Origin of the sequence: Sphingorhabdus sp. 109 (assembly GCF_902506555.1) — a bacterium.
GTDB lineage: Bacteria > Pseudomonadota > Alphaproteobacteria > Sphingomonadales > Sphingomonadaceae > Parasphingorhabdus.
The window spans coordinates 436,647-549,573 of sequence record NZ_LR732707.1 but is presented as its reverse complement, the minus strand read 5'-3'; the positions used below and the strand labels follow the sequence as shown (position 1 = coordinate 549,573).

The window sequence follows — 112,927 nt, the reverse complement described above, 5'->3', positions numbered from 1 at the left end:
CTGCGATCCAACCGGCCAGATCGATGTCAGCAACATGCCCCTGAACTGTTTCAGGAAAATATTGTCCGCATTCGAAGCTGAAAGCATCTGCGCTTTTAACGCCGGTGTGCTCTGAATCAGCGGTTGTATCCGCCGCACCACAAAATCCTGCATCAGCTGCTTGTCGGGCTGGCAAACCAGAAAGTCTGCCGGGTCATGGTCGATCGACCATCCGATCCACGCCTCGCCAATCATTGACTTGCCGCCCTGCGCGGGACCCATGTCGCCGACCTCGGACGTTTCCGGATCCGAAAGCGCGTCCATGATCTCGGCCAAGAACGGCAGCGCCTGCGAGTCATAATGGGCCATGTTCCGGATGGCCCATTCGTTCACGGTCAGATGCTGCTTCGGTCTGGTCAGATAGGACAGCCGCGCCAACAGCGCCGCGCCGGTCTCAAACGGCGGTATTGCTGTTATTTTCTCCTGTATCATTTCCGTTCTGAACCGCGCGCTTCAATTCTTCGGCAAAAGCGTGCAGGTCCGCCTCCATCATTTCGTCGATCGCCGTCACCAGATGGCGGGGCACGTCATGTCTGCGGGCTAGCCGCGCTGAAAAACTTTTCGTCCGTTCGCTATTCTTGACCAGGGCGGAGGCAATCGCCTCCTCGACGCTATCCTTGCGGATCAGATCGCCGCGCTCTTTGGCGATCCGCATCGCCACCAACTCTTCCTCAAGAAGTTGCTTGCGCTCCTGGGCGCTCAGTTCCGCACGCTCATCACCGACCGCCCGGTCACCGCCGAACAGATCCAGCGCCTGTTCCTGAATTTGTTCCTGTCGGCGCCGGGCCGCTTCCTGCTCGGCTTCCTTCAGGTTGCCGAGATAGGCAGCGCCCTTCTCCATATCGATTTCATAGGAGACGCCGTTTTTGCCTTTGGACACCACCGGAAAATCCGGATGTTCGTTCAGGAACTTGCGAAGCCATGGCTCGCTCTTGCCGATCGCACTGGCAAATTCACCGAACGACACGATCATCTGACCGCCCCAATTGTAGCAAAAAACAAACAAAAACAACAGCTTCTGAAAAAATCAGAAACACTGCCACACGCCGTGCCTTCGGCCCCCGTACTCGCGAGGACGCCAGGAAGTACCTTCGATCCCATAGGGGCCACCGCTACTCGGTCGTTGATCGTTCCTGATATTTGGGTGATCGGCATAGGCAAGTCGCCAACATATCGTTTCGATAGCAGAATTTCGGCGATTAGTGGACAAACTATATTTGCGGTCATGACAATTCTAGGCCTTGACCGTGTCTACCTTCGCATTTCCGCCGATTGAGCGCATCGGCGATACCACCGATTGCGCGCGTATACCGCCGCCGAAGACCATGTGCGCCAATTTTCACACCCATCGGGCGTCGGAGCGCCATCCAGGACACGCGGGGCTTGCCGCTAGCCAACTGACCCAGCGCCATCACCACCAACTTGCGATCACGCTCCGGCACATAGGTTAGCCAATCGCTGGCCTGATCCCGCGCCGCGACATCAGCCCGTGTCATCGCTGCCGAGCGCAGCGGCACGTCACTCGATACGCCATCACCGCCCCGCGCGTCATAGTCACCAAGCCACGCCTCGCGCACCATCAGTTCCCATGGCCCATCACCGGCGTAAGGACCACGGCCCGGACCAACGCGGCCCGGCGTCCGCCACCAGATACGCACCGCCCCGACCATCCGCTCTTGAACCATGTCAAACGTCCAATTCCCCTGAGCGCTCGCCAAATCATCCGACCCCGCAACCATCAGTCCCTCCCCCCACGCAAAACTGGGAAAACTGGCCCCTCTCTCCGCACGATCACCCGAAATGGAGACCGCTCTCCATTTTCACGAACAGCCATATTTCCCCTGTATTTCATAGCGTTGCCCTTCTTTCCTAGAAAGATATTGATAATAATGGAGAGACTGGAGAGAGATTCACTGTCGTTCCAGATGTGCGCCCCTGCGCGCGCATATATGTGAAACCATGGCGATTTGCCCTCCACTCCCTCCAAAGGCGCACGGCTCCGCCCTTTTCTCCCTCCATTCCGGTGAAAAGCCGTCTCTCCGCGCCCTTCCATTCGGAGAGACGGTGGCCAGAGGAACTCACCTTCAAACCCGCCACCAGCGCCGGACACAGACCAATAAGGCCGATAAAGGAACTCACCGGCCATCAGTCATCAAATCCCGGCACAGGGTCGCCGCTATCATGGCCCGGAGGTCGGTCATCATCGGTCGAACTGTCGTTGACTGCTGTCCAGTTACCGCTCTCTATCTCGCTTCGATCGACCAGTATCTGCACCCCGATCCACTTGGTCCCGTCGCTATGTTTGGACTCAAATCCTTTGTCCCGCATCGCCGCGGCAAAGCCCTGGGTGGTCCATTCGGCCGCACCCGATTCCTTGCCCCAGGCAACGAACAGCTCGTATAGTTCTTTGGAGGCCGCTCGCTCGCGCGGCGGCACATCGGCACTGATCAGACAGCATTGCGCCAGAAAGCGGCCCAGCGGATCGCTGTCATCGCGATATTGCTGGGTAGCGGCGGTGATCTGGTCCGGCGTCTGCAGGCCGTTCTGGCGCAGGTCCAGCAATCCCATGATCAGCCGGCTGAATATGCCGGAGGCCTCGCCTTGCAGCTTGTCGCCGAGCTCCCGATCGACCTGATCCCAGGGGATCTGGACATTCCACGGCACCAGCTGCATCCGCCGCCAGATCCCGTCGCTATTATCCTTGATTTTCGGCTTGTGATTACCCGAGATTGTCATCTTGAACTCGGGAAGAAAGGTGAAGAACCCCTTGTTCAGGTGCCGCGCGTCGACCGGATCAGCGCCGGTGACCATCTTGACCAGCCCTTCATTCAGCGTTCCACCTTTGGAAGGCTCGGAAACGCGCAGGAACCGCACCCCGGGCAGACGGGCGATGTCGGGCGTCGCCTGATCGCCCCGTCGCTGCCCGCCACCGGACAGGAAACTCTCGATCGGAACGCTGCCGGCATAATCCCCGGCGATATAAGCCCATGTCTCGACCGTCACGCCCTTGCCATTGCGGCCCTGACCGTAGAAGAACGCCATTTTCTGTTCGCTGATATCGCCGGTCATCGACAGGCCGCCCCATTGGTCGAGGAATTTGCGCATCTCCGGATCGGGTTGGACCTGCTCCATAAACGCATCATATTGCGGACATTTCTTTGTCGGCTTCCACTCGACATTGGCAATTTTGGTGATCAGGTCACCGCGCGCATGCGGATAAAGCTTTGCGCCCCAGACCGTATGAAATTTCGACTTCCCCGCCTTGATATCGGCGTCGGGACGCTTTTTCGGCATCTGCTCGATCCGCAACGTGCCATTCAGACAATTGATCGCCATCCGGTCCTGGTCGAGTGATTCAGGCCGGATCACGATATCGTCGAAATTCTTGGCCAGACTGGCGATACAGTTGATCCGCGCATTGCCTTCGGACGCTCGCGCCCAGACTTTCAGCAGGTCAGCATGGATGATCGCCTCTTTGTTCGGCTTGATCTTGATCACCCGGTTCAAATGACCCAGCTTTTCAAACGCCGCCATCCGCTCCGGATCATCGGCCAGCGTGCGATCATAAAGCTCGGGATGCTTGCCCACCTCAGCCAACACTGCCTGTCGCCGATCAATGTCCAGCACCACCTGCTCCGGTGCCCCGAAGCCGGTTGCCTCAACCAGCTTGGCCTCGAACATAATCCCGCGTACGGTGGCATAGACCGCCTGCATCACGCGCGCCGGCAGTTTGTCCTTTTCCTCGCTCAGCAAAGCCCATCGGCGGCCGTCCCAGGCAAACCAGCCTATTTCTGGGCAAAAGCGGAAATCATCACCATAGCGTAGCCGGAACCGCTCGGCATTACCCAGGTCGGTCAGCGGCAGTAAGCTGGCGGCGTGATCCTTGGCGATATCGGGTGCGCAGCGCACCTTGTGAACCGCGCCGCCGTGATCAACAGCATCACGATCCGGAGCGGATCCGGCGGCGGAAGCATCCCGCTTCCCCGCGACCGGGTTGGACGTGGCTGCGCTCATGCCAGACCCAGCGCCGCCTTGTATGTGTCCAGTATCGCGTCACGTTCCGCCCGATCGTGCGCCTCCATTTTGCGGAGCCGGATCACCTCGCGCATGATTTTTGGTTCATAGCCCTGCGACTTTGCCTCGGAATAGACATCCCTGATGTCATCCGCCATGCCCTTTTTCTCTTCTTCCAGGCGCTCGATCCGCTCGATAAACAGACGCAGCTGCTCCGCTGCCACATTTCCCTCGCTCATAAGCCTGTCTCTCCATCATTAAACACGCTGGCCGAAAACCAACCAATCAACTCGACACACTCGACGTTATAACCGCCATAAACAGGCCAGCAGTTCCAATAAGCCAGCGTCCAGCTATTGTTGGCGTGCCACGAGCAATCATTGATCCTCCGATGCCCTATATTGAAAATCAGCCCTAATGAGCATCTTACCGAACGGAAAAAGGTCCACTCGGCGTCTCTGTTTCTCTGATACTCAATCACGCCATCAGACGACCTGACACGGTAAACAATCGCGCTAGCCCAAAGTGCCTTCAGAGCTTGCCAGCGCATCCGGCGATCGTGAATCCGCATTTCTTTGACAATTTCGCGCTCAACTTCTTCTGGGATATCATATAAGCTCATTCTGCCGCCTCCAATGTCATGATGTGTGCCGTCTGCACGCCCACTTCGGGCAAGACCGGCACCGCCTTGATTTGCTGCTCGATATGCTCGCGCAGTTCGTGGCTATCGGCCATCAACCGCACCTTCCCGCCCAGGAACATCAGATCGCGGATCGCCCGTTCATCCCATGTCAAAATGCAGATGCCTTCACCGCCGGCCATCATCCAGTCGAACGGTGTGGCAAATATCGGAATGTCCTCGACACCGGTTTCCCAGTCCGCCTGACCGGTGCCGGAACCCAACACCCGCCCGTCACCGCGCCGCAGATACCATTGGTCCGGCGACAGCGGGGAAAAGGCGACCATATCGACCAGCATCGGTCCATCAAGTACCGGCAAGATCAACGCAGGCGCGCCGCCAACATCGATCGGGTTCCAGAATCCGTCTCGGCCAAATTCGACCCGCATCCGGCCCAGTGCATACAGGCTCTGCCAGCGCAATATCTGACCAACATCCATCCCCATATCGCGCAGCGCGGTGATCGCGGTGAACTTCATGCCAAATGTGGCGCGGTCCATTTCGGCCGCCAGCTCCCGGTCCCAGTCAAAGGCCGCCGCCTTCAGCGACCAAGGGGCATCATCCTCATGCGCCTCGCACCAGGCATAGAATTTCAGGAAGTCGAACGTCCCCGCCCATATGGATTCAGCCATATGATCGCCTTTCAGCGAGTCCGGCAATGCTGGGCCGCTAGTGTCGAAGCGCAATCGAACGCCCATCACGCCGCCTCCCGGACAGTTGAACAGATTTCCGGCATATTCGCCCGCACCAACGCTTCCGGCATCGGCGGACAGACGCTGTTGCCGCACATTCTCACCTGGGAGGTCTTGGTCAGCGGCTTGATCCGGCCATGCCGATCCGCAGGGCCGTCAACCGCGATTTTATAGTCTGGCGGGAAACCTTGAGCCGCATAAAGTTCGTGTGCGGCCAGCATCCGCATCCCGATATCGGCGATCGCATACTCGATGCCCTCGATCGTAACAGTGACCAGGCCGAACCGGTCTTTCGTCGTCACCGTGCCGATCGGCGCATCCATGCCGTGCCCACCCTGTTCATTGCCGTAATATTTGACCATGAACGCACGGACCTCGGCGAAATGCCCACCACCGGCGGTCAATGTTCCAACCGGCTCATCGACTGACTGGCCGATCGCGTTATTGCGCAGCTTGATCAGATTGCTGGTGACCAGATTTTGCTGGGTGCCACGCTGGGTGATGGTGGAGAGTGGTTTTGTCGCGTCATGGCCGACCACACCAGTATTGTGCTGCGCCATAAAAGCGGTGACCAAAGCAGTTCTATTATGGGTTGTGATCGTGTTCAGCGGATCATCAGCTGATTTGGGCTTACCGGCGTAAATTGCGCCCCCGGCGCCGACCAGTATCGGCGCAATAACCGCGCTGTCACCAGAAGCCAGCACCGTTGGATAAGGCTCTTCCGGTCCGTGCCAGCCCCGCCCGCGCTTTTTACCGCTCTTATCCACATCTCCATGGGCCGTGCGAGCAAAATAGGGACTGACCAGCGCCATCTCGCCGCGATTGGCACCCGTCACCGTCGGTAAGGGTTTTTCCGGCCCATAGACACGCCCCTCGCCACCATGATGGGTCAGTGGGACAATGAAGGGTTGCGCCGCATCAATCACATAACGCTGGATCCCCACTGCAATCCGCCTGCAGGTTGCGTCTTTCAATGGACGCTTGCGGGCAAATATGCTGGGACAGGGTATCGACCAGTCAATGATTTCTGCCGCCGTGCGCCATGGATGCGGACGCCCTTCACCATGCGTGGGCTCTGGCCAGACAATCGGCTGCCCATCACAGCGAGCGATCAGGAATAGCCGCTTGCGCGTGGTCGGAGCGCCATAATCGCACGCACGCAGCTCGCGCCACTGGACGCGATAACCGTGCCGGCGCAACTGCCCTACCCATTTGTCAAACGTTTGTCCCTTGCGATCCGGACAAGGCCTGCCGTCATCACCGATCGGGCCCCAGGTGCGAAATTCTTCGACATTTTCCAGCATGATCACGCGCGGTTTGTTGGCCCCGAGCCGCTTTACCCAGTGGATTACAATCCACGCCAGGTCGCGGATATTCGCGCTGACCGGCTTACCGCCTTTGGCCTTGCTGAAATGTTTGCAGTCTGGACTGAACCACGCCAGATCAACGGGCTGACCGCCCGTAGCGTCCAGAGGATCAATCGCCATGATCGACTGACAAAAATGCCGGGTAGCAGGATGATTGGCCTTGTGCATCGCAATTGCTTCGGGATCGTGATTGATAGCCACATCAACCGAACGCCCGATTGCTGCCTCAATTCCCGTCGAGGCACCGCCACCACCGGCAAAATTGTCGATAATCAGCCCCATCACGCCGCCTCCGCATTGAATTTTCCAGTTTCATTGCCCCAGCAATCCCATCCGGGCTGCACCTGGCGCGCGAACATTTCGAGATAGGGGCCGTCGATCAATGCCTCGCAACGATCGTAAATTTCCTGTGGTTTGCGGCTATGCCCGCGGGTTGGCGCGATGATCAGCTGGCGCACGTCATGGGCCTTCACCTTTGGTTTTCCGCGGGTAAAAATATAGGCAGGCTCAAGCTGTTTGCGGGTATAATATCCCATGGAAATGCGCGGAGGAGCGATGTCGCCGGTGAACAGGTCTATCTGCATCGCGTCGACCAGTTTCTGTTTCAACCAGTAGAAGCCGTCTGTCTTGAACGTGAAGCCCCATGCCTTGCCGAGTTCAATCGCCTCTTCGATATGACTGCCCACCGCCCACATAACGAGCGCGCAATCCTTGGCAGCTATATCCGACACCGGCAGCGCCGCCATTTCATCAAAGGACATCGTCGGATAATGATCCTCCGCCTCATTGAATTTCTTTTGCGTCGGCGTGCGGTCACCGCCCGAATAGGTGCGGAAAGCCCAAGGTGGATCGCACAATATCAGGCCGAATTTATCGGCAAAACTGGGTGGGAAGACGCTCACTCTCTCAAAGTCCGATCGGCATTACAACGCCGGAAAATCCAGCATTATCGATCAGGCTTTCCCAAAGCGTCGGCGCGCGCGGATTGGCCAGCGACAATCGCGCGCTTGCCCCGGGCACCGCCCCGGCCATTTCGATCAGATATTGCCCGTTGATCCCAACCTCCATCGGATCACCGCTATATTCGATCGGCAACTCCGCTGCGGCTTGACCATAAGACGGATCATTCACCGATAACGTAAGTTTATCGGCTTCAAAATCACACCGGATCGTCGGCGTTTTTTTGCTGTTGAGAACCATCACCCGTTTGGCGGCGCTAATCAGATGATCGCAATCAACGGTAACAACCTGATCATTCTGTGTCGGAATAACCCGCACATAATCAGGAAAACGTCCATCAACTACCTTGCCGGTGACCTGCCAGTCAGCAAAGGAAAAGCGTAGCTTACTCGCTGTCACAAGCACTTCGACCACAATGTCATCGGCTACATCCGCCCATAGCCGTGACAGGACGGCTACCAGAGCCGATGGGATGATAGCATCCGGAATTTCGCCGTCACGCCGTGCCTGGACACCGCTCATCCTTATCAATTTATGGCCGTTGGTCGCGGCAAAACGGACAGCAGATGCGTCGTCGGCATCCATATGCATGAACAGGCCGCATAGATAATAGCGCGTATCCTCGGATGATTGAGCCACGGCCATCCGGGAAAAAACATCGCGGATATCACTCGCCCGAAACGTCAACAGACTGGCATCGTCTCCAAAAGGCATTTGAGGCATATCGGCTGCGGGAAGGCTTGGCAGATGATAACGATTGCGACCCGAAGTAATATTCAGCCGCCCATTATCACCCTGCACCAGCTTGACCTGCGCGCCATTGTCCAGATTCTGGAACAGGGATTGCAGTCGCTGCGCATCGACTGTGATATTCATTTCACCATCAAACTCGACCGGCGCGAGCGGCAACTTCACTTCGCGGTCCAGATCAGTGGCCATCAAATGAACCGTGCCGGATTTCTGACTGATCAGCACATTGGAGAGGATCGGGATCGTGTTGCGCCTTTGCACAACAGAAACCACCCCGGCGAGTGCCTTGGTAAATTGTGCGGCCTCAACCGTGATAGACGCGATCGGCGCGGATTCACCCGCCCGGCTCACGCTGCCACCTTCCCGGCTTGCTCGCGCCAATATGTCTTGGCTCGGTCAATATCTTCATCTTGGGAAAAACCGCCAAATTCACCAAAGGGCCGCGCTCCCGGCACCGGCAAGACTTCTGGAATTTCCAGATCAGGTAGAGGCGGCAACGGATTATTAATCCGCAGCGCGCGAGCTTTCAGCGCGCGCCATCGCTCCGATTGCAAGGCGAGCTCGTCAACCATTGGCCTGATTTGCCCACCGTTGGATTCATCCAACAGCAATACTGCCGCCAAAAACTCGCTTTCCATGTCCTTCATAATCCCTTCCCTTCATCAATTTCCATCCAGCGCCGCGCGCCACGCATCATTCCTCGCCCATGAACTCTGTAAGAAAATCATCCCACGCGGCGCCGAAAACGGACGCGCTGGCGGCGTCATATCGCTGATTGGGATGGTCAATGCGCCAGGCGGCGATATCGGTTTTCCACTGGACCTGGTCGACGTCACCGACGATTTCGACAAACAGCGGCAACATTGCCGGATCGAAATCCCTGACGTTCTCGCCGTCCTGCATTTCGCGCGCACATACGGCGGCGATTCCGGGAAACACCGTGCCGGCATAGCGCAGCACTTCACCATCGAATGCCTCGGCCAACACCTGCAGCGCGGTCGATGTGATTTCTGGCCCGTGCAATTTCCAGCTGCGCTCGATCCCGCCAATATTGGCGATCATGCCGGGTTTCCAGCTAACGTAATTCTGATGGCTGGCGATGCTGAGCCCCGCCGCCTCAATGGCCGCCGAAATAGCCAGGGCGGTCGTATCGCCGCTGGCCAGCGCCGCCTTGAATATATCGATCTTCGCGAGCGGGCGGCGTTTCTGGTTCAGCGCGACAAAACTGGCCGCTTCATCGGCCGCACTGGCATATTCTACCACCACCACCGGCAGCTGCTGGATATCACCACGCAGCCGTGCCGCAGCCAGACGGTGCTGGCCATCAATGATGTAGAGCTCGACCACACCGGCCCGTCGTGCCGCGACCAGGGGCTGACACAAATCCCAATTCCAGTTGACGGCGATATCGCGGATCAGTTTGCGAGACGCACCAGCCTCGATCGAGCGTTGATAATCAGGGTCTATCGCCAGCACATCGGGCGGCGCGAATTGCAGCGCCGGCATCCGGCCTTTTGTCGGATTGACTCTTAAACCGGCCATCACACCACCATCCTGTCCAGCGGCTTGCCAAAGGGCGCGCTGCCATATTTCCGGCGATGGTCCTGCAGGCATTTCTGTTCGTGAATCCGGTGCCTGCGCTCGGCCTCGCCACGCCGTGCGTCCAATTCATCTGCGCGCATCATCGGCTCGGGTGTCTCTCGCTTGTCTGTGGTGCGCAGCCACCCTTTTTTCAAGGCTGGCAGACCCTTGGGGAAGCGGCGCATCGCCGCGCGAAAGGCTTCCGCTGTGTCCCGGCACGGGTTGCGCGCAGCCAGAGCATTCTGGACGGCGGACGTGTGGCCCATCGCCTCCAGCGACAAGCGCACGCGTGCACTACCGGTCCGAACTATCCAGTCCTCCAGATCGCGCTTGAAGGCGATTGCTTCTTCATCGCCCAACCGGTGCGCCGGCACATTGCGCGCCGCCTCTTCACTGTGATGGGGATCCCCGCGTTTCCCAGCAGTAGTCTTACCTGTGGCCACGATCGTCACGATCCGTGACTGTTTGAACCGTTCCACCTTGATCAATCCACGAGCGACCAGCTTGTTCATGATCTGCGGTGGTGCGCCCACGCTGTTCATTCCCAACGTAGCGCACAGCGCGTCATTGGTCGGACAGACCTGCCCTGCATCCGCTGCGGCGGTCAACATGTCGAGCATCCGTTGCTCGCGCGGGGTAATAGTCTTCATTCGCCGCACCCCCGCCCAATCTGCCCGGGGTTTTCCGCCACGAAATCCTTCCAGTGGCGCCATCCCTGCGGACAAGCAAAACCCCATTCGCGAATCTTCGGCCCCGTAATGAACAGGGAAACCGCACGCCCCCCTTCGGCAATTTCAAGACGATGCAGCGCGGTTGCCGGGCGCTTGACAAAATCACCCGCCTTGCGATGCACGACACTGCCATCAGGAAGATGCTCCAGATATTCGCCTTCCAGCAACCAGCTGATATTTTCCCATGGATGATCATGCAGCGCACGATCATCGTCGCTGTGCAAAATCTCGTGCAGATACATATTATGCTGCTCGTTGCGCGGGACCACCCACCACCGGCGCAGATAATTATCGCCAATGATGAAATCCGGATCCCGCTGCATGATATCGGCCGCCCACATTTGCATTTCCGAAAGATCTGCAAAGGGCTGCAGGAGCGCATTACCGTTGAATAGGGCGGATGCCTCTTCACATTCACTACATTCCGGATGACCGTCCGATCGCTGAAATCCAATTCCGCAACCTTCACAAATCTGCGCAGTCATATTACCTCCTCGTCTACTTCCGAATCGGGCCTGTCACGCATCCGCTCTCGCGGGTTTACGTCTCTCTGCATGATGGGATTATCAAACCCGTCAATCATCCGGTTTTGCGGCGAACGCCGCGCGCAGGCCCGATCCCGCTCAACCGATGGGCACGCCGTGCGGCCGTCTTTTCCTTGACTCTCGCTCACGGCATCATCGGCAAAGCCGCCTCGGCCGTTTTCATGCCGGCATATTTCCCGGTTAATATGGTGATCACCCGCCGTCCGAACGGACTATGATCCTCGACCGCAATATAGCCCGCCTTAACCAGGCACCGCATCCGGTAGCTGGCTGATTTGTCATCAGAAAGATTGCACGCCCGGGCCAACTCTCGGTTGGTAGGGCACGGCCGATTGTGGCTGGCCGCATGACGCAATATGCGCAGCAGCACACCCTCGATCGACCGGCGCGGTTTACGACGGAAACGACCATCATTTCTGACCTGCGCCTGACGCCGCTTCACCCGCGCAATACGACCTTCGCCGCGCTTGGCCAGATAAACGCCCTCACCCCGATCGCGGGTAAACAGGGGGATGATGATTCCGGCATCAATCATCGGGCGTGTTTGTGCGGCAAGGGAAGGCGTGATATGATCACGGGCATAAGCGATTGTATCGCCCGGGCGTGCCCGTTCTGCCCATCCCATCAAATCCTCTCCGCGCATCAACAGCATCACTTAATCTCCTCTGGTCAATTGCGCGGTCCGGTGGATCGCAGCGGCAATATCCATCAACCGCGCCGCCCTCTCCTCCAACTTGTGCTGGTCCACCTCGCTTGCAGTGACCCCATCTCCATCCGCCACCGAAGCGGCGATGTCAGAAGTGATTTCACCTGCCTCGGATGAAAGCCGCGCGACATGGGTCAGCCAGTCATGCCCATCGGGCGTGTCGTCCGCAGCTGGCACAAGAACATATCCCTGCTCTCGTGCCAGTGCGCGGGTGACCGGGGGATGATCGGCCATACCCACCGTATTGGACTCCAGATCCATAACCTCGGCAATGGTCAGAAAATCTTCCGTATTGGGAAGACACACATCCGAATAACGCTGGTGGCGTTTACCAAGCTGCTCTCCAGCTGCGACCTGGCCACCAAAGGCACGGACCAATGCGCGGGAGGCAGATTTCAAAAGCTGCATTCGCGGGGAAAGTTGCGTGGTGCGGCTCATGCGGCAATCTCGCAGGATTTGCCGGATGACGCCGATGTTTCAGTCGAGATATTGTCGAGACGCGCCAACACATGAACAGCGGAGTCCGGAATGTTACCATTCAGCCAATTGTCTTCACCCCGGAAGAATGCCAGCAACTTTTCGAAGGTCGAAATGGTGCAGGACGATCCCGTCCGCAACCGGTCGAACAATTTGCTATCACCAGCCACTTTACTGCCAAGCGTGGCTTCACTTCGATTGTTTGATTCCGCCCATATTTCGGCGAGACGGCAAAGATGATCAGCGAGTTGCAAGACGAGGACTCCAAATTAGGCTCGCCCCTTACTGCGGAATTTTATCCGCCATTGTCAACGGAAATCTTTCCGCATGACGCATCGCGCAATTTGCCCGATAATCCACTCATGTCGGAAATCGCAGAATTCCTTAAAAGAATGGACGCCCTGCGCGTTGAAAAAAATTTAACCGACCGCGCTCTCTCAATAGAGATCACGGGCAAGCCAGATTTGATCCGCTCGATCCGTAAGCGCCAGGTATTGCCAAAAGGCGATAATCTGATGCGATTGGCGACTGTTCTCGGGACCACTACTGATTATTTGCTAGGCGGAACAGAAATCCGTTCCGATGCCGTAGTTCACGATGGACCGCTGGCGTTCAAGGACGTACCGCCACGCGCCGACCTCCCGGTACTGGGGACGGCTCACGGCGGAACCGTGATGATTACAGGCGGAGGCGATGATACCGAGGTGGAGCAAACGTTGTTCGAACCAACACAGATAATCCGCTATATCACCCGCCCGCGGGCGCTCAGCGACGCCAAGGACGCTTATGCCATTTATGTCGAGGGCGAGTCCATGTACCCGCGATTTGGCCCTGGTGAAATGGCGGTTGTCGACCCCCGGATACCGCCGCGCATTGGTGATGATGTGATTGTCCAGCTATCCGAAAATGGCGATGATGAAATCCACGCGATCCTGATCAAGCGCCTTGTTCGCCGTAGCGCCAGCTTCGTCGAGTTGGAACAATTCAACCCGCCCGCCACATTTCGCATCGACGCAAACAGGGTCAAGCGCCTTCACCGCATCTGCCCGTCCGGAGACTTGCTTGGCGGCTAGCCCTGCGACACAACGGTCGCGGAATATTTTCCGCATTTCGCCTTGACAAGGAATTATTTCCGCATTTATACCACTCCTCCTAACGCAGGAGTGACCCATGCTGAACACCGAATCACTTTTTCCTCACGCCGGCAGCTTCGCGATGCGACGCAATCGCGACAACGGCAAATATGACATTCCGGTCCGCATTTTGCGGCGTAATCCTGATGGTAGCTTATTGATCGGGGATCCCGTGCCCGGCGGCAAACGCCGCAATGCGGCCAGCATCAACTGCAATGTCCCGATCGCCGATCTACTGCCCACTTCGCGCCAGCGTTGTCTTCGCGCACGGCACAAGCATGCTTTTCAGGTGTCGGTATGATCCGCCGTCCAACAATAGATCAGAAAGCGGCCTTCACCCGCGACATGCGCAATTTCTGGGCCGACCACGGCCTCCGCGCGATTGACCACGCGATCATCATCCTGATCCCCACGCTGATCTTTGCGCCGGCCTATGTGGGGTACGCCTCATGAGAACGCAGCTTTTTGCCACATTCGACAAGCGCGGCTTCATCAAGGCGACAAAGGGGGCTTCCTCCGTCGGTCGCAAGGAAATCGGCGTCATGATCACCGTGGAAATCCCCGACAACGTCTTTGACGATGGCTTCCTCCACGCCACCATATCGGTGCCGGACAGCGCCTTCGTGTTGGCCAGCGACACAGATCTGGTGGTCGAATGCTTGGCCGCCCCGGACTGTCAATCATGACCGGCCTGCGCTTTCACTCCAACGGGCGCACCGGTGATGAACCGCCCCGTACATGGGCCATGCGCGCCAATGACGGCGCGTGGGATTTCGACATCAAACTGCAGCGTGCAGCCCGCCTGAAACGCGGCCTGCTTTGCGGAGCCCTCGCGGCGTTGGCTATCACCGCGCTGATCTGGAGGATTTCGCAGTGATAGCCATCAACTGGTTCCTATCGCCACCTGTGATTCTCCCTCCGCAGGTGGCGATCTACTCTCGAGGGGAAAAGGGAAATCATTATGGATGAAGTAAAATTGGGTGACAAGGTGAAGTGCAAATTGACCGGCATTGCCGGCGTCGTCGTGGCAAAGGCGGAATATCTGCATTCACCTCCTCGCATCGCTATTCCTGAACCAGGCAGCACCAAAAACGAGTGGGTCTGGCTGGAAGTGGCTCAGGTTGGACGTGCCTAGATGATCAAACCCGCGACAATAACCCGTCGTGAATATGAGAAGCGCCTCGCTCTTGCCGAAGCGCTTCTCAAAACCGCCGACTTCACCTACGTGATCGCCGAACGGCTGCACAATTGGCAGCGGATCGCGTGGCTGCTCGACCCGGCGGGCCGCAGCAGCGACGAACATCTATTGATTTTTCCCGAAGACTTACAGGCAATGGCCGATGAAGCGGCGCACTGCCGCGATATCTGGCTGGGCAAACATCGCGCCGATCCGGCGGACAGCGCGATTAACGCCCGCGCCCGCGCTCTGTGCCATATCACCCGTGCTCTCGAAATTCGGCTGAACAGCGCCCGCAGATACGCGCGGCCGATCGAACTGGAGAAAGCAGCATGACCGCCGCGATCGACCAGACACTCGCTTGGAGTAAGAAACAGGTCATCCAACGCACCGGCGCGCCCCGCCCTTATCGCGGCCCCTATCCCGACCTGACCGGCCCGAGCTGCGCTGAAATGGACAAAGTCGCCCGCATCGCGGACGCGATAGAAGGAAATCCGTCATGAAATTGTGCCATGCCGTAAAATCTGACAGTGCTACTTTTCCATCCATCCTTCGGCATGGAAAAACCCCAGAGCAATGGGCGGAAGTTTTGGCAGAACGTGAAATTCATGTATCACCTCGGACAATCCGGACCAAAGCACGGAAAATCGGTGCTTTCCGGCAAATCGGAAGGGCTGTGATTCTCCTTCCCGAACATATCGACAGAATATTTGCGGAGGGAACATGCTCAAATCATATAAAAGAGGGTCCGTCTGGTGGGTCAAAGGCAAGATCGAATATAATGGGCGACCCATCACCGGCTATTATAGGCGATCAACTGGAGCGACTTCGCAAAAAGGCGCGGAAGACTGGATCAAACAGGAAACAGACCGGCAGATCAAATGTCACATTGTTGGAGAAGAGGAAGTCCCGGTAACCTTTGCCGACGCATTGGAACTCTATGATCCAAACCCTGAAACCGCGAAGCACCTGATTCCCATCCTCCAGCATTTCGGAACCACGCCGGTCAAGGAAATTACGCCGAAAGCGGTCCGCGACCTGGGCGCAAAACTCTATCCCAATAATGCCACCGACACGTGGAGCCGCTGGGTTGTGGCTCCAACCCGGGCAGTGATCAACAATGCCCATGAGACATTGGGCGGTCGCTGCCCGCCGATCCGAATCAAGGCTTACAGCCGGGAAGATCGACTTAAGCAAGACAAGAAACGTGGGAAACGCAGCCGGGTAGAGAAAACCCCTGGTTCATGGGAATGGCTATTAAAATTTCGCGAGCACGCTGATCAACGCCGCCGGGCTCTCGCCCTATTCATGTTCATAACCGGCGCACGCATTGGCCAGGCGGTGATAATGCACCCCGGCAAACATCTGGATCTGCAAAACAGCCGAATATGCGTGCCCGGCGCCAAGGGCAGCGATGATCGCTGGCTGACTATTCCAATGGAACTGACTGTCGAACTCGCCAATCTGCCACCGCGCTGCCCCAGAGGATGGAAACGCAGCAAACAGAATCTGCGCGTGTTCGGATTTGCTTATCGACAGGGCGTGATGAAGGGTTGGCACCAGGCCTGCGATGCTGCAGGCATCGAACATATAATGCCCCACGCCGCCGGGCGGCACGGTTTTGGTCAGGAAATGTTGGTGCGTAGCGGTATCGATGAAAAAGCGGCAGGTAAGTTCGGTGGCTGGCATGATCTAGCCTTGATGCGCAAAACATATACCCATTCAGAGGATCACGAGGACAAAATATTGGCCGCTTTTCGTACAGGGCTCGTACAAGCTGAAATGGAAACTGGACTTAAGCTACTACATAATAATAAAAAATCAGCATAAAGAGATTTCCTTCGGGACGCAGGGGCCGGAGGTTCGAATCCTCTCTTCCCGACCAATGATTTCGCGAACATGCCTCCAATTTTTCCGATTTGACCGGTCATGGCAGCGGCTCGGTGAGGCACAAAACCGGAAAAATGATCTGATAAATCGACGTTAACCTTATCTTGATTATAGCCATGTAGTGCCTTCAATCATGAGCACACGTGTCTTGATAGTCGATGATCGGCCCACCAATCTGCGGATCTATGCCCAGTTCGTGACGCTGATGGGGGAAAAATATTCCGCCGTCACATTTGCCGACCCTGTGGAAGCGCTGGAATGGCTGCGTGACAACAAGGCGGACCTGATGGTGGTCGACTACCGGATGCCGCAGATGAACGGTGCGGAATTCATCCGCCAAGTCAGGCTGATGCCCGGAGCCAGCGAAGTTCCCGCCATCGTCATCACTGCGCATCAGGATCGCGAATGCCGGCTGGCGGCGCTCGATGCGGGGGCCACCGATTTCCTGCAGAGCCCGGTCTCGCACGTGGAATTCTGTAGCCGCGCCTTGTCCCTGCTGACCAAAAGCAAGAAAAGTGTGACGCTGCGCAAGCGCGCATCGGAAATCGGACGCAAGCACGCAGCCTTTGGCACAGCATCGTCGACCGAAGGTCCTTCGGGCAAAAGCATGCTTGAGCAAATCATCGACACGATCCCGATCATGATCAATGCCACCGATCGTTCCGGCAAATGCCTGTTCACCAACGCCTACCAATCTGCGCTGTTCGACAAGGATCCGGACGAGATGGTGGGCACAGACTTTGCCAATAATTATGAACCTGCATTGGCTGCGAACACGCGCCGACGCGATGCGATGGTGTTGAAATCGGGTCTGGCTATTCCGCATTTCGAGGAAAAGATCACCAGCGACGGCGTCGACCTGATTTTTCATTGCAACAAATCCCCGCTGCTCAATCACAAAGGTGAAACGATTGGTGTGCTGACGACGGCGGTCGACATCACCGCCCGGAAATTTGCCGAGGAACACAGAACCCACCTGGCTTTGCATGACATGCTGACGGGACTGCCCAACCGCGTTCTGCTTGCCGAAAATGTCAAATCGACCATTGCCAATTGCAAGACAACCGACAGCCAGGCCGCTCTTCTGTTGCTCGATCTGGATCGCTTCAAGATCATCAACGACACCCGCGGCCATCACAGCGGTGACGCTCTGTTGCGCGAGGTGGCACAGCGCATTTCGAAGGTCATCGCTCCCGAGGATTTTGCCGCGCGCATTGGCGGAGACGAATTTGCGGTCATCCTGAACCGGTTTGAGAATATCGATTCGATCAATTCCCGCTGTTCCAAAATATTGAAGGCAATCAGCGAGCCCTATGCGATCAGCGGCGTTGGCCAGGTCATCAGCGCATCCATCGGTGTCAGCCTGATCCCCGCTGACGGCGACGAATATGAGGAAGTGCTCCGCATGGCCGATCTTGCCATGTATGATGCCAAAGCCAATGGCCGCAATTGCTACCGTTTCTTCTCGGAAGACATGAACGAGATTGCCCAGGCCGATGCCGCGCTCGAGAACGAGTTGCGCGATGCGTTTAAAAAGAACCAGTTCGCGCTGGAATATCAACCGATTGTTGATGCCAAAACGCTTGAATATGTAGGCCTTGAAGCGCTTATCCGATGGGACCATCCGCGCCGCGGCCGCCTGCTTCCGATCCAGTTCATCCGGGTTGCCGACGAAAGCGGACTGATGGATATACTCGGCCGTTGGGTCATGGGCGAGGTCTGCCGCGAGATCAAAGCCTACGCAGACCGCGGCATTGATTTGCCACGGGTTGCCATCAACGTCTCTCCGCGACAGTTCCAGAACCAGAATCTTTGCCAGGAACTGTTGGAGAATATTGCAGCCAACGACATTGATCCGTCGAAAATCACGATCGAGATCACCGAAGAGCTGCTGATTGACAATAATGAGCAGGTCAGGGCCACGCTGCAGCAGATTCGCAACAGTGGCGTCGGGATCTCCATTGATGATTTCGGCACCGGCTATTCCTCTCTTCAATATCTCAGGGACCTGCCGGCCAACTGCCTGAAAATCGATCGCGCTTTCATTTCCCGGATCGAGCATAGTCCGGCCGATCGCGCCATCATCGGGACCATCGCGCATTTGGCGCATGCTCTGGATATGCGCGTTGTAGCCGAAGGCGTCGAAAATGACGCACAGCTTGATTTGCTGCGTGTTTCGGGCTGTGACGAAATCCAGGGTTTCAAGATCGCACGTCCGCAACGGGCCGAGGATCTCGGACGTTTGTTCGACGGGCGGAAGGATGATCCGGCCAGTCGTGCGGTTGAAGGTTAATCCACTTGCTTTTCGCCACCAAAAGGGCGCCGGCACGGTCGCATAGACACCACAGGCATCCGAAGGGCGCTCTGGATGGTCAGGCGCGTGACCGCGAACATGAGATGATCAAGAACCGGATCATCCTGGTCATATTGGGGTGGTCCGTCAGCGTCTGGCTTGGTGCAACCTCCGGACTGATCGTTGGCTTCAGCATTTATTTCACCCTGAGCCTCGCTCTTGCCGTGGCCTATCGGCTCCGCCCCGCCACATCCAATTTGCGGCGATTTCTGGGACTTTGCACCGATTTTGGCGTCGGCGCCTTCCTGTTTCAGGTCGGTGGAGAAAGCGTGGCGGCCGGCTATCCGCTGTTCCTCTGGGTCATTCTCGGCAACGGTTTCCGCTTCGGCATTCTCTGGCTTTTCCTGGCATCCGCGATGGCCACGATGGCATTCGGCTGGGCCATCTATTCTGTAGACTTCTGGCGCCAGAATTCCTCACTTTCGATCGGCCTGCTGATCGGCTTGCTGGTGATACCGGCCTATTGCTCGACATTGATCACCAAAATTTCCCATGCGAAAGAAGAAGCCGAAGCAGCCAACAAGGCCAAAAGCCTGTTTCTGGCAAGCATCAGCCACGAACTGCGCACACCACTGAACGCAATCATTGGCTACGGCACCCATTTGCTCGATATGAAACTGCCGGAAAAACAGCACCAGATGATCGCGACCAGTGTATCGGCAGGCCGTCACTTGCTCCACCTGATCAACCAGTTGCTGAATTTCGCACAATCGGATTCGCGGGAAGAATTGCCCGATCCGAAACCGTTTAGTCTCGTGGACATTCTCACCGAAGTGCGCGACATCATGCAAATTGCCGCCGATGAAAAGGATCTGGAACTCATTCTGCAGGCAGAGCCGGGCAGCAACCAGATGATTTCAGGCCAGCTGGACTTTGTGCGCAACATCTTGATCAATCTCACCAGCAATGCGGTAAAATTTACCAAGACTGGATCGGTTACGCTGCGATGTGGATTTTCTTCGGAGACCGGCCTGGACGAAATGTGGGTATCCGTCAGCGACACCGGGCCGGGCATCGCCAAAGAGGATCAGCAGAAAATATTCGACGTTTTCCAGCAGGCGAATGACAAGATAGCAAACGAATTCGGCGGAACCGGTCTGGGCCTGGCGATCTGTCAGAAGCTTGCCAACCAGATGGGCGGCGACGTTTCTCTCGATAGCGATATAGGTACCGGCAGTACGTTTACCTTGTCATGCCCGGTGGATGTGCTGGAAGCGGTCGAGGAGAGCGACGATGACAATATCGTCAGAATCCTGTCTCTCACGCAGGAAGACTATGCGCCAAATATCTGCAACGAGGAAAATCAGTCTGTCAGCATCGACCATATCCAGTGCAACGCGCCCGAGGATATCCAGGATGTTATCAGTCAACTCAATCTTGAGCATTATGACATCGCCCTGCTGGATGAGGCCCTTGCCAACGATCAGGACGACCAGTCCCCGCTGTGGTCCGCCTTTCAGAACGCTCAGTTGCCATCTGTGTTGTTGACGGAAGGCAAGGAGAAAACGCTCAGGGACATCCAGTTGCGTGCGGCCTTCGCAACTCTGCTGCCGTCCGGCTCGGATTTCAGCACGATCCGCAGCGCTGCCCAGATAGGCTGCTCCCTCGTCGGCGCGGGCCCGCGCCAGCAGAACGAAGCGATAGACAGCGAACCTGCATCCGAAGTCAAACCGGTTCGCGTGCTGGTTGCGGATGACAATCGTACCAACCAGATGGTGCTGGAGACGATCCTGTCCAATGTAGGCCACGAGGTAATTGTGGTGGACGACGGAGAAGAAGCACTCGAACAGCTCGAACACGGGGCCTTCCAGATTGTCTTCCTCGACGTGAATATGCCGGTCATGGGTGGCATTGAATGCTGCCGCCTATGGCGTCAGATCGAAGGTCCGCGCAATCATATCCCGATCATCGGCCTGACGGCGGATTCGACCGAAGAAACCGAAAAAAAATGTCTCGATGCCGGCATGGACCTGAGGATTACCAAGCCGATCGAAGCAACCGAGGTTCTCGAAGTGATCGCCACCCAAACGGGGCATCAGGTCAGCGAACAGCCAGCCGAGACATTCTCCGACCCGCTGGGCGTGGTCAGCAATTTCGACAGCAAGTTGCGACGGCCGGAGCCGCCTGCTGTCGACCCGACCCAGCTGGATTATCTGCTATCGATTGGCGACGAGGCATTTGTGAACTCGATCATCGAGGCCTATCTGGAAGATACGGGGGAGATACTGGCCGCCTTCCGGAAATCTGTCGAAGATGGGTCCGTTGAGGATTTCCGCTTTCACGCCCATGCATTCAAAAGCGGTGCTTCCAATGTCGGTGCAAGCTATCTGGTCGAAACATGTTCGAAGCTGGAGGTGATCGGCGAACCGGATTTCATAGAAAGACGCCAGGAATATCTGACGAAAATCGAACAGCAGGTTTCCGATATTCGCGCTTATCTTGATAGCAGGCTGGCAAGCAGCAACAGCCATGTGCCAACCGAACAGGCCGCGCACATCTAGAGAATCCTCAAACGGCCCGCAGCGACCGCATTATCCGTCGATCCTGCGCCGAGGCCAGCCGCTCCATCTTGCGAACATCGGCCTCTTCGAGATAGAGTGCGGTTTCGGCCCATGTGTCGGTGATTTCGAGCAACTCCTCGAGGCTTACCGGATTGGCGATTTTGCGGGCCCGATAGACGGCTCGCTCGGCATGGAAGCGTTTGCGGTTTTCCTTGGTATATTCGACAATGGCGGCCTCGCCCATTCCGTCGTCCGCCAGAATATCCACCACGCCCATGTCATATAGCTGGGCGCCGGTGTATAATTTGCCTTCGAGAATGAACCGTTCGGTTTCCTTGCGGCTAAGTCGCTGACGCAGAAAGCTGTAGGCACCCATTCCGGGGAAAAGGTTGAAGAGAATCTCCGGCAACCCCAGTCGCGCGCTTTTTTCGGCCACCAATATGTCGAACGCAAGCGCATGTTCGAAACCGCCACCCAGAGCGTCGCCCTGCACCAGCGCCATCGTGATGATCGGTGCCCCGAATGCGGTGCTGTTCTCATATTGCATGTGAACACAGGTCCGGGCATATTTTTTCAACGCACCGAGGTCGCGACGCCGGATACAATCGGCAAAATGCTTCAGATCTCCGCCAAGATTGTAAATCCCCGGCGTGTGGGACGCTGCAACAAAATAGCGCAACGGATCTGCGGCATTGGCGCTGTTGGTCGCATAATTGGAGTGGATCCAGTCCTGCACCTGCTGGATCTCTTCGCCAAGTTCATAGGTGTAGCTGGGACGGGATGTCTGGTTCATATAGCACCAGAAGATTTCGTCGGAACGGTCAAATCGCAAATCGATTTCGCGAAACTGTTTCGAGAAGATATCCTGTTCCGCAATCGGGGGTGTCTGGACCAGCATATCATTTGCCTCGATCGTCAAATTACGATCCAACTCGTTGGCAGCGCGACTGCGAAAGTCCATATCATACTCCATATCCGGCAAGATGTTCGACGATACTCAGCCTAACAAACCTCCTCACCTTATATGTAAAATTTTATGACATGCCCCATTTCAATGCAAGTTAAACCGAGAAGATTGGGTAACATGGTTAGCAAAATCAAAATTTTGCTTATCTTTGAGTCATTTGAGCCTGAATTTTTGCCACCCAATTCGTTAATATCCTGCGGAACAAGGCGGATATGCGGCCTCTCCCGCTGTGCCGTTGACCATGTTTTCACCTCTTGTGGTTCGGCAGGAACCGCGAATCTTCAACCCGCGTCGGACTCTGCACCAGCCGATTGATTGACCAGTCCGCGAAATGCGCGAACGGCCGACCGCTTGCCTTTGGTGACTTCGAATACATCCTCGGCGATCGGCATTTCGACGCCATATTTTCTCGCCAGCGCGATCACCGTCGGCGCGCTTTTAACCCCCTCGGCAACCATGTGCATATCGGCGATGATTTCATCAATATGCCGCCCCTTACCCAGTTCGACTCCGACATGGCGATTCCGGCTCAGCGGACTGGTACAGGTCGCGATCATGTCGCCCATGCCGGTGAGGCCGGCGAATGTTTCGGGCTTTCCGCCCATGGCCACGCCGAGCCGGGTGATTTCGGCGAGCCCTCTGGTGATCAAGGCCGAGCGGGTATTGTCGCCGGCCCCCAGGCCATCGCCCATGCCCACCGCGATCGCGATGATATTCTTGAGCACGCCCCCCAGTTCGCACCCCAGCAGGTCGGTATTGGTGTAAACACGAAACAGACCGGAGTGGAAAAGCTGCTGCAATTGCTTGACGATAATCTCGTCTTCCATCGAGATCACGCTCGCCGCCGCCTGGCCCGCCATGATTTCCCGGGCCAGATTCGGACCAGTCAGAACGCCGACCGGATGCCCGGGAAGCACTTCCTCTATTACCTCCGTCATCCGCATGCCGGTGGCCAGTTCGAGGCCCTTGGTAAGGCTGATGACCGGAACCCAGGGTCTCAGATATTGTTTCGCTTCTTCAAGAACGGCGCGAAAATTGCTGGAAGGGATGCCCATCACCAGCACATCCGCGCCGGAGACGGCCTCCCCTATCTCCGACGTCGCGGTCAAGGCGGGCGGTAATTTTATATCGGGCAGATATTTGCTGTTGCGATGATCATTGTTGATATCGCTGACCGTTTCGGAATCCCGCGCCCAGATCTTTATCGGCGCATTGCGCGACACCAGAGAAGCAACTGTCGTGCCCCATGATCCACCGCCGAGCAATCCTACCTTCAATTCCATATCGACCCTCCATCGGCGACTCCTCTAGCGGAAGCCCAATCTGTTCAAACTGCAGGGAATTTCAGTATTTTGCAAGAAACTCGAGATGATGCTTGGCGGTGCCCTTCGGATTTTCGATCATCGGGATATGACCAACTTCTTCGAACACCACCGATTCCGCATTGGGGATGCCATCTTTCAATACATCAACACAGCTGACATCAATCAGCTGGTCATGACGGCCCCAGATTATGAGGGTCGGGGCCTTTACCTGTCCGAGCTGATCGTTCAGCGGCTTGACCGTTCCGTCTTCCACCAGTGTCCAGAATATCTTGTCGAGCAATTCACGATGGACGGCAAAATCCTCGTAGAAAATCTTCCGGAACTGGCCCGGAACCTTTACCGGCTTGTGCGCGACAAAAGCCATCATCCGCTTCACATCGTCAGGGCTATGGATCTCCAACGGGTTTTTGCCCGACTGAGCTTCCTTCTGAAGCTTGCTTTCATTGGCCCCGACGACACCGGCATTGTTGAACAGCGTCATCGACAGCAAACGTTCGGAATAATCCAGCGCAAAGCGCAGAGAGACAAAACCGCCCATGCTGTTGCCGCCAATATGGCATTTTTTGATGCCCATCGCGTCCAGAAAATCACGTACCCGCGCTGCCTGCGTCGCCATGTCATAATCACGGGAAATATCGCGAATATTTTCGCCAAATCCGGGCAGGTCCGGTGCAATCAAACGATATTTGCCGACAATTTGCGGCGCATATATCGCCCAATTATCCTTGTCGCCGCCAAAACCGTGGAGCAGTACCAATGGCTCGCCATCCGCCGCCCCGCCTTCAAGATAGGGCCAGATCATATCCCCCACTTTGACCGACTTCGCCGTCAACTTGCCCTTGCGTCGCAAACTGTTGCGCAAGAAGCCGTACAGAGTGCGCGGAAACAACACGTAGAGCGCGATCAGCGACACCATCAGAATGCCAAGGATGGTCAGGAAAATTTCGACGGTTCCCACGTTACGCTCCTCTTGTCGCCAGCTGTTGGTCCAGCCAGTCGGTCATGTCGTTCAAGACCAGATCTTTTTCAGGCTCATTGAAAATCTCGTGAAACAGTTCAGGATAGATTTTCAGCTGTTTTTCGCTCGAGGAAATATGCTGATCCAGAAATTCAGAACCTTCGACACCGGCGAGGCTGTCCTTGCCGCCATGAAGCAGGAGCATCGGCAATGAAATCTGCCCGGCATTCTCCTGTACCGATGTCATATTGCCCAGCATTTCAGCAGCCAGCCTCGCCCCCATCTTGCCGTTATAGACCAGCGGGTCGGCAAGATAGTCAGCCACCACCTTCGGATCGCGACTGACCCCGTTTGAATCGAGAGCAAGCACGCCAAGTTTCGGGAAGAAGCGGGACAGAAAACCACTGATCGCCTTGAGGACCCCGGACGGCTCTTCGGCCGCCTTTATCGCCGGACCGGAAAGCACGCAGGCGGCAATTTTGTCCTGCCCGGCAAGCAGATAGGACGCGCTGATCAATCCGCCCATACTATGCCCGACAAGCATGACGGGCAAATCGGGAAAATCCTGCTTCGCCTGCGCAATCAGTTGATCCACACCGTCGCGGAATACCGAAAAGTCCGGAACGAAGCCGGGCGTACCGTCCGATTTCCCGTGCCCCCAGTGATCCAGTGCAAACACTGCATAGCCTCTGGCCACGCAATGCTTGGCAAAATATTGATAGCGTCCGCTATGTTCTGCGTAGCCGTGCACCAGCACAATGATTGCTTTGGGATCGTCGTCCGGCGACCATTGCTGCCAGTAGAGACTGGCTCCGGCGGCCTTGGAACCCGGCGCAAGCGTCAGAGTGCCGTCGCGATGGTTCAAGCGATTTTCCTTTTAACGACCAGTTCGTGATCATGCGCCAGTTCATTTTCATATTCGAACAATATCCTGTCCAGCGTCTGGCTGATTTTGGTCTGGGTCCGGACCATTTCAATTTTCGGCCAAGTCGTGCGCTCGCCGAGCTGGATCAGTTCGGCAATATCCTCGACCGGCAGGTTGCTCAGAAGCTTGGACGGGCTCCAGAACATGGTCGGCCGGATAATATTGATGTCACCGGTATAGTCCTGATTGATCACCGACAGCGCCATATTCGCCATGCTGTTCAGTCTTGGAAAATAGGACAAGGGTTTCTGCATGATCTCCACATTGGCGTTGAGCCAGGCCTTCATCGTAGCGGTTGAGGCATTGCGGATAGAGGAAAGCGGATTGCGGGACTGGCTGACATCCGTCGCAAACGGCGTGACCAGCGGATTGGCCTGGCTGACGATATGATGATTGACGCCGTAAAGCCGCGCCAGTCTTTTGACCGGCAGATCGTGCGTAACCGAACCATCGACCCATTTGCGGTTGGGCAGATAGGGGACCCGCTCGCCGCGGTGATCTTTCGCCGCCAGAGTCACCGGCGGGTAAACGCCCGGAACCGCACAGGAGGCCAGGACCGCCTCGCGAATGAACACATTGGGTGATGCAATGGCATTGAGCAGGCGCGAAGTCTGGTGTTTTTCCGCCGGCGCAATCGATACGTTCAGATGCCGGCCGGTCAGCTCATAGGCTTCCTGAAACGTAAGATCGGGAAGCATGTCCGACAGTCGCTGGCGTATCTCGTCGGCCCGCATCCGGCTGGGACCGCCCAGAAAACCATCGCTTTCTTCATGCTCCGGTCCGATAATCAGATTTTCCGGTTTGAAGAATGGCGGAATCTCCTTGTCCGTGTGGGTGCTGATCAATGCACCAACAACCGATCCGCCGCTGGAGCCGGACATGATATCAGGCAGCAGTCCCTCTTCCCAAAGCGCCTTGGCCACCCCGACGTGAAAATAGAGATAGGCGCCGGAGCCGCTCATCAGAAAGGCGGACCGTCCGTAGCAATGCTGGGCCCGGCGAAAGAAATCGAGTTTTTCCTCGAACGGGATATCGGTGACCTTGTCGCTCGCCAGATATTCGAGCGAATTGGCGATCGCGTCGACATAATCTTGGATCAGCTGTTTGGTGCCGAATTTGGCCTTCTGATGGAGCCGGGCGTGCCCCATGCCATCCATATTGCCGTGAATGCCCTCGTTCAAAGCATATAGTAGCCCAGCATTGTCCTGCTCTTTCCAGAGCCTGGAAAGACGCTTCAGTCGACGGCGGATGGAGGCATGATCGAAATGCTTGCTTTCATCAGATGCCTTCCAAATATCGACTCCGGTGGATTTGTCGTGCGCTTTCGCCGCTTTCGACCATTCGGAATAGCTGTTGGCCTGGGCCATCGCTTTTTCCATCTTCAAAGTCGTGTTCAGGATCATATTCTATTCACTCTTTCACCAAGATTACGCATGGTATCGCGCGTCGCCCGTCCATCGTGCGACGCAAAAACAATCCGCTCCCTAACTTGCTTTCGATCTGGCTCCGCCGGGCTGTTTCGAAACAACCGCCCGCGGCTTTTTCGCAACCCGCCGGTACATCACCGAACCATCCGCAGAAACAGGCTGCTTTTTCGGAGCCTCGCTCGCCTTTCTGGGTTGCTGGACGACCTTCCCCGGCTTCGCATCGCGTAGTTCATTGAACGCCTTTTGCAGGCATTCCCTGAAAAACTCAATATCAGGCATTATCTTTCGATCCGAGATGATACTGAACGAGATCGTCCCGTTATAGCTCGGCGTGGCAATAAACAGGCCCATTCCGTGAGCCAGAGGGGCCAGACCATATTGATGGGTCAGCTTGGCACCGTTCATATAGAGCTGTATTTGCGGCCCCGGAACGTTGGAAACCATGAGGTTGCTCATTTTCGGAGCGAAACGCTCGTCGGTCAATATCCGCGAAACACCGGCCATCGTCACGCCGGGAATATGTTTTGACAGATCGGTCATGATCCGCGCGCTGAGCCCGGACTTCGCCGCTTTGGTTTCGCGAGTCGTATCCCGGATCGCTTCGAGCCGTTCGATCGGGTCCTCGATATTCGACCAGATCTTGATCGTCATTGCCGATATATTGGTACCCGGATTGGATTCTTCACCGGACCGGCTGCGAGCATTAACCGGAGCGACGGCAACCAGCGGCTCGTCCGGAAGTTCCTTGTGCTTGGTCAGATAATGGCGCAGCGCCCCGCTGCAGATTGCCAGCACTACATCATTGATTGTTGCCTCTTGCACCTTTCGGCGCATTTGCTTCAGTTCTTCTAGATCAAAAGTAATCGCATCAAACATTTTGTGCGGCGTAACCGCTGCATTGAATCGCGTTTGGGGAACGCCGGATTCGGTCTTGTCGGCACCGCCCGTGAGACTTTTCTGTGCCGAGGAAAGCAGAGCCGGCGTGAATTTCATCAAAGCCTGAGTCAGCTTTACCGGCGAGGTGACGGTGCTGTTGATCGCCCGATTCAGGATTTCGGCGGTGGTTGGCAGGGCATTGGCACTGGCCTTGGTCTTGGGCAATGGAATGGCCGGCGTGCCATGCGGATCCTTGTCGGAGATCGCGGCAAAGAAATGCGCCCCGGAAACACCGTCAATGGTGGAATGGTGAATCCGGGTCAAAATGGCATAGCTGCCCTTGGCATAGCCCGGGATATTATCAAGCCCTTCCACGACATACATGTCCCAGAGCGGCCGGTTCATATCCAGTGGTTTGCTGTGATGACGTGCGACATGGATGCAGAATTGCCGCCAGTCGCCCGGTTCCGGCAAACGGCTGTGTGAAATATGCGCCTCGAGGTCGAAATGCTCGTCTTCGACCCAGTAAGGATGATCGATATCCAGCGGCAGGCGGTATAATTTCCGTTTGAACATCGGCGAGACATCCATCCGCTTGCGCATATGTTCGATGATGTCCTTGAATCGCACCTTCCCCCCGGGAGCGGTCGAGGGATCATAGATATAGACCGCCATCACGTGCGTGAGATTGGTGGCGGACTGGATATAGAGAAACTGGGCATCCTGGGCGCTCAGTTGGTTTATATTGCTCTGCTCAGTCATCGATCAGGTCCTTTCGACAGCACGATCATTCAAATATCTTGTCGGCGAGAACAAGCAGCTCGAGCCGGGACTTTTCCATGCGCCGCGACAGCGCTCTGAATTTTCGCAACAAAGCCTTGCGTTCGGCTATCGTCTCGGGAGTGGTCTCCCCGGTCAGCCCAAGCCCCGCCGCCATTCTGAAGCCGTTCTCAAACAGGATTTTTCCGATCGAAGATTCGCTGGTGATGCGGCGGAGAAGATAGGCCTGCCGACCTTCTTTCAACGCCGTTTCCACACAGCTTTTCTTGTCGATGGCATCGCCGGGCTCCAGCCGCGACAAAATATCCAGAACGATGGTGTAGGCCTCTACAAATGGCAGAAATACGGCGTGACCGATCAGCGGCTGAAAACGGTTGGTAAGACTGGTCAGCTTGACGCCTCCTTCCTCCAGTTTCGCTTCCCAGTCCGGGTCGGCACGCTGCAGTTCGGCTTTCAAATTCTCGCGATATTGCTGCTTCTCGGGGTAAAAGAATTCAAACTTGAACAGATCGCGAAGTCTGTCAGTTTCTTCCCAGAACACCTCGGCAGCGTTGCGATCGCTGACCTCGCGCGCTTTCAGGACCGACAATTCAATGATCGCCTTGTCGAGAAAATGATGAATGATCGTATTTCGATAATAGCTGGCAATCGGATGCTGGGCCGGCTCGATCGCGTAAACCAGCGTCGAGCCCTTGTCGTAGCGCACAAGCAGACCGTTGTTGACCAGCGTCTCGATAACGCGTTGCACCCCTTCCAGATTTTCATCGGTCAGATCTTCGCTCATGCGAATATTCCGTTCCCGGGCCCAGCCGACCAGAAAGTTGATCACCGCACGCAATTCTTCTTCCGTCATCGCGCGCGGCGCAGTGCCCAGCAGGCACAGGCACATCAACGAAGTCAGGGTGAGCGGCGTGGCCCGGTTGGCCTGCACCGCGACCTCAAACGCCATTTTCGACAGAGCCAGCCGGTCGTTGGGATCCGGCGCCTTGCTGACCACGACGGGTTCGCCAAAATCGACATAGACCTTGCCCATCGGTTCGCGCAGGCTACGGAGATAGCCGATGAACCAGCTTAGTGATTCCGGCTTCTTGATCCGGCCGGTCTGCTCGCTGGCATATTCCTCGACATCCCGGATCAGGTCGAAACTGGTGACCACCGGGATGATATGGACGTTTTCGATGTCGTTACTATGTGCGCTGTCCATGACATATTTCAGGAGACCATAACGCGGCGGCATCAGCTTGCCGAGCCGCGAGCGCGTGCCCTCGAAAGCCCAGGTCATCGGGAAGCGTTTTTCCAGCAGGTAGCTGACATAATAGCGAAGAACGAGCTTGTAGACCGGATTATTCTCGAAACTGCGGCGGATGAAAATGGTGCCGGCACGGCGCAGCATGAAGCCCAGGCCGAAAAAGTCCAGATTGATGCCGCCGAACAGATGAATGAGCGGCAAGTCATTCTGGTAGGCCAGGTCGGTGGCGGTCACACCGTCGATATAGGTCTTGTGGGTAAACAGCAGCAAAGTCGGATGTTCCCGCATGGTCTGGCGCAAGCGGGTCAGTTCCTTGCGGTTAAAGACCACCTCGTCGTCATAGCCCTGCGACAGCATGAACCGGTCGAGCTTCGCCTTCATGTCGATAAAGAGCGGGCTGGGCCGTGCGATCAGCTCCTTCATATATTTGGCGGCTTGCTCATGCAGTACCGCTTCGCTCTCGCCGCGCTCTCTCGCCAGTTGTGTCATCGCGGCGCGGAAGCGCGCATCACTGCGCAGGCCGTCTGCGACATGCCGCGGCACCTTGTAACGCCGGCCGCGCAATCCGCGCTCGGCAATATCCAGAACCAGGCCGGCCTGACGCACGACAAAGGCAGCGAATTCCCTATTGTCGGTCTGGTCATAGTCCTTGCTGAGTTCGGCAAAATTCTGGTTCAGCTCGCCGATGGTTGCGGGTTGTCCGATCAGGCATTGGGCCCGGCGCTTGTTACGCAAAAGGATGGATCGGGCGCGAAAAGCGCCGGGATTGCGCGGGTCTCCGAAAATGACATGGCGCATCTTGACGGCACGACTTTTCTCGAAATCGGGAATCCGCCATGCGATACGGACGGGAACGACGAGCGTATCCGGACTTTCCCTTAGCTTTTCCTCGAGACGGCCGAGGCGCATTTTGGCCCGTTCGTCGGATATCGGCAAACTGACCCAGTTGAGCGCCTCGTCTGGTCCGATGCCGGGCATCGTGGTCTTTATCCAGTTGAGCAGATAGCGCCGCTCGACGCCATTGCGCGCGTCAATGACAAATAGCTTGGATCCTTGCGCCAGCAGCGGACCGGAATTTGCTATTTGCGCTGCTTCGTCCATCCCCACTCCTCGAATTGAGCCTATTCAGCCGCTTTCATTTTTTTTGACGACTTTCGGGCTGCAGGCTTGTCCGACGGGGTAGATCGACTGGCGGGCCTCTTGGCAACAGGCTTTTTTGTTACCGTCTTTTTGGTCCCGGCCTTGCGGCTGGCGGGTTTCTTTCGCGCCACCGTCTTTTTTTGAGGCGCCCGCTCCTCATTCACCAGTGCCTCCAGCGCATCCTCTTCTTCCGTCTGCCCGAGAGCTTCAAGGAACATGCCCCGCACCTCCGCAACATGCTCGTTCAACGTCCGGCTCGTCCATTTGCTGGTATCGACGGCCGGCAACACGTCGACGCGGACCTTGGCGGGACGCATTAGAAATTCATTCTTGGGGGCAACATCTCCCGCATTGTGGATGACAATCGGCACCATCGGTACACCCGCCTGGATCGCCATATGAAAAGCGCCTTTCTTGAATGGCCCCAGCTTCGGCGAAAGCGTGCGCGTGCCTTCCGGCGCGATTACGATGGACTTGCCATCAATTTTCACCGCGTCGATCAATGGTGCCATCGCCTTGATCGCGCTACCGGCATTGGCCCGGTCAATGAAAACCGTACCCGCCAGTTCCATCAGCTTGCCGATCACTGGTGTGTCACGCACCTCTTTCTTGGCCACACCGCCCATGTCCCGGCGAATAAGCTTGGCGAGGATCATGACATCCGCCTTGCTCTGATGGTTGAAGACAAAGATGCAGGGTCGCGAGGTCCAGAGATTCTCCTCGCCGGTCACTTCCAGCTCGCAGCCGGTCAAAGCGGTGGCAATATCGCCAAAGAGACCGGTTGAAAAATTCACCGCTTCCCGCTTCGATCCGGTCAGCGCCCAGATGGGCAGCGAAGCCATGACTGAACCGACCAGCGAACCTGTCGCATAGACCGTGCGAAGATAATCCACCGGCTTGCCCTGCCCCCGGCTTTCATATTTTTCCAGCGGCCAGCCATGTTCCCTAGCCGCTTCGCGCAATTTCGTGTTGGGGTTCAGCGGTCGCGGCTTGCCGACCCGCTCGAGCAGTTCGATATCGTCATAGCTGTCGGAATAGAAATAGCTCTGATCCAGATCCAGACCATATTCGGCGGCAAGCCCTTCCGCTGCGAGGACTTTGCCTTCGCCAAAGCACAAGGGGCGGATGATATTGCCGGTAAATTCGCCATTCTCGACTTCATATTGCGAACAAAGCACATGTTCGATGTCGAGGTCTCGCGCGGTGGGTTCGATCTGGTAGATGGTGGCAGAGGACACAATCGCGATCGTATGCCCCTTGGCGCGATGGGCTTCGATCAGCGCCCGGGCTTCGGGATAGACCTTGCGCGCGATATGTTTTTCATAAAGCTCTTCGCCAAATTCGAAATAGCTGTCCTCGGTCACACCCTTCATAAATTTCGCCGCGCCTGACATCAGGCCGGAGAAACCCATGTTGCCGGTGCTATACTGCGCCATAACATTGATCGTTTCGACGACTTCCTCGGCGGTCATTTCCCGCCGTCTGATTTTTTCCCACAACATCGCGGTAGCTGAATAGCCAGCGATTATGGTGCCATCGAAATCGAAAAGCGCAGCGATATGAGGACCTTCCGGAGCGTCCAGCACATCTTGTAAATGGGATTGATATTCAGCCGTTTTAGTTTTGGTCATGCAGATGTCCTTCGCCGAAAGTCTATCGTGCCAAAAAACAACAGCATTTCCCAGCTAATATTGGTGAAAAATCCGATTCACCATACAATCGGTGGTCGAAGTCCCTTTATGGTTCAACTATGACCGAAGGATGAAGATCATCTGAGCCTGTAGCAGAAGCCAACCGCCCCTCTCCAGACGCCCGCTGGCCGATCAGGGAAAGTCCATTTTCGCGGCAATCGTCCGCTGAACCACGGTGATCACGCACATAAACGAATAGACCGCTGCAATCGCGCCAAAATAGTGCGGTAGCAAACACATCAGCACGAAGGCTGCAATGGTTTCGGTCCCCTCTGCGAGGCCGCTATTGTAGAAGAAGCTCTTCTTGCCATGCGCCTCGGTTTCGCGACCCGCTTTCGCGGCCATTACTGCATAAGCAAGAAAACTGATCCCGGTGAGGGTGAAGCTTGCGATCAGGACCATCGCTAAGGGGAGATTTGTCGGGTCAGCAAAGCCGAAGCCGAGCGGGACCGCGACGTAAAAGGCAAAATCAGCGACGATATCAATATAGCCGCCAAAATCGGACTGGCTTGTGGCGCGCGCAACGGCGCCGTCGAGACCGTCGAGGATACGGCTCAAAAGCACCAGCGCGAGCGCCAAAAGATAGTGCTGATAACCGATCGCGATACCGGCGGTGACACCCAGCAGCGCGCCGGCAAGAGTAACCTGGTTGGCAGTAACGCCCCCTCGTGCCAGATTCTTGCCTATTGCATTGAGCGGTGGATCTATCAGCGGTCTTATCTTGGAATCCAGCATCTCCGTTCCTTAGGAAAAGGTAATCAGGCCGATCACCGCGCCAGTCATTGCGGTGGCGCAATTGCCGGCGATCCAGCTTTTCATGCCCAGCCCCGCGACCTCAACCCGGCGTGATGGCGCGAGCGTTCCGATCGTCGAAACGAGCAGGCCGACGCTGGCAAGATTGGCGAAACCGCACAAGGCATAGACGACAATCAACTGGCTGCGCGGATCGAAGGTTCCTTCCGGCAGCGCGGAGAGATCGAGATAGGCGACATATTCGTTGAGGATGGTCTTGGTGCCCATCAACGCACCGGCAGCCGGCGCCTGATCCCAAGGCACGCCCAACGTCCACATCAGCGGTGCGAACAGCCAGCCGAAAGCGCGTCTGATCGTCACCGCCTGACCGTCGACATAGGGCAATATCGTCAATATCTGGTCGACCAGCGCGACTAGCGCAAACACCACAAGGATGATGCCGATTACTGCCAGAAACACCTGCACACCTTCCATCGTGCCGCGCACAATGGCATCGATACTGCCGTCATATTTGAGTCCCGGCTGCTCGTTACCAGTCTCAGTCTTCCCATTGCCCGGTACCATCAGGCGAGCCAGCAATATCGCGGCCGGCAGCGAGATCAGCGATGCGGAGATCATATGGCCAACCGCATTGGGCACGGTGGCGGACAGGGTCGAGGCGTAGAGAACCAGTATTGCGCCAGAAATGGTCGACATGGCCAGCACCATCACCATGAACAGCTCCGCCCGGCTCATCTTCTCGAAATAGGCGCGCAACACCAGCGGCGATTCTACCACGCCGAGGAAGATATTCGCGCCGCCGCTGAGGCCGACCACGCCGCTGACCCCCATCGTCTTGCGCAGCGCCCAGGACAGGCCGCGGACGATCCAGGCGAGCACGCCCCAATGCCACAGCAAGGCGGACAGCGCCGAGAAAACGATGACGAGGGGCAATATCTGGAAGGCGATGATCAGCGGCGGCTGTGCGCCTTCCTTCAGGACAAAAGGCAATTCGGCCCCGCCGGCATAGCCGAACATATAAGATGATCCGACCAGCGTGGCCTTTTCAATTGCCATCACGCCCTGATTGGCGAGACCGATGATATCCCAGACAAAGGGCACCCGGACGATCACCAGCGCAATGGCAAATTGCAGCAACAGCGCCCCGCCGATCCATTTACAGCTCGGCCGGGCCTGCCGGTTTTCCGACAGCAGCCAGACGAACAGGAGGATCAGCGTCAGGCCGATCAGGCCCTGGCCTTGCTGCAAGATTGCCATCATCCGCGCATCCAGTCGTGATAACGCTCGACCCAGCGCAGCAGGCCTTGCGGCGCATGCGCCCGTTTCCATTCGCCGGCGGCATATTTATTTGCCTCTGCCATGGTCGGATAGGTATGGATCGTGCCCAAAATCTTGTTGAGGCCGAGCTTATATTTCATCGCCAGCACATATTCGGCGAGCAATTCCCCGGCATGATCGCCGACAATAGTGACGCCCAGAATCTTGTCCTTGCCCGGTGGGGTCAATACTTTGACAAATCCCGTGGTGGCGCTGTCCGCAATCGCGCGGTCCAGCTCGTGCATCTGGTAGGTCGTGACTTCATAGGCGATGTTCTGCGCCTTGGCGTCCTGCTCGTTCAGGCCGACCCTCGCAATTTCGGGATCAATGAAGGTGGTCCACGGGATCACCCGATAGTCGGCCTTGAACTTGCGGAACTGGCCGAACAGGGCGTTGACCGAAGCAAACCATGCCTGATGCGAAGCGACATGGGTGAACTGATAGGGGCCGGCCACATCACCGGCGGCAAAAATATTGGGATAGAGGGTCGCCAGATAATCATCGGTGACCACCGTTTTGTCGGTTTCAATGCCCAGCTCTTCCAGTCCAAAGCCGTTCAGACGCGCGCTGCGTCCGACCGCAACCACCAGCGCGTCGAAGGCGACGCTCTTCTCTTTGCCATCTGCAGAGAGGATCAGCCGTTTCTCGCCGTCCACCAGCTCACAACGGATCGCGTCATGGCCGGTCAAGACTTCGACGCCGGAGCCTTGCTGAGCACCGAGAGCCAGTTCCGCGACTTCATCATCTTCGCGCGCCAGCAGGCGGTCCGAACGCTCCACCTGCACCACCTCGGCACCGAGCCGGGCAAAGGCCTGGCTCAATTCACAGCCAATCGGGCCGCCGCCGAGTATGATCATGCGCTCGGGAATATCGTCCATCTGCGCGAATTCTTCCCACAAGGTATCGCTGGTCACATAGCCGACCTCATCGAGGCCGGGCAGATCGGGCACAAACGGCCGGCCGCCGGTCGCAATGACGATGGAGCGGGTGGTGAGCCTCTGCATCTCGCCGTCCTCGCGCTTGATCTCGACCGTCCACGGATCGACAATCGTCGCATAGCCCTTCACCACATCGACACCGAGATCGGTATAGCGCTCGACGCTGTCATGCGGTTCGATATCCGCGATAATGCCGTGAATGCGCTGCATCACCGCCTTGAAACTATAGGTCGGTTCGACCTTGTCCAGACCATAAACATCGCCGTGGCGCATCTGCTCGGCAACCTTGGCGCTCTTGATCAGCGCCTTGCTGGGCACACAGCCGTAGTTGAGGCAGTCGCCACCCATTTTCGATGCTTCGACCAGCGTCACCTTGGCTTTGACCGTGGCCGCAATATAAGAGGAGACCAGACCGGCCGCACCTGCACCAATCACCACCATATTGCGATCATATTTTTTCGGTCGGGTCCAGCGCGCATAGACTTTCCGGCGCTTGATCAGTCCGACGATCCACTTGCCGATCCACGGCGTTATGCCGAGCGCGGCGAAGGACAATAGCAGTCCCGGCGAGCCGATATCGCTGACCTCGTCGATATTGGCGAGCTGCGTCCCCGCGTTCACATAGACCACTGTGCCGAGCAACATGCCGATCTGGCTGACGATATAGAAGGTGCGCGCCTTGATCGCGGTGAGCCCCATCAGCAGGTTGATCAGGAAGAAGGGGAAAATCGGGACCAGACGGAGCGTCAGCAGATAGAATGGCCCGTCTTTTTCGACGCCGTCGTCGATTGCCTTCAGCCGGTCACCGAAACGCGCCTTGATCGTGTCACGAAACAGATAACGCGACGACAGGAAGGCGATGGTCGCGCCGATTGTCGAGGCGAAGGATACGATAATCGTGCCGGCTAGAACGCCGAACAAGGCGCCCGCCGCGAGCGTCAGAACGAGCGCGCCCGGCAGCGATGCCGCGGTCGCCGCCACATAGATCAGGAAGAAGATGCCGATAACGAGCAAGGGCGCCGCCCGATATTGCGCGTCAAAGGCGGCTTGCTGTTCCTTCAGATTGGCGAGCGTCAGCTGCGAGCCCAGATCGAAATAGAAGAAGCTGGCGATGGCGATGCCGAACAGAACAAGGATCAGTATTTTTTTCATGGAAAACTTTCTGCCCGGCGGGGCGTCGTTGCATTGACTGGCTTTGAATGTTCCTTGCTATATGAAGCTTCTGACCGCTTTGGAACCTAGCCTATTTTCCGGCTCAGGTAGAATTTCTTTTGTAACTTTTGACCTTGTTCGACCGATAGCCTTTCCGGAACGGAAGCGCCAAGCTCCACCATAGATCAGCCGGACTGTCAGTCTGATATTCTTCGAGACCGATGATCATATCATCATGTCCGGCTTCCGGCTGCGCGATATAGGTGCCGAATAGGCGGTCCCACAGGGCGATGCTGAAACCGTAATTGCTATCGGTTTCGCCGGGCACGGTCGAATGGTGAACCCGATGCATGTCCGGGGTGACGAGGAACAGGCGCAGCCGTCGGTCCAGCCAGCCGGGCAGCCGCAAATTGCTGTGGTTGAACATCGCGCAAAGGTTGAGGATGAGCGCGAAAACAAACACCGCCAGCAAGCTCGGCCCGATCAGCAATACCAACAGGCATTTGTACAGCATCGACAGGATGATCTCGACCGGATGAAAGCGTATTCCGGTCGTTACATCGATGTCGCGGTCGGCATGGTGAACCTGGTGAATGGCCCATAGCAACGGGATCTTGTGGGTCGCGATATGCTGCGCGTAGATCGCCAGATCGAGCAGGATCAAGGCGAATGCAATTTCCACCCATGCAGGCCAGTCTGTCCAGTTGAACAGCCCGATATGATTTTGCGCCGCATAGCCAGCCACGGCGAGCGCGGCGACCGGCCCCGTCAGCCGGAGCGCAACGCTGTCCAGCAGGATGATCACTATATTGGTCCGCCAGCGTCTGGCCCGTGACAGCAAACGCTTGCGGCGCGGAAACAGCGCCTCGCTGACGGCGAGAATCACGAACAGCAGCACGGACAGGAGCAAGCCATATTGAGCGAAATTGTCTGTCATGGAAGAGGTCTGTGCTTTGCCATTCGGCTTCTCTGGCTCCGGAAAGTTGGTGTCACCGCCTATAGCAGAGATTGCAAGGACAACAGCCCTTTCCAGTTATCCGCAGTTTTGCAATAGTTTCAGCCGGCCCGCGAAATGCCCCCCTGCCCGATTGTCCGGCGATTTTTCCCGACATCCCAATATGGGTTGCAGCGCTGCGCGATGATCGCTAGATGCTGCCCCGTCTATGAGGTGCGTTGGCTGAGTGGTCGAAAGCGCCGCACTCGAAATGCGGTATGCCAGCAATGGTATCTAGGGTTCGAATCCCTAACGCACCTCCACAGACACTGCGGCTTTCATCGTAAGTGCCACTGCCACCATCCAGACATCCAACCGCTCCATTTTCAGCAGCCCGAAAGCTGCGCGCAGGCAGGGTCGCCTGGCTGGCATGTAGTCCGACCAGAAAACGGACATACGGCAATTGTGTTAGCGGCCTGTGGCGGCCGCTGGCCGGCCTCACCAGCGTCTATGGTACTGGTGCAGAGAAGCCGCGGGAATTGCTTTTGCCGGCGTTACCGACATGACGCATATTCAGCGAGGCCATATACAAGGGGCAGCGTCCGCAGCCTGTAATTCCGATCTTTTTCGCGGACGATGGATGGAAAACGGATTTTTCATCGTTCTCCTTGCGCAATCAATATGGAGATATGGAAATGAGAACCGCATTTTTGACAACCGGTTTCGCCGTCATCGCAATTGCCGGCAGCCCGCTGGCCGCCCATGTCGGCCAGGAAAGCCATGTGGAAATCCGCAAAGAGCCGATTGCCGGTCAATATGACAAGCATTGGTATAATTATCTGGCGGATGTGCTGGAAGCCGACAAGGAGCTAAAAAGCGATCTGCGCCGCGCGACCGATGCAGAAGACACGCGTGATGCGTGGGAAGAATATGAAAATGAACTTGTCGATGCCGACAAGGATTATGTCGAGGAAATGCGCGATCGCAATTTCCGGGCGGGGCGGGTCACGATCGGCAAGTAGAATGACACCATCGCCAGTAAAAGAGGCGGGGATCAGTCCCCGCCTCTTTTTTTTGTTTGTGGGCGGACAGGACCAGCACAGCAGAAGCTGACCGTATGGTGCGGCATTCTTTGCCGGCGCTATTTCCAGCCATTTTCCATCAATTGGCGCTCACCTTCCGCATCGACTGGCGCATCGGCCATCATCGCCGCGGCGCGGGCATTGATTTCACTGCTCGAGGCCTGTCTGTAACCGCTGGTCGCTTTGCCGGGAATCATCTCCTCCAGTTGCCAGCGGCCGTCGGCCTTGCAGGCGATACCGGCAACCGCTTCGCCGTCAAAGCTGCGGCAAATCTGATCCGACCTTGAACGGAAGGTCAGACCGATGCGATAGCGGCTGTCTTCGCTCTGGACCGAGGCAAGCTGCTTTTCCAGAGCGGTTTCGAGTTGGCCACTGGCGATCAGCGCGCCCTCCTGCTGGGCAACCGGACCGGCATTCTGGCCGAGGCCGAACTGGCCGACCACGATGCCCAGAACGAGTGTTGCCGCCATCGCGCCCCATTGCGCGATGCCGAAACCCGCTCGGCCGGCGCGTTTCCGGTCTTTCCCGGCTTTTCGCTCGGCAAAGCTGTTATCGACATTATTTTCCATCGAAGCGGTCAACAGCGCGGTCAGGCGATCCGGCACAGGCTCTTGCGCGACGGGATCATAATGGGCGGCGATCCGGCTTTTAAGGGCCCGTTCTCTGGCGATGCGATCGGCCAGCAGATTGTCCGTCTCCATCGCCTTTTCGATCCGCCTGGCGGTCACCGCATCGCATTCGCCATCGACATAGGCGACGATCGTTTCGTCATCAAAGGTCATGCCGCTTCTCCCAGTCCGCGTTGCAGCGCTTCTCGTCCGCGAACCAGTCGCGAGGTCAGGGTGCCGATTGGTATGTCAAGCAACTCTGCCGCTTCCTTATAAGCAAAGCCTTCGACCAGGACGAGCACGATGGCTTCGCGCTGTTCGAGCGGCAAAAGATCCATCGCCCGGTCAACATCGGAAAGTTCCATCCGCTCTTCCATGCGCTGGTGATCGTCACCCGCAACATTCTGCATGGCGTCATCATCATTGGCGACATGCTCCCGCCGCCCTGCCGCGCGGACCGTATCGATCCAGATATTCCTTGTAATCCTGTACATCCAGCTATCCAGTCTTGTTCCCGTTTGCCATTGGTCACGCTTGTTCAGCGCGCGTTCCAGGGCCATCTGACACAGATCATCTGCATCATCGATATTGCGCGTAAGGCCGCGGGCGAAACGCCGCAATTGCGGGAGCAGTTCCAGCAAATCCTGTTCAAATGCCATTCAGCGCGGATATCCTTTATTGATGGTCTATGGATGAAACGATGGAGCCGGTTCGTTTAATCCATGAACGCAAAAAAAAGCAAACGGGCAATGGCCTGTCGCTACCGGAAGGATTGAAGGCATGAAAGCAGCGCGATACTTGTTGATGATCCTGATCGTCTTGGTTCCGGCCGCGGCATGGGCCCAGCTATCGCTGCCTGGCGTCGGGCCGGGCCTTCCCCTCCCCGACCGGACTGTCGGAGAGGCAACCAGCAAGACGATAGATCCGCTCACCGGTGCGCTCGAAGGAGATCTGCTCGACCGGCTGAGCAGGTCGGAGCTGACAGCATTGCTCGACCGCCTGCGTATGGACCGGACCAGCCGGTTCCTGCGAGACAATCGGGCGCATGTGGAGCGAGACGAAAATGGCGATCCCGCGGTGCGCGGCATATTGGTGGCAACCGACATCTCCGAAGCATCGGTCAGCAAAGCCGTGGCCAGTGGTTTCGCCGTGGTTGAACGCGGCCGGATCGACGGGCTGGACCTGAGCTTCGTGAAATTTTCGACGCGACAAGGCAAGAGCCTCAAGTCGGAGCAGAAGAAGCTTCAGAAAATCGCGCGCGAGGCCGACATCAGCGGTGACAATATCTATTTCACCAGCGCCACACCGTCGCCCTGCGGCAGTTGCGATGCCCTGCCCGCCGCGTTGCTGGCCGGAGGTGCTGCCAAAGCCGCGACCATCGGTCTGATTGACGGAGGCGTCGCCAGACATGGTCTGATAAATATCCCTGTCGAACAGCGCGGCTTTGCCAAAGGAGCACCGGTAGCGAGCGCGCACGGCACAGCCATCGCGTCGCTGATTTCCATGAGCGGAAAAAACAGTGGAACCGGACTAGTGGCGGCGGACATTTATGGCAGCGATCCAGCGGGCGGTAATGCAACCGCGATAGCACGTGCGCTCGGCTGGATGGCGACGCGGAAAATTTCTGTCGTTACCATCAGCCTTGTCGGCCCGGACAATGGCTTGCTCCGCCGCGCAATCCGGTCCGCCCAGGGCAAGGGCATGCTGATCGTGGCTGCCGTGGGCAATGACGGGCCGGCGGCCCCGCCGCGCTTTCCGGCTGCCTACAAGGGCGTCCTCGGCGTGACGGGCGTGGATCGCCGGAACAAGGCGCTACCGGAAGCCGGAATTGCCACGCCGGTCGATTTCGCTGCCCCCGGCGCAGATATCAGGGGCGCCTCTCCGGATGGCAAGACCGTGCCGTTGCGCGGCACTTCCTATGCCGCTCCCCTGGTAGCAGCGCGTCTTGCCGCGCATTATCCTGCCCCCGATATAGCAGCGATCGAAAAGGCGGTGAGCGCGCTGATCGGCGAAGCCCGGGATCTCGGCAAAAAGGGCACGGACAAGGTCTACGGCCATGGCCTGGTCTGCGAAAACTGCGCCGCCCGATAAATATTCTGATTTTTTTTTGCACAGGACGGATTAATCCGGAACGGCGGCTCGTTCTCTTGGCAGATGGCGAAAAACTGCATCGCCACAGAAGGAGAAACATCATGAAAAAGTCGATCACAAATATCTTCACCGCTACATTCACCATTGCGCTTTTGGCGACAGCGCCGGCATCGGCCCAGCTGCTCGGCGGCAGCGGCGGTCTCGGAGGCTCTTTGGGCGGTTCTCTGGGTGGCAATCTGGGCGGTAATATCGGTTCCGGAACAGACACGATCGGTCAGACGGGCGGAACCGTTACCGGACGCGGCGGGGTGACCAGCTCCACCCAGATTGACCGCACAGTCGACACCAAGACAGGCCGTGTGGCAACCGACGCCAGCAGCAGCTCGAGCGCGAATGGCTCGCTGCTTGGCGGCGTCACTAGCTCGAACGAGACAGTCAACGGAGCCGTTAACAGTGCCGCCAGTGGCTCTGCCTCCGGTTCCGCCAATGTCGGTACTGACACCACTTTGATCGGCACCGACGCCCTGCGCTCGACCACCGGACAAGCTGTCGGAACAGTCCGCGATAGCGTTGCGGGGGTAAAATCAACCACCAACGGCGCTGTTTCAACAGCAACCGCAACTGCCGGGAATACCGTCAACAGCGCTCAAAACACCATATCCCTCGGCGGCAGCATCGCTGCCAGCGGTAGCGCCTTGGCGATGGGTAATCTTGGCCAGCTCGCCGCTTCGGGCAGCACAGCGGCCAATGCCGATGGCATGTTTGCCGTTTCACCCGGAATGCCGATCGAAAACCCGAAAGGACGCGTGGTCGGCTATGTCCAGGATGTCCGCCAAACCGGTTCCGGTGTGGTCAGCGCGGTGGTTGTTGAAGCCGGAAACCGCACCGCCACCCTGCCCGCAGCTAATTTTGCCGGGTCGGGCGACGTGCTGGTCACCGGCATGAGCAAAGGTGAAATCAAGCAGGCTGCCAAGCAACAGGAACAGACGCCGCAAAGCGAAAGCAGCCAGTAAAATAATTGCTGGCGGGCTGTCCATGAGCGGAAGCCTCCACCCCCACAGACATCCGGCCGGCAAAGGGCGCGTCAGATCTTGATCTGGCGCGCCCTTTTCCATTCTGGACCGGTTTCAATCAGCCGCTTTGCGTTTTATGATTTCCGCGCAAGCAAATATCGCAATCATCAGCCCGATCCAGAAGACGATTGGAAAGGGAAAGGCATTGCCGAAAAGGAAACGCGCCATCAGCGTTAACGTCAGGGCGAGCGGCGTGCCGATGATGACGCCGTGCCAGGCACCCCGGAGGCGGGGCTCCTCAATGCCTCTGCGTCGGCGCTTGCCCAGCCAGATATAAGTGCCGGTGGCGCAGATTGCCGTCAGCGCCGCGCCGAACAAAAGATAGGCAAGCTTCACCGGCAGACCGCCAAAGGTTCCGAAATGCAACTGATAGGTTGAGGCTGCGGCCTGCTGTCCCCAGTCCCCGTCCGCAAGACCGGCCGTATGTTCAAATGTGCCATCGGCGCTGAACGCATAATATTCACCGAAGATCAACCGCCGGTCATGCTCGCCGACAATCTGGATATGCTGGCCCTTGGTCATCGGGTCGTGGAGAATGGCATAGGTCAGGTTCAGTTCGGGATAGGCTTCGGCCATATGCTCGAGCGCAGCCGCTACATCGGGGACTGGCGCGGGCCGCAGATCGGCTTCGCCCTCCTCGCCAAAGATCGGTCCGTAAACCGCTTCGACATCCCCCTGATAATCGTCAGCGGCGATAGCATAAGCGGTGATGCTGGCCAGTCCGATGAGCGCGCCGGTCAGCGCGATCGCAACGGAAAAGGGCAAGGTCCAGACGCTCAGGCGATTATGCCAGTCGGCCAGCCCCACGCCGCTGTCGTTGCGGGCATGCAAGCGAAAAGCGTCGCGAAAGATACGCGGATGGGCAACAACGCCGCTGACCGCGAGCGCCAGCATCATAACGCCCAAGATTCCCACGATCGTGATCCCGACCAGCACTGGCAGGTTGAGCGTATAGTGGAGCTTCACGACAAAGTCCGACCAGGCGATCTCTTCGGGTCCGGAAATGCTGCCATCCTGCGCCAGATAGACCGCCTGCGTATCCGTGGTAACCGCCGTGCGCGGTAGTTCCTTGTCCGGGAGGTGCACGTAAAGATGGGTCGTGCTCGGCTGGCCTGCCTCACTGGCGAGAACAGCCTCGACGCCGCGCTGCACCGCTTCGGGCGTTATCGACGCCATTTCCGGTGCATTCGGTTGCTCGACCCGTTGCAGTTCCTGATAGAAAACCGCAACCGTGCCGGTCAGCGACACAATATAAAGCAGCGCACCGGCGATCAGACCAATGGCTGCATGGGCGGAGAGAGACTTTTTAACCGTCCCCGGTTCGATGGTGAGGCTCATAGCGGGCTCCCTGTGACGAAAGCCGGAATGGCAGTGGCGATCGGAATAGAAAGAATGGCCAGCTGGCGTCTGCGGCCGTTGGTCATCGGGATGAGAAAGGCCAATATCGTCCAGCCGAGCGGCGCCGCGAACAACGCAAGCACGTTGGCATTGCCTTCACTGGCCCCCATCAGCAGCGCGAGCCATCTCGTGGTGATGGCCAGAGCGATGGACGAAATCATCGCGCCGAGCACGATCAGCAGAAAGGTAGTCACCCGGCCCCCGAGCCGTAACGGCTCACCGGCCTCGGGCAGCATCCCTGCCCTGCGGCTGGACGCTTTGCGTCTGGCTGGTGGCGACTTCCAGGCAGCGACGGCGAGCAGGACAAACGCCGCTCCCATCGCCCAGAGCGCCACGACCGATATCCCCCACGCGCCGGCCACAGCCGATCCCGCGGCAACAGAAGTCGCGAGGAGCAACCAGCCGGCGGCGTTCAGAAGCCACGAGCGGCCCGGTCTCGCCCAGGAAAAGCGCAAGACCAATAGGGCGGCAACCGCGCTTGCCGATCCGGCAGCGAAAAGCATCTCATCCGCCATCAGAAACGGTAGCTTACCGTGCCCATGATATTGCGTTCGCTGCCCACAAAACAATCGCCGCGCGCCAGACAGGCCGAATAATGGCGCTTGTCGAACAGGTTGGTGGCGTTGAGCGCAAAGCTCCAGTTGGCGTAGGTTATTTCCGCCAGCATATCGACCAGCGTGTAGGAGGGTGTCAGAACGCCGTCGGGAAAGGCCGGTCCGAACGACCGCTGCTTGCCGACATGGCGCACACCGCCGCCGAGCAGCAGCCTGGTGTCATTGCCCAGCGCGAAGCCCTTGGTCGTCCAGAGCGAGGCGTTGAATTTCGGCACATTGTCGAGCTGGTGCCCCGTGCCGTCCACTTCCGCCTCGTTATAGCTGGCGTTGGCGATCACGGTAAATTCGCCTGGCAAGGAGACATTGCCCTCGAACTCGACACCCTTTGAGGTCATTGACCCGATCTGGATCTGGTCAAACGGGTCGGTCGTGCTGTCATCCGAGACCGGCCGATTGCTTTCCTTGATATGATAGCCGGTGACGGTCATCAGGATATTGTCGGCCGGGTGGAATTTGATCCCCGCCTCGAACTGGCGGCCCGCCTTGGGAATGAAGGCGCTGCCGTCGCTGGCGGTTCCGGCGATCGGTTCGAAACTCTCGGTGTAGCTGAAGAAGGGCGAGACGCCTTCGACAATCTCGGCAATGATCCCGGCGCGGAAAGTCGTGGCCGCATCTTCCCGGCTCGCGCCGCCCATGCTCTGCGCGGTCGTCCAGTCACGCCGCGCACCGAGCACGATCGACACGCGGTCAAAGAAGCGCATCTGGTTCTGCACGTAGATGCCGAGCTGGTCCTGATCGACATCTTCCGAGACATAGGTCGGTGTCGGCAAGCCGCCACCATAATCGGAGAGCGCGTCATAATCGATATCGTAAATATCGATCGCCTCAAATCCGAAACCGCCCGTCTTGTGGACCGAATTAAAGCTGAAATCGACGCCGGCGAGCACAGTATGCTCGATATTCGAACCGGTGTTGAAGTTGAACTGGACATTATTGTCGGTCGAAAAAACTTCCATCCGCGCGATACTGCCGTCGACATAGAGGCCGATTATTCTCTGGTCTGCGTCCAGATAGGGGTTGGTCGGGTTGGAATAATTGTTCGGATAATGGGTGAAATAGGTCAGATCGCTGTCGATATAGCGCGCCTTGAGGTTGAGCTTTGCGGTATCCCCGAAACGATGTTCGAACAGCGCGGTCCCCTGCAACAGGCGGCCGTCATAGCGATCCCAGCCAGGCTTGCCGACAAACAGGCTGTTCGAAAGCTGGCCATTGGGATTGGGCAGGATTGTCCCCACCAGCGGCAGGAATTGCGATGTCGAACCGCTGTCATCTTCCTGGTACAGGCCGATGAACGTTATATCGGTATCGGGGGACGGCTTGAAGGTGATCGAGGGCGAGACCATCACGCGGTCATCCGGCACATAATCGGTTTGGGTGTCAGCGTCGCGAACGCGCGCCACGATCCGGGCAGCAACCGTATCACCGAGCGGACCGGTAACGTCGATCAGCGCTTCCTTGCGATCGAACGAGCCGTAGCGCAGCGACACTTCCCCGCTCGCCTCGAATTCGGGCCGCTTCGAAACAAGATTGATTATACCGCCCAGTGCACCTTGGCCGAACAGAACCGAGGCCGGACCACGGACCAGTTCCACCTGATCGAAATTATAGGGATCAGCGCGGATGCTGGCATAAAAACTGTAAATATCGCGCATGCCGTCGCGGAACTGGAGCGCATTGATCCCACGGACAAAGGCCCCGTCAACCCGGCTGTCGGGTCCGTAGGGATTGGCCGTCACACCGGACACATAATTCAGTGTGTCTCCGATGCTTATCGCGCCCTGAGCGAGAAAAAGCTCGTCGTCGATCACCGTAATCGGTTGCGGCGTCTCGATTACCGGCGTGTCAGTCTTGGTCGCGCTAAAGCCCTCTTCCTGCGCTCCGGTAACGATGATTGTCCGTTGTTCGGCATCTGCGTCTTCACTGGCAGCCAGCGCTGGCAATGGAGAAAGCGCGCTCGCGCACAGGATGGCAGTCTTCAAAAGTCGCATTGGTATCCCTCACATTACAATGTTCGAGATACTTACTATTGAGAATCATTTGCATTTGCAATAATAATTGAGTGGTTATTTCAACCGGTTGATATCTCTGTTCATTTCATGAGTTGTGAAGACATATTAGCAAATAGAAAATTGGACGACGAAGGACGAAAGCCATCCCGCAACTGACGATTGCCCGAACCGATCTCTCCATGCAGCAGAAAGGCACGCGTCCGAACCGGTGCAGCCCACCCCCGTCCGATCCCACCGAAGCAGTGCTTGCATATGATCGCAAAGCGCCTAAATTGTCAGCATGAACGCAGCAGACCCCTTCAAGTCCGGCAATCCCCTGCCGCCCAACACGCCCGATATTCTCGATGCGCGATTTGCCATTGGTGATGTTGTAAGACACCGGATTTTCGATTTTCGGGGCGTTATTTATGATATCGATCCGGTCTTCGCCAATAGCGAGGAATGGTATGAGGCGATTCCGAAGGATCTGCAGCCGCCGAGAGACCAGCCTTTCTATCACTTGTTCGCGGAAAACGCCGACAGCAGCTATGTTGCCTATGTCAGCCAGCAAAATCTATTGTGGGATGACAGCGGCGAGCCGGTTGGCCACCCCGATGTGGCGCGGCTGTTCCAGGCAACCGAGAATGGCAAATACAAGCTGCATCAAATCCACCGGCACTAGGCTTTCCGGCAACCGTCAGCCTCTGGTCAGGACTTGATCTTCCAGCCCGATTTCAGCAGAAAATAGCAGATCAATGTCAGGCCGATGTTGATCGCCAGCAGAATCAGCGCGCCGAGAATGACCGGCGAATCGGCCTCGGCGAGAAAGCCGTAGCGGAAACCGGATATCGCGTAGAAGAACGGGTTCGCATGGCTGACAGCCTGAAACGCCGGCGACAGGCGCTCGATCGAATAGAATGTGCCGGAGAGCAGCGCCAGCGGCGCGACCACGAAATTGGTGACCGCAGCAGCATGGTCGAATTTTTCCGCCCAGATCGAGGTCAGCACGCCGAGCAGCGAAAGCATCGCAGCCCCCATCAGGCCGAACCAGATCACTGCCCACCAGTGGGACACACCGACATTGACGCCGGGCCAGAAGAACATTGCCAGCCAGACCGCGAAACCGACCAGTATCGCCCTCGTCATCGAGGCTGTGACCAGCGCCGCCAGCAATTCTCCGACCGACAATGGTGGCGTCAGATAATCGACGATCGTCCCCTGGATCTTGCCGACCAGCATCGAAAAGCTGCTGTTGGCAAAGGCATTTTGCAACATGCCCATGCAGATCAGGCCGGGCGCGATAAAATCGGCGAAGGGTACACCCAATACGCTATGATCACCGCGCCCCATGGCGACGGTGAAGATGACCAGAAACAACAGGGTCGTGATCGACGGCGCCCACACGGTCTGCAACTGGACCTTGAAAAATCGCCGGACCTCTTTCCAGTAGAGCGCAAGAAAACCGGCCCAGTTGACACCACGGATGATGGGCGTGCCGGGTTCGGCAAATTGTACCGTGCGGACAGGGCCGCCGGTCGTCAGATCTTTTTCGGGTTGGTCGAGCATAGGCACATCGCCTATCGGCTCGCAGCGTCAATCACAACCCCATATCGTGCCAAAACCGTGCCGGCATCAGGCCATTTTCATGCCAATATCATGGTTGTATAATCACCCTCTCGACCCTATATCGCCTGTAACTCAAGATAATTAGGACTTTGCATGGCTTGGACTGACGAGCGGATCGATTCGCTGAAGAAAATGTGGGAAAAAGGCCTGACTGCCAGCCAGATCGCGGAAGAACTGGGCGGCGTCAGCCGCAATGCCGTGATTGGCAAGGCGCACCGCCTTGGCCTGAAATCCCGACCGTCTCCGGTGAAAGCAAAGCCACAAGCCAAAAAAGCCGCCAAACCGGCACCCAAACCGAAAAAGCCGCCGACGAAAAGCCCGACCACGGCCAAGCCGAAGGAAGAACATGTGGCGCGTCGCGCCATGCCGCCACCAACGCCGGCAGCCCGGACCCATGCTGCACAACAGGCGCGGCAGCCCAAGCATGACGGACCGAAAATCGTTTCCGTCGGTCCTGGCGGCTTTCTGCGCCAGGGGCCCGGCGACCAGCAGGCGCCGATCCCGCCCGCACCGCCACGTCGGCTGGTTCCGGCCAAGCCGAGCGAGGAAATTGCCGACAAGACGAGCCTGCTCGACCTGAATGACAAAATCTGTCGCTGGCCGATCAACCATCCCGGCGAACCCGATTTCCATTTCTGCGGCGAGGAAGTGAATCCCGGCTTCCCCTATTGCGTCGAACATTGCGGACGGGCGTTCCAAGCACAATTGCCACGTGGTGCTCGCCGTGCCCCCCCACCGCTGCCGTTCGGTGGCCCGCGGGTCCGCTGAACCGGCATCCAAATTACGAGAATTTTCAACGCACTGGCCAGAGACATCATAAGTCTCTTGCCAGTGCGAGTCCTGCGCTCTTATAGGATCGAACATGTCTGATGATCTGTTCGGTTCCAACCCGCCAAGCCAATCCAAATCCGGTGACTATGATGCCTCGGCCATCGAGGTTCTCGAGGGGCTGGAACCTGTCCGCAAACGCCCCGGCATGTATATTGGCGGCGTCGACGAACGGGCGCTTCACCATCTCGCGGCAGAAGTCATCGATAACAGCATGGACGAGGCCGTTGCCGGTCATGCCAGCCGGATAGAGATCACTCTGGACGCCGACAACCGCCTGACGGTCAGCGACAATGGGCGCGGCATTCCGGTCGATCCGCATCCGAAATTTCCCGGAAAATCGGCACTTGAGGTGATCATGACGACGCTCCACTCGGGCGGCAAATTTTCCGACAAGGCTTACGCGACATCGGGCGGCCTGCACGGCGTTGGCGTGTCCGTGGTCAACGCCCTGTCGTCCGAAACAATCGTCGAAGTGGCGCGCAACAAGACGCTGTATCGCCAGTCCTTTTCCAAGGGTATCGCCACATCCACACTGGACGAAGTCGGCACCACCCCGAACCGTCGCGGCACCAGCATAGCTTTCATTCCAGACACCGAGATTTTCGGCGAAGGAAACCGGTTCAAGCCCTCGCGGCTATTCAAGCTGGCCCGTTCCAAGGCCTATCTCTACGCCGGCGTCGAGATCCGCTGGAAATGCGACGAGAGTCAAGTCAGCGATGATGTTCCCGCAGAAGCGGTGTTCCAGTTCCCCGGCGGTCTGTCCGATCATCTGCGTGAACAGCTTGCCGGACGCGAATGCGTCACCACCGACTTTTTTGCCGGCAATCAGGATTTTCCCGACAGCCAGGGCCGGGTCGAATGGGCGATCACCTGGCCGATCTGGACCGACGGCAGCTACAGCTGGTATTGCAACACCATTCCGACTCCCAATGGTGGCACCCACGAAACCGGCCTGCGCAACGCTCTCGTCAAGGGATTGCGCAATTTTGGCGAACTGGTGCAGATCAAGAAGGCGTCCCAGCTGACCGCCGACGACATTATCTCCGGTGGTGAAATGATGCTCTCCGTCTTCATCCGCGATCCGCAGTTCCAGAGCCAGACCAAAGATCGCCTGACCTCACCGGAAGCGTCAAAGCTCGTCGAGAATGCCGTCCGTGACCATTTCGACCATTTCCTCACCGACAATATGGACCGCGGCAAGGCCTTGCTTGGCTTTGTCATGGAGCGGATGGACGAGCGGCTGAAACGCAAAGCGGAGCGCGAAGTCAAACGCAAGACCGCAACCTCGGGCCGCAAGGTCCGTCTGCCCGGCAAGCTGACCGATTGTTCGATCGGCGACCCCGAAGGCACCGAATTGTTCATCGTCGAAGGCGACAGCGCCGGCGGCTCCGCCAAACAGGCGCGCGAACGCAAGACGCAGGCGATCCTGCCCATCCGCGGTAAAATCCTCAACGTTGCCTCCGCCAATAATGCCAAGATCATGGCCAACAGTGAAATTGCCGACCTGATCCTCGCGCTGGGCTGCGGCACGCGCAAGGATTGCCAACCCGACAATCTGCGCTACGAGCGGGTCATCATCATGACCGACGCCGATGTCGACGGCGCTCATATCGCCACCCTGCTGATGACCTTTTTCTTTCAGGAAATGCCGGAGTTGGTTCGCCGCGGCCATCTTTACCTGGCCCGGCCACCGCTTTATCGCATCAGCGCCGGCGGCAAGAGCCTCTATGCGCAGGATGATGCGGCGCGTGTGAAAATCGAGAGCGGACCGTTCAAGGGCAAGAAAGTCGACGTCAGCCGTTTCAAGGGTCTCGGCGAGATGAACCCTTCGCAGCTACGCGAAACCACCATGGACCCGGATACAAGGTCGCTGTTCAAGGTCACCTTACCGCCGGAATATGAACAACGCGCGGGGGTCAAGGATCTGGTCGACCGGCTGATGGGCAAGAATCCCGAACATAGGTTCAATTTCATCCAGCAGAACGCGGCCAGCCTTGATGAGGATGTGATCGACGCCTAGGGAACAGGGTCTGAGCCAGAACAGCAGCGGGAGATGATCGTGCGGTTCCTATATGTTTTCGCACTCTGCCTGCTTCCCGTTTCGCTTGCACAGCCGTTAGGCGCAGCAATAGCCCAAACAAAATCTTCGCTCTCTCCCCAGCTATCCAATCGGGCCAATGATGTGTTGCGCCTGTTGCGGAGCGAGCCCATCGAGACCGTGGTGTTCGACGAAAATTTCCGCAACGCCGTGCCCCCTGCCCGGTTTCGCGCCATCGTGCAGCAGGTGACGGAGCAGCACGGGCAGCCGCTTGCAATATCTTCGATCGATGCGCGAAACGCCAATTCAGCGGTCCTCACGGTCCGTTATACGCGGTCTATCGGAACGGTGAATATCGATCTGGAGACTGGTTCACCGCATCGCATATCGGGGCTGCAACTGACCGGATTCGAGGCGATCGGCGATAATATCGACGAGGTCGTGGCCGCGATCGATGCCCTGCCCGGGCGTCAGGGTCTGCTGGTACAGGCGCTGGATGAACCCGCCCGCCCGCCAATCGCCGCGCTTGATCCCGACGGCCGCTTTGCCATCGCTTCAGCCGTCAAACTCTATATATTGGCAGAACTCGACCGGTCGATACAGGCGGGCGAACGGCAATGGTCAGACGTCGTGGAGCTGGGGCCCAAATCCCATCCCTCGGGCATCAGCCAGAATTGGCCCGACCGGTCTCCTGTCACGCTGCACACGCTGGCCACCCTGATGATCTCGATCAGCGACAATAGCGCCACCGACACCTTGATCCGTGTCATCGGACAGGACAATCTGGCCGCGATCGTACGCGCCGCCGGACACCACAACCCAGACGACCTGCGCCCGCTGCTGATGACACGCCAGGCGTCGGCCCTGAAAATGCCGGTCCATGCACATAGGCGGGAACAATATCTGAACGCCAGCCCCGCCGAGCGCGAACGGCTGCTCGCAGAGTTCGACAGCGCCCTGACCCTGGACAGCCTCGATTCCCGCATATTGACCCACAAGCCCGCTTTCATCGATCAGCTGGAATGGTTTGCCAGCCCGGCGGATATCGTCAGACTACTCGACTATCTGCGCGTGAACGCGAGCGAGGAGAGCAAAACAATCTTGGCGATCAATCCCGGAATTGGTCCGGATGCAGCGGAAAAATGGGATTATTTCGGCTATAAAGGCGGATCGGAACCCGGCGTACTATCCTTCAATTTCCTTCTGCGGTCCAAGACGGGGGAAAATTACGCCCTTTCCGTTAACTGGAACAATGTGGAACTGTCGGTGCGGGAAAGCGACTTGCTCACCCTGACCACGCGTCTGGTCAATCTGCTCGCAGAACAATAGCCAAAAGGCCGGAAGGCTATGCGTTGGCCAGAGCCTCGACCAGCGCTTTCACCTTTTTCTGCCGCCATTGCGGAAGCGGCGCCATCAGCCAGTAACCGCGCGACGACACGCTGTCTTCGCCGATAATCTCGATGCGGCCCGCCGCCAGATCGCGCTGAACCAGCATTTTCGGTACCCAGGCATAGCCGAAGCCATTGGCCGCCGCCTCGATCGCAAGACCGCCATCGGCAACCCGCATCAGGGTTTCTTCCCCTTCGGAAATCGGGCATCCCGGCCAGTCAATCTTGTTGCCGCCCTTGAGACCCGGCGCAGCAACCTTCACGAATATGGTATCGCCGAGCATCTTGCCCTCATGCTGTCCCGGCCCGTCGCCCAGCCAGATCGCCACATCGAGATTGGCTTCGGTAAAATCGATTTCATTGTCCGCGGCGACCAGGGCGAAACTGGTATCCGGATTGTCGGCAGAAAAGGCGGATAATCGCTCGTTGAGCCATTTCTGGGTAAAGTCGCGCGGTGCTGCGATGGTCAGCTTGTGCGACGACTGGCCCGATTGCATGGCGCGGACGGCTTCCTCGAACTGCAGGAAACCGGAGCGCAGGGCATCCAGCCCTGCCGCCGCTTCGTCGGTCAGTTCGAGCCCCTTGGGCGTCCGGCGGAACATGACCACGCCGAGCATGTCCTCGAGCGCCCGGATCTGCTGGCCCACAGCCGCCGGCGTGACGGCCAGTTCATCGGCCGCCTTGGTGAAGCTGAGGTGCCGCGCAGCCGCATCGAGCACGCGCAGCCCGTTTAATGGCAAATGGGTGCGCTTCATTGTTCGACCGTCGGTTCGGTTAGCGGGAATTGGGGAATGCGAACTTCAAAGGCCGGGGGCGTGCTGCCGACCATGACAAAATGTCCTTCCATCGAACCATTTGGCGTGTTGAGTGGGCATCCGGACACGTAGTCATGCGATTTCCCCGGCTGGATAACCGGCTGTTCACCGACCACACCATCCCCGTCGACCATCTGCATGCCACCCCGTGCGTCGCTAATCTGCCAGTGCCGCGTCAGCAGTTGGACCGCAGTGTCCCGATGGTTTTCGATCCGCACATGATAGGCCCAGAACCAGCGGCTGCCCTCGATATCCGACTGTTCGGGCAGATAGGTCACCGAGACGCGCACGGTAACCCCGTCGGTGGTTTCGGCAAAAGGGAAGAATGATTCCATGCGCATGATATAGAGTTAAAGCCCGACCGACGAAAGGGCCTGATCCAGGTCAGCGATCAGATCGATCGGATCTTCCAGTCCGACATTGATTCGCAACATGTCCTCTGTGATACCGATTTCCACTCTGGCCTCTTCACCCAGCCCGTGGTGGGTGGTCGAAGACGGGTGACACATCAGCGACCGGCTGTCGCCGATATTGTTTGAAATATCGATCAGCTTCAATGCGTTGAGAAGAGCATGCGCCCGCGCGCGACCGCCGCTGACATAGAGCGAGAAGATCGGACCGGCGGCCTCCATCTGGCGCATCGCGAGATTATGCTGCGGGTGGCTGGGCAGACCGGGGTGGAGAATTTTCTCCACCCGCTGCTCCAGAAACCTGCCCACTTCCTCCGCATTGTTGCTCTGCCGCCGGATCCGGAGGTCTAGCGTTTCCAGACCTTTGAGCACAACCCACGCGTTGAACGCGCTCAGGGTCGGCCCGGTATTGCGGGTAAAGGCGAGCAGCGGGCCTTCGATAAATTCTTCGGTACCGCAGACCGCGCCAGCGAGAACACGGCCCTGCCCGTCCATCATCTTTGTGGCGCTATAGGCGACCACGTCGGCGCCATATTCCATCGGCCGCTGCAGCACATTGGTGGCGAATGCGTTGTCGACGACGCTGGTGATGCCCTTGGATCGTGCCAGATCGCAGACGCTGCGGATATCGATAACATCCATCGTCGGATTGGCCGGCGTCTCAAAGAAGAACACCTTGGTCTTCGGGGTGATCGCCTTTTCCCAATTTTTGATATCGCGGCCGTCAACCACGGTCGTGTCGATCCCGAATTTGGGCAACAAGCTGTCGGTCAGCCAGCGGCAGGAACCGAAAAGGGCGCGGCTGGCAACGACATGGTCTCCCGCTTCCAGCTGACAGAGCAAGGCGGCGGTCATCGCCGCCATGCCCGATGCGGTCGCGCGGCAGGCCTCGGCCCCTTCCATGATCGCAATCCGCTCTTCGAGCATCTGCACCGTCGGATTTTGCAGGCGGCTGTAGGTCATGCCCTCCTGCTCGCCGTTAAAGCGGGCGGCGGCATCCTCGGCGCAATCGTAGCTATAGCCCGATGTCAGGAACAGGGCTTCGGATGTCTCGCCAAATTCGCTGCGCATCGTGCCGCTGCGGATCGCTTGCGTCGCCGGACGCCAGTTCTTGGTGGTTTCGCGGTTGCGGCCGGTATTTCTTTTCATGACCCTGTCCTAGCCGCCCGTCAGTTGCGCGACAATAGCGTCGCCGATTTCGGCGCTGGACGCCGATCCGCCCAGATCGTGGCCCAGAACGCCCTGCGCGAGCACCGCCGCAACCGCTGCTTCGATCCGGCTGGCTTCCGTTTCCATTCCGAAACTGTGGCGCAACATCATCGCAGCCGACAGGATCATTGCCGAGGGATTGGCGATCCCCTGCCCCGCGATATCCGGCGCGCTGCCGTGAATCGGTTCGTAGAGCCCCTGCGTTCCTTCGCCAAGCGAGGCGGATGCCAGCAGGCCGATAGACCCGACGCACATACTGGCCTGATCGGACAGAATGTCGCCGAAGAGATTACCGGTCACCACAACATCAAACTGGCCCGGGTTGCGCACCAGTTGCATCGCAGCATTGTCGACATACATATGGCTAAGTTCGACTTCCGGATAGTCCGCAGACAGCTCGATCATCACGTCGCGCCACAATTGCGACGTTTCCAGCACATTTGCCTTGTCGACCGAGCAGAGCCTTTTGCCGCGCCCCATGGCGGTCTTGAAGGCGACATGGCCGATCCGCCGGACTTCATTCTCGTCATATGACATGATGTCATAGCCTTCGCGCAGGCCCTCGGCGGTCTGGCGGATGCCTTTCTCTCCGAAATAAACGTCGCCATTCAGTTCCCTTACGATCACGACATCGATGGTCCGCGCGATCTCTGCTTTCAGACCGGAAGCATCTTCCATGCCGGGGAACATTTTTGCCGGACGCAGATTGGCAAAGGTCTGCATTTCCTTGCGCAGGCCGAGCACCGCCTGTTCAGGGCGCAAATGACGCTCCAGATTGTCACACGACGGGTCGCCAACCGCACCGAACAACACCGCGTCCGCGGACTTCACCAGCTCCAGCGTTTCCGGTGGCAGCGGGTGACCATACTTGTGATAGGCCATACCACCTACATCTGCGTGATCGAGACAGAGACCCGGGAGGTTCATAGCCCCCAGCACGCGCAGCGCCTCGACCATGATTTCCTGACCAATGCCGTCGCCGGCGAGCACTGCAATATGCATAAGAGTTCCTTCCTGTAAGCGCGCCGCTTCCTGCCGAGAATCGCGCGATTAGGCAACCACCCTTTTCAACCGATCGACCAGCACGGTGCGCGCCGCCATCACATCCTTGCGCCGGTCTTCGAAAAAATGACGTTTCAGGAAAAATCCGGTGACCCGCAGACCAGCAAAAATATCGTCCCATTCCGGCGATGCGGGCTGTTTCAGAAAGGGGGGGAGCGGGAGCAGGCGCTGCTTATATTCCTGCCCTGCAAAGGCGCTGACCGCAGTCGCACTCTTCGGGCTGATATAGACCAGATCCTCCTCCGCCCCCGTCACCGCGCATTTGTCCAGCGTCAGACCGAAGCCCAGTTCCGAGAGCAGCAGCAGTTCGTAGCGCACCAGCGCCACCGCCCAGCCTTTCGCGGACGGAGCGCCGCAAATCGCATCAAGCAGGGCGGACAAGGCAGCATAAAGTTGGGGATAGCTATGCTCTTCCGGCAGGATCGCTGCCGTCAAAGCCGTCACCCAGTCCAGCGCGGCGCTCGCCAATGGCTCGCCCAGAAAGGGCCCGCGGCTCAGTTGCAATTCCGCTGTCATCGAGGCCAGCTGCTCCTCGGTACGGGACCGATAGTCAGCCTGCACAATATTGGAGGGGATCAGTACCGGCCGCATCGTCCCCGAATGCGCGCCGCGCACATAGCCGGAGACCAGGCCATTTTCGGGTGTCAGCGAGCGCACGACTGCGCCATGCTCGCCATGGGAGCGCACCGAACAGATAATCGCGGATGTCCGGAGACTACCCATGAAAATAGTCGTAAATCTTTTGCGCCACGGTCGCCGATACGCCCGGCGCGCCCTGGAGGTCGTCGAGCGATGCGTTTTTGACGGCCCGCGCGGTCCCGAAATGTAGCAGCAGCGCCTTTTTCCGGGCCGGACCGATGCCGGGTACATCGTCCAATGAGCTATGGCCGACGGCTTTGGCGCGCCGCGTCCTATGTGCGCCGATGGCGAAGCGATGGGCTTCGTCGCGAAGCCGCTGGAGATAGAAAAGCACCGGACTGTTCATCGGCAGGTTGATTTCGCGACCGTCGGGCAGATGAAAGGTCTCCCGCCCGGCGTTGCGGTCCGGCCCCTTGGAGACGCCGATCATCATCACATCCTCGACACCGATTTCGGCCAGAGCCCCGCGCGCGGCGCTCATCTGGCCCTTGCCGCCATCGATCAGCACCAGATCGGGCCACTCGCCTTTTTCCCGATCCGGATCTTCCTTCTGCGCGCGGGAGAAACGCCGCTCGAGCACTTCGCGCATCATCGCGAAATCGTCACCCGGCGCAATATCCGGATTTTTGATGTTGAATTTGCGATAGGCGTTTTTGCGAAAGCCCTCGGGCCCGGCGACAACCATCCCGCCGACCATATTCGTCCCCTGAATATGGCTGTTATCGTAGATTTCGATCCGGTCGGGCACCGCTTCCAGTTCCAGCAATTCGACCATCTCACGCATGATTTTCGCTTGCGTAGACGTTTCCGCCAGACGCCGGGATAGCGCTTCTTCGGCATTGCGGCTGGCCTGGGCCAGCAATTTCCGTCGATCCCCGCGCTGCGGTTTGGAAACGCTCACCTTATAATCCGCCTTGGTGCTCAGCGCCTCGGCCAGCAATTCCGCATCAGGCAACTCGCGGTCGAGCAGCACCAGCTTGGGTGGCGGCATCTGTTCGTAAAATTGCATCAGGAAGCTGGAAAAGACCTCGTCTATCGCGACATTGCTGGTGTGGGCGGGAAAGAAGCTGCGATGCCCCCAGTTCTGGCCGCCGCGAATGAAAAAGGCCTGGATACAAACGCTGGATCCTTCCGATGCCAATGCGAAGATATCGGAATCCGGCAGCCCCTGCGCGTTGATCGCCTGACTGCCCTGGATGAAGGTCAACGCTTTCAGACGGTCCCGGTAGACCGCCGCCATTTCGAAATCGAGAGCATCGGAGGCTTTTTCCATAGCCTCGCCCAGCTTGTTCTGCACGGCTGTGGATTTGCCGGACAGGAAATCCCGGGCATCCTCGACCAGTTCGGCATAATCTTCCTTGCCAATCCGGTCGACACAGGGTGCCGAGCAACGCTTGATTTGATAGAGCAGGCAGGGCCGCGACCGGTTGTTGAAGAAACTGTCGGTGCAACTGCGCAACAGGAACAGTTTCTGCAAGGCGTTGATCGTCCGGTTGACCGATCCCGCGCTGGCAAAGGGTCCGAAATATTGCCCCTTGGTCCGCTGCGCGCCGCGATGTTTGGTGATGCGCGGAAAATCATGATCTTCGCGCAGCAGGATGAATGGAAAGCTCTTATCATCGCGCAACAACACATTGTAAGCTGGCCGGAACTTCTTGATCAGCTGCGCTTCGAGCAACAAGGCCTCTGCCTCACTGCCGGTCGTGACGATAGTCATCGAACGGGTCTGCGCAACCATTCGCATCAGTCGCTGCGGCAGCCGGTTCAATTGCACATAGGCACCAACCCGCGCCTTGAGCGAGCGCGCCTTGCCGACATAGAGGACGTCGCCACGCTTGTCCTGCATCCGGTAGACGCCTGGCCTTGTCGGCAGGGTGTTCAGAACCTCGCGGATTGCCGCCATGCCGGCTTCAAGATCGGGCGTATCCCCCTCGCCGCGCACGGCATAGGTCGCCTTGTCCTCGTTGAACCGGGACGCGGCATTGGGTTGGTCGGGACGGTCGGCTTTGGACATGAGGCATATCTAGGATGACCGGCAGGGCTTTGCCAGTCACAAGATATAATCCTTTCCCGCTCACGGGAAAGGAAAGGATTAGTTCAGGGTTTTGCCAATGTCGCCGATGGCTTTGTCGATCAGGCCCTTGTCGGCTGCGGCATCGTGCCGCGCAGCGATCAGCGATTCCGCCGCCTGTGTCGCAGCGGTTGCCGCCTTGGCGCGGACGGCAGCGATTGCGGAGCGTTCGGCAGCACCGATCTTCTCTTCGGCCATTTTCTTGCGACGCGCCACCAGTGCCTTGGTTTCCGCTTCAGCTTCCTTGACCAGGATCGCGGCTTCTTTTTCAGCGCTGTCCATCAGCGCTTCGATTTCCGCCTGCGCACCGGCAGTCTTGGCTTCATATTCGGCTTTCAGCGCTTCCGCTTCCTTGCGCAGATCAGCGGCTTCGTCGAGCGTCGTCTTGATCTCGGCAATCTTGTTGTCGAGCATACCGCCGACAAGCTTTGGCACTTTCGTCCACAACATGATCGCAAAGACGACCAGAACACCGACCGCAACCCAGAAGGTTGGATCCTGAAGTGGACCGCCAGCGCCTGCGCCCTCTGCCAAAATCGTCAATAGCATATTCTATCTCCTTCAGCAGGCGCTCAGAAAGCCGCCTTGACCGCCTTCTTTGCGTCCGTTGCCGTGACCTTGGCACCGGATACCGTCTTGACGATAGCCTGGGCGGCTTCTGCCGCAACGGCTTCGATTTCTTTCATTGCTTCGCTTTGCGCCGCCTTCAGCGCAGCATCAGCCTCGTCCGCTTTCTTTGCAATCGCGGTGTCGGCCCGTTTGATGGCTGCCTCGTTTTTCTTGGCAACCTTGGCTTTGGCTTCGTTGACCTTGCTCACCGCATCGGCCCGTGCATCATTGATGCTCGCGCGATAATCGGCTTCGATCTGCTCGGCCTTGTCCTGCCCGGCCTGTGCCGCAGCAAGGTCGTCGGAAATCCGCTTTTGCCGGTCATCAACGGTTTTGCTGATCTTCGGCACCATATTCTTGGCGATGCCAAAATAAATGATACCGATGACGATCAGCAACCAGAAAAACTGGCTGCCATAGACTTCCATAAGCTGACTAATTTGAGGCATTATTCACCCGATGTTTCGAGACGCAAATAGGCAATTTTGGGGCGGGCCGAACCTGTCGGCCCGCCGTCAAATCATTCAGCGAGTTCGGCTGCAGGAGCTTCTTCAGCTACTGGTGCTTCAACGGCAGCTGCTTCAACAACAACTGCTTCAGCTGGCGTAGCGGCTGGTGGAGCGTACAGAATCATCATTGCAACAGCGAAAGCGATCAGGCCGAGCAATTCAGCAGCAGCAAAGCCGATGAACAGACGTCCCTGCTGGCCGTCAGCAGCAGATGGGTTGCGCAGAGCGCCTTCGAGGAAGGATGCGAAAACATTACCAACACCGGATGCAGCAACACCGATACCGATTGCAGCGATACCAGCGCCGATTACTTGTGCAGAAGCGAGATCCATTTTTTAAACTCCGTATTGAAAAATTAGGATTGAAAGTGACTTAGTGAAGATTTTCCGCATCGCTGATGTACAGAGATGTCAGAAGAGCGAAAACATAGGCCTGGATGGCGCATACCAGAAGTTCCAGTGCGCTGACAAATGCGATGAAGAGAATGCTCAGCAACGCGATACCCCAGCTGGCACCGCCGGCGTCAATGGCCTGAACCACGAAGCTTGCGAACACCTTGATCAGAATGTGACCCGCAATCATCGCCACGAACAGCCGCAGCGCGAGGCTGAACGGACGAACGAGGAACGACAGCAGCTCCACCGAGAAGATCAACGGCATCATCCACACCGGCGTACCGTGCGGGATGAACAGGCTGAAAAATTTGAAGCCGTGCTTCCAGAAACCGACAATCAACACGATCGAAAAGCTGATGGCAGCGAGCAGGCCGGTAACGGTAAACTGGCTGGTCACCGTGAACGGGTGGATGCCCGGAATAATCCCGAACGGCATCATGCCGAGAAGGTTGGAAAACAGGATGAACATGAACAGGGTGAACACCCAAGGCGTATATTTCTTGCCGTTGGGACCGATGCTGTTGGCGATGATATTGTCGATAAAGCCGACCACACCTTCAACCATGACCTGCCAGCGTCCGGGAACCAGTTCCCGCTTCATTCCGCCCATCATGAAAACATAGAGCAACACGAGGACGACAAACATCCACAGTGCGCTGTTCGTGAAATCAATCTGCTGACCGAACAGAGTGAAGCCATCAAAGATGGGCTGCACTTCAAATTGGTGCATTGGATCAATTTTGCCTTCGGTCGCCACTAATATAACCCCTGATCGTCAATCGTCATCATCTGGTAACGCCGTACCGATGTCATCCACCGGCTGGCTCGAAATCATATAAATCTTCCTGAATGCCACGCCCGCTCCAAGAAGGAAGAACAGCAACAGGAACAATGGCGTCGTTCCCAGCCAGGTGTCAAAAAGCCACCCGAGAAGAAAACCGGCGGCCACGCCCCCGATCAGATAGCTTAGCACCCTTGCGCCGAGCCGCTGACTTTCGTCTGGCCCTTTGTTCCGGTGCCCTGCTTTGATCCTCTCTCTATTCTGTGCCAATTCCAGTCGCTCTTCCAGCGACGAAACCCGCACATCCTCTTCGAGGGGATCCCGATCAGATTCGCTTGCTGCCATTACAACCCCCTTAAAGCCCCAAATAGCGCCGAAAAGAGCCTTGAACAACAGCAGGCCGACCCGCCAAGGCGCGGTCCGTTTAGGAAAGCAGCGTGCCCAAGTCAACAGCAATGCTGCGACGCAGAAACTTGGTTGTTTTGGCGGCCGGATATTCGGCTGGTCGACACTGAAATTCCATACCGCTCAACCGCTGCAGCCGGGCTTTTGAACAGCGTTTCGCCGCCTGCCGGAGCGCGCCCTTCTCCCGCCAGTACCGGAGATCATTGGCGGAACAATGTCGCTTTTACGGCCTGCTCCTGTTTTCTCGCCCTTCCCGCAGCGCTATATGCTAGCGCGGGCACCATGCAAGCAGCCGGGGACGACATGTGACATTTGATCTGAAGAATCTCGACCTGTTCGTGCGTGTGGCAGCGCTCGGGGCGATTGGCAAAGCCGGTGCCGAGTTCAATCTTTCGCCGACCAACGCCACCCAGCGCATCCAGGCGCTCGAGTCCGATCTTGGCGTCAAGCTGCTGAACCGGACCACGCGCTCGATATCGCTGACCCCCGACGGCGAGGTGTTCGTCGATCATGCCAAACGCATTCTCGACGCCGCCGAAGAGGCTCGGCAGGTGCTCTCCCAATCGACCAATTCGGCATCCGGCCTGCTCCGGGTCACCGCATCGGCAACATTCGGGCGCGCTCATATCGTGCCGTTTCTTTCGGATTTTCTCGAGCGGCACCCCGATGTTACGCTCGACCTCAATCTGACAGATGCGGTTATCGATATTGTCGAGCAAGGCTATGAACTGGCCTTCCGGATCGGCGAACTGGCGCCTTCCTCTCTGCTCGCGCAGAAAATTGATGCCAATCCCGAATGGCTGGTCGCCTCACCAGCCTATCTGGAGCGCGCGGGAAGACCTCAAAAACCGGCAGATCTTGAAGATCATGCCTGCCTGCCGCTCGGCAATATGCGCCATTGGCAGTTGACCGGTCCGGATGGCAAGATTCACGACGTGACGGCGACAGGGCCGGTGGCCGTGAACCATGGCGAAGCGATGAGCGTGCTCGTCCGCGCCGGCGTCGGAATCGGTCTGGCGGCACTTTGGCATGTCGGACCCGATATCAGGTCCGGCCGGCTCGTCCATGTGCTGCCAGACTATCGGGTTGCGCGGGAACCCAATATCTGGGCCGTGCGTCCACCGGGCCGGGTTATGCCTGCGCGGGTCAAAGCCTTCCTCGATTTCATGCAGCGGCGAATCATCGAGACCAACCGGCAGCGCTACGGCGGCCTGATCTGAACAATTATTTTGCATTACAAAATAATGAATTTCATAATTGGAAGATAGCACCAATAATCAAAACTGTTATGATCGTGCCCAACAACAAAGGAGCTATTATCATGACTTTGACATCCACACCCCCGGCATCCTCTTCCGATACGTTCGACAGCATATCGCAGGACGAGAATATCATCCCGGCCAATGGCGACCGCAACCCGGACGGACTGAATGGCGTTCACGACATCACCTTTTATGCCAAGCACCGGCACACCGTTAAGGTATTCGATCCGGACCGTAAAATCACCCCGGAGAATGTCGACAAAATTCGCGACCTCTTGCGTTTCAGCCCGTCGAGCACCAATGCCCAGCCGTGGAAGTTCATTCTTGCATCAACCGAGGAAGGCAAGAACCGGGTCGCCAAGGCGACTGACACACACTATCCGTTCAACAGCCCCTCCATCCGCAACGCATCGCATGTCGTCGTCTTCGCCAGCCGCCTCGCGATCGACGAAGATTTTCTGTTTAAAGTCCTCGACCAGGAAGAAAAAGACGGCCGGTTCGAAGCCGACCCCGAAACCTTCCGCGCCCAGATGCACGGTGGCCGCAGCATGTTCGTCAATCTTCACAAGCAGGATATGAAGGACGTCCAGCACTGGATGGATAAGCAGGTGTATCTCAACATCGGCCAGTTCCTGCTCGGTGTCGCGACGCTCGGCATTGACGCAACCCCGATGGAAGGCATCGAAACCAGGACCCTCGACGAGGAATTCGGACTGCGTGAGCAAGGCTATAACAGCCTCGTTGTGGTCGCCCTGGGCTATAGCGACGAAGAAGCGGACTATAATGCCAAGCTGCCAAAATCGCGTCTGCCGCTTTCCGAAATTCTGACCGAAGTCTGATCCCGGCCGATCGAAAACCGAAAGTCAAAGGACACCCGCATAATGACGAAAAAGACTCTTGCTTCGATCGCCACCGCACTCTCCGCGACCCTGGTGGCCTGTCCACCGGCGGTTGCGCGAGATACGGCCCCCGCCGCAGATGCAGCACCGGCTGCCGAGATCGTCCTGCCCGACGATGTCCGGTGGGGACCACTTAACGCCGCCCGTGGCGATGCCAGTCCGCGAGCCGGCAACCTCTGGGGTGATCGCACCACTCCGGGCGCATCCGGTTTTCTGGTAAAATTCGAAGAAGGCTTTGCCTCGCCGCCGCATATTCACAATGTCACCTATCGCGGTCTCGTCATCGAGGGCCTGATGCACAATGACGATCCGGACGCCGCCAATATGTGGCTGCCCCCCGGCTCCTTCTGGACCCAGCCGGCCGGTGAATCCCATATTACAGCGGCAAAAGGCTCCAGCAATCTCGCCTATATCGAGATCCAGGACGGCCCCTATCTGGTCAAACCGGCCGACGAAGCCTTTGACAATGGCGAACGGCCGATCAACGTCGCCCCCTCCAACCTAGTCTGGCTTGATGCCTCTGATATTGATTGGCTAGAGCTGCCGGAGAGCGCGAAAGTCGGCAACCCTCCCCAAATGGCGTTTCTCTGGGGCAACCCGCAGCCGGGGGCATTAAGCGGGACCTTGCTGAAACTGCCCGCCGGTTTTTCCGGCGAAATCCGGGGCAACGGCTCGCCCTTGCGCGCTGTTGTCATCCAGGGGGCGATCAGCCATAGCCTGAGCAACAGCGGCGTCGCCCAAACTCTGCCTCAGGGCAGCTATTTCGGGTCCGAAGGATCATCAGGCCATCAGATCACCTGCTCCCCGGACAGCGAATGCATCATCTATTTGCGCACCACCGGATCGATCGTGCTCCACTAAATGAAGCGGAAACGATCAACCGGATCGGGAGAGGGAATATGACGTACGTCAATTTCGCCACCTTTGATGATGCCAACGAACAGGACATCCGCTGATGACCGCCCGCGCTATCGTGAACTATTATGTCGCGGGTCCGCAAGACCTGTCGGTCTATATTGACCCCGACGGTACCGCCGGCCGGGTGGATAGCCCCGAGCTTCAACCGGTACAGGTTGAGGTCGAAGATGCGCGCTCCGGGATACGGCCGATATTTGCGCAGGACAGCCTGGCCTTCCGGCACAGCCCCTCTGCGGTTTTCGACTTCGGAGAAAATGCCGGTTGGCACGATGATTATGAACGGGAACTGGAGGCGCTGCTGGCGCGCGAGATCGGTGCAAAAGAGGTCGTCATTTTCGATCATACGGTACGCATCGACGATCCGGATTCGACCCGCAGGCCGTCGCGCAACGTGCATAGCGATTATAGTGCGGCTGGTGCCCATCAGCGGCTCCGCGACATATTGGGCGATGCCAGAGCCGCAATATGGGAAACCGGGCGTTTCGGCTTCGTCAATGTCTGGCGCCCGATCGGCAAGCCGGTGGCCAGCGCACCGCTGGGCTTCGTCCGTCCGCGATCGGTCTCGTCCGGAGACTGGTTGCCGGTCCGGCTGGTCTATCCCGATCGCACCGGCGCAATACTGGGTCTGGCAGCCAACGATCAACACGAATGGATCTATTTTTCCGCCATGGCCCCAAATGACGTCGCCATATTCAATATTTACGACAATAGCGGACTAGCACCAATCGCGCACAGCGCGCTGGATATCGTCGACGACAGGACTTCGAAATCAACCCGCACCAGCATCGAGAGCCGGACCCTGGTACGCTATTGAGAAAGGACCGCATATGCTCATGACAATATTGATAACCGGAGCAACCGACGGAATCGGGCTGGAAACCGCCAAGGCGCTGAGCGCAGCAGGGCACAATATCCTGCTGCACGGGCGTAGCGAAGAAAAGCTGGTCGCTACCAGAACCGTGCTCGACGCTGTGCCCGATCATGGTGTCACCGAGACCTATGTTGCCGACCTTTCCGATATGGCTGCAGTCGAAGCCCTGGCGGCAGCGGTGGCGACGCGACACAAGCGGGTTGATGTTCTGATCAACAATGCAGGGGTCTTCGCGGTTCCCGACGGGCGCACGGCGGACGGCCTCGATATACGTTTCGTGGTCAACACCATCGCCCCCTATCTGCTGACGAGGCGGCTTTTGCCCCTGCTGGACAAGTCCTCCCGGGTGGTGAACCTGTCGTCGGCGGCGCAGTCACCGGTGGATCCGGATGCACTGTCCGGCAAAGCGAGCCTGTCCAACAGCGCCGCCTATAGCCAGAGCAAACTGGCGCTGACCATGTGGTCGCACAGCCTCGCCCAAGAACTGGCGCCAGACGGCCCGATGATCGTGGCAGTCAACCCCGGTTCGTTTCTCGGCACGAAAATGGTGCGAGCTGCCTATGGGGCAAAGGGCAATGATATAGGGATCGGTGTCGATATTCTGGCGCGCGCGGCTTTGTCCGAGGAATTTGCCGGCGCTTCCGGCCTCTATTTCGACAATGACAGTGGCCGGTTTGCTAGACCCCATCCGGACGCGCTGGACCCGAGCAAATGCGAGCAGTTGGTGAACAGCCTCGATACGATCCTGCAGAGACTTTTCAAGCGATAGAATTCGACGTTCATCAGGAGAAGCTGGCTGACTATCATCATTCACATCAGCATCCCCACAAAATGATAACGCGACGATCCACTCGCTGTCGCGAAATGCCGAAAGACCGGGGACCGGGCCAGTGTCTTCCCAAGACACGTCGCTACCGATGACGGCCAGCGCGTTGTTACTTGCTCCGGCTGATCGCAATCAACTGACAGGACTGTTGAGCTTTCAAGCAAAAATCTTCAGGAGGCGACTATGATTTTCGCAACCCTTGTTCTGCTGTCACTCGGTCTGGCGATGGATGCCTTTGCTGCAGCCGTCGCCCAGGGCGCAGCCAGTCGCCCCAGCCGATCCACCGCCTTGCGGATGAGCTTTGCTTTCGGTTCTGCCCAAGCGGTGATGCCCCTGTTGGGCTGGACGTTGGGAATGGCATTTGCCGCTGTCATGCAATCAGTGGCTCACTGGATTGCGTTTGTCCTACTGGCGATATTGGGTTTGCGGATGATCCGGGAAGGATTTGATCGTGATCCGGAGGCCCCCAGCAAGGATCTGACGCTCTGGCCATTGCTCGTCATGGCGATTGCTACCAGTATCGACGCGGCCGTAGCCGGGATCACCCTGCCAAGCTTTGGCGCGCCTATCCTGCTGGCCTGCCTTCTAATCGGACTGACTACTTCGCTGCTCGTCTATCCCGGGGTCTTTCTCGGCGCACAGCTAGGTACAAAGGTCGGCCAATGGGCCGAGGTGCTGGGTGGATTGATACTGATCGGCCTGGGGGCAAAAACCTTTATTGCCCAACAGTATTTTCCAGTGTGAAGAAAAAAAGCGCACCAATCTGATCGGCACGCTTCTTATTTTCGTGTGGGTGCAAGGGCGCTCAGGGGCAGCGCGGATCCCGGACCGGGTCGCTCGCATCGCGTGTGTTCCAGGTTCCGGCCGGCGTCTGGTATTTCTCGCCCGGTGCCGTCCGCATGATCAGGTTACAGCCCGACGTAAAAGCAAATTGTTCAACCGTCGAATTGGTTTCCTGCGCCTTGCGGGTATAGGCCGCCTTGCGCTTGATATTGATATCCTCGACCAACGCCTTGATCGCCGGAGACGGCGACGTCACATAGCCGAGATAACCGTCAGGCTTTTCGCCGATAGCACCCGATGCCCGTGCCGCGGCATAAGCGGGATCGCGCTGGGCGATAGCCGGTACGGCCACTGCTGCGGTTAAAACCAGTCCGCCGACTACGGCCAAGGCCTTGTTTTTCTTCATATAGTCAAACATTAGAAAATATCCGCTTCCTCGTTGATTAGATCTTTCGCATCGCCGTCGAGACGATAGACCACTTCCTGTTTTATATTGATATTCAGATTGATCACGATCGGTTTGTCCGGCGCAGTCACCTGCACGCAGCCGGAAAACCCGATCAATGCCCCGAAAATCAGGCCGGCAGTGGTTAAGCTCCTCATATTATGATGAATCGCACCATATGTGCGATCCGTCAATTGGCTTGTCTGATAAAGCATCTTCGCTTTCCCTCGGCTGAATGGACTATTCATCTTCTTCCAGAACTTTCACGGCCGCCTTTGCCCGTGCTTCTTGCGCGCGCAGCAAGGCAGGCAGGTTCTGGCCGACCAGTATCTCCGGCTCATAATAGGATTTTGCGCTGCTCATCAATTGCATGAACGGTGCCTGGATACGAACGTTGAACTCGAGCGGAATCCGCGCAAGCTGTTTGGTGATGAAATTGCGGCTGGCATCCTCGCCCTGCTGCAGTCCGGCAAATTTCACCTCGGTAATGATTTCCCCGGCAATATCACCGTCCATTCCGATGGTCAGGTTGCGATATCGGATCGACTTCAACGCGTTGAAGGCAAAATTGGCCATGGTGCCCATGTCTTCGTAGCTCAACTCTCCTACATAGGCGAGCGTACCGCCGCCTTCGCGCGCCACCAGATAGCCACCGACAACCCGGCCCCCATCCTGATCGAACACCATTGGCAGCTTGCCGTCAAAAACACCGGACGCGGTCATATTCTCAAAATCAAACTGGGTCAGGAACTGGGCGGCATCAACCCCCTCGACAGTGAATTGCAGCCGCCGCTCGGCCTCTTCGCTCAAATCCAGAATTGTCGGTTCGAGATAGAGCTTGCCGCCCGCGAACGGCCATTCGCCAGCTTCCACCTGCAATTTGAAATCGGGAAGCAACCGGTAGCGGATCTGGCCATTGAACACCGCTACGCCGGGGTTGACTTCGGACAGGGTCACAACCTGCCCCGGTCTGGTTTCCAGCCCCAGCAGATCGGAAAATTCTATCTCTCCGGCAAGGCCGGTCACCGGTCCGAAAGCGGCCGCCAGATTGAGGCCGTGCGAACGGAAGCTTCCCGTGCTCTTGATCCCGTTCTCAGAGGCATCCCAGTCGATCCGGCCAGTGCCCGATATTTCTCCCTGAACATTGGCGATAACGCCCAGAGTCAGCGGCGTCAGCTGTTCGGGCTGCAACCGGTCGTTGAAGATTAGCGACTGGACGTCGATCAACGCCCTGCCCTCGCTGTCATCCAGACCATGGGCAATATCAATGGTCGCCACGGACGCCAGGCTTTCCGGTTCGCGGAGCAGACCGGTTGCGGTAAGATCATTGCCGTCAAAACCGAGTTTCACATCGTTGCTGATCAGGGGCCGGAAACGTTCCACCGGCTGCTCGTCACGGACGAGCAGGCTGGCATCGGCCAGAAATGCGCCATTCTCATAGCGCCAGTCGCCCTCTATTTTTTCCATCAGCAAGGGCACATTGGCGACCTTGCCAGAGGCCCCTTCTATCCGTCCGTTGATCGCACTGCCGAAGGCGGCGTTCAGCACTGCCATGTCGAGCCGGGTCATGCTTTCCGCCGTGCCCAGGCGGACGCCGACATTTCGCGCTGTCAGACCATTTGCAAGGGAAAAGCCGAGCGCACCGCTCGTAATGGCAAGCGGCGTGCTGCCGACCGCACCGTCCAGTTTGAGCGACGGGGCACTGGCCGCAATATTCACGCCCGTTCCGTTGCCGGTGACGATGGCGCTGCCCTGCGGACACAGGCGTGCGCTGGTTGGACCGGCGGTCAGCGCTGCCGTGCGCAGGCTGGCAAACTGCAAGTCGACGCAGCGACGGAACAGAGCGAAATCGCCGTTACGACCGATATTGCCACTGACCGGTATCTGCAGTCCGGTCAGCTGGCCATCGCCGAGCGGCCCGGTCAGGATGATCCGCCCGTCTATACTGGTCCCACCCTGACGCGTCGGTGAAAAGGTCATGACCGGGATTTTCAGCTGGGCCGAACCGACTTGATAATTGGCCATTGCCAGCGCTCCGGAAAAGCCCCGTGACAGGCTGCCGTCGTCAAGTTGCAGTCTGGTGCTGGGAAAGCCGCCACCGGCCAGCCGGACCGGACCGTCGGCCAGCATCCGGATATTCTTGTCGGTAAAGACCAGCAGCAAGGGGTCGCTCAGGCTTATCGAAGCACCGGAGCGCGAGCGGGCTGCTGCGGCATCAAAAGATAAGGTTGTCCGCTCGGCGGTGCGGGAAAACTCTATATCACTCGACAGGTCAAAGCGGCTTCCGGCGCGCTGGACCGCATGCGATAACCGGCTGGCGATCGGACCGAGTGGCGTCCCGGCAAAAGAGGCGGAGAGGCTGGCGGTCTGGCGCAAATAGCGTTGTGATACTTGCACACCGCGGATCTCGGGCTGGCCGGAAAAACGCGCAGTCATCGGGGCACTGCCATAGCCCAGAGTGAACGGCCCTTTGATCTGCGAAATATTGGCTTTGCCATAAGGGGATTGCAGTCCGCTTGCGGTCAGATCGACCGCGCCGCTGCTCTGCTGCAAGTCGCCGGCCAGATCGAGAGTGGCCCTGATTTCCTGACTGCTGTAGCCGGCATAGCGAAGCGGCCCGCCGATCAGGCCTATATTACCCGTCCAGCTCGCCAGATCGGCACCAAGATCGATCGCAATCCGTGCGGCAAAATCCTCGGCGCCCAGATCAAGACTGTCGCAGGTGAAGGCGGGCAGTCGCAGCGGCCCTTCCAGACGGGGTTTTTTATCCCGGATCGCGATTTCGCCAAAAAACGTCGGTTTCTGCAAGGCGCAACCGCCGGCATTCAGCTGGCTGGCAATGGCAGCAATTTCGCCGCTGAAGCCGTTGTGCAATTCGCCCTGCCCGTTAAGCGCCAGGCCGATCGCCCCATATTCGCTGTCGATCCGCAATTTTGCATCGTCCAGGCCCATCCACATATCCGGCAGCGCCAGCGGACTGTCATCTTCCGGATCGGAGAATTTGTCGAGCTCGCCAAAGCTGAGCTTGCCTTCTTCCACGCGCCCGTAAAGCTTTACGCCGCTCGCACGGACCCAGTTGATCCCGACCCCGCCCAGCGACAGGCTGTTGCCGACCTCGACCAGCTCGGCCGTCAGATCCGGTCGTTCCGGATCCCCGATTACCAGATTGCGAATGACCTGCTTGCGGAGCCCTATGTCGTCAATCTCGTAGCTGGCCGCTACATCCATCTGGTCCAGCTGCGATTGGACGAAATTGTCGGCCAGCGTCGTACGGCTGATCCACAGGACAATCAGGCCGAGCAGAAGCAGAACAAGCAATATCCCGCCGAACAGTCGAAACCGGGACAGGCGACCGACGGGGTCATTGGCGATTTCTTCTTCCATCGCAGATGAAATGCAGAAGTCTGCCTTAAGTTGCAATGTACAAGTGTTGCCCAGCGCGGTTTTTCTGGCCCTGCAGAAAATTGGACATTTTCGGTCTTTTCTCCGCTTATCCGCGAAGTTCCCGATTTGTTCTGCTAACGAAGAACCCATGACTATTGGACATCCATCGCCGTCAGACGCACCTGGGAAGAGCAGCGGACATCGCTCGCGGCTGCGCCACCGCATCCTGACCGGTCAGGGCAGCGGGCTGCACGATCATGAACTGGTCGAATATCTGCTCGCGCTGGCCATCCCGCGCCGGGACACGAAACCACTGGCGAAGCAGTTGATCGGCGAGTTCGGCGGCTTTTCCCGTTTGCTGGTCACCGACGCCGATGCGCTACAGAAGTTGCCCGGCATGGGTGAAACCAGCGTGGCCGCGCTGAAAATCGTGCAGGTGGCGGCTTTGCGCCTGCTTTCCGAGCCGGTGCGGACCCGGCCGATCCTGTCGAGTTGGCAGGCCTTGCTCGACTATCTGCGCGCCGATATGGCGCATCTTGCCCATGAGCGGGTGCGGGTCCTGCACCTCGATAGCAAGAACCGGCTGATCCGGGACGAACTGGTCAGCGAGGGATCGATTGATCAGGCGGCCATCTATACAAGAGAAGTCATCAAGCGCGCGCTGGATCTGGGATCAGCCGCGATCATATTGGTGCATAATCATCCCAGCGGCGACAGTACCCCCAGCCGGCAGGATATTGCGATCACCCGCGACATTTGCGCCGCCGGGGCGACATTGGGCATTGCCGTTCATGACCATATCATCATCGGCCGGGACGGCCACACATCCTTCCGTTCGAAAGGACTGATTTGACGGCCGCTTAGATCACGCCCCCGTTGACGCGCACTATCTGGCCATTGATCCAGCCGCCGTCCGGCCCGACCAGCACGGAAACGGCGCGGGCAATGTCATCGACTTCACCCAGCCGACCAAGCGGAATCATCTGCTCGAGCCGCTCAATCATTGCCGGGGCCTTGCCTTCGAGAAACAGCTCGGTCGCGACTGGCCCCGGTGCCACGGAATTGACCGTAATCGACCGGGGTCCAAGCTCCTTCGCCAGAATATGCGTCAGAGCCTCCACTGCCGCCTTGGTCGCCGCATACACCCCATAAGCCGGCAGATATAATCCGACGACGCTGGTAGAAATATTTACAATACGACCACCATCTCGCAGCCGCTTCGCAGCCTCCCGGAGCCCGTTGAACGTGCCCTTGAGATTGACCGCCATCATTTCGTCGAAATCTGCGTCATCGACTTGCGCGACCGGCGCGAGCTTCATGATGCCGGCGTTGTTCACCAGCACATCGACACCGCCAAATTCCGCCTCGGCGGTATCGAAAAGATTTCTGACAGCCCGCGGATCGGCGACATCCGCCTGCGCAGAGATCGCGCGTCCCCCTGCGTTTACGATTTCGTCGACCAGTTCGGCCGCGGCTTTTTCGCTGCCGGCATAGTTTACGACAACTGCCATACCATCGCTTGCCAAACGGCGGGCTATGGAAGCGCCAATGCCGCGGGACGCGCCCGTGATGATTGCGACGCGTTCGGATGAAATGCTCATCATGCTGATCCTGTTAAAGTTAAGTTGGTCCGGGCCAGACTATCGATGACAGCGGGTCGCCGGTATCAGCCCTTGGACCGACACCGTCGCCGATAGATAGCGGGCCCCCTCGTCTATATAGGAAGGCCTTCAATAAAGGAACATTGGCATGCCCTCGACCTGGATCAGGTTGGGGCGATACAGATTTGCGTCATAGAGGCCCGACACATTGACGCCCTTGCTATCTTCCAGCAGCGTTCCGATCGGCACGACATCGTAATTGCCGTCGGTCAGGCAGACCATATTGGCCATCCGGTCCTGCTCGATCAGCTGCACCGCCAGCGCGCCAAAGGCAAAGCCGACCATCCGGTCCATCGCGTCCGGCTCCCCTGCCCGCATCAGATAGGCCAGTTCCTGCACGATCGTGCGCTCGTCGCTGCGCGCCTCGATTTCCCGCGCCAGCTGGGTGCCGATATTGAGGCCGGTGCGACTGGTGTTCGACTTGTTGATCTCGTCGGCAAATTCCGTCGCGCCGGACAGCCTGGCTCCTTCGGATACCAGACAGATCGCATAGGATTCCGGATTGGCCTCCTTGTCACCGAGCAACAGCGGCAGCAGCACATCCATGTCCGCCGGCACCTCGGCAATCACGGTCCGGTCGGCCTGCGAGAGGAAGCCGGACAACAGCGCCGTCTCGCCCGACCGGCGACCGAATAATTCTATGACCGCAATCCGCTCATGGCTCGCCGCCGTGGTGCGCAGCGAGTTGATTGCCTGCACCGAACGGGTGACAGCGGTCGAGAAACCGATGCAATAGTCGGTGCCATAGACATCATTGTCCATCGTCTTGGGCACCGAAATGACATTGCGACCGAGGCTCGACAGATAGGCCGAGAAACGCAGCGTCCCGTCTCCCCCCATGGTGATCAGGACATCGACCGCGAGAGCATCGAGAATATCGAGCACCTTTTGTGTCTGGTCGCCCTGGTCGGTCACCCGCGGATCACAGCGGGAACTGTGCAATATCGTGCCGCCCTGCCGGTCGATGCCGCGCACCCGCTCCTTGTCGAGCATCATCACGCTGTTTTCATTGGCCCAGGGATCGGCCGGGTCGATTTCCAGCACCCCTTCCCAGCCGCGCCGCAGACCGACCACGTCCCAGCCACGCTGCCAGGCCGAAGTCGCAATCGACTGGATACAGGGATTGAGCCCCGGGACATCACCGCCGCCGGTGAGTATAGCCAGACGCATTTTATTCTCCCTGTTTCCGCGGCTGCATTGCCGACTCAATTCGTAGGTGCTAGCGGGGCCGCAAATCAAGGCAATTCATTGCCGCAATCATCCTCTTTGCCCAAGGACCAAAAATGATTCCACGCTATTCCCGCCCCGAAATGGTTACCCTCTGGGAACCCGAATCGAAATTCCAGATCTGGTTCGAGATTGAAGCGCACGCAACCGACGCGCTCGCCGAACTGGGCGTGGTGCCCAAGGAAGCGGCCGAAGCGATCTGGGCCAAGGGGAAGTTCGACGTTGCGCGGATCGACGAGATCGAACGCGAAGTGAAGCATGATGTCATCGCCTTCCTGACCAATGTTGCGGAAAATGTTGGCGAAGAAGCGCGCTTCATGCATCAGGGCATGACTTCCAGCGATGTTCTCGACACCTGTCTCGCGGTGCAGCTGGCGCGCGCCTCGGATATACTGCTCGCCGATATCGACGCATTGCTCGCCGCGATCAAGAAGCGCGCCTACGAGCATAAGTTCACCCCGACCATCGGCCGTAGCCACGGTATTCACGGTGAGCCGGTGACCTTCGGTCTGAAACTGGCGCAGGCTTATGCCGAATTCGAGCGCAACCGCGAACGGCTGGTTGCTGCGCGCAAGGAAATCGCCACCTGCGCCATTTCCGGCGCGGTCGGCACCTTTGCCAATATCGACCCCAAGGTCGAAGAACATGTGGCGGAGAAGCTGGGCCTCGAAGTCGAGCCCGTTTCCACCCAGGTCATTCCACGCGACCGCCACGCCCAATATTTCGCGACACTGGGCGTGATCGCCTCTTCGGTTGAACGACTCGCTGTCGAAGTCCGCCATCTGCAGCGCACCGAAGTGCTCGAAGCCGAAGAATATTTCTCGCCGGGCCAGAAGGGTTCAAGCGCGATGCCGCACAAGCGCAACCCGATCCTGACCGAAAACCTGACCGGTCTCGCCCGTATGGTCCGCAGCTACGCCCTGCCAGCGATGGAAAATGTCGCGCTCTGGCACGAGCGCGATATTTCGCACAGCTCGGTCGAACGGATGATCGGCCCCGACGCGACGATCACGCTGGACTTTGCCCTCGGACGGCTGACCGGTGTTATTGAAAAGCTGCTGATCTATCCCGAGCGGATGCAGAAAAATCTCGATCGCATGGGCGGCCTGGTCCATTCGCAGCGCGTGTTGCTCGCCCTCACCCAGGCGGGCATCAGCCGCGAGGACAGCTATCGGATTGTCCAGCGCAACGCGATGAAAGTCTGGGAATCGGACGGCGAAATCGCGCTGCTCGATCTGCTCAAGGCCGATCCGGACGTTACCGCCAAACTGTCGGACGCTGAACTGGAGGAACGGTTCAACCTCGATTATCATTTCAAGCATGTTGATACGATTTTTGCCCGGGTTTTCGGAGAATAGGGTCTTTTCCGCGACGGTTGCATAGCATCTGGCCACTGGCCTTTTTTAGGACTAGGATAGGCTCGAACACGGCATAAAGGGTGCGGCATGCAATTCATCAAAATCCTCTTCTGGGTCCTCCTGCTGGTGGCGACGTTCATCTTCTGGTGGACCAACGAGGCGCGCGCTTCGCTGGATCTGGGTGCGGCGGTTGTCGAAGCTCGGGTTTCGACTTTTGTCGTCGGCGCTTTCCTGCTCGGTTTTCTGCCGACATGGCTGCTGCTGAGAGGTTCCAAATGGCGGCTCTCCCGCCGGATCAAGACGCTGGAAGAAGCCGCAAGACCCACCACCGCTCAAGCATCCGCTGTCAGCCGGACACCAGCCCCTGCTCCAACCCCAGCCACCACCGCGGCCCCGACGCCAACACCCGCTGCCGAACCCGCTCCGGCAATCTCATCCATTGATAACAAGAAAGCGCCCGGCGCATGACCAACCCGATTTTCGTCGCAATCGACACACCCGACCTCGACCGGGCCATCGCGATTGCCCAGTCGGTCAAGGGCCATGTCGGCGGCCTGAAACTCGGTCTCGAATTTTTCTGCGCCCACGGCCACCATGGTGTGCACGAAATCCAGAAGCTCGACCTGCCGATCTTTCTCGATCTCAAGCTGCACGACATTCCCAATACCGTCGCCAAGGCGATGCAGGCAATCAATGTACTCGAACCGGCAATCGTGACCATTCACGCCTCCGGCGGACGCGCCATGATGGAGGACGCCAAGGCGGCGGCGAACGAGCATACCAAGGTGGTCGGCGTCACGTTGCTGACCTCGCTGGACGGGAATGATATGACGCAGATCGGCTATACCGGCACCCCGCATGACCAGGTTGAGCGGCTGGCGGGACTGGCCCGCGAAGCGGGCCTCGATGGCATTGTCTGCTCCGGCAACGAAGTCGAGGCCGCACACAGGATCTGGAAAGACGGCTTTTTCGTCGTTCCCGGCCTGCGTCCCAAGGGCGGCGCGATGGGCGACCAGAAACGCGCGGTGACGCCGAGGCAGGCGCGCGACAATGGCGCGAGCGTGCTGGTCATTGGCCGGCCGATCACCGGAGCGGAAGACCCCAATGCGGCGGCGCGGGCGATCGAGGCGACGCTTTAATATTTCATCGTCATCAATATTCATCGTCATCCTGAACTGGTTTCAGGACCCCCACCGGCAATGCATAATCTCAAGAGATCCTGAAACAAGTTCAGGATGACGAACATATTTTTTTGCCTCGCTAATGACGAATATATTTTGCCTCGCTAATGACCCCTCCCATGAAAACCCAAATCAAGATCTGCGGCCTCTCCTCCGAAGCCGCCATTGACGCCGCCGTCGAAGCGGGTGCCGACTATATCGGCTTCGTCCATTTCGAGAAAAGCCCGCGCCATGTGTCGCTCGAACGGGCCGCCGCATTGCGCAACTATGCGGCACAGCGAGTCAAAACGGTGCTGCTGCTCGTCAACGCCGAACCCAAGGCCACCGGTATGGCAATCAGCGTGGTCAAACCGGATGTGATCCAGTTCCACGGCAGCGAAACGCCAGAATGGCTGAAGCTGGTGGCCGACAACAGCGGTCTCGAAATCTGGAAGGCGCTGGGCGTGAAGGACAAGCCGACGCTGGCGAAATCCAGCCGCTATGTCGGCGCTGCCGACCGGCTTTTGTTCGACGCACCGGCCAAGGCGCTGCCCGGCGGCACCGGCACCTCGTTCGACTGGTCCCTGCTCGCCGATCACAAGCACAAGATAGACTGGGGCCTCGCCGGCGGCCTTGATCCCCACAATGTGGCCGAGGCGCTGCAGGCCACCCGTGCCCCGCTGGTCGACGTATCCTCCGGCGTCGAATCCGCGCCCGGCGTCAAACAGGTGGACAGAATCGCCGCCTTTTGCCAAGCGGTGCGGGACTATGACGAAGCCGGATAGCATCCGTTCGTGTCGAGCGCAGTCGAGACACAGACCACCCGCAGATGCATCTCGACTTCGCTCGATGCGAACGGAAATATCGAACCCATGAACGACACACCCCCCAACAGCTTCCGCAACATGCCGGATGACCGCGGCCATTTCGGCGAATTTGGCGGACGCTATGTCGCCGAAACACTGATGCCGCTGATCCTCGATCTGGAAAAACAGTATCGCGCGGCGCAGGCCGACCCGGCGTTCGAGGAAGAGTTCAACGACCTGCTGCAAAATTATGTCGGTCGCCCCTCGCCGCTCTATTATGCCGAAAGCCTGACCGAGGAAGTCCGCAAGGATGCGCCCGAGGGCAAAGGCGCGCAAATCTGGTTCAAGCGCGACGAACTCAACCACACCGGCGCGCACAAGATCAACAATTGCGTCGGCCAGATTTTGCTCGCCATGCGTATGGGCAAGACGCGGATCATCGCCGAAACCGGCGCCGGCCAGCATGGCGTGGCGACGGCAACCGTCTGCGCCCGCTTCGGCCTGCCCTGCACCATTTTCATGGGCGCGACCGATGTTGCGCGGCAGAAACCCAATCTGTTCCGGATGAAATTGCTCGGCGCGGAAGTGGTCCCTGTGACCAGCGGCGCGGCGACGCTGAAAGACGCGATGAACGAGGCGCTACGCGACTGGGTCGCCAATGTCCACGACACATTCTACATCATCGGCACCGCCGCCGGCCCCCATCCCTATCCCGAACTGGTCCGCGATTTCCAGAGCGTGATCGGCAAAGAAGCCCGCGCCCAAATGCTCGACCGCACCGGACGCCTGCCCGATATGCTGGTCGCGGCAATCGGCGGCGGCTCCAACGCCATCGGCCTGTTCCACCCGTTTCTCGATGATCCGGACGTCAAGATGCTCGGCATCGAGGCGGCGGGCCATGGCCTCGACAAAGAACATGCCGCAAGCCTCGCGGGCGGCGGTCCGGGCATCCTCCACGGCAACAAGACCTATCTGTTGCAGGACGAGGACGGCCAGATCACCGAGGCCCATTCGATCAGTGCCGGCCTCGACTATCCCGGCATTGGTCCCGAGCATAGCTGGCTGAAGGAATCCGGCCGCGTCGACTATGACAGCGCCACCGACACCGAAGCCCTCGACGCCTTCCAGCTGCTCTGCCGCACCGAAGGCATCATTCCCGCGCTCGAACCGAGCCATGCGATTGCAGCGGTGGTGCGCGAAGCGGTGAAGATGGATCGGGACCAGATCATATTGGCGAACCTTTGCGGACGTGGCGACAAGGATATTTTTACCGTCGCCGAGGCGCTGGGGACCGAGATTTGAAAAGACTAGTGAAATGGATTCATTTCCATCGGATAACGGATCAGGGGGACATTAAAGTTCGCTGGACGGGTGTTGGAGTTTTTCTACTCGGCTTTACTTCAATCCATCTCTTGGTAAGAGCTGCTGCCCACTGGGCTCAAGATTATGACGATCTCCTAGATTTTGGAGATTATGTTTCAGCAACCGCACTTTCTATAGCGCTTGCTTTATACGGAATTTGGAACGTCGTTAGGGATAATCATGACTGATCGCCTCTCCTCATCCTTCCCCGCCGACCGCGCGGCCCTGGTCACCTTTGTCACCGCTGGCGATCCGACCCCTGCCGATACCGGTGCCATTCTCGATGCGCTGGTCGAAGGTGGCGCAGATATCATCGAACTCGGCATGCCGTTCACCGATCCGATGGCCGATGGTCCCTCGATCCAGGAAGCGGATATCCGTAGCCTTGCAGCGGGCACCACGACCGCAAACATCTTCAACATGGCGAGGGAATTTCGTCAGCGTCACCCGGACACGCCGCTGGTGCTGATGGGCTATGCCAATCCGATGACCATCCGGGGCTCCGAGTGGTTCGCCAATGCCTGCGTCGATGCCGGTGTCGATGCGGTGATCTGCGTTGATATTCCGGTCGAGGAAGACGAAAGCCTTGGGGACGCGCTGCGCGCCAAGGATGTTGCGGTGATCCGCCTTGCCACCCCGACCACCGATGCGGAGCGCCTGCCACAGATATTGAGCAATGCCAGCGGCTTTCTGTACTATGTATCCGTCGCCGGAATCACCGGCCAGCAACAGGCGGCCCAGGCCAGCATCGAGGAAGCGGTCGCCCGGCTGAAAGCGGGCACCGATCTGCCGGTCGCCGTCGGCTTTGGCGTGCGTACGCCCGAACAGGCCGCCGATATCGCCCGCGTCGCGGATGGCGTCGTCGTCGGCTCGGCGATTGTCGAGATTGTCGGCGAATATGGCAAGGATGCCGCGCCCCATGTCAGGGACTATGTAAAGTCGCTTTCCGATGCTATCAGAGTGGCTAGACACGGGTGAATTTGAAAAACCGTTCGCATCGAGCGAAGTCGAGATGCCTGCGTACAAAAAGTCTCTCGACTACGCTCGAGACGAACGGAACAGAAGATAAGGGTAAATCATGTCCTGGCTAAGCAATGTCCGCAAAAAGATCGCGTCGATCACCAAGAAGGAAACGCCCGACAATCTCTGGCACAAGTGCAAGAAATGCGAAGCGATGGTGTTTCTCAAGGAATATCAGGACAATATGTATATCTGCCCGAAATGCGACCATCACGGCCGTATCGGGCCGATGGTCCGCTTCGCCCAGATCATGGATGAGGATAGCTGGAAGCTGATTCCCTGGGCGAAGGTCCAGGAAGACCCGCTGAAATTCAAGGACCAGAAGAAATATACCGACCGGCTGAAAGAGGCCCGCGCCAAGACCGGCGAACAGGATGCACTGATCAATGTCAAGGGAACGATCGAGTCGATCCCCTGCGTCGTCGGTGTTCAGGATTTCTCGTTCATGGGAGGCTCGATGGGGCTGGCTGTGGGTCAGGCCTTTGTCGACGGCGCCAAGCGGGCGCTGAAGGACCAGTGCCCCTATATCATCTTCACCGCTGCTGGCGGCGCGCGGATGCAGGAAGGCATTTTGTCGCTGATGCAGATGCCCAAGACAACGGTGGCAATCTCGATGCTGCGCGAGGCGGGTATCCCGTTCATCGTCGTGCTGACCGATCCGACCACCGGCGGCGTCACCGCCAGCTATGCGATGCTTGGCGATGTCCATATCTCCGAACCCGGCGCGATGATCGGCTTTGCCGGTCAGCGGGTGATCGAAAATACTATCCGCGAGAAACTGCCCGAGGGGTTCCAGACCGCGGAATATCTGCTCGAGCACGGCATGGTCGACATGGTGGTACACCGCAAGGAACTGCGCGAGAAGCTGGCCCATGTTATGGGCTATCTGATGGCATGGAAAGACGCGGCCTAACTCCCCCTTCCTGCTCGCGGGAGGGGTTAGGGGTGGGAGCATCCTCCATGACCATGGCAGCTTATCCAAATATTCGGGCCCACCCCCGGCCCCTCCCGCGAGCGGGAGGGGAGTAGATGGCAGACGGCGCCCGTTCCGATTCCCCCGCGGTCCAGAAACAGCTCGACCGGCTGGAAATGCTGTCCCCCGGTCGCGATATATTGGGGCTGGAACGGATCAGCGAAGTCCTGAACCGTCTCGGCAATCCCCATGAAAAACTGCCGCCCGTCTTCCACGTCGCTGGCACCAATGGCAAGGGATCGACCTGCGCTTTCCTGCGCGCGGCCATCGAGGCGGAAGGGCTGAAGGCCCATGTCTATACCAGCCCGCATCTGGTCCGCTTCAACGAACGGATCCGGCTGGCGGGCAAGCTGATCGAGGATGACACCCTCGCCACCCTGCTCGACCGGGTGCTCGACAGCAGCGAGGATATCAACCCGAGCTTCTTCGAGGCGACCACCGCCGCCGCCTTTCTCGCCTTTGCCGAGACACCCGCCGATGCCTGCATCCTGGAAGTCGGTCTCGGCGGCCGGCTCGACGCCACCAATGTCATCACCGACCCAGTTGCCACCGGCATAGCGGCGCTCGGCATCGATCATGAAGGTTTTCTGCTCAGTCCCGAAGAGGACACGCCGGACGATCCGATGACCCGCATCGCATGGGAAAAGGCGGGCATTGCGAAGAAGAACGCGCCTTTGCTCACGCAGAAATATGCTGCGGAAATGCTGCACGCCATCGCCGATCATGCTGCAGATGTGGGGGCGCAGCATTTTCCCCGCGGCGAGGAATGGGATGCGGCGATTTACGAAGGCCAGCTCCATTACAAAGACGCCGCCGGAAAACTCAACCTGCCCCTGCCCGCGCTGGTCGGCGCCCATCAGGCGGACAATGCCGCGCTCGCCATCGCGATGCTGCGCCATCAGGACAAGCTCTCCATTTCCGACGCCGCGCTCAAGGCGGCCATGGGCTGGGCGCAATGGCCGGGACGGATGCATTTCCTGATCGCCGGACCCATTACCCATTTGCTGCCAAGCGACGCCGAGGTCTGGGTCGACGGCGGCCATAATGTCAGCGCCGGCCTGGCCCTCGCCAAATATTTTGCCGACTATGAAGCGGGATCAATCGATCTGGTCATCGGCATGCTGTCCAACAAGGACCCGGACGCGATCATCGCGCCGCTGCACGAAAAACTGGCCAGCGTGACGGTGATCCCCGTCCCCGGTCATGAATCGCACGCGCTGGACGACTATCCTGACGCGGCTGCGCCCATGACCGAAGCAGGCGATATCGCAGCCGCGCTGCAGTCCCTGTCCCTTGGCGCCGGAAAGACGGTGCTGATCGCCGGCTCGCTCTATCTGGCGGGCGAAGTGTTAAGAGCGAACCAGCAGGTCCCGGATTAATCGCCACCGAGTTTGTCGGTAAACGTGCCCCGGCGCAGGCCGGGGCCGAGAACGGTCACAATGCTGCTATCCCTGCAATATCCTGGCGGATACAGACCCGCCTCCGGCGTTGACCGCAGTGCCGCCCAATCAAGCTTGACGCCTAATCAGGACGGCGCGCTTGCTTCCGTATCCTCGGCATGTACCGATCCCGCCGTGCCCAGCGACCGGTCAACCAGACCATAGCGGATCATCAGCCAGAACATGATAACGCCGGGCAAGGCGGCCACGGTGGTCAGAAGATAGAAGTTCACATAGCCCATGCCCTCGATCAGCGAACCCGCCGTCGTTCCGGTCAGGAACCGACCCAAGATACTGGCCGCCGCCGAAAGCAGCGCAAATTGCGTCCCGGTAAACTGCAGATTGCACAGCGCCGAGAGATAGGCGACCACCGCGACGCCGCCGACACCGCTGGCGAAATTCTCGAAGCCAATCGCTCCGGCCATGCCCCAGTTGCTGTGACCAGCAGCGGCGAGCGCGGCAAAGGACAGATTGCTGATCGCCATCAGGATCAGGCTCAGCATCACCGCCTTTTTCATGCCCAGGCGCGAATAGACGATACCACCGATGAAAATACCGATCAGAAAGGCGAAAAAACCTAGGCTGACATCATAAAAGGCGATCTCGTCATTGGTGAAACCCAGATCTTCGAACAACAGCCGGAAGGTCAGATTGGCCAGAGTATCGCCGATCTTGTGAACCAGGACGAACAACAGGACGAGCAGCGCGCCGGACCGTTTGAAAAATTCAACCAGCGGACTGACGTAGGCTTTTGCTGCTTCCAGCGGGCCTTTCAGCGCCATCGGTTCCTGCCGGCGGCTCGGTTCGCGCATGATCAGGCCGACGATGACGGCGAACAGGGCGAAGAGCGAACAGACATAATAAGCAATCGACCAGTTGGTCCGCGCCGCGACCACCAGCGCCACCGCGCCGGCCGTGGCCGCGCCGATGCGCCATCCATATTGCGACATGCCGGAGCCGACACCCAGCTGTTCGGGCTCGAGCAATTCGATCCGATAGGCATCGATCACCACGTCAAATGTCGCGCCCGCTATGCCGACCATGATCGCGGCAACCGCGACAGCGGCGATGTCCCGAGACGGATCGAGCGATCCGAGATAGATGATCGACAGCATCGCCAAGACCGCAGTCACGATAAGCCAGGACAGTCTTTGTCCGACGCGACCGATAATCGGCAATTTGACGACATCGATGATCGGCGCCCACAGCCATTTGAAATTATAGGCGAGAAAGGTCAGCGCGAAGGCGGTGACGGTCGATTTCTCGATTCCCGCCTGGGCGAGACGCGTGGTCAAGGTCGCCGCGATCATGGTCAGCGGCAGGGCCGAGGACACTCCGAGGAACAAAGCCGCCAAAGGAGCCGCTTCACTATAGGGCCGGACTCCCGCCGGAAGATATCCGCGCCATCCCGATACTGCTGCCTGCTCACTCACGCCATAATCTCCCTCGAACTCGGGGAATCATTAGCGCCTATTCACCTGAATGCCAGCTTGATTTTGCTGCCGATCAGATATCGAGCAACTTGGCCGCGACAATCGGCCCCGCCCCCGGGCGCTGTACAACAATCGCATATTTGTCGGCGCCGTTGACGGCCAGATCAGCGGGCGTCAGGGCAAAGCGCGCCGGCTTGCCGCGCCAGCTGCCCAGCTTTCGCTCCGCCTTCACCACATTGACATAATGCATCGTCCGGCCACCATTTTCTCCATTACCGATCCGCACCGTTTCCGAGGAACTGAGCGCGATCAGCGATACGCCGGCCATATAGGCTGACTTGCCGCTGATCGTAACCGTCATCCGGCCCTCGCTGTCGGTGGCAGCGCTGATCCGCGGGCCGCTGCGGTCGGCGCGCCGGACCAGCGAGCGGATGTCATTTTCCCGCGAACCGATTGCGCCACCGCCGCCGTTAACAATCATCTGCGGCGTGTAGACGCCCGATCCTTCCTTGCCCTTTGAAGCATAGGCCCGCTGCAAGCGCGTATTGTCCTCGCGCGCCAGCGTGTCCTTCCAGCCGAGCCGGTCCCAATAGGTGACCGGTCGCGTGATCACCAGCAGGGAGCCGTCTTTGGCCAGCCGTCTGGCCAGCAAATCTGCGGGGGGACAGGACGAGCATCCCTGGCTGGTGAACAGCTCGATGACCACCGGATTGGATCCTGCGCGATCATCCGTCACCCGAACCGCGCTGGCTGCAGAGACGGGCAGCGATTGTGTGGCGGCCGCACCGGCGAAGGCCAGTGTCGCCAACAGCACAGCGATGACAATTTTCTGCATTTTTAGCTCCAGATGGGTGACAATATCTGTTCGCGCCCGTGACACCAGAGGTTACAGATTGCAGCGAGCGCATTTTTCCGCCATGGAACCGGCCCATGACCGAAGAGAAACCAGCCAAGATCTATCGCGCAAAACCGACCCGTGGCGCAAAGGCTCCGGCGGCGGCCAAAGCGCCTGCAAGCGATGTCCGCGAAGGGCAGCGCATTGCCAAGCTGCTTGCCCGCGCCGGTGTGGCGTCACGGCGCGAAATCGAGCGGATGATCGATGCGGGACGGATCGAGCTGAACGGTGAACCGGTTGAACATCCCTCGCTGTTGCTCAAGAATCTGACCGGCATCACCGTCGACGGCAAGCCGGTGGCGGAGCCTTCTCCGGCCAAGCTCTATCGCTTTCACAAGCCCAATGGCTATCTGACCGCGGAACGCGACTTTTCCGGCAAGAAGACGATTTATGACGTGCTTCCCGAAATGGAGCGGATCATGCCGATCGGCCGGCTCGACATGAACACCGAGGGCCTGTTGCTGATGACCACCGATGGCGAGTTCAAGCGGCAGATGGAATTGCCGAAAAACGGCATTGAACGGTCCTACCGTGCGCGGACCTTCGGCGACATTACCCAGAACCAGCTCGAAGAACTCTATCGCGGCATCACCATCGAGGGCATGCATTATGGCCCGATCACCGCCAATCTCGAACGGCGCACCGGCCGCAACCAGTGGATCGAAGTCACGCTGACCGAAGGCAAGAATCGCGAAGTCCGCCGGGTGCTGGAACATTTCGGTCTCGAGGTCTCCCGCCTGATCCGTACCCGCTATGGCCCCTTCGTCCTCGGCGATCTGCAAAAGGGCGAGATTGAAGCGGTGCGCCAGCACGACCTGGTCCAGTTCCGGAAGACGCTGAAATGATGGGGCGCCTTACCAGATCCGTTCGTGCCGGGTCTGTCAAAGCCCATGGTGCCAGCGCGCACGGTCCTTTGACAGGCTCAGGACGAACGGAATAAAATGCGCATAATTGCAGGAAACTGGCGCGGCAGAAAGATCATCGCGCCCAAAGGCGAAACCACCCGCCCAACCGCCGACCGCACGCGCGAGCGGCTGTTCTCGATGCTGACCAGCCGGCTGGGCGACTTCGAGGATTTGCAGATACTCGACCTGTTTTCCGGGTCGGGCGCGCTGGGCCTGGAAGCGCTGTCACGCGGCGCGGCGCACTGCACCTTTGTCGAGCAGGATCCCGATGCGGTTCGGGCGCTGGAAAAGAATATCGAAACGCTCGGCGCCGAAGCCGATGTGCGGATCGGATCGGTCCTGCATCTCGGTGCCGCCCGCAAGCCCTATGACCTGATCCTGATGGACCCGCCTTATGAATCGGGAGCCGGCGCGGTGGCGCTGGACAAGCTGGGCCGGCATGGCTGGTTCGCGCCATCAAGCTGGATAGCGGTGGAAACATCACGCCATGAAAATGTCGAGGTCAAGGGCTTTGATCTGGATTGCGTCCGCGACAGCGGCAAGGCGCGAATTCATCTCCTGCGCCCCGCTCGAACGTCACAAGCGGAGGATTAGCCGCCCATCATCGTCAGGACCGACGCCGTTTCGTCATGATCCTGATGGACCGTCGAATAGATGCTGACGCCAGCCATCATCAGGGTCGCGATTACCGCGCTGGTAAAAAGTCTCTTGCTCATCTTCTGCTCCATCGGCGTATCGTTAGCCGCCCTTGATCAGCAGATGGTGCGCCGCAGCATAAATTACAACCTGCCCTTTCGGTCATGTCAAAAGTGATATTGGCCTTGCCGCCCGCGCCGATGTTCCCTAACTGTTCACCCATGTCCGAACCTGTCAAACAACCGCAAGAGAGTGATCCCCCCTATGTCCGGGGATTGAACGCGCCACAGCGTCAGGCCGTCCTGACCAGCGAAGGTCCGGTGCTGGTGCTGGCCGGTGCAGGCACGGGCAAGACCGCCGCCCTCACCCGCCGGATTGCCCATATCGTCTATTCGCGCAAGGCCTGGCCGAGCGAGATTCTGGCGGTGACCTTCACCAACAAGGCGGCCCGCGAGATGAAGGAGCGGATCGCGACGATCGTCGGCGAGAGTTTCGAGGGCATGCCGTGGCTCGGCACCTTTCACAGCATCGGCGCGAAAATGCTGCGCCGCCATGCCGAGATGGTCGGCCTGCAAAGCAATTTCACCATTCTCGACACCGACGACCAGATCCGTCTGCTCAAGCAGCTGATCCAAGCCGAAGAAGTCGATGACAAGCGCTGGCCCGCCCGGATGCTCGCCGGTCTGATCGACCAGTGGAAAAACCGGGGCCTCAATCCGCAGGACCTCGATGCCAACGAGGCCGAACGCTATGACAATGGCAAGGGCCAGCATTTTTACACGCTCTATCAGGCGCGGCTGAAAGCGCTCAACGCCTGCGATTTCGGCGACCTGCTGCTGCACTCGCTGAACCTGCTGAAGACCAATCGCGAGATTCTCGAGCTTTACCAGAGCCGCTTCAAATATATTCTCGTCGACGAATATCAGGACACCAACAGCTCGCAATATCTCTGGCTGCGGCTGCTCGCGCAGAGCCACAAGAATATCTGCTGCGTCGGCGATGATGACCAGTCGATCTACAGCTGGCGCGGCGCGGAAGTCGCCAATATCCTGAAATTCGAAAAGGATTTTCCCGAAGCCACGGTGGTCAAGCTGGAGCAGAATTACCGCTCGACGCCGCATATTCTCGCCGCCGCATCGGGGCTGATCAATCACAATAGCGGCCGCCTCGGCAAGACCCTGTGGACCGAAGAAACCGAAGGCGACAAGGTGCAGGTGATCGGCGTCTGGGATGGTCCGGAAGAGGCCCGGCGCACCGGCGACGAGATCGAGGCGCTGCAGCAGATCAAACAGGTTTCGCTCAACGATATCGCAATCCTCGTCCGCGCCCAGTTCCAGACCCGCGAGTTCGAAGACCGCTTCATTTCGATCGGCATGCCGTACAAGATTATCGGCGGTTTCCGTTTTTACGAGCGCGCCGAAATCCGCGATGCCTTGGCCTATCTGCGCGTCATCACGCAACCTGCGGATGATCTCGCTTTCGAGCGGATCGTCAACACACCCAAGCGCGGCCTTGGCGACAAGACGGTCGAAAAAGTCCACCGCCTTGCCCGCGCACAAGGCATTCCGCTGGCCGCGGCAGCGCTCAACATCTGTGATACCGACGAACTGCCACCGCGCGCGCGCAACACTTTGCTCGAGCTGATGCGCAATTTCGGCCGCTGGCGCGAAATGGCGGCGGATACCGATCATGCCGAACTCACCCGGATCGTGCTCGACGAATGCGGCTATACGACGATGCTGCAGGCCGACCGCTCGACCGAGGCCGCCGGCCGTCTGGAGAATCTGACCGAACTGGCCAGGGCGATGGAAGAATATGAGACGCTCGGCGATTTCCTTGAGCATGTCTCTCTGGTCATGGACAATGATGCCCGCGACGACGAGCCCAAGGTTACGATCATGACCATGCACGGTGCCAAGGGCCTGGAATATGACCATGTCTTCTGCGCCGGTTGGGAAGAAGGCGTATTCCCCTCGCAGCGCAGTCTCGACGAGGGCGGCAATGCCAGCCTCGAAGAGGAACGCCGCCTCGCCTATGTCGCGATCACCCGCGCCAAGATAAAATGCACGATCTTCCACGCCGCCAACCGGCGGATCTACGGCCAGTGGACCAGCTCGATTCCCTCGCGCTTCATCGACGAGCTGCCGAAGGACCATGTCGAGCATGAAAGCAGCATGAGCGGCGGCGAAAGCCTGTGGCGCGCCAACTGGAGCGAGAATAGCGATCCCTTCGCCCATCTCGCCGCGACCAACGCCACCCGAGCCGGCAAACGCGGCCCCGGCTGGCAACGCGCCGCCTCCTCAGGCTTCGACAAGAAACCCCGCGTCATCAAGGAAGCCCGCCGCAGCGCCGTCTCTCTCGGCAACAAGGGCCGCGACGATGTAAAGGTCGGCATGCGCGTCTTCCACACCAAATTCGGCTATGGCGAAGTCAAGGTGAAGGAAGGCAACAAGCTGGAAATCGCGTTCGAGAAGTCGGGCGACAAGCGGGTTCTGGACTCGTTTGTCGAGGTGGCTTGAACCGGACTCCAGTCCCTGACTAATAGCCGCCGCGCTTCGCCTTGCGTTTCTTGCGGACAATATAAACGCCCGCACTCAGCCCCGCCACCATCAACGCAATCAGTACATAAGCAATCACCAGTCGAATCTGCATATCAAGCCCCGTCCTGCGAGGCGTCGGCCTCTGTCTCTTCGGCGAATTCTCTTGTGATCTCTGCGTCAGTCCGGTCTTTCAGGTCGATATGACCGGCCTCGCGTTTCTCGGCCTGGATCGCTTCCAGCCACCAGGCCTTCGCAGCAGCGGCCGCGACCTTGCGGCGGCTTTCGAGCGGGTCATTGGCGGCCAGATCGAGCTGGCGCGCTTCCTGTTCCCGGCAGGTGGATGCTTTTACACGCATGAGGGGTGCCCTTCCGGTCCGGTCATTTCCCGCGGTTGCTCTTGATATTCTCAAGACCGGCGACGACACCCGCCTTGCCCGACGGGTTGGAAGCGTTGTTCTTGACCTTGGCGGCCTTGGGCTTGCGGATTTCCTTGTTCGATTTCTTCTGCGACTTGGCCATGATATTTCCTTCCAGAGGGTTTTGCGGACGGCAGCCGCCAGCTTCGCTCCAACAGAGGAATCGGCGGGTCGGCTGTCGGCGAACAACGTCAAACAAATGGGCTGTGAATAGGTCCTGCCTCAGGAAAGCCGCTCAGATGGATTTCTGATCGTGAAGAGGCAATGCCGGTGCGGATCGCGATAGCGTGGCCGCAGGGGCCTATATTCCATATAGGAAGGGATGAAGGCTATTGTAAGGCGCGATGACGGAAGCAGCCCGTCCGGGACCGAAAAACTGGTGGAGCGAGGCAGCTGCCAGCAATCTTACAAAATCGCGTCGCCCAGGTTCATCATCCTGCCATTGGTGACGATCACCCGGTCGCCGAGCTTGGCCTGTTCGAACAGGCGCCGGGCAAACTCCATCGGCACGCCGATGCAGCCGCGCGTGCCCCAGCCCCATTTGACATCGGAAGCGTGGATCGCCACGCCGTCATTGGTCAGTCGCAACATATAGGGCATGGGCGAGCCATAGATGTTGGAGACATGGTCCTTGCTCTTCTGGGTGATCGGGAAGACCCCGGTGGGGGTTGGCTTGCGGGAATCGCCAAAGGTGATCACCGCCGCGCCAATTTCATAGCCGGCGCGGAAAACGGAGATACTCTCGGCCTTGAGATCGACGGTCACGACCAGTTCGCCTTCCGGCACGCCTTCGTCATCCCATTTATAATAGCCGTGCACGAAAGGCTCGTCGATCTGGAGGATGCGTTTGACAACAAACTTGTCACTCAGCGGCAGTTTTTCGGCAATTTCAACCGTCTCTATGTTTTCGTTCGTGGGCAGGGAGGCATTATGGACCACCGGTTCGGATGGCGCGTTTTCGCCCAGTTCCGGCTGCGATTGGACCTGCGCGGTTTCGGTGCCGGCCCGGGTCAGGCCCATTAGCAGCATGGCGAGTATCGCAAATGCCGCCAGCAGCAAAACCGTCATACTCACCCGATAGGCTATTTTTTCAACCATCGCTCTGTCTCCTTGAATTAACAGACTGTTTACCATGGATCGGCTTCGAGAAACGGTCGATTTTTCCGCTGTCCCGCAGCGGAACGGTGGTTGTGCATCTGTTAAGGGGAAGCGTTAATGACCGGATTCGGCGCGATCAAAATTCCGCCGCCCGTGCACGAATTGATTGCAGCACCCTACGGCAATCGCTAGCAGCATGCGGTGAGCAGTTCCGCACCCCATCCCTTCACTATTGCCAATTATCGCTACCTCTGGTTTTCGCGACTGGCGTCGATGTTCGCGCTCTATGCAATGATGCTGATCCTCGGCTGGCAGGCCTATAATCTGGCACGCGAAAGCATGGGGGTCAGCGCTTCTGCCGGGATTCTGGGGCTGCTCGGGCTGCTGCAGTTCGTCCCGCTGTTCATTCTGACGCCGCTGGTTGGCTGGGTTGCCGACCATATGGACCGCCGCTGGATCGCGCGTATCGTGCTGGCGGCCCAGGCACTGATAGCGCTGGCGCTAGCCCTGCTGACCATCACCGGCAGCATTACGCTCTGGACCATCTATATCATCGCGGTGCTGCTCGGCATCTGCCGCGCCTTTCTCGGCCCGGCGATCAGCTCGCTCGCCCCCAACCTGGTCCCGAAAGCGTCGTTGCCGCGCGCCATTGCGCTTTCGACCATCGCTTGGCAGGTCGGCGTCATTGCCGGTCCGGGCATGGCTGGGCCGCTCTACAAGGTCGATGCTGCCCTGCCCTATTTCGTCTGCGCAGGCCTCTACAGCCTGGCAACGCTGGCGATGTGCATGATCGGCCCGGTGCCGCGGCCGGAAGCGGACAAGACCAGAGGCCCCTTGCAGCAGGTCAGCGACGGCATGGCCTATGTCTGGACCAACAAGCTGGTGCTCGGCGCAATCACGCTCGATCTGCTGGTCATGTTCCTCGCCGGCGCCACGGCGATGATCCCGGTCTTTGCCAAGGACATATTGAATGCCGGAGAAATCGGCCTGTCGCTGCTCGCCGCCTCGCCGGCGGTCGGCGCGGTCATAGTCGCGCTGATCTTCTCTTTTGCCCCGCTCAGCAAGAATGTCGGCAACAGCATGCTCGTGGCCATGGCGGTGTTCGGTCTCGGCACGATCGGCTTTGGCCTCAGCACCAATCTCTACCTGTCGATGGCCTGTCTCGGCCTCTGCGGCGCCGCCGACATGTTCGGCGTCTATGTCCGCGGCTCGCTGATCCAGCTGCACACGCCGGACGCCAAGCGCGGACGGGTCGGCGCGGTCAGCCAGATGACGATCAGCGCATCCAACGAACTGGGCGATGCCTTGTCCGGCGGACTGGCGGTACTGGTCGGTCCGATTGCCGCCATTGTAGCGGGCGGCGCCGGTGCTATAGTGGTCACCGGACTCTGGTCGCGCCTGTTCCCGCAATTGGGCGCTGCCAAGACTTTTGATCCACCGGAAGACCTGCAAAGGGCATCGGAAAACAAATGAGAAGAGAAACAGGAGCGCAGGATAATGATTGCCAATAATATTCTCGAAACCATAGGAAACACACCGCATATCAAGATGCAGCGGCTGTTCGGCGACGCCAATGTCTGGATCAAGTCCGAACGTTCCAACCCTGGCGGATCGATAAAGGACCGGATCGGTCTGGCGATGATCGAGGCGGCGGAGAAATCCGGCGCGCTCAAGCCCGGCGGTACAATCATCGAACCGACATCGGGCAATACCGGCGTCGGCCTCGCCATGGTCGCAGCGGTCAAGGGCTATACGCTGGTGCTGGTGATGCCCGAGTCGATGTCGCTCGAACGCCGCCGGCTGATGCTGGCCTATGGCGCGACCTTCGATCTCAGCCCGAAGGAAAAGGGCATGAAAGGCGCGATCGAACGGGCCCAGGAACTGGTCGACCAGACGCCGGGCGCGTGGATGCCGCAGCAATTTGAAAATCCGGCCAATTTCGAGGTGCACAAACGCACGACAGCGATCGAAATTCTCAACGACTTCAAAGACAACCCGCTGGATGCGATCATCACCGGTGTGGGCACCGGCGGCCATATCACCGGCGTGGCGGAAGTGCTGAAAGAACATTGGAGCGGCCTGAAAGTCTATGCGGTCGAGCCGACCTCATCCCCGGTGATCAGCGGCGGCCAGCCCGGCCCGCACCCGATTCAGGGCATTGGCGCCGGCTTCATCCCCGGCAATCTGCACACGCAGAGCATTGACGGTGCGATCCAGGTCGATCCGGCCAAGGCCAAGGCCATGGCGCTGAGAGCGGCCAAGGAAGAAGGCATGTTGGTCGGCATTTCCTCCGGCGCAACGCTGGCGGCGATCGCGCAGAAGCTGCCGGAACTGGGCGATGGAGCGAAAGTCCTCGGTTTCAACTACGACACTGGCGAACGCTATCTGTCCGTGCCAGAGTTTTTGCCCGAAGAATGAGCTCGATCGAGGTCCAGCAATTCACCTACCGGCATGGTGATGTGGAATTGGCCGGCTATATGGCGCAACCCAGCCGCTATCCGCGCGCAGCCATATTGATCGTTCCGACCATTGCCGGACCGACCAAGCTGATGCATGATCGCGCCCGCTGGCTCGCCTCTCTGGGTTATAGCGCGATGGTCTGCGACCTCTATGGCAAGGGCCATGTCGAGGACATGCGCGAAGCCCGCAAACTGGCCGACGAACTGCGCGCCGACGCCGAATATTATCGCGACCGCTTCCGCTGCGCGCTGGCAGAATTGCGCACGCGGTCGAAGCTGGCGAACAACCGGATTGCCGCGATCGGCTATTGCATGGGCGGCGAAATCGTCCTCGAAATGGCACGCGGCGGCGAGGATATCGCGCTGGTGGTCAGTTTTCACGGACTGCTGGCAACGCCGCTGCCGGCCAAGCGCGGGACGATCAAGGCGCGCCTTCTGGTCTGCCATGGCCGGGCCGACCCGCTTGTTCCGCCAAAGCAGGTGCGGGAATTTCTGGAAGAAATGGACATAGCCGGAGCCGATTGCCACGTGCACATCTATTCCGGCGTGCTCCACGGCTTCACCGACATCAGCAGCAATAGCCGATCGATTGAAGCGGTCCGCTACAATCCTTCGGCCGACCGGCAAAGCAAGGCCGCCATGCTCAGCATGTTCGACGAACTGTTCGAGAATGGAAAAACACCGGACCATTAACAGGCCCGGTGTTTCACCGCGTTGCGGAATATTTGTCTAGTCCGGTTCGCCGTCGCCGTCATTGTCGAGCAGGTCGGGCTGGCCGTCACCATCGCTGTCCCAGGCATCGGGCTTCCGGTCGCCGTTGCGATCCCAGGCATCCATCGATCCATCACCATCGGTGTCAATCGTCGGTGCCGGAATTTCCGGCGGCGCTTCGTCCGTGGTTTCGGGTTCGGCCGCATGGGCTGCAACCGACAACCCCAATCCTGCGCCGATCAGAAACGGGGTCAACCGGCGTAGGCGCTTCTGGCTATTGTTGGAATGCATTGCATATTCTCCTTATGCATATCATTCCCCTGTCACGAAATGTGCTGACGGATTTCTGCCGATCGGTCCAGCAACCTTCGACCATATGAGCGAAATGGACGCTAAATAGCTGATTTCAGTCATCTATCTACAGAAAAACACGACTTGGCGCGGGGCAAATGCCGATCCGGACTTTGACAGAATTTTGGCAACAGTTTGTCGAATTGCCGTCACATTCTGCGTTATAATCCCCAAATATGGGTCCGGAATTTTTCAATTGAAAGATTGCTCGCCATGTCCAGTCAAGACCAGCGCCCTCCCTCGACCACCAGCAAAACGCAGTCCGATCGCCCGCTTGTCATCCGGGTTGGAAAACGGCTGCGCGGCACGATGAACCGGATATCGACGGACCAGTCGAAAATCCCGACCGAGCCGGTCCTCCCGACCAGCGCCTTTCCGTGGACCGGCGGATTGACCGACAAATGGCAGGCTATCGCGGATGAGGCCGCCGCAATCCTGCGTCACCGCGATGCCGTGCCACCGCTCAGGGAGATTTCACCCGACCATGCGCGCATCGCCGGCGACGGCAACTGGCGCTCCTTCTTTCTGATCGGCTATGGCTATGAAGTGGCAGAAAATTGTGCCCGCGCCCCGGTAACGGCGGAACTGGTGCGCCGGATCCCCGGTCTCAACTCGGCCTTTTTCTCGATTCTCGAGCCCGGCGCGAAAATCCCCCGGCACCGCGGCGTGACGCGCGGCCTGGTCACCTGCCATCTCGGACTGATCGTCCCCGACAGAGCAGAGCGATGCACGATGCAGCTGGAAGATATTGATCTGCACTGGCAGGCCGGAAAATGGCTGATCTTCGACGATAGCTATTTTCATCAGGTCCATAATGCCACCAATCAGCGCCGCGTGATCCTGCTGTTGCAGGTGAAGCGCCCGATGCGTCTGCTCGGGCGGCTGGCCAATGATCTGGCATTATGGGGCATTCGCCGGTCACCCTTCGTGCAGGATGCCCGGCGAAACCTTGGTATGTGGGAAGAAGCCTATCGGCAGGCGGAGCAGAATGAAGCCGCCTGATCAGGGCGCTCAGGCAACCGCGAACATTTCCGGGTCGAGCGCCATGATCGAGTCGGCACCGCCTTCGATCTTGCGGCGCAGCGAGCCCGCATCCGGCAGGAATCGCTCGGCATAATATTGCGCCGTCACCAGCTTGGCCTCGTAATATTTCGGATTGTCGGTGCCCGCGTCGAGAGCAGCTTGCGCCGCCTTGCTCATCCGTAACCACATCAGTCCGAGCGATACGATACCCATGATGTGCATATAATGATAAGCACCGGCGCCGGCATTGTTCGGATTGGCCATCCCGTGCTGCATGAACCACATGGTCGCCTTCTGCAGCTCGCCGTTGGCCTTTTCCAGCGCTTCGGCAAATCCCGACAGTTTCTCGTGTCCCTTGGCTTCGGCAATTTCTTCGGCAACCACCTTGAAAAAGGCCTGTACCGCACGGCCACCGTTCTGGCCGAGCTTGCGACCGACCAGATCCATCGCCTGGATACCGTTGGTGCCTTCATAGATCATGGCGATCCGCGCATCGCGTACGAACTGTTCCATGCCCCATTCCTGAATATAACCGTGGCCGCCATAGACCTGCTGCGAATCGGTGGCGACCTGATAGCCCTTGTCGGTGCCATAGCCCTTGATGACCGGGGTCAGCAGGCTGACCAGATCATCGGCCATCTGCCGTTCTTCCTCGGTCTCCGCCTTGTCGGCCAGATCGACCTGCAACGCGCCCCAGAGAACCAGTGCCCGCATTGATTCGGTAAAGGCCTTGCCGTCCATCAGCATCCGGCGAACGTCCGGGTGGACGAACAGCGTATCGGCTTTTTCTTCCGGATCCTGGGCACCGGTCAGCGCCCGGCCCTGCCGGCGGTCCCCGGCATAGATCACGGCATTCTGATAGGCGATTTCGCCCTGCGCCAGACCCTGCAGGCCAACGCCCAGCCGCGCCGCGTTCATCATGATGAACATCGCGCGCAGGCCCTTATTCTCTTCGCCGACCATATAGCCGGTCGCGCCGTCATAGTTCATCACACAAGTCGCATTGCCGTGGATGCCCATTTTTTCCTCGATCGAGCCGCAGCTCACACCGTTGCGTTCGCCCAGCGAGCCGTCTTCGTTGACCAGGAATTTCGGAACGATGAACAGCGAGATGCCTTTCGAGCTGTCGGGAGCGCCCGGGGTCTTCGCCAGCACGAGGTGGATGATATTTTCCGCCATGTCATGTTCGCCGGCAGAGATGAAAATCTTCTGGCCGGTGATCGCATAATGGCCGCCCGGCATGGGTTCGGCCTTGGTCCGGATCAGTCCCAGATCGGTGCCGCAATGCGCCTCGGTCAGGTTCATCGTGCCGGTCCATTTGCCGGAGATCATCTGGGTCGCATAAGTCTGCTTCTGCTCTTCGCTGCCCTCGGTGAGGATCGAGGCAATCGCGCCCTGCGTCAGGCCGCTGTACATTTCCAGCGCCTGGTTGGCCGAGATCATGAATTCCATGACCGCGTTGCCGACCACGCGCGGCAGGCCCTGGCCACCGAATTCTTCCGGCGAGGACAAGGTCGTCCAGCCGCCATCGGTCAGTTGCTGATAAGCTTCCTTGAAACCCTTTGGCGTGGTGACCGATCCGTCTTCATGACGGGTGCAGCCTTCCTCGTCACCCGACTGGTTCAGCGGGTGCAGCACTTCGGTCGAGAATTTCCCGGCCTCGGTCAGAATAGCCTCGACCATTTCGGGGGTCGCATTTTCAAAGCCGGGAAGGTTCGCGTAATTTTCGAGGCCAAGCACCTCGTTCAGGATGAAGCAGACTTCGCCAACCGGCGCGGTATAACTGGGCATGATATTCTACTTTCTACTCAAATGGGACGGCCGGATATTGCCGGCATCTATTTTCTACTGATTCTGCGCTTCGGCATCCGCCATGACTTCCTTCACGGTCTTGATGAAACCGGTCAGTTCCTTGATCGAGCTGTCGATGTCGGCCCGCTGTTTCTTCAGCGAGTCGACCTTTTCCTGACATTTCGCGACGGTGACCTGCATCTGTGTCTTCCGGCCGTCGCCGAGATCGTAAAGATCGATCATGTCGCGGATTTCGGTCAGGCTGAACCCGACATTCTTGGCCCGCATGATCCAGGCAAGGCGCGCGCGGTCGCGTTTGGTATAGATGCGCGACAGACCCTTGCGGTGCGGGGCAATAAGTCCCTCATCCTCATAGAATCGCAAGGCACGGGCGGTTACACCAAATTCGTCCGACAGGTCGGATATCGTGTAAGTCTCCCGGTTTTGCAGGTCGGGCGTGTCAATTTCGGCATGGTTTGGTTGCTGCGACATGGACACTGTATAGCTTACGCTAACGTAAACGTCAATGTCAGCCGCCGGGGCAGAGATTCTCGAAGTCGCGCCCGCTTGTCGACCGCGCAACCGCATCGCCTTCGCCGATCATATAAAAGCTGACGCCTTCAAAGCCGGCGCGGGGGCTGCAATAGCTTGCACAGGCTTCCGGCAGACTGCCCGGCAATTCCAGCTCGACTCCGTCAAACCGCGCCGAAAAGCTGCAGTTTTCCTCGCTATTCAGGGTGATCCGGACCGTTTCCCCGTCCCGCTCGGCCTCCCCCAGCCCTTCGCATTTGGTCTCCGGCCCGAACACCGCGATCATGCCGATCTGATAGCCGTTCTCGTCATTGCCGACGGCGCAAAACCGGTCCGTCCCCAGATCGCTGCGCCGTTCAAAAGCGCCGGACAGCGTGACATTACGGACATCGGGAATAACGCCGGCATCGATCGCGGCCTGCTCAAGCGGTGGCAGTTCCGCGACGTTTTTCTTTTCCTCCGGCTGCTGCTGCCCGCAACCCGCCAGCAAAAGAGAAACCAGCATGGCCGCGATGCGACTCAATCGACAGGCTCCAGCTTGCCATCGACAATCTTGCGGTAAAAACAGCTTCTCTGGCCTGTGTGACAGGCCGGACCTGCGGGCACAGCCTTGATCCAAAGCGCATCCTGATCGCAATCGATGCGCAGTTCTGTTACCGTCAATATATTGCCGGACGTCTCGCCCTTCTTCCAGAGGCTCTGGCGACTGCGGGAATAGAAATGCGCGATTCCGCTATCCCGGGTCAGCTGCAGGGCCTCGGCATTCATATGGGCGAGCATCAGCAACTCGCCTGTCGAATCATCGGTGACAACCGCGGTGATCAGGCCTTTCGAATCATATTTCGGTTGCAGCAGACTTCCGGTTTCCGGATCATTTTCGATATTGCTCATAGAGGTGGATTAAGAGCCGATCCGGTCGCGCGCAACGGTAAAAGGCGCAATTGCCACGGCCTCCCCGCGCCCGATCGTGCAATATTATGATTTTATGACATTGGGGGCAGACAAAGCGACCTTTCAAACCTATATGGCAGGCATCGCGCGCCCGACCCATTACATGCCAGGTGAGATATGCTGACAACCCACCCGTTTGAAGATGACAAGCTGCGGGAAGAATGCGGCGTTTTTGGCGTCGCCGGTATTGACGACGCCGCCGCCATGGTCGCGCTCGGTCTGCACGCCCTGCAGCATCGCGGTCAGGAAGCCGCCGGCATCACCTGCCGCAATGGCAAGGAATTCTATAGCCACCGCGCACTAGGTCCGGTGGCCGGCAATTTCGACAGTGAAGAAGTGATCAACCGTCTGCAGGGCGATTCGGCCTGCGGCCATGTCCGCTATTCGACCACCGGTGCCGGCACTTTGCGCAACGTCCAGCCGCTCGAGGCCGACCTCGCGTCCGGCGGTTTTGCGATCGCCCACAATGGCAATATTTCCAACGCGCTCGCCTTGCGGGACGAGCTGGTCCGCCACGGTTCGATCTTCCAGTCGACCAGCGATACCGAAGTAATCATCCATCTCGTCGCGACATCGAAATATCGCACCCTGCTCGACAAGTTCATCGACGCCCTGAAGCAGGTCGAGGGCGCCTATTCGCTGATCTGCATGACCGCAGAGGGCATGATTGCCTGCCGCGATCCGCTGGGCATCCGTCCGCTGGTGATGGGCCGGATTGGCGAGGCCTATGTCTTTGCTTCGGAAACCGTAGCACTTGATCTGGTCGGTGCGGAATATGTCCGCAGTGTGGAACCTGGCGAGTTGATCGTCATCACCAACGGCGAATTGCGCTCCCATCGCCCGTTCAGCAATGTACCGGCCCGCCCCTGCATTTTTGAACATGTTTATTTTTCCCGTCCCGATTCGATCGTCGACGGCAGCTCGGTTTACAGCGTGCGCAAGGGTATCGGCGCACAGCTCGCCATCGAAAGCCCGGTCACCGCCGATTATGTCATCCCGGTGCCCGATAGCGGCACCCCGGCAGCGCTGGGTTTTTCCGAGGAATCGGGCATACCGTTCGAACTGGGGATCATCCGGTCGCACTATGTCGGTCGCACATTCATCCAGCCGGGCGACGGCGTCCGTCATCTCGGCGTCAAGCTCAAGCACAACGCCAATCGGCCGCTGGTCAACGGCAAGAGAATCGTGCTGGTCGATGACTCGATCGTGCGCGGAACCACCAGCCTGAAAATCGTGCAGATGATGCGCGAAGCCGGCGCTTCGGAAGTCCATATGCGGATCGCCAGTCCGCCGACCATGCACAGCTGCTTTTACGGCGTGAATACGCCCAAGCGGGAAAAACTGCTTGCGGCCCGCAAATCGATCGAGGAAATGCGCGAGTTCATCCAGGCCGACAGCCTGGCCTTCGTGTCCATTGACGGTCTTTACCGCGCTGCCGGCGAAGACACGCGCCACGATCTGCAGCCACAATATTGCGATGCCTGTTTCACCGGTGCCTATCCGACTGTCCTCACCGACCGCGACGGAGAGGAAGAACCGGATCAGCTGACCATGCTCAACGAACGGTCCGACTCCACCGGCACGGCGCGCGACCATGAACCGTCCGGCGATCTGCCCCGCCTCAAGCAATCAGCGAACTGACCATGAAATTTGAAGGGCAACTGGCGCTCGTTACGGGTGCAAGCCGCGGTATCGGTGCGGCAACGGCGCTGGCACTGGCGCGCGAAGGCGCCCATGTCGTGATCACCGCGCGCAGCGCCGATGGACTGGAAAAGATCGAGGAGCAGATTCACAACGCCGGCGGCAGCGCTACCATCGCGCCGCTCGACCTGACCGATGGCGATAGTATCGGGCGTCTCGCAACCGCCATTGCCGGCCGCTGGGATGGGCTCGACATTCTCGTCCTCAACGCCGCCATGCTGGGAACACTGACACCGGTGCCGGCGATCGACGGCGAGGAATTCAACAAAGTCCTGACGCTCAACCTGATCGCGCAGCAGGCGCTGATCGCCGGATTCGATCCGATGTTGCGCAAGAGTAACGATGCCCGGGTTGTCGGCATGACCAGCAGCGTCGGCCGCAAGCCGCGGGCATTTTGGGGCGCTTATGGTGCATCAAAAGCCGCTTTCGAGACACTTTTGACCAGCTATGGCGAAGAAATGCGCAATTTGGGCAAGATTCGCACAGCCATTGTCGATCCCGGCCGGACCCGCACCGCAATGCGGGCCAGCGCCTATCCCGGCGAGGATCCGGCCAGTGTCAAACTCCCCTCGGTCGTCGCCGACCGGCTGGTGGAAATACTCGCCAGCGATTTCGAAACCGGCGAGCATTTTCAGGTCAGCTGACGGGTTCAGATCAGCTCAGCGGCGGCTCGGCCGCCACGTATTTTTTCACCGCTTCGAAAAAGGCGATCCGCTGGTTCTTCTGTTCTTCGGGTGACGCGCTCGGCCAGTTGCCGTTGGTCGCGATGACCAGCTTCTGCGCCGGATCGATGAAGATCCCTTGGCCAAAAATTCCCTGACCGGCAAAACTGCCGTCGTCAAACGTCCACCACTGATAGCCATAGCCGCGCCCCGGGACGCCGATGTCCGCCTGTTTCATGCCGGCCTTTTCGAACCAGCCTTCGGGCACGACGGAGATCTGGCCGATCTTGCCGCCTTCCATCGCAAACTGACCGAACAGGGCATAATCCCGCACCGTCGCGGAGATGCAGCAGCCGCCGATTTCCTTGCCTCCCTCGTTGAGCAGCCATTCGGCATCCTGCCCCATTCCATAAGGTTTCCAAACCTTTTCGGAAAGATACTCAGACAAAGTCTTACCTGTTGCCTTGGCCACCAGCACGCCGATCAAATTGGTTTCACCGGTATTATATTGCCAGCGGGTGCCCGGCGTCGCTTCATTCTCCAGCGTCTTCATATAAACGATGATCGGATCCATCCCGTCGACCGGCTTGGTATTGTTGAACAGCGCCACATCGGATTTCGGGTCGGCATAATCCTCGTTCCACTTCACGCCCGATGTCATAGTCAGCAGCTGCAACACCGTTACCCCGTCATAGCCGCTGCCTTTCAGCTCCGGGATATAAGCGGTCAGCGGATCGTCGATCGACTTGATAAAACCATCCTTGATCGCCGCACCGACCAGCGTCGAGACCAGCGATTTGGCCACAGAGAAAGAAGTCCAGCGTTCGTCCTGTTCAAAATCGCGGCGATATTCTTCTTTGCGGATCTTGCCATCCTGCAGGATCACCATGCCGGCGAGCCGCTGCTGCTTCATATAATCGTCGATCGTCAGCGGCGCTCCGGAGACCTCGAAACTGTCCGGCAGCGGATTTCCCGCCTCCAGTGCCCGCGGATTATCGCCAGCGGCGATGGTGTTGGAAGGCACCAGCATATCCATCACCCGGAACGCCTTGTCCCGCTGCGCATCGGTCCAGAACAGAATATTCTTGTCCGTCGGCAGACCGGCGGCATCGGCCGCAACTTTCTGCACCTGCTCGCAGGCTGTCAGACTGATACAGGCGACGCCCAACATCGCCAGCTTTCCGATGAATCGCATTATTCCGCTCTCCCATTTTCATTATTCTTTATCAGCGTGACCTGACCGACATCGATGCCGCCGCCGCGAAATCCGCCTTCGCAATAGGTCAGATAGAAACGCCACAGCCGGACGAATTTCTCGTCAAATCCGGCCGGCAGATCACCGCTCTCGACCGCGTCGTCAAACCGCTCGCGCCAGATTTTCAGCGTGCGCGCATAGTCGAGACCGAAATTCTTCTGGTCGGCCCATTGCAGGCCGCGTTCCACGGCCAGCGCCCGGAACCGGCTCTCCGACAGCAGCATGCCGCCGGGAAATATATAGGTCTGGATGAAGTCTGCGCTGCTCGCATATTGTTCGAAAATATCGTCGGCAATGGCGATATATTGCAGCGCCGCCCGGCCGCCGGGTTTCAGGTTGCGGGCGATGCAATCGAGGAAGTCGGGCCAATATTGCTGGCCGACCGCTTCCACCATCTCGACGCTGGCAATGGCATCATATTGGCCGTCGACGTCGCGATAATCCTGGATCAGATAGCCCGCCTCGGGATGATGCTCCCGCGCCCAGGCGGTCTGTTCGTCGGACAGTGAAATACCGGTCACATCCAGTCCGTGATCGCGCGCCAGACTGCCCGACAGCGCGCCCCAGCCGCAACCGATTTCGAGAACGCTGTCACCGGCCCTGGTCGACAGTCTTTCGGCAATCGCGGCGATCTTGTTGCGCTGCGCCTGCTCCAGACTCTCCTTCTTGTTGCGAAAAATCGCGCTGGAATAGATCATGTTCACATCGAGCCAGAGCCGGTAGAAATCATTGCCCAGATCATAATGATATTGGATATTCTGCCGCGCCCGGCGTTTGTCATTGCCCCGTTTTGAGTGCCGCCGCCGGACCACCCAGTTGAACAGGCCGGAGGCCCGCCCGGTGCTCTTCAGCCCGTCGCGGTTGCGGGTGAACAGGTCAAAAACCGGCACCAGATCGGGACTGTCCCACTCGCCCAGTTCCCACGCCCGGTACCAGCCGACCGAGCCGCTGTTGATCAGCCGCAGCAGCGCGTTCCAGCTGCGCAGTTCGACCTCCGCCATCGGTCCTTCGCCGCGCCCGCCCAATATCCGCGTCGTCCCGTCGGGCAGCTTGCCCTCGAACGTGCCATGATCCAGCCCGGCATCGATCCGGTCGAGAATATGGTGAAAGCCGGGCGCGAACAGGCGCGCGAAAAAGCCCCCGCCAGTGGCAAATCTTTTACGCCTATCCAGCAGATGCTGGCCGCGTTTGGGGGTTTCGACGTTCATGCGCGCAAATATGGACCAGCGCTAAGCGCTTGGCAACGTAGAACTAGTCCCCATTGCCCGCGATCAATCAGCTTCCCGGCGCGGCAGCCGAACCCGCCAATATGCCGCCATCAATATTCAGTTCCGATCCGGTGATATAGGTCGCTTCGTCCGATGCCAGCAGCACCGCTATCGCGGCTACTTCGCTGTCCTTGCCGAACCGCTGCAGCGGCGTATCGCGGACCAGCGCCTTTTCGGACTGCTCCCGCGCCTCGCCCTCGCCCAGCATCGGCTCCCACATCGGTGTCAGGATCGCTGCGGGGTGGATCGAGTTGCAGCGGATCTGCCAGCCCTGCTGCGCGCAGTAAAGCGCGACCGATTTGCTGTGGTTGCGGATCGCGGCTTTGGACGAAGCATAAGCGGCTGCCCCCGGTATCCCGACCAGCCCGGAGCGCGACGAGATATTGATGATCGATCCCGCGCCCTTGTCCTTCATCGCCCGGATCGCGTAGCGGCAACCGAGGAAGGTTCCGTCGAGATTGACCCGGTGCACCGCGCGCCAGTCCTCGAGCGAGGCATTTTCCGGATCATGCGGCCCGATGCCCTTTTCGAAGCCGGTGATACCGGCGTTGTTGACGACGACATCGGCGGCAGGATGCAAGCTGGCGAGCCGGTCCCAGTCCGCTTCCTGCTCCACGTCCAGCAAAAATGTGTCGCAGCCCAGTTCCTCGCCGGTCGCCTGTAAGGGCCCGGCATCGCAGTCGGTGAGCAGAACCGCCGCTCCCTCTTCAACGAAAGCCTTGGCAATAGCCTTGCCGATGCCGCGGGCGGCACCGGTAATGATACAAAATTTTCCTGATAGTCTGTGCATAAGAGGTCCTGAATATAGGTGTCAAAATGACCAACCCGGCGGACTGGAGAGCTTGTATTTTGATAATGCCTGACGGCGACCTACTTGTTCATCGACCTGATATCCTTTGATTTGCGCGCCAATAATATCGGCTTGCGACGCGCATTTCAATCCCCGGGATTATTTCACCCTGGCATAAGCCTCGAGCGCCCGTTCGCGCGCTTCCTTGTGCCCGATGAGCTTGGCCGGATAATCCTGGGGCTTGCAACCGTGATCTTCCGGATCGTGAATATAGGGATCGTCGATATCGGCCAGTTCCGGGACCCATTGGCGGATATAGTCGCCTGCATCGAATTTTTCCGACTGGGTCAGCGGCGCCATGATCCGGACGAACATATTGCTGTCAACGCCGGTGCCCGACACCCATTGCCAGTTGACGCTGTTGGACGCGTAATCGGCGTCGACCAAAGTGTCCCAGAACCATTGCTCGCCCTCGCGCCAGTCGATCAGCAGATGCTTGATCAGAAAGCTCGCGGCGATCATCCGGACCCTATTGTGCATCCAGCCGGTGGCCCAGAGTTCGCGCATCCCGGCATCGACAATAGGATAGCCGGTCTTCCCGTGGCACCAGGCGTCGAAGTCGGCTTTCACCCTATCGTCACCCATGTCGCGCCACGGCAGCGCCCGCATTTTCTCGCGATAGCTCTCGCCGCCATATTGCGGGAACTGGTCGATGACATTTTGCGCATAGTCGCGCCAGACCAGCTCCTTGAGATAGGTTTCGACCTTGCTCCCCTGCCCCGCCAGCCGGTTCCAGACGGTCGCCGGGCTGATCTCGCCAAAATGCAGATGCGGCGACAGGCGGGAGACCAGTTCTTCCGAAGGCAGATTGCGACCCTCGTCATATTCTGCTGCCTTGTCGGCAAACTCCTCGAGATTGTCTTCCGCTCCGGCACTCCCCGGCTGCCAGTGGTCACCAAAAGTTGCAGCCCAGTCCGGTTTGGTCGGTAACAGGTCCCAGTCGTCCAGCGTATCGCTATCCGGCCAACTGTCAGGCGCATCGAGGCTTTCAGGTGCGGGAGCGGCTTCCCCCGGCGGCATATGCTGGCGCAGCGCCTTCCAGAAGGGTGTGTAGATTTTATAGGGCGTACCGGAACCCGTGGTCACCGTACCCGGCGGCAGCAGATAATTGCCATCATGCAGGATCAACCGCGCCGCATCACCGAGAGACTTTTCCAACATTCGTTCGGCATTGCGCCACCACGGCTCGTAATGATGCAGCGCATGGACCTCATCCGCTCCGGTCGATTTGACAATTTCGGCCAAATGCTCCGAAGCCGGCCCTTTCCGGAGGATCAGCCGCGACCCCCTATCTCGCAAACATGCTTCCAACTCTTCCAGTGACCGGTGCAGCCACCAGCGCGAAGCCCCGCCCATGATACGGTGTTTCGGCGTTTCATTGTCGAGAATATAGACCGGAATGATGGGGCCGTTTGATGCGGCGGCAGCGGCTACGGCGGCTTGATCGGAAAGGCGAAGGTCCCGGCGGAACCAGATGATTTTGGGTTTTGTCATGCCCCACCCATCGCTCAGGGAGCTGGTTGCTCCAACCTGTCTTTTCGGGCATTCACACGAACAGAAAAGCGGTCTCCCACCAGCGGATCCATGAAGCGCTGGTCTCTGATAATTAGCTCGGCCTGATCCCGCTCAACCACCGGCATCCGTGACCAGAACAGAAAAGCCGCAGCGTCATCGCTGGCCGTTGCGAGACCAGGAAGCGGCGTTCGGCCGGGTTGGGCCATAACCTGCTTTTCATTGAGAACCAATCCGTCAAACAGATCATAAGCACCTGACCCGTAAGCGGTTTCGTTCCGCCACAACATCTCCCGTTTCCAGAACTGGAGCGGCACCGGGTTGGCTACGACCATATTGTCTTCGACCTTCGCTTCGACCTGATGAGCGTTGCGCGAGAGCAGCGACTTGGTCTCCGCTTCCGCCTTGCCGGTGATCATGCCATTGGCGAAAATATAGGCGCCGACGGCAGCAAAGCTGATCCACGCCGGTCGCTGCCAACTCGGGCCACCCCTCTTCTCCCGTCGCCGCGAAATCCAGACACCAGCAATCAGCGCCGCCCAGATCCAGATATCGATAATAAAAATACTGTCGCCGTAGAACCATTGCGACGAAAAGGGTTCGAGCAGGCGGATGCCATAGCTGTTGAGCCAGTCCAGCGCCGGATGGCTCAGACAGCCGATATAGGCCAAAGCCAGCAGCCAGCCCTTGTGGATAGGCAAGCGATCCGCAGGTCGTTTGCCGCGCTTCGTCTGCCAGCGGTCAAACCCGATCATGATCCCGGTCAGCAACAAGGGCAGAACCAGCATCGCGATCGGCCCATGGGTGATCCCGCGCCGGATCGCCAGATGCTGCACCCCGTCGAGCAAGGTCGCCACCGCGTCGATATCGGGAATATTGGCAGCGATGATCAGCGTCGCCATGCCGAGACCGGTTTTCTTTTTCAGGCCCATCTGGCCGAGAACGGCACCGGCCAAGCTGTGGGTCAGATTGTCCAAGATTTTTGCTCACACGAAGACACGAAGGCACAAAGAAAGAGGTGCTTAGATTGCATAATGGTCATTGGCTATCCGTTTTACGCCTTCTTTGAAAGTGGCTGCGCCAAAGTTCATCAGGAAACCGAGCGGCAAATCCATCAAACGTAGATAGGTCAACAATTGCTTGGCGTGAACCGGTGCGTAGCGTTCGGTAGACTTCAACTCAATCAACAGTCTGTTTTCGACGATCAGGCCAGCCCGAAATGCCTCGTCCAAAACTCGCCCCTTGAAGACAATAGGAATGATCCTCTGTCTTTCGACAGAAAGACCTTTCTCTTTCAAACTCTCGCAAAGCAATATTTCATAGGCGGATTCAAGCAGTCCCGGGCCCAACTCCTTGTGCAGCCAGAAACCACAATCAACACAGACTTTGGCGAACTCTTCAATACGTTCCACGCCGACATCTTAGTGCCTTCGTGTCTTCGTGCGAGTCCAGAATCTTTACAGTTCCGGCCCGCCCTCAGCCACCGTCCAGGTCTGCCCCTTGCTCAGCAAGGCCTGCAAATCCGGCTTTTTACCAGCCGACGCCGCCTCATTTTGCGCGACAACAGCCGCTTCGAACGTCGGACGCGGATCGTCATAGAGCACGCCCAGAGCCATCGGGAATTCGCCAAACTGCATTTCGATCAGCATATGCGCGACCGAGCGGTTGGTGACATCATGAACAATCACATCGGCCGCTTCCCAGTCACCATCGACGACGTCGACCACTTCCAGCTGCAGGGTCTTGCGGTTGAGCGTGATACCCTTGGTGCCTTTGCCAAACAGCATGGGCTCCCCGTCGACCAGATGCAACTGCGTGTCGGCCGCGGTCTTCTTGGCCGCAAATTCCTCGAACACATCCTTGTTATAGACGATGCAATTCTGGAAAATCTCGATGAACGACGTGCCCTTGTGGGCGTGGGCTGCCTTGAGAACATCGGGCAATCCCTTGTGCACATCAATGCCGCGGGCAACGAAGCGCGCACCGGCACCCAAAGCAAAAGCACAGGGCGAAGCGGGCCGGTCGACCGAACCATATGGCGTCGACGGGCTTTGCGTGCCCTGTCGGCTGGTCGGCGAATATTGGCCCTTGGTCAGGCCGTAAATCTCGTTGTTGAACAGCATCACCTGGCAATCGAGATTGCGGCGCAGCAGATGCATCGTGTGGTTGCCGCCAATCGACAGCGCATCGCCGTCGCCGGTGATGATCCACACGTCGAGCTCCGGATTGGCGAGCTTGACGCCCGTAGCCACTGCTGGCGCACGCCCGTGGATCGTATGGAAGCCATAAGTCTCCATATAATAAGGAAAGCGCGAGGAGCAGCCGATACCGCTGACAAAGACCGTCTTGGACGGGTCAGCCCCCAGATCGGGCATGGTGCGCTGTACGGCCTTTAAAATGGCGTAATCGCCGCACCCGGGGCACCAGCGGACTTCCTGATCGGTTTCCCAGTCTTTCAGCGTGGTCGTGATTTTTGTCATCTCGTTCATGACAGATTCTCCTCAATCGCCGCTTCAATTTCGGCAATGGTAAAGGGCTGGCCGGATACCTTGTTCACCGGCTTGGCATCGACCAGATATAGGTCGCGCAACACGGTTTTCAGCTGTCCGGTGTTCATTTCGGGTACGATCACGCGGTCATAGCCTTTCAGCAAGTCGCCGAGATTTTTCGGCATCGGCCAGATATTCCGAATATGGATATGGGCAACATCCTTGCCCGCTTCGACAGCCCGGCGCACCGCCTGATGGATCGGACCGAAAGTCGAACCCCAGCCGACCACCGCCAGCTTGCCGCTCGTATTGCCGAGCGCGACATCCTGGTCGGGAATGCTGTCGGCAACGCCGAGCACCTTGTCGCGACGGATTTCAGTCATCTTCTGGTGATTGGCCGCGCCATAATCGATATGGCCTGTATCGACGCCCTTCTCGATGCCGCCAATCCGATGCATCAGTTCGGGCGTGCCCGGCTTGATCCAAGGCCGTGCGAGTTTCCCGTCGCGCGCATAAGGCTTCAATCCGTCGGCCGGCATGGTTTCGAGGAAGGTTGTCGGGAACGGCTCCAGACCGGACACATCGGGAATCTTCCAAGGCTCAGCCGCATTGGCAATATAGCCGTCGGTCAGCAGCATGACCGGCGTCATATATTGCACTGCAATCCGCACCGCCTCGATTGCGCATTCAAACGCATCGCTTGGCGAACGGGCGGCAATGACCGGCATTGGCGCATCGCCGTTGCGGCCATAGACAGCCTGATAGAGGTCCGATTGCTCGGTCTTGGTCGGCAAGCCGGTCGAAGGGCCGCCGCGCTGCGAATTGACAATCACCAACGGCAATTCGGTCATGATCGCCAGACCGATTGCCTCGCCCTTCAGCGCAATGCCGGGACCTGAAGATGACGTAATGCCAAGCTTACCGGCATAGCTGGCGCCAATGGCCGCCGCGATCGCGGCAATTTCGTCTTCTGCCTGGAATGTGGTGACGCCAAATTCTTTCAGGCGTGACAAATGGTGCAGAATTGCAGAAGCCGGGGTGATCGGATAGCCGCCAAAGAACATCGGCAAGTCCGCCAGCTGCGCACCGGCGACCAGTCCCAGCGAGAGCGATTCCGCGCCCGTCACCGTGCGATATTTACCCGGCGCAGACGGCGCCGCACCCACTTTGCGCGTGGTCAGATGGCCGCTGCCAAGACCTTCACCGGATAGTTCGGCAGTTTCGCCATAAGCATGGCCGGCGTTGAGCGCCGCGATATTGGCTTCTGCAACATCCGGCAATTTGGCAAATTTACCCTTCAGCCAGTCGATGATTGGCTCCCGGTCGCGTTCGAACATCCACAATGCCAGCCCCAGCGTCCACATATTCTTGCAGCGCAGCGCTTCTTTATTGCCAAGACCGAACGGTTTCACCGCTTCGAGCGTCAGCGCGGAAATATCCAGCTTGAGCAATTGCCATTTGGCGAGAGACCCGTCTTCCAGCGGATTATTCTCATATTTCGCCTTGTCGAGATTCCGTTTTCCGAACTCGCCGGAGTCGGCGATGATCAGACCGCCGGGCCGCAAGGCCTCGACATTGGTTTTCAGCGCGGCAGGGTTCATCGCGATCAGCACATCCGGCTGGTCGCCGGCGGTTTCGATCGCGCGGCTGCCGAAATTGATCTGGAAAGCGGACACGCCGAACAGGGTCCCCTGCGGCGCCCGGATTTCAGCCGGAAAATCGGGGAAGGTCGCAAGATCGCTGCCCGCCAGCGCGGTCGACAGCGTGAACTGTCCTCCGGTCAGCTGCATCCCGTCGCCGCTGTCTCCGGCAAAACGGACGACGACATTTTCTGCGCCATCACTATTGGGACTATTCGGTTCTTCCTGCTTCAATGCGGTGGCCATAATGGATTTTCCGTGCCTTAATTATTATTACGCATCCCGCCCTAGAGCAGCAATGTGCCCCGCTTCAAACCACAAAAACTAATAGGGATAAAGCATTTGTTTGGGACGACCTTCCCGATTAGCGCTTGCCTAGTGCGCGCGGCCTGATCTAATCGGTTAGTTAAACGCTAGGAGAAGAGAGATGACTGACGCTTATGTGCGCCCCGATGTGCAGATGATTCTGACGATGATGGCTCAATCCGACCAGCCGCTGATGTCGGAAGTCGAACCCGCAGCGGCCCGCGAAATGTACAATGTAATGGCGGCGATGCTCGAAGCGGACGCGGTTGAAATCCCGCGTATCGAAGACTTGTCCTGCCCCGGCCCCGCCGGCGATATCGCGCTGCGGCTCTACGACAGCCAAGCCGAACGCAGCGCGGAAACACCCGTCATCATCTTCTATCACGGTGGCGGATTTGTGATCGGCGATCTCGATTCCCACCATAGTTTCTGCACCTATATAGCACGCGAAATGGATATGCCGGTCATCGCCGTGGATTATCGGCTGGCCCCGGAAGCGCCCTTCCCGGCTGCTCCCGAGGACAGCCTTGCCGCGACGTGCTGGGTCGCCGATAACCAGGAACAGCTCAACTTGCAGATCAGCGGCATGATCCCGTGCGGCGACAGCGCCGGCGGCAATCTCACGCTGGTTGTCGGACAGGTGCTGGCCAGCGAACCGGCGTCCGTCCCCGTGGTCGCGCAATTCCCCATCTATCCCGCCAGCCGGATGGATGCGAAGGGCGGATCGATGGACGAATTTGCCGAAGGGTTTCTGCTGACCAGGGACAGTATGGACTATTTCAACAGCCATTATGCGGCAAAGGATGACGACATTCGGGTGTCGCCCTATCTTGGTGATCTGGCAAAATCACCGCCGACGGTGCTGGTCACCGCCGGCCTCGATCCGCTGCGGGATCAGGGGCGTGATTATGCCGCCGACCTGATCCGCCACGGCGTGAACACGACTTTCATGGAAATGGCGGGCAATGTCCACGGCTTCATCAATATTCGCAAAGCCGTGCCCACCGCCCAGCAAGATGTCGACAAGATGATCACCGCCTGGAAAACAACGCTGGCTTCGCTGCAGTCATAGGCCGGACCGGCTGCTGACGGAACACTTCGGTCTGCGGCCCTTCCCGCTATTGCCGTCCGCCCAGCGGATAATTAGTTTCGCTGGCAAGACTCGCTAGCTGGCCCTGCGTTTATGCGCTAGAGGCGCGCCGGAACATCACGGCTGCCAGACAGGACCGTGCAGCACATGACTTTGGAAAGGTAAACATCATCGACTTCTCCCATCTCCCCTACCGCCCCTGCGCCGGGATCATGCTCGCGAACCGGTCGGGTCAGGTATTTGTCGGCCAGCGTCTGGATGCGGCGGACAGCAACTATCCCGATGCCTGGCAGATGCCGCAAGGCGGGATCGATAAGGGCGAAGAGCCGGAAACGGCAGCCTTGCGCGAGCTGCGCGAGGAAACCGGCGTGGTCGAAGATTTCGTCCAGATCATCGGTCGCAGCACCGAGGAATATCTCTATGACCTGCCCGACGAGCTGCTCGGCAAGATATGGAAGGGCAAATATCGCGGCCAGCGGCAGAGCTGGTTCCTGATGCGCTTCACCGGCGAGGATGATCATATCGATATCCAGACCGAACATCCCGAGTTCAAGAACTGGAAATGGACCGATCCGCAGGGCTTGCCAGATCTGATCGTACCCTTCAAAAGGGACCTGTATCGGGCGGTTTTGAAAGAGTTTCTGCCGCTGATCTAGTAACAGTAAGCAGGAATTCTCTATGACCAGACCAGCAGTAGCGGCCGCAATTCTCGTTGCGGCAAGCGCCTCCACGCCAGCCGCCGCAGCGCTGCCCGACCCGGTCAGAGAAATGATCGACGCCGCCATAGCATCGGACGACAAGCAGGACGTTGCCGCCATTGTGAAAATCGCCAAGGCAACAAACCCCGATGACCATGCCGAGATCGATGCTTTGATGGCCGACTTCAATGCCCGGCAGGCGAAAGCGGCGGCCGTGGCTCTGCGCGAAAAACAGCAAGCCGGTTTTTTCGAAAACTGGAAGGGACAAGGCGAAATCGGCGGTTTCCGTTCGACCGGGAACACCAGAAATCTCGGGATTTCAGGCGGTCTGAAACTGGTCAAGGACGCGGTCAAGTGGCGGTTGAACATCAAGGCGCGCGCCGATTATGAACGCAGCTCTGGAAGCACAACCCGCGACCAGTTGAGTGCGACCATCGAACCCAATTACAAGTTTGACGAAAGCCTCTACGCTTATGGTCTGGCCCAGTTTGAACGGGACCGGTTCCAGGGATTTTCCGCCCGCTACACCCTTTCCGGCGGGCTGGGCTATGAACTGGTCAAGACCAAAGACATTCGGCTCGCCATAAAGGCTGGGCCCGCATTTCGTACCACGAATTTTGCAGGCGGTGGATCAAAAAGCAGTCTGGCCGCGCTGGCCGGTATCGATTTTGACTGGAAGATTTCCGATCATCTGAAATTTTCACAGGATGCTGGTGGCACCTATGCGAGCGATGCGCAGGGATTCAGTTCGGCTGTGGTCGTCATCGACAGCGACAATACCAGCCTGACCGCGACATCAGCGCTCGACGCAAAACTGCTCGGATCGCTGTCTGCTCGCCTGTCCTATACGATTGAACATGAAACCAATCCGCCGACCGGCCGGATCAAGACCGATACGCTCAGCCGCGCGACCTTGGTCTATGATTTCTAGATTTTAGCGGAAGCCCGCTTCACGGTGTTTCGGTGGCCGGTTCTTCGTCCCCGATTTGCGGCTTGGGCGTAACCGCTTCGGCCGACAATACCGGTTTCTTTTCGGCTATCTTGATCGCCGAAGCCAGCTGGTCGTTTTGCGCGCAGCGCGAACGGCACAGGGTTTCGATCCGCGACAGATTCACCCGCGCCTTTTCCAGTGCTCCGCGCTGGATCAGGGCCTCGCCCTGACCGGCCAGCGCATCCAGATTGTTCGGATCCAGTATCAGCGCCTCGCGATAGAGACGGATAGCCTTGCCGGGCAATTCCTGCACCCGGGCAATTTGCGCCAGCGCGATGAAGGCAGAGCCGTTGCGCGGATCGACGACCAGCGATGTTTCGTAAAGATCGGCGGCCAGATCGAGTTCGCCGCGCTTCTGCGCCGCCTCACCCATTTGCATATATTCGATCGAGCGGGGCTTGATCTCGACATCGGCGGACTGGCCGAAACTGGCGCTGGAAACAGTGGCAAAGACGAGAGACAAGGCCACGACAGCCGGTGAAAAACGCATAATCAGCTCCAATAAAGTCTCTCGACCATAGCCAGACTCATCTGCATGCTGGCTTAACATGCTTTGCTATCACAATTTTTCGAGACAGGTAAAATAAAAGCCATCCGTTCCGTCATGATGCGGTGAAAGAAGAAGGCCTTTACGATATGGGCGGCCAATCGGCAAATCAATC

117 protein-coding genes, 1 tRNA gene and 2 pseudogenes (2 of these 120 only partly in view) are annotated in these 112,927 nt (G+C 58.5%); 47 read left to right on the top strand and 73 right to left on the bottom strand.

Annotation, left to right across the window (positions count from 1 at the left end; translation table 11 throughout):
* The 17 genes from BOSE62_RS02725 to BOSE62_RS02645 all read right to left on the bottom strand — a co-directional run.
* Positions 1-471 carry the 5' portion of a terminase gpA endonuclease subunit gene (locus BOSE62_RS02725; protein WP_159641776.1) on the bottom strand. It extends 1,581 nt beyond the left edge of the window, so 471 of the gene's 2,052 nt are visible here — the first part of the coding sequence; its start codon is at positions 469-471; its stop codon lies off the left edge, out of view.
* Entirely contained in the window at positions 434-1,012 is a 579-nt protein-coding gene (locus BOSE62_RS02720; protein ID WP_159641773.1) for a hypothetical protein, read from the bottom strand. Before BOSE62_RS02720 ends, BOSE62_RS02725 begins: the two co-directional genes overlap by 38 nt.
* A gap of 250 nt (positions 1,013-1,262) precedes the next feature.
* A complete protein-coding gene (locus BOSE62_RS02715) occupies positions 1,263-1,724 on the bottom strand; it encodes a hypothetical protein (protein WP_236553797.1) in 462 nt (153 codons plus the stop codon).
* A 460-nt stretch (positions 1,725-2,184) separates the two neighbouring features.
* Positions 2,185-4,053, bottom strand: a complete 1,869-nt coding sequence (locus BOSE62_RS02710) for a DNA primase family protein (RefSeq protein ID WP_159641767.1) — start codon at positions 4,051-4,053, stop codon at positions 2,185-2,187.
* The gene (locus BOSE62_RS02705) at positions 4,050-4,292 is read right to left on the bottom strand and encodes a DUF2312 domain-containing protein (protein WP_159641764.1); all 243 of its coding nucleotides are present in this window, start codon (positions 4,290-4,292) and stop codon (positions 4,050-4,052) included. Before BOSE62_RS02705 ends, BOSE62_RS02710 begins: the two co-directional genes overlap by 4 nt.
* Positions 4,289-4,675, bottom strand: a complete 387-nt coding sequence (locus BOSE62_RS02700; RefSeq protein WP_159641759.1) for a hypothetical protein — start codon at positions 4,673-4,675, stop codon at positions 4,289-4,291. Before BOSE62_RS02700 ends, BOSE62_RS02705 begins: the two co-directional genes overlap by 4 nt.
* On the bottom strand, positions 4,672-5,364 hold the full coding sequence (locus BOSE62_RS02695) for a hypothetical protein (RefSeq protein ID WP_159641364.1): 693 nt from the start codon (positions 5,362-5,364) through the stop codon (positions 4,672-4,674). Before BOSE62_RS02695 ends, BOSE62_RS02700 begins: the two co-directional genes overlap by 4 nt.
* Positions 5,365-5,429: 65 nt before the next feature.
* Entirely contained in the window at positions 5,430-7,073 is a 1,644-nt protein-coding gene (locus tag BOSE62_RS02690) for a DNA cytosine methyltransferase (RefSeq protein WP_159647862.1), read from the bottom strand.
* On the bottom strand, positions 7,073-7,693 hold the full coding sequence (locus BOSE62_RS02685; protein ID WP_159641361.1) for an MT-A70 family methyltransferase: 621 nt from the start codon (positions 7,691-7,693) through the stop codon (positions 7,073-7,075). Before BOSE62_RS02685 ends, BOSE62_RS02690 begins: the two co-directional genes overlap by 1 nt.
* A 4-nt stretch (positions 7,694-7,697) precedes the next feature.
* Positions 7,698-8,852, bottom strand: coding sequence for a DNA polymerase III subunit beta (gene dnaN, locus BOSE62_RS02680; RefSeq protein ID WP_159641358.1), 1,155 nt, complete (start codon positions 8,850-8,852; stop codon positions 7,698-7,700).
* Complete coding sequence (locus BOSE62_RS02675) at positions 8,849-9,148, bottom strand: hypothetical protein (RefSeq protein WP_159641355.1); 300 nt, start codon at positions 9,146-9,148, stop codon at positions 8,849-8,851. The genes dnaN and BOSE62_RS02675 overlap by 4 nt, the downstream gene beginning before the upstream one ends.
* A gap of 46 nt (positions 9,149-9,194) precedes the next feature.
* A complete protein-coding gene (locus tag BOSE62_RS02670; protein ID WP_159641352.1) occupies positions 9,195-10,043 on the bottom strand; it encodes a ParB/RepB/Spo0J family partition protein in 849 nt (282 codons plus the stop codon).
* Positions 10,043-10,732 carry a hypothetical protein gene (locus BOSE62_RS02665; protein WP_159641349.1) on the bottom strand — a complete coding sequence of 230 codons (690 nt, stop codon included), beginning with the start codon at positions 10,730-10,732 and terminating at the stop codon, positions 10,043-10,045. Before BOSE62_RS02665 ends, BOSE62_RS02670 begins: the two co-directional genes overlap by 1 nt.
* Positions 10,729-11,298 carry a cupin domain-containing protein gene (locus BOSE62_RS02660; RefSeq protein WP_236553796.1) on the bottom strand — a complete coding sequence of 190 codons (570 nt, stop codon included), beginning with the start codon at positions 11,296-11,298 and terminating at the stop codon, positions 10,729-10,731. The genes BOSE62_RS02665 and BOSE62_RS02660 overlap by 4 nt, the downstream gene beginning before the upstream one ends.
* A 184-nt stretch (positions 11,299-11,482) precedes the next feature.
* Positions 11,483-12,013, bottom strand: coding sequence for a hypothetical protein (locus BOSE62_RS02655; RefSeq protein WP_159641346.1), 531 nt, complete (start codon positions 12,011-12,013; stop codon positions 11,483-11,485).
* Positions 12,014-12,502 (bottom strand): phage regulatory CII family protein, encoded by a 489-nt coding sequence (locus BOSE62_RS02650; protein WP_159641343.1) that lies wholly within the window; start codon positions 12,500-12,502, stop codon positions 12,014-12,016.
* Positions 12,499-12,795, bottom strand: a complete 297-nt coding sequence (locus BOSE62_RS02645; RefSeq protein WP_159641340.1) for a hypothetical protein — start codon at positions 12,793-12,795, stop codon at positions 12,499-12,501. The genes BOSE62_RS02650 and BOSE62_RS02645 overlap by 4 nt, the downstream gene beginning before the upstream one ends.
* Here BOSE62_RS02645 and BOSE62_RS02640 point away from each other — a divergent pair.
* The 11 genes from BOSE62_RS02640 to BOSE62_RS02590 all read left to right on the top strand — a co-directional run bounded on the left by BOSE62_RS02640 (position 12,778) and on the right by BOSE62_RS02590 (position 21,595).
* Complete coding sequence (locus BOSE62_RS02640) at positions 12,778-13,614, top strand: XRE family transcriptional regulator (RefSeq protein WP_159641337.1); 837 nt, start codon at positions 12,778-12,780, stop codon at positions 13,612-13,614. The two genes, BOSE62_RS02645 and BOSE62_RS02640, sit on opposite strands and share 18 nt — an antisense overlap.
* 97 nt (positions 13,615-13,711) lie before the next feature.
* Positions 13,712-13,975 carry a hypothetical protein gene (locus BOSE62_RS02635; RefSeq protein ID WP_159641334.1) on the top strand — a complete coding sequence of 88 codons (264 nt, stop codon included), beginning with the start codon at positions 13,712-13,714 and terminating at the stop codon, positions 13,973-13,975.
* Positions 13,972-14,127: a hypothetical protein gene (locus BOSE62_RS02630; protein ID WP_159641331.1), complete on the top strand. Its 156-nt coding sequence runs from the start codon at positions 13,972-13,974 to the stop codon at positions 14,125-14,127. Before BOSE62_RS02635 ends, BOSE62_RS02630 begins: the two co-directional genes overlap by 4 nt.
* Positions 14,124-14,360 carry a hypothetical protein gene (locus BOSE62_RS02625; RefSeq protein WP_159641328.1) on the top strand — a complete coding sequence of 79 codons (237 nt, stop codon included), beginning with the start codon at positions 14,124-14,126 and terminating at the stop codon, positions 14,358-14,360. Before BOSE62_RS02630 ends, BOSE62_RS02625 begins: the two co-directional genes overlap by 4 nt.
* Positions 14,357-14,551: a hypothetical protein gene (locus tag BOSE62_RS02620; RefSeq protein WP_159641325.1), complete on the top strand. Its 195-nt coding sequence runs from the start codon at positions 14,357-14,359 to the stop codon at positions 14,549-14,551. The genes BOSE62_RS02625 and BOSE62_RS02620 overlap by 4 nt, the downstream gene beginning before the upstream one ends.
* Before the next feature lie 84 nt (positions 14,552-14,635).
* Positions 14,636-14,809 (top strand): hypothetical protein, encoded by a 174-nt coding sequence (locus BOSE62_RS02615; RefSeq protein ID WP_159641322.1) that lies wholly within the window; start codon positions 14,636-14,638, stop codon positions 14,807-14,809.
* Positions 14,810-15,187 (top strand): hypothetical protein, encoded by a 378-nt coding sequence (locus BOSE62_RS02610; protein ID WP_159641319.1) that lies wholly within the window; start codon positions 14,810-14,812, stop codon positions 15,185-15,187.
* Positions 15,184-15,354: a hypothetical protein gene (locus BOSE62_RS02605; protein WP_159641316.1), complete on the top strand. Its 171-nt coding sequence runs from the start codon at positions 15,184-15,186 to the stop codon at positions 15,352-15,354. Before BOSE62_RS02610 ends, BOSE62_RS02605 begins: the two co-directional genes overlap by 4 nt.
* A gap of 427 nt (positions 15,355-15,781) precedes the next feature.
* A complete protein-coding gene (locus BOSE62_RS02600) occupies positions 15,782-16,681 on the top strand; it encodes a tyrosine-type recombinase/integrase (RefSeq protein WP_159641313.1) in 900 nt (299 codons plus the stop codon).
* A gap of 193 nt (positions 16,682-16,874) precedes the next feature.
* Complete coding sequence (locus BOSE62_RS02595; RefSeq protein ID WP_159641310.1) at positions 16,875-19,034, top strand: putative bifunctional diguanylate cyclase/phosphodiesterase; 2,160 nt, start codon at positions 16,875-16,877, stop codon at positions 19,032-19,034.
* Between the two features lie 104 nt (positions 19,035-19,138).
* A complete protein-coding gene (locus BOSE62_RS02590) occupies positions 19,139-21,595 on the top strand; it encodes an ATP-binding protein (protein ID WP_159641307.1) in 2,457 nt (818 codons plus the stop codon).
* Positions 21,596-21,602: 7 nt separating this feature from the next.
* Here BOSE62_RS02590 and BOSE62_RS02585 read toward each other — a convergent pair whose 3' ends face one another.
* From BOSE62_RS02585 to BOSE62_RS02530, 12 genes are all read right to left on the bottom strand, one after another.
* Complete coding sequence (locus tag BOSE62_RS02585) at positions 21,603-22,556, bottom strand: crotonase/enoyl-CoA hydratase family protein (protein WP_159641303.1); 954 nt, start codon at positions 22,554-22,556, stop codon at positions 21,603-21,605.
* 287 nt (positions 22,557-22,843) lie between these two features.
* A complete protein-coding gene (locus BOSE62_RS02580) occupies positions 22,844-23,845 on the bottom strand; it encodes an NAD(P)H-dependent glycerol-3-phosphate dehydrogenase (protein WP_159641300.1) in 1,002 nt (333 codons plus the stop codon).
* Between the two features lie 61 nt (positions 23,846-23,906).
* Positions 23,907-24,845 carry an alpha/beta fold hydrolase gene (locus BOSE62_RS02575; RefSeq protein ID WP_236553795.1) on the bottom strand — a complete coding sequence of 313 codons (939 nt, stop codon included), beginning with the start codon at positions 24,843-24,845 and terminating at the stop codon, positions 23,907-23,909.
* Position 24,846: 1 nt separating this feature from the next.
* Positions 24,847-25,710 (bottom strand): alpha/beta hydrolase, encoded by an 864-nt coding sequence (locus BOSE62_RS02570; protein ID WP_159641297.1) that lies wholly within the window; start codon positions 25,708-25,710, stop codon positions 24,847-24,849.
* Positions 25,707-27,173 (bottom strand): DUF3336 domain-containing protein, encoded by a 1,467-nt coding sequence (locus tag BOSE62_RS02565; RefSeq protein WP_159641294.1) that lies wholly within the window; start codon positions 27,171-27,173, stop codon positions 25,707-25,709. Before BOSE62_RS02565 ends, BOSE62_RS02570 begins: the two co-directional genes overlap by 4 nt.
* 81 nt (positions 27,174-27,254) lie before the next feature.
* Positions 27,255-28,835, bottom strand: coding sequence for a WS/DGAT/MGAT family O-acyltransferase (locus BOSE62_RS02560; protein ID WP_159641291.1), 1,581 nt, complete (start codon positions 28,833-28,835; stop codon positions 27,255-27,257).
* A 25-nt stretch (positions 28,836-28,860) separates the two neighbouring features.
* On the bottom strand, positions 28,861-31,203 hold the full coding sequence (locus tag BOSE62_RS02555; RefSeq protein ID WP_159641288.1) for a glycerol-3-phosphate 1-O-acyltransferase: 2,343 nt from the start codon (positions 31,201-31,203) through the stop codon (positions 28,861-28,863).
* 20 nt (positions 31,204-31,223) lie between these two features.
* Positions 31,224-32,873 (bottom strand): HAD-IB family hydrolase, encoded by a 1,650-nt coding sequence (locus tag BOSE62_RS02550; protein ID WP_159641285.1) that lies wholly within the window; start codon positions 32,871-32,873, stop codon positions 31,224-31,226.
* Positions 32,874-33,065: 192 nt separating this feature from the next.
* Positions 33,066-33,668: a CDP-alcohol phosphatidyltransferase family protein gene (locus tag BOSE62_RS02545; protein ID WP_159641282.1), complete on the bottom strand. Its 603-nt coding sequence runs from the start codon at positions 33,666-33,668 to the stop codon at positions 33,066-33,068.
* A 9-nt stretch (positions 33,669-33,677) separates the two neighbouring features.
* The gene (locus BOSE62_RS02540) at positions 33,678-34,946 is read right to left on the bottom strand and encodes a NupC/NupG family nucleoside CNT transporter (RefSeq protein WP_236553794.1); all 1,269 of its coding nucleotides are present in this window, start codon (positions 34,944-34,946) and stop codon (positions 33,678-33,680) included.
* Positions 34,943-37,093 (bottom strand): FAD-dependent oxidoreductase, encoded by a 2,151-nt coding sequence (locus BOSE62_RS02535; RefSeq protein WP_159641279.1) that lies wholly within the window; start codon positions 37,091-37,093, stop codon positions 34,943-34,945. Before BOSE62_RS02535 ends, BOSE62_RS02540 begins: the two co-directional genes overlap by 4 nt.
* Positions 37,094-37,196: 103 nt before the next feature.
* A complete protein-coding gene (locus BOSE62_RS02530) occupies positions 37,197-38,030 on the bottom strand; it encodes a sterol desaturase family protein (RefSeq protein ID WP_159641276.1) in 834 nt (277 codons plus the stop codon).
* Between the two features lie 230 nt (positions 38,031-38,260).
* On the opposite strand from BOSE62_RS02530, the gene BOSE62_RS02525 reads away from it, so the two are divergent.
* Together BOSE62_RS02525 and BOSE62_RS02520 are read left to right on the top strand one after the other, a co-directional pair.
* Positions 38,261-38,350 (top strand) — tRNA-Ser (locus BOSE62_RS02525).
* A gap of 372 nt (positions 38,351-38,722) precedes the next feature.
* On the top strand, positions 38,723-39,049 hold the full coding sequence (locus BOSE62_RS02520) for a hypothetical protein (protein ID WP_159641273.1): 327 nt from the start codon (positions 38,723-38,725) through the stop codon (positions 39,047-39,049).
* Between the two features lie 119 nt (positions 39,050-39,168).
* Here BOSE62_RS02520 and BOSE62_RS02515 read toward each other — a convergent pair whose 3' ends face one another.
* The gene (locus BOSE62_RS02515) at positions 39,169-39,891 is read right to left on the bottom strand and encodes an anti-sigma factor family protein (RefSeq protein WP_159641270.1); all 723 of its coding nucleotides are present in this window, start codon (positions 39,889-39,891) and stop codon (positions 39,169-39,171) included.
* Entirely contained in the window at positions 39,888-40,376 is a 489-nt protein-coding gene (locus tag BOSE62_RS02510) for an RNA polymerase sigma factor (protein ID WP_159641267.1), read from the bottom strand. Before BOSE62_RS02510 ends, BOSE62_RS02515 begins: the two co-directional genes overlap by 4 nt.
* Positions 40,377-40,497: 121 nt before the next feature.
* Between BOSE62_RS02510 and BOSE62_RS02505 the strand changes: the two genes are divergently transcribed.
* Positions 40,498-41,808: a S8 family serine peptidase gene (locus BOSE62_RS02505; protein WP_159641264.1), complete on the top strand. Its 1,311-nt coding sequence runs from the start codon at positions 40,498-40,500 to the stop codon at positions 41,806-41,808.
* 101 nt (positions 41,809-41,909) lie between these two features.
* A complete protein-coding gene (locus tag BOSE62_RS02500; protein WP_159641261.1) occupies positions 41,910-42,821 on the top strand; it encodes a hypothetical protein in 912 nt (303 codons plus the stop codon).
* A 114-nt stretch (positions 42,822-42,935) separates the two neighbouring features.
* Here the strand turns inward: BOSE62_RS02500 and BOSE62_RS02495 are convergent, their stop codons facing one another.
* Genes BOSE62_RS02495 through BOSE62_RS02485 form a run of 3 tightly spaced genes read right to left on the bottom strand, consistent with a single transcriptional unit; the run spans position 42,936 to position 46,881 of the window.
* The gene (locus tag BOSE62_RS02495; protein ID WP_159641258.1) at positions 42,936-44,219 is read right to left on the bottom strand and encodes a PepSY-associated TM helix domain-containing protein; all 1,284 of its coding nucleotides are present in this window, start codon (positions 44,217-44,219) and stop codon (positions 42,936-42,938) included.
* A complete protein-coding gene (locus BOSE62_RS02490; protein WP_159641255.1) occupies positions 44,216-44,782 on the bottom strand; it encodes a hypothetical protein in 567 nt (188 codons plus the stop codon). Before BOSE62_RS02490 ends, BOSE62_RS02495 begins: the two co-directional genes overlap by 4 nt.
* 11 nt (positions 44,783-44,793) lie before the next feature.
* Positions 44,794-46,881, bottom strand: a complete 2,088-nt coding sequence (locus tag BOSE62_RS02485) for a TonB-dependent siderophore receptor (protein ID WP_159641252.1) — start codon at positions 46,879-46,881, stop codon at positions 44,794-44,796.
* A 301-nt stretch (positions 46,882-47,182) separates the two neighbouring features.
* On the opposite strand from BOSE62_RS02485, the gene hspQ reads away from it, so the two are divergent.
* Positions 47,183-47,563 carry a heat shock protein HspQ gene (hspQ, locus tag BOSE62_RS02480; protein WP_159641249.1) on the top strand — a complete coding sequence of 127 codons (381 nt, stop codon included), beginning with the start codon at positions 47,183-47,185 and terminating at the stop codon, positions 47,561-47,563.
* Between the two features lie 26 nt (positions 47,564-47,589).
* Here the strand turns inward: hspQ and BOSE62_RS02475 are convergent, their stop codons facing one another.
* Positions 47,590-48,447 (bottom strand): ABC transporter permease, encoded by an 858-nt coding sequence (locus BOSE62_RS02475; RefSeq protein WP_159641246.1) that lies wholly within the window; start codon positions 48,445-48,447, stop codon positions 47,590-47,592.
* A 153-nt stretch (positions 48,448-48,600) separates the two neighbouring features.
* Here BOSE62_RS02475 and BOSE62_RS02470 point away from each other — a divergent pair, with 153 nt between their 5' ends.
* The 3 genes from BOSE62_RS02470 to BOSE62_RS02460 all read left to right on the top strand — a co-directional run bounded on the left by BOSE62_RS02470 (position 48,601) and on the right by BOSE62_RS02460 (position 52,705).
* Positions 48,601-49,275, top strand: coding sequence for a GcrA family cell cycle regulator (locus tag BOSE62_RS02470; protein ID WP_159641243.1), 675 nt, complete (start codon positions 48,601-48,603; stop codon positions 49,273-49,275).
* A gap of 94 nt (positions 49,276-49,369) precedes the next feature.
* Positions 49,370-51,358 (top strand): DNA topoisomerase IV subunit B, encoded by a 1,989-nt coding sequence (gene parE, locus BOSE62_RS02465; RefSeq protein WP_159641240.1) that lies wholly within the window; start codon positions 49,370-49,372, stop codon positions 51,356-51,358.
* A 162-nt stretch (positions 51,359-51,520) separates the two neighbouring features.
* Positions 51,521-52,705: a serine hydrolase gene (locus tag BOSE62_RS02460; RefSeq protein WP_159641237.1), complete on the top strand. Its 1,185-nt coding sequence runs from the start codon at positions 51,521-51,523 to the stop codon at positions 52,703-52,705.
* A gap of 16 nt (positions 52,706-52,721) precedes the next feature.
* Here the strand turns inward: BOSE62_RS02460 and BOSE62_RS02455 are convergent, their stop codons facing one another.
* The 11 genes and pseudogenes from BOSE62_RS02455 to BOSE62_RS02405 form a co-directional block, all read right to left on the bottom strand.
* Positions 52,722-53,519, bottom strand: coding sequence for a LysR family transcriptional regulator (locus BOSE62_RS02455; RefSeq protein ID WP_159641234.1), 798 nt, complete (start codon positions 53,517-53,519; stop codon positions 52,722-52,724).
* Positions 53,516-53,914, bottom strand: coding sequence for a Co2+/Mg2+ efflux protein ApaG (gene apaG, locus BOSE62_RS02450; protein WP_159647858.1), 399 nt, complete (start codon positions 53,912-53,914; stop codon positions 53,516-53,518). The genes BOSE62_RS02455 and apaG overlap by 4 nt, the downstream gene beginning before the upstream one ends.
* A 15-nt stretch (positions 53,915-53,929) precedes the next feature.
* Positions 53,930-55,138: a trans-sulfuration enzyme family protein gene (locus tag BOSE62_RS02445; protein WP_159641231.1), complete on the bottom strand. Its 1,209-nt coding sequence runs from the start codon at positions 55,136-55,138 to the stop codon at positions 53,930-53,932.
* A 9-nt stretch (positions 55,139-55,147) separates the two neighbouring features.
* Positions 55,148-56,200 carry a 3-isopropylmalate dehydrogenase gene (gene leuB / locus BOSE62_RS02440; RefSeq protein ID WP_159641228.1) on the bottom strand — a complete coding sequence of 351 codons (1,053 nt, stop codon included), beginning with the start codon at positions 56,198-56,200 and terminating at the stop codon, positions 55,148-55,150.
* A 48-nt stretch (positions 56,201-56,248) separates the two neighbouring features.
* Positions 56,249-56,983 carry a DNA repair protein RecO gene (recO, locus tag BOSE62_RS02435; RefSeq protein WP_159641225.1) on the bottom strand — a complete coding sequence of 245 codons (735 nt, stop codon included), beginning with the start codon at positions 56,981-56,983 and terminating at the stop codon, positions 56,249-56,251.
* Complete coding sequence (gene uvrC, locus BOSE62_RS02430) at positions 56,976-58,913, bottom strand: excinuclease ABC subunit UvrC (RefSeq protein ID WP_159641222.1); 1,938 nt, start codon at positions 58,911-58,913, stop codon at positions 56,976-56,978. The genes recO and uvrC overlap by 8 nt, the downstream gene beginning before the upstream one ends.
* Positions 58,914-58,991: 78 nt before the next feature.
* Complete coding sequence (locus BOSE62_RS02425; protein ID WP_159641219.1) at positions 58,992-59,519, bottom strand: F0F1 ATP synthase subunit B family protein; 528 nt, start codon at positions 59,517-59,519, stop codon at positions 58,992-58,994.
* Between the two features lie 23 nt (positions 59,520-59,542).
* Complete coding sequence (locus BOSE62_RS02420) at positions 59,543-60,028, bottom strand: F0F1 ATP synthase subunit B family protein (RefSeq protein WP_089132724.1); 486 nt, start codon at positions 60,026-60,028, stop codon at positions 59,543-59,545.
* A gap of 173 nt (positions 60,029-60,201) precedes the next feature.
* A pseudogene (locus tag BOSE62_RS02415) lies at positions 60,202-60,420 on the bottom strand (F0F1 ATP synthase subunit C); the annotation flags it as partial.
* A 40-nt stretch (positions 60,421-60,460) separates the two neighbouring features.
* A complete protein-coding gene (locus BOSE62_RS02410; RefSeq protein WP_159641213.1) occupies positions 60,461-61,213 on the bottom strand; it encodes a F0F1 ATP synthase subunit A in 753 nt (250 codons plus the stop codon).
* 45 nt (positions 61,214-61,258) lie between these two features.
* On the bottom strand, positions 61,259-61,609 hold the full coding sequence (locus tag BOSE62_RS02405) for an AtpZ/AtpI family protein (RefSeq protein WP_159641210.1): 351 nt from the start codon (positions 61,607-61,609) through the stop codon (positions 61,259-61,261).
* A 365-nt stretch (positions 61,610-61,974) separates the two neighbouring features.
* Between BOSE62_RS02405 and BOSE62_RS02400 the strand changes: the two genes are divergently transcribed.
* The 6 genes from BOSE62_RS02400 (at position 61,975) to BOSE62_RS02375 (ending at position 67,189) form a co-directional block, all read left to right on the top strand.
* Positions 61,975-62,889, top strand: coding sequence for a LysR family transcriptional regulator (locus BOSE62_RS02400; protein WP_159641207.1), 915 nt, complete (start codon positions 61,975-61,977; stop codon positions 62,887-62,889).
* Between the two features lie 101 nt (positions 62,890-62,990).
* On the top strand, positions 62,991-63,770 hold the full coding sequence (gene nfsB / locus BOSE62_RS02395; RefSeq protein ID WP_159641204.1) for an oxygen-insensitive NAD(P)H nitroreductase: 780 nt from the start codon (positions 62,991-62,993) through the stop codon (positions 63,768-63,770).
* A gap of 42 nt (positions 63,771-63,812) precedes the next feature.
* Complete coding sequence (locus BOSE62_RS02390; RefSeq protein ID WP_159641201.1) at positions 63,813-64,691, top strand: DUF4437 domain-containing protein; 879 nt, start codon at positions 63,813-63,815, stop codon at positions 64,689-64,691.
* A 94-nt stretch (positions 64,692-64,785) separates the two neighbouring features.
* Entirely contained in the window at positions 64,786-65,562 is a 777-nt protein-coding gene (locus BOSE62_RS02385) for a CmcJ/NvfI family oxidoreductase (RefSeq protein WP_159641198.1), read from the top strand.
* Between the two features lie 19 nt (positions 65,563-65,581).
* On the top strand, positions 65,582-66,388 hold the full coding sequence (locus BOSE62_RS02380; RefSeq protein WP_201295631.1) for an SDR family NAD(P)-dependent oxidoreductase: 807 nt from the start codon (positions 65,582-65,584) through the stop codon (positions 66,386-66,388).
* Positions 66,389-66,628: 240 nt separating this feature from the next.
* Positions 66,629-67,189, top strand: coding sequence for a manganese efflux pump MntP (locus tag BOSE62_RS02375; protein WP_159641192.1), 561 nt, complete (start codon positions 66,629-66,631; stop codon positions 67,187-67,189).
* A 61-nt stretch (positions 67,190-67,250) separates the two neighbouring features.
* On the opposite strand, the gene BOSE62_RS02370 is transcribed toward BOSE62_RS02375, so the two are convergent.
* From BOSE62_RS02370 to BOSE62_RS02360, 3 genes are all read right to left on the bottom strand, one after another.
* Positions 67,251-67,646 (bottom strand): YdbL family protein, encoded by a 396-nt coding sequence (locus tag BOSE62_RS02370; RefSeq protein ID WP_236553792.1) that lies wholly within the window; start codon positions 67,644-67,646, stop codon positions 67,251-67,253.
* Positions 67,646-67,831 carry a YnbE family lipoprotein gene (locus tag BOSE62_RS02365; RefSeq protein ID WP_159641189.1) on the bottom strand — a complete coding sequence of 62 codons (186 nt, stop codon included), beginning with the start codon at positions 67,829-67,831 and terminating at the stop codon, positions 67,646-67,648. Before BOSE62_RS02365 ends, BOSE62_RS02370 begins: the two co-directional genes overlap by 1 nt.
* Before the next feature lie 82 nt (positions 67,832-67,913).
* Positions 67,914-71,057 (bottom strand): intermembrane phospholipid transport protein YdbH family protein, encoded by a 3,144-nt coding sequence (locus tag BOSE62_RS02360; RefSeq protein WP_159641186.1) that lies wholly within the window; start codon positions 71,055-71,057, stop codon positions 67,914-67,916.
* A gap of 148 nt (positions 71,058-71,205) precedes the next feature.
* On the opposite strand from BOSE62_RS02360, the gene radC reads away from it, so the two are divergent.
* Positions 71,206-71,910 (top strand): RadC family protein, encoded by a 705-nt coding sequence (gene radC, locus BOSE62_RS02355; RefSeq protein ID WP_159641183.1) that lies wholly within the window; start codon positions 71,206-71,208, stop codon positions 71,908-71,910.
* A gap of 7 nt (positions 71,911-71,917) precedes the next feature.
* Here radC and BOSE62_RS02350 read toward each other — a convergent pair whose 3' ends face one another.
* Both BOSE62_RS02350 and BOSE62_RS02345 read right to left on the bottom strand, forming a co-directional pair.
* Positions 71,918-72,661: an SDR family oxidoreductase gene (locus BOSE62_RS02350; RefSeq protein ID WP_236553790.1), complete on the bottom strand. Its 744-nt coding sequence runs from the start codon at positions 72,659-72,661 to the stop codon at positions 71,918-71,920.
* Between the two features lie 126 nt (positions 72,662-72,787).
* The gene (locus BOSE62_RS02345) at positions 72,788-73,888 is read right to left on the bottom strand and encodes a 6-phosphofructokinase (RefSeq protein ID WP_159641180.1); all 1,101 of its coding nucleotides are present in this window, start codon (positions 73,886-73,888) and stop codon (positions 72,788-72,790) included.
* Between the two features lie 113 nt (positions 73,889-74,001).
* On the opposite strand from BOSE62_RS02345, the gene purB reads away from it, so the two are divergent.
* The 8 genes from purB to BOSE62_RS02305 all read left to right on the top strand — a co-directional run bounded on the left by purB (position 74,002) and on the right by BOSE62_RS02305 (position 82,003).
* Positions 74,002-75,303 carry an adenylosuccinate lyase gene (purB, locus tag BOSE62_RS02340; protein ID WP_159641178.1) on the top strand — a complete coding sequence of 434 codons (1,302 nt, stop codon included), beginning with the start codon at positions 74,002-74,004 and terminating at the stop codon, positions 75,301-75,303.
* A gap of 87 nt (positions 75,304-75,390) precedes the next feature.
* Complete coding sequence (locus BOSE62_RS17495; protein WP_159641175.1) at positions 75,391-75,771, top strand: LapA family protein; 381 nt, start codon at positions 75,391-75,393, stop codon at positions 75,769-75,771.
* Positions 75,768-76,442, top strand: a complete 675-nt coding sequence (gene pyrF / locus BOSE62_RS02330) for an orotidine-5'-phosphate decarboxylase (protein ID WP_159641172.1) — start codon at positions 75,768-75,770, stop codon at positions 76,440-76,442. Before BOSE62_RS17495 ends, pyrF begins: the two co-directional genes overlap by 4 nt.
* Before the next feature lie 161 nt (positions 76,443-76,603).
* Entirely contained in the window at positions 76,604-77,248 is a 645-nt protein-coding gene (locus BOSE62_RS02325; RefSeq protein ID WP_159641169.1) for a phosphoribosylanthranilate isomerase, read from the top strand.
* A gap of 87 nt (positions 77,249-77,335) precedes the next feature.
* The gene (gene trpB, locus BOSE62_RS02320; RefSeq protein WP_159641167.1) at positions 77,336-78,571 is read left to right on the top strand and encodes a tryptophan synthase subunit beta; all 1,236 of its coding nucleotides are present in this window, start codon (positions 77,336-77,338) and stop codon (positions 78,569-78,571) included.
* Positions 78,572-78,811: 240 nt separating this feature from the next.
* Entirely contained in the window at positions 78,812-79,609 is a 798-nt protein-coding gene (gene trpA, locus BOSE62_RS02315; RefSeq protein ID WP_159641164.1) for a tryptophan synthase subunit alpha, read from the top strand.
* A 100-nt stretch (positions 79,610-79,709) separates the two neighbouring features.
* Entirely contained in the window at positions 79,710-80,564 is an 855-nt protein-coding gene (gene accD / locus BOSE62_RS02310) for an acetyl-CoA carboxylase, carboxyltransferase subunit beta (protein WP_159641161.1), read from the top strand.
* A gap of 116 nt (positions 80,565-80,680) precedes the next feature.
* Positions 80,681-82,003 (top strand): bifunctional folylpolyglutamate synthase/dihydrofolate synthase, encoded by a 1,323-nt coding sequence (locus tag BOSE62_RS02305; protein ID WP_159641158.1) that lies wholly within the window; start codon positions 80,681-80,683, stop codon positions 82,001-82,003.
* Between the two features lie 146 nt (positions 82,004-82,149).
* Here BOSE62_RS02305 and BOSE62_RS02300 read toward each other — a convergent pair whose 3' ends face one another.
* Together BOSE62_RS02300 and BOSE62_RS02295 are read right to left on the bottom strand one after the other, a co-directional pair.
* Complete coding sequence (locus BOSE62_RS02300) at positions 82,150-83,496, bottom strand: AmpG family muropeptide MFS transporter (protein ID WP_159641155.1); 1,347 nt, start codon at positions 83,494-83,496, stop codon at positions 82,150-82,152.
* A 73-nt stretch (positions 83,497-83,569) separates the two neighbouring features.
* Complete coding sequence (locus BOSE62_RS02295) at positions 83,570-84,331, bottom strand: DUF1223 domain-containing protein (protein WP_159641152.1); 762 nt, start codon at positions 84,329-84,331, stop codon at positions 83,570-83,572.
* Between the two features lie 95 nt (positions 84,332-84,426).
* Between BOSE62_RS02295 and BOSE62_RS02290 the strand changes: the two genes are divergently transcribed.
* Together BOSE62_RS02290 and rsmD are read left to right on the top strand one after the other, a co-directional pair.
* Positions 84,427-85,236: a pseudouridine synthase gene (locus BOSE62_RS02290; RefSeq protein WP_159641149.1), complete on the top strand. Its 810-nt coding sequence runs from the start codon at positions 84,427-84,429 to the stop codon at positions 85,234-85,236.
* Positions 85,237-85,332: 96 nt separating this feature from the next.
* Complete coding sequence (rsmD, locus tag BOSE62_RS02285) at positions 85,333-85,890, top strand: 16S rRNA (guanine(966)-N(2))-methyltransferase RsmD (RefSeq protein WP_159641146.1); 558 nt, start codon at positions 85,333-85,335, stop codon at positions 85,888-85,890.
* Here rsmD and BOSE62_RS17490 read toward each other — a convergent pair.
* Positions 85,887-86,012 carry a hypothetical protein gene (locus BOSE62_RS17490; protein WP_268893892.1) on the bottom strand — a complete coding sequence of 42 codons (126 nt, stop codon included), beginning with the start codon at positions 86,010-86,012 and terminating at the stop codon, positions 85,887-85,889. The two genes, rsmD and BOSE62_RS17490, sit on opposite strands and share 4 nt — an antisense overlap.
* Positions 86,013-86,153: 141 nt before the next feature.
* On the opposite strand from BOSE62_RS17490, the gene BOSE62_RS02280 reads away from it, so the two are divergent.
* A complete protein-coding gene (locus BOSE62_RS02280) occupies positions 86,154-88,451 on the top strand; it encodes an ATP-dependent helicase (protein ID WP_159641143.1) in 2,298 nt (765 codons plus the stop codon).
* Positions 88,452-88,470: 19 nt separating this feature from the next.
* On the opposite strand, the gene BOSE62_RS02275 is transcribed toward BOSE62_RS02280, so the two are convergent.
* A complete protein-coding gene (locus BOSE62_RS02275; RefSeq protein WP_159641140.1) occupies positions 88,471-88,584 on the bottom strand; it encodes an LPXTG cell wall anchor domain-containing protein in 114 nt (37 codons plus the stop codon).
* Position 88,585: 1 nt separating this feature from the next.
* Positions 88,586-88,777 (bottom strand): hypothetical protein, encoded by a 192-nt coding sequence (locus BOSE62_RS17345; protein ID WP_443028817.1) that lies wholly within the window; start codon positions 88,775-88,777, stop codon positions 88,586-88,588.
* Positions 88,778-88,782: 5 nt separating this feature from the next.
* On the opposite strand from BOSE62_RS17345, the pseudogene BOSE62_RS17595 reads away from it, so the two are divergent.
* Positions 88,783-88,830, top strand: a pseudogene (locus BOSE62_RS17595) (hypothetical protein); the annotation flags it as partial.
* 20 nt (positions 88,831-88,850) lie between these two features.
* Here the strand turns inward: BOSE62_RS17595 and BOSE62_RS02265 are convergent.
* Both BOSE62_RS02265 and BOSE62_RS02260 read right to left on the bottom strand, forming a co-directional pair.
* Positions 88,851-88,991: a hypothetical protein gene (locus BOSE62_RS02265; RefSeq protein ID WP_164089269.1), complete on the bottom strand. Its 141-nt coding sequence runs from the start codon at positions 88,989-88,991 to the stop codon at positions 88,851-88,853.
* Between the two features lie 302 nt (positions 88,992-89,293).
* Positions 89,294-89,986 carry a L,D-transpeptidase family protein gene (locus tag BOSE62_RS02260; RefSeq protein WP_236553786.1) on the bottom strand — a complete coding sequence of 231 codons (693 nt, stop codon included), beginning with the start codon at positions 89,984-89,986 and terminating at the stop codon, positions 89,294-89,296.
* A gap of 201 nt (positions 89,987-90,187) precedes the next feature.
* Between BOSE62_RS02260 and BOSE62_RS02255 the strand changes: the two genes are divergently transcribed.
* Genes BOSE62_RS02255 through BOSE62_RS02245 form a run of 3 tightly spaced genes read left to right on the top strand, consistent with a single transcriptional unit; the run spans position 90,188 to position 93,138 of the window.
* Positions 90,188-91,459: an MFS transporter gene (locus BOSE62_RS02255; protein ID WP_159641137.1), complete on the top strand. Its 1,272-nt coding sequence runs from the start codon at positions 90,188-90,190 to the stop codon at positions 91,457-91,459.
* A 24-nt stretch (positions 91,460-91,483) separates the two neighbouring features.
* Complete coding sequence (gene cysK, locus BOSE62_RS02250) at positions 91,484-92,404, top strand: cysteine synthase A (RefSeq protein WP_159641134.1); 921 nt, start codon at positions 91,484-91,486, stop codon at positions 92,402-92,404.
* Entirely contained in the window at positions 92,401-93,138 is a 738-nt protein-coding gene (locus BOSE62_RS02245) for a dienelactone hydrolase family protein (protein WP_159641131.1), read from the top strand. Before cysK ends, BOSE62_RS02245 begins: the two co-directional genes overlap by 4 nt.
* 36 nt (positions 93,139-93,174) lie before the next feature.
* Here BOSE62_RS02245 and BOSE62_RS02240 read toward each other — a convergent pair whose 3' ends face one another.
* Complete coding sequence (locus BOSE62_RS02240; RefSeq protein ID WP_159641128.1) at positions 93,175-93,447, bottom strand: hypothetical protein; 273 nt, start codon at positions 93,445-93,447, stop codon at positions 93,175-93,177.
* 273 nt (positions 93,448-93,720) lie between these two features.
* Between BOSE62_RS02240 and BOSE62_RS02235 the strand changes: the two genes are divergently transcribed.
* Positions 93,721-94,509 carry an aspartyl/asparaginyl beta-hydroxylase domain-containing protein gene (locus tag BOSE62_RS02235; RefSeq protein ID WP_159641125.1) on the top strand — a complete coding sequence of 263 codons (789 nt, stop codon included), beginning with the start codon at positions 93,721-93,723 and terminating at the stop codon, positions 94,507-94,509.
* Between the two features lie 9 nt (positions 94,510-94,518).
* Here BOSE62_RS02235 and BOSE62_RS02230 read toward each other — a convergent pair whose 3' ends face one another.
* The 4 genes from BOSE62_RS02230 to hisI are packed head-to-tail and all read right to left on the bottom strand — an operon-like array spanning position 94,519 to position 97,734.
* A complete protein-coding gene (locus tag BOSE62_RS02230; protein ID WP_159641122.1) occupies positions 94,519-96,321 on the bottom strand; it encodes an acyl-CoA dehydrogenase C-terminal domain-containing protein in 1,803 nt (600 codons plus the stop codon).
* Positions 96,322-96,375: 54 nt separating this feature from the next.
* Complete coding sequence (locus BOSE62_RS02225; RefSeq protein ID WP_159641119.1) at positions 96,376-96,813, bottom strand: MerR family transcriptional regulator; 438 nt, start codon at positions 96,811-96,813, stop codon at positions 96,376-96,378.
* Between the two features lie 37 nt (positions 96,814-96,850).
* The gene (locus tag BOSE62_RS02220) at positions 96,851-97,375 is read right to left on the bottom strand and encodes a hypothetical protein (protein ID WP_159641116.1); all 525 of its coding nucleotides are present in this window, start codon (positions 97,373-97,375) and stop codon (positions 96,851-96,853) included.
* Positions 97,372-97,734 (bottom strand): phosphoribosyl-AMP cyclohydrolase, encoded by a 363-nt coding sequence (hisI, locus tag BOSE62_RS02215; protein WP_443028816.1) that lies wholly within the window; start codon positions 97,732-97,734, stop codon positions 97,372-97,374. Before hisI ends, BOSE62_RS02220 begins: the two co-directional genes overlap by 4 nt.
* Before the next feature lie 186 nt (positions 97,735-97,920).
* On the opposite strand from hisI, the gene purF reads away from it, so the two are divergent.
* A complete protein-coding gene (gene purF / locus BOSE62_RS02210) occupies positions 97,921-99,444 on the top strand; it encodes an amidophosphoribosyltransferase (RefSeq protein WP_159641110.1) in 1,524 nt (507 codons plus the stop codon).
* A gap of 2 nt (positions 99,445-99,446) precedes the next feature.
* Positions 99,447-100,148: an SDR family NAD(P)-dependent oxidoreductase gene (locus BOSE62_RS02205; RefSeq protein WP_159641107.1), complete on the top strand. Its 702-nt coding sequence runs from the start codon at positions 99,447-99,449 to the stop codon at positions 100,146-100,148.
* 10 nt (positions 100,149-100,158) lie between these two features.
* On the opposite strand, the gene BOSE62_RS02200 is transcribed toward BOSE62_RS02205, so the two are convergent.
* From BOSE62_RS02200 to BOSE62_RS02165, 8 genes are all read right to left on the bottom strand, one after another.
* A complete protein-coding gene (locus BOSE62_RS02200; RefSeq protein WP_236553784.1) occupies positions 100,159-101,361 on the bottom strand; it encodes a serine hydrolase domain-containing protein in 1,203 nt (400 codons plus the stop codon).
* Positions 101,361-102,629 (bottom strand): SAM-dependent methyltransferase, encoded by a 1,269-nt coding sequence (locus tag BOSE62_RS02195; protein WP_159641104.1) that lies wholly within the window; start codon positions 102,627-102,629, stop codon positions 101,361-101,363. Before BOSE62_RS02195 ends, BOSE62_RS02200 begins: the two co-directional genes overlap by 1 nt.
* A 67-nt stretch (positions 102,630-102,696) precedes the next feature.
* Entirely contained in the window at positions 102,697-103,479 is a 783-nt protein-coding gene (locus BOSE62_RS02190) for an SDR family oxidoreductase (RefSeq protein ID WP_159641101.1), read from the bottom strand.
* 159 nt (positions 103,480-103,638) lie between these two features.
* Entirely contained in the window at positions 103,639-105,033 is a 1,395-nt protein-coding gene (locus tag BOSE62_RS02185) for a cryptochrome/photolyase family protein (RefSeq protein ID WP_159641098.1), read from the bottom strand.
* A gap of 14 nt (positions 105,034-105,047) precedes the next feature.
* Complete coding sequence (locus BOSE62_RS02180; protein ID WP_159641095.1) at positions 105,048-106,028, bottom strand: metal-dependent hydrolase; 981 nt, start codon at positions 106,026-106,028, stop codon at positions 105,048-105,050.
* Between the two features lie 45 nt (positions 106,029-106,073).
* The gene (locus BOSE62_RS02175; RefSeq protein ID WP_159641092.1) at positions 106,074-106,463 is read right to left on the bottom strand and encodes a GxxExxY protein; all 390 of its coding nucleotides are present in this window, start codon (positions 106,461-106,463) and stop codon (positions 106,074-106,076) included.
* 45 nt (positions 106,464-106,508) lie between these two features.
* Positions 106,509-107,540 (bottom strand): 2-oxoacid:ferredoxin oxidoreductase subunit beta, encoded by a 1,032-nt coding sequence (locus tag BOSE62_RS02170; RefSeq protein WP_159641089.1) that lies wholly within the window; start codon positions 107,538-107,540, stop codon positions 106,509-106,511.
* Positions 107,537-109,426 carry a 2-oxoacid:acceptor oxidoreductase subunit alpha gene (locus BOSE62_RS02165; protein ID WP_159641086.1) on the bottom strand — a complete coding sequence of 630 codons (1,890 nt, stop codon included), beginning with the start codon at positions 109,424-109,426 and terminating at the stop codon, positions 107,537-107,539. The genes BOSE62_RS02170 and BOSE62_RS02165 overlap by 4 nt, the downstream gene beginning before the upstream one ends.
* A 181-nt stretch (positions 109,427-109,607) precedes the next feature.
* Between BOSE62_RS02165 and BOSE62_RS02160 the strand changes: the two genes are divergently transcribed.
* The 3 genes from BOSE62_RS02160 (at position 109,608) to BOSE62_RS02150 (ending at position 112,205) form a co-directional block, all read left to right on the top strand.
* A complete protein-coding gene (locus BOSE62_RS02160; protein ID WP_159641083.1) occupies positions 109,608-110,558 on the top strand; it encodes an alpha/beta hydrolase in 951 nt (316 codons plus the stop codon).
* Positions 110,559-110,743: 185 nt separating this feature from the next.
* On the top strand, positions 110,744-111,232 hold the full coding sequence (locus BOSE62_RS02155; protein WP_159647852.1) for an RNA pyrophosphohydrolase: 489 nt from the start codon (positions 110,744-110,746) through the stop codon (positions 111,230-111,232).
* Positions 111,233-111,254: 22 nt separating this feature from the next.
* Entirely contained in the window at positions 111,255-112,205 is a 951-nt protein-coding gene (locus tag BOSE62_RS02150; protein ID WP_159641080.1) for a DUF481 domain-containing protein, read from the top strand.
* Positions 112,206-112,224: 19 nt separating this feature from the next.
* On the opposite strand, the gene BOSE62_RS02145 is transcribed toward BOSE62_RS02150, so the two are convergent.
* Entirely contained in the window at positions 112,225-112,755 is a 531-nt protein-coding gene (locus BOSE62_RS02145; protein ID WP_236553779.1) for a tetratricopeptide repeat protein, read from the bottom strand.
* A 69-nt stretch (positions 112,756-112,824) separates the two neighbouring features.
* Positions 112,825-112,927 carry the 3' portion of an RsmB/NOP family class I SAM-dependent RNA methyltransferase gene (locus BOSE62_RS02140; protein ID WP_159641077.1) on the bottom strand. The gene runs 1,076 nt beyond the window's last position, so 103 of the gene's 1,179 nt are visible here — the last part of the coding sequence; the start codon falls outside the window, past its right edge; it ends in the stop codon at positions 112,825-112,827.

Coding starts and splice junctions, on each gene's coding strand:
- BOSE62_RS02720 (WP_159641773.1), bottom strand. CDS start 1,012: ATGATCGTGTCGTTCGGTGAATTTGCCAGTGCGATCGGCAAGAGCGAG.
- BOSE62_RS02715 (WP_236553797.1), bottom strand. CDS start 1,724: ATGGTTCAAGAGCGGATGGTCGGGGCGGTGCGTATCTGGTGGCGGACG.
- BOSE62_RS02710 (WP_159641767.1), bottom strand. CDS start 4,053: ATGAGCGCAGCCACGTCCAACCCGGTCGCGGGGAAGCGGGATGCTTCC.
- BOSE62_RS02705 (WP_159641764.1), bottom strand. CDS start 4,292: ATGAGCGAGGGAAATGTGGCAGCGGAGCAGCTGCGTCTGTTTATCGAG.
- BOSE62_RS02700 (WP_159641759.1), bottom strand. CDS start 4,675: ATGAGCTTATATGATATCCCAGAAGAAGTTGAGCGCGAAATTGTCAAA.
- BOSE62_RS02695 (WP_159641364.1), bottom strand. CDS start 5,364: ATGGCTGAATCCATATGGGCGGGGACGTTCGACTTCCTGAAATTCTAT.
- BOSE62_RS02690 (WP_159647862.1), bottom strand. CDS start 7,073: ATGGGGCTGATTATCGACAATTTTGCCGGTGGTGGCGGTGCCTCGACG.
- BOSE62_RS02675 (WP_159641355.1), bottom strand. CDS start 9,148: ATGAAGGACATGGAAAGCGAGTTTTTGGCGGCAGTATTGCTGTTGGAT.
- BOSE62_RS02670 (WP_159641352.1), bottom strand. CDS start 10,043: ATGGCCGGTTTAAGAGTCAATCCGACAAAAGGCCGGATGCCGGCGCTG.
- BOSE62_RS02665 (WP_159641349.1), bottom strand. CDS start 10,732: ATGAAGACTATTACCCCGCGCGAGCAACGGATGCTCGACATGTTGACC.
- BOSE62_RS02660 (WP_236553796.1), bottom strand. CDS start 11,298: ATGACTGCGCAGATTTGTGAAGGTTGCGGAATTGGATTTCAGCGATCG.
- BOSE62_RS02650 (WP_159641343.1), bottom strand. CDS start 12,502: ATGAGCCGCACCACGCAACTTTCCCCGCGAATGCAGCTTTTGAAATCT.
- BOSE62_RS02640 (WP_159641337.1), top strand. CDS start 12,778: ATGATCAGCGAGTTGCAAGACGAGGACTCCAAATTAGGCTCGCCCCTT.
- BOSE62_RS02635 (WP_159641334.1), top strand. CDS start 13,712: ATGCTGAACACCGAATCACTTTTTCCTCACGCCGGCAGCTTCGCGATG.
- BOSE62_RS02630 (WP_159641331.1), top strand. CDS start 13,972: ATGATCCGCCGTCCAACAATAGATCAGAAAGCGGCCTTCACCCGCGAC.
- BOSE62_RS02625 (WP_159641328.1), top strand. CDS start 14,124: ATGAGAACGCAGCTTTTTGCCACATTCGACAAGCGCGGCTTCATCAAG.
- BOSE62_RS02620 (WP_159641325.1), top strand. CDS start 14,357: ATGACCGGCCTGCGCTTTCACTCCAACGGGCGCACCGGTGATGAACCG.
- BOSE62_RS02615 (WP_159641322.1), top strand. CDS start 14,636: ATGGATGAAGTAAAATTGGGTGACAAGGTGAAGTGCAAATTGACCGGC.
- BOSE62_RS02610 (WP_159641319.1), top strand. CDS start 14,810: ATGATCAAACCCGCGACAATAACCCGTCGTGAATATGAGAAGCGCCTC.
- BOSE62_RS02605 (WP_159641316.1), top strand. CDS start 15,184: ATGACCGCCGCGATCGACCAGACACTCGCTTGGAGTAAGAAACAGGTC.
- BOSE62_RS02595 (WP_159641310.1), top strand. CDS start 16,875: ATGAGCACACGTGTCTTGATAGTCGATGATCGGCCCACCAATCTGCGG.
- BOSE62_RS02590 (WP_159641307.1), top strand. CDS start 19,139: ATGATCAAGAACCGGATCATCCTGGTCATATTGGGGTGGTCCGTCAGC.
- BOSE62_RS02585 (WP_159641303.1), bottom strand. CDS start 22,556: ATGGACTTTCGCAGTCGCGCTGCCAACGAGTTGGATCGTAATTTGACG.
- BOSE62_RS02580 (WP_159641300.1), bottom strand. CDS start 23,845: ATGGAATTGAAGGTAGGATTGCTCGGCGGTGGATCATGGGGCACGACA.
- BOSE62_RS02565 (WP_159641294.1), bottom strand. CDS start 27,173: ATGATCCTGAACACGACTTTGAAGATGGAAAAAGCGATGGCCCAGGCC.
- BOSE62_RS02560 (WP_159641291.1), bottom strand. CDS start 28,835: ATGACTGAGCAGAGCAATATAAACCAACTGAGCGCCCAGGATGCCCAG.
- BOSE62_RS02555 (WP_159641288.1), bottom strand. CDS start 31,203: ATGGACGAAGCAGCGCAAATAGCAAATTCCGGTCCGCTGCTGGCGCAA.
- BOSE62_RS02550 (WP_159641285.1), bottom strand. CDS start 32,873: ATGACCAAAACTAAAACGGCTGAATATCAATCCCATTTACAAGATGTG.
- BOSE62_RS02545 (WP_159641282.1), bottom strand. CDS start 33,668: ATGCTGGATTCCAAGATAAGACCGCTGATAGATCCACCGCTCAATGCA.
- BOSE62_RS02540 (WP_236553794.1), bottom strand. CDS start 34,946: ATGATGGCAATCTTGCAGCAAGGCCAGGGCCTGATCGGCCTGACGCTG.
- BOSE62_RS02535 (WP_159641279.1), bottom strand. CDS start 37,093: ATGAAAAAAATACTGATCCTTGTTCTGTTCGGCATCGCCATCGCCAGC.
- BOSE62_RS02530 (WP_159641276.1), bottom strand. CDS start 38,030: ATGACAGACAATTTCGCTCAATATGGCTTGCTCCTGTCCGTGCTGCTG.
- BOSE62_RS02520 (WP_159641273.1), top strand. CDS start 38,723: ATGAGAACCGCATTTTTGACAACCGGTTTCGCCGTCATCGCAATTGCC.
- BOSE62_RS02515 (WP_159641270.1), bottom strand. CDS start 39,891: ATGACCTTTGATGACGAAACGATCGTCGCCTATGTCGATGGCGAATGC.
- BOSE62_RS02510 (WP_159641267.1), bottom strand. CDS start 40,376: ATGGCATTTGAACAGGATTTGCTGGAACTGCTCCCGCAATTGCGGCGT.
- BOSE62_RS02505 (WP_159641264.1), top strand. CDS start 40,498: ATGAAAGCAGCGCGATACTTGTTGATGATCCTGATCGTCTTGGTTCCG.
- BOSE62_RS02500 (WP_159641261.1), top strand. CDS start 41,910: ATGAAAAAGTCGATCACAAATATCTTCACCGCTACATTCACCATTGCG.
- BOSE62_RS02495 (WP_159641258.1), bottom strand. CDS start 44,219: ATGAGCCTCACCATCGAACCGGGGACGGTTAAAAAGTCTCTCTCCGCC.
- BOSE62_RS02490 (WP_159641255.1), bottom strand. CDS start 44,782: ATGCTTTTCGCTGCCGGATCGGCAAGCGCGGTTGCCGCCCTATTGGTC.
- BOSE62_RS02485 (WP_159641252.1), bottom strand. CDS start 46,881: ATGCGACTTTTGAAGACTGCCATCCTGTGCGCGAGCGCGCTTTCTCCA.
- hspQ (WP_159641249.1), top strand. CDS start 47,183: ATGAACGCAGCAGACCCCTTCAAGTCCGGCAATCCCCTGCCGCCCAAC.
- BOSE62_RS02475 (WP_159641246.1), bottom strand. CDS start 48,447: ATGCTCGACCAACCCGAAAAAGATCTGACGACCGGCGGCCCTGTCCGC.
- BOSE62_RS02470 (WP_159641243.1), top strand. CDS start 48,601: ATGGCTTGGACTGACGAGCGGATCGATTCGCTGAAGAAAATGTGGGAA.
- parE (WP_159641240.1), top strand. CDS start 49,370: ATGTCTGATGATCTGTTCGGTTCCAACCCGCCAAGCCAATCCAAATCC.
- BOSE62_RS02455 (WP_159641234.1), bottom strand. CDS start 53,519: ATGAAGCGCACCCATTTGCCATTAAACGGGCTGCGCGTGCTCGATGCG.
- apaG (WP_159647858.1), bottom strand. CDS start 53,914: ATGGAATCATTCTTCCCTTTTGCCGAAACCACCGACGGGGTTACCGTG.
- BOSE62_RS02445 (WP_159641231.1), bottom strand. CDS start 55,138: ATGAAAAGAAATACCGGCCGCAACCGCGAAACCACCAAGAACTGGCGT.
- leuB (WP_159641228.1), bottom strand. CDS start 56,200: ATGCATATTGCAGTGCTCGCCGGCGACGGCATTGGTCAGGAAATCATG.
- recO (WP_159641225.1), bottom strand. CDS start 56,983: ATGGGTAGTCTCCGGACATCCGCGATTATCTGTTCGGTGCGCTCCCAT.
- uvrC (WP_159641222.1), bottom strand. CDS start 58,913: ATGTCCAAAGCCGACCGTCCCGACCAACCCAATGCCGCGTCCCGGTTC.
- BOSE62_RS02425 (WP_159641219.1), bottom strand. CDS start 59,519: ATGCTATTGACGATTTTGGCAGAGGGCGCAGGCGCTGGCGGTCCACTT.
- BOSE62_RS02420 (WP_089132724.1), bottom strand. CDS start 60,028: ATGCCTCAAATTAGTCAGCTTATGGAAGTCTATGGCAGCCAGTTTTTC.
- BOSE62_RS02410 (WP_159641213.1), bottom strand. CDS start 61,213: ATGCACCAATTTGAAGTGCAGCCCATCTTTGATGGCTTCACTCTGTTC.
- BOSE62_RS02405 (WP_159641210.1), bottom strand. CDS start 61,609: ATGGCAGCAAGCGAATCTGATCGGGATCCCCTCGAAGAGGATGTGCGG.
- nfsB (WP_159641204.1), top strand. CDS start 62,991: ATGACTTTGACATCCACACCCCCGGCATCCTCTTCCGATACGTTCGAC.
- BOSE62_RS02390 (WP_159641201.1), top strand. CDS start 63,813: ATGACGAAAAAGACTCTTGCTTCGATCGCCACCGCACTCTCCGCGACC.
- BOSE62_RS02385 (WP_159641198.1), top strand. CDS start 64,786: ATGACCGCCCGCGCTATCGTGAACTATTATGTCGCGGGTCCGCAAGAC.
- BOSE62_RS02380 (WP_201295631.1), top strand. CDS start 65,582: ATGACAATATTGATAACCGGAGCAACCGACGGAATCGGGCTGGAAACC.
- BOSE62_RS02375 (WP_159641192.1), top strand. CDS start 66,629: ATGATTTTCGCAACCCTTGTTCTGCTGTCACTCGGTCTGGCGATGGAT.
- BOSE62_RS02370 (WP_236553792.1), bottom strand. CDS start 67,646: ATGTTTGACTATATGAAGAAAAACAAGGCCTTGGCCGTAGTCGGCGGA.
- BOSE62_RS02365 (WP_159641189.1), bottom strand. CDS start 67,831: ATGAGGAGCTTAACCACTGCCGGCCTGATTTTCGGGGCATTGATCGGG.
- BOSE62_RS02360 (WP_159641186.1), bottom strand. CDS start 71,057: ATGGAAGAAGAAATCGCCAATGACCCCGTCGGTCGCCTGTCCCGGTTT.
- radC (WP_159641183.1), top strand. CDS start 71,206: ATGACTATTGGACATCCATCGCCGTCAGACGCACCTGGGAAGAGCAGC.
- BOSE62_RS02350 (WP_236553790.1), bottom strand. CDS start 72,661: ATGATGAGCATTTCATCCGAACGCGTCGCAATCATCACGGGCGCGTCC.
- BOSE62_RS02345 (WP_159641180.1), bottom strand. CDS start 73,888: ATGCGTCTGGCTATACTCACCGGCGGCGGTGATGTCCCGGGGCTCAAT.
- purB (WP_159641178.1), top strand. CDS start 74,002: ATGATTCCACGCTATTCCCGCCCCGAAATGGTTACCCTCTGGGAACCC.
- BOSE62_RS17495 (WP_159641175.1), top strand. CDS start 75,391: ATGCAATTCATCAAAATCCTCTTCTGGGTCCTCCTGCTGGTGGCGACG.
- pyrF (WP_159641172.1), top strand. CDS start 75,768: ATGACCAACCCGATTTTCGTCGCAATCGACACACCCGACCTCGACCGG.
- BOSE62_RS02325 (WP_159641169.1), top strand. CDS start 76,604: ATGAAAACCCAAATCAAGATCTGCGGCCTCTCCTCCGAAGCCGCCATT.
- trpB (WP_159641167.1), top strand. CDS start 77,336: ATGAACGACACACCCCCCAACAGCTTCCGCAACATGCCGGATGACCGC.
- trpA (WP_159641164.1), top strand. CDS start 78,812: ATGACTGATCGCCTCTCCTCATCCTTCCCCGCCGACCGCGCGGCCCTG.
- accD (WP_159641161.1), top strand. CDS start 79,710: ATGTCCTGGCTAAGCAATGTCCGCAAAAAGATCGCGTCGATCACCAAG.
- BOSE62_RS02305 (WP_159641158.1), top strand. CDS start 80,681: ATGGCAGACGGCGCCCGTTCCGATTCCCCCGCGGTCCAGAAACAGCTC.
- BOSE62_RS02295 (WP_159641152.1), bottom strand. CDS start 84,331: ATGCAGAAAATTGTCATCGCTGTGCTGTTGGCGACACTGGCCTTCGCC.
- BOSE62_RS02290 (WP_159641149.1), top strand. CDS start 84,427: ATGACCGAAGAGAAACCAGCCAAGATCTATCGCGCAAAACCGACCCGT.
- rsmD (WP_159641146.1), top strand. CDS start 85,333: ATGCGCATAATTGCAGGAAACTGGCGCGGCAGAAAGATCATCGCGCCC.
- BOSE62_RS17490 (WP_268893892.1), bottom strand. CDS start 86,012: ATGAGCAAGAGACTTTTTACCAGCGCGGTAATCGCGACCCTGATGATG.
- BOSE62_RS02280 (WP_159641143.1), top strand. CDS start 86,154: ATGTCCGAACCTGTCAAACAACCGCAAGAGAGTGATCCCCCCTATGTC.
- BOSE62_RS02275 (WP_159641140.1), bottom strand. CDS start 88,584: ATGCAGATTCGACTGGTGATTGCTTATGTACTGATTGCGTTGATGGTG.
- BOSE62_RS02265 (WP_164089269.1), bottom strand. CDS start 88,991: ATGGCCAAGTCGCAGAAGAAATCGAACAAGGAAATCCGCAAGCCCAAG.
- BOSE62_RS02260 (WP_236553786.1), bottom strand. CDS start 89,986: ATGGTTGAAAAAATAGCCTATCGGGTGAGTATGACGGTTTTGCTGCTG.
- cysK (WP_159641134.1), top strand. CDS start 91,484: ATGATTGCCAATAATATTCTCGAAACCATAGGAAACACACCGCATATC.
- BOSE62_RS02245 (WP_159641131.1), top strand. CDS start 92,401: ATGAGCTCGATCGAGGTCCAGCAATTCACCTACCGGCATGGTGATGTG.
- BOSE62_RS02240 (WP_159641128.1), bottom strand. CDS start 93,447: ATGCATTCCAACAATAGCCAGAAGCGCCTACGCCGGTTGACCCCGTTT.
- BOSE62_RS02235 (WP_159641125.1), top strand. CDS start 93,721: ATGTCCAGTCAAGACCAGCGCCCTCCCTCGACCACCAGCAAAACGCAG.
- BOSE62_RS02230 (WP_159641122.1), bottom strand. CDS start 96,321: ATGCCCAGTTATACCGCGCCGGTTGGCGAAGTCTGCTTCATCCTGAAC.
- BOSE62_RS02225 (WP_159641119.1), bottom strand. CDS start 96,813: ATGTCGCAGCAACCAAACCATGCCGAAATTGACACGCCCGACCTGCAA.
- purF (WP_159641110.1), top strand. CDS start 97,921: ATGCTGACAACCCACCCGTTTGAAGATGACAAGCTGCGGGAAGAATGC.
- BOSE62_RS02205 (WP_159641107.1), top strand. CDS start 99,447: ATGAAATTTGAAGGGCAACTGGCGCTCGTTACGGGTGCAAGCCGCGGT.
- BOSE62_RS02200 (WP_236553784.1), bottom strand. CDS start 101,361: ATGCGATTCATCGGAAAGCTGGCGATGTTGGGCGTCGCCTGTATCAGT.
- BOSE62_RS02195 (WP_159641104.1), bottom strand. CDS start 102,629: ATGAACGTCGAAACCCCCAAACGCGGCCAGCATCTGCTGGATAGGCGT.
- BOSE62_RS02190 (WP_159641101.1), bottom strand. CDS start 103,479: ATGCACAGACTATCAGGAAAATTTTGTATCATTACCGGTGCCGCCCGC.
- BOSE62_RS02185 (WP_159641098.1), bottom strand. CDS start 105,033: ATGACAAAACCCAAAATCATCTGGTTCCGCCGGGACCTTCGCCTTTCC.
- BOSE62_RS02170 (WP_159641089.1), bottom strand. CDS start 107,540: ATGAACGAGATGACAAAAATCACGACCACGCTGAAAGACTGGGAAACC.
- BOSE62_RS02165 (WP_159641086.1), bottom strand. CDS start 109,426: ATGGCCACCGCATTGAAGCAGGAAGAACCGAATAGTCCCAATAGTGAT.
- BOSE62_RS02160 (WP_159641083.1), top strand. CDS start 109,608: ATGACTGACGCTTATGTGCGCCCCGATGTGCAGATGATTCTGACGATG.
- BOSE62_RS02150 (WP_159641080.1), top strand. CDS start 111,255: ATGACCAGACCAGCAGTAGCGGCCGCAATTCTCGTTGCGGCAAGCGCC.
- BOSE62_RS02145 (WP_236553779.1), bottom strand. CDS start 112,755: ATGCGTTTTTCACCGGCTGTCGTGGCCTTGTCTCTCGTCTTTGCCACT.